The sequence below is a fragment of the Mesobaculum littorinae genome (assembly GCF_004011175.1).
In the GTDB taxonomy this organism is placed as follows: domain Bacteria; phylum Pseudomonadota; class Alphaproteobacteria; order Rhodobacterales; family Rhodobacteraceae; genus Tranquillimonas; species Tranquillimonas littorinae.
Genome location: NZ_RQXX01000004.1, coordinates 222,510 through 336,500, shown reverse-complemented (window position 1 = coordinate 336,500; position 113,991 = coordinate 222,510). Strand labels below are relative to the sequence as shown.

Below are 113,991 nucleotides of genomic sequence, written 5' to 3'. Positions count from 1 at the left end.
TCGCCCTCGGGCTGCGGTACGGTCCGGGCGCAGTCGTCCTGCGCGCGCGGGCAGCGCCCGCGGAAGACGCAGCCCGACGGCGGGTTCATCGGCGACGGCATGTCGCCCGTCATCGGCACGATGCGCTTGGCCCGCTCGGCCACCGGATCGGGGATCGGCACCGCCGACAGCAGGGCCTGCGTGTAGGGATGCTGCGGATCGTCGTACAGTCGGGCCTTCGGGGCCTTTTCCATGATCCGCCCGAGGTAGAGCACCATCACCTCGTCCGAGATGTTCTTTACCACGCTGAGGTCGTGCGCGATGAAGATCATCGCCAGCCCCAGATCGCGCTGAAGTTCCTTCAGCAGCTCGATCACCTGCGCCTGGATCGACACGTCCAGCGCCGACACGGGTTCGTCGCAGATCAGCAGCTTGGGCTCGACGATCAGCGCGCGGGCAATGCCGATGCGCTGGCACTGACCGCCCGAGAACTCGTGCGGGTAGCGGTTGATCATCTGCGGCAGCAGGCCCACCCGCTCCATCATCCCGGCGACGCGCTGGCGACGTTCCTTCGCGGGGATGTCGGGGCGGTGCGTCGACAGCGGCTCGGCGATGATCTGCCCGAGGGTCATGCGCGGGTTGAGCGAGGCCAGCGGATCCTGAAAGACCATCTGGATTTCCGAGCGATAGGGCTTCATCTGCCGCGGGCTCAACGACAGAAGGTCGGTTTCGCCCCGCCACATCACCTGCCCCGTGGCCGGCACCATCTGGATCAGCCCGCGGGCCAGTGTCGACTTGCCGCAACCGGATTCGCCGACGACGCCCAGCGTCTGGCCGGCCTCGAGCTCGAAATCGACGCCGTTGACCGCATGCAGGATGCGCGGCTTGGTCCAGGGCATGTCGCCCGCGCGGATGATCGGAAACCGCACGTGCAGGTCGCGGACAGAGAGAAGCGGGCTCATGCGGTGACCTCCGCGATGGGGCGGTGGCAGGCGCGGGCGCGGCCCTGCGCAAAGGGGCTGAGCGGCGGCATCACGCGGCAATCCTCGCCCGCGAAGCCGCAGCGCGGACGGAAGGGGCAGCCTTCCGGCGGTGCGGCCATGTTGGGCGGGTTGCCGGGAATGGCCTTCATCGCGGCATCGACGTCGTCGACGCGCGGGACCGCCGCCAGCAGGCCCCGGGTATAGGGGTGCGTCGGCTCGGCAAAGAGAGGCTCGGTCGGGCCTTCCTCCATCACCCGGCCGCCATACATGACCAGCACGCGTTCGCAGAATCCCGCGACGACGCCCAGGTCATGGGTGATCAGGATCGTGGCCATGCCGAAATCGCGCTGCAGATCGCCCAGAAGGTCCATGATCTGCGCCTGCACGGTCACGTCCAGCGCGGTCGTCGGTTCGTCGGCGATCAGCAGGTCGGGTTGGCACAGCAGTGACATGGCGATCATCACGCGCTGCCGCATCCCGCCCGAGAATTCATGCGGGAACAGGTTCACCCGTTCCTTCGCGGCGGGGATCTTCACCGCGTCCAGCATGCGAACCGATTCCGCCAGCGCTTCCTTCTTCGACAGGCCCTGGTGCAGGGTCAGCACCTCGGTCATCTGGTTGGAAATCCGCATGTAGGGATTGAGCGATGTCATCGGGTCCTGAAAGATCATCGCGATCCGCTTGGCGCGGATCTTGTTCAGGTCCTTGGGCTTCGCGCCCAGCAACTCCTGCCCGTCGAAGCGGACCGATCCGTCGGTGCGACCGTTCGGCGCCAGAAGGCCCATGATGGAAAAGGCGGTCTGCGACTTGCCGGATCCGCTTTCGCCGACGATGCCCAGCGTCTCGCCCCGGTCGATGGCAAGAGAAAGGTCGTTGACCGCGTGCACCGGCCCGTCTTCGCCGTCGAAGGTGACGGAGAGGTTATCGATCTGCAGAAGCGACATCAGCGATCCTTGGGGTCGAGCGCGTCACGCAGGCCGTCGCCGACGAAGAACAGGCCGAACAGCGTGAGACAGAAGAAAAGGAGGGGGAAGCCAAGCTGCCACGTGGTGCCATAGGCGATCGTGCCCGCACCTTCCGAGATCAGCGCCCCCAGCGAGGTCAGCGGCTCCTGCACGCCGAGGCCGAGGAAGGAGATGAAGCTTTCCGTCAGGATCATCAGCGGCACCAGCAGCGTGGCATAGACGGCGATGACGCCCAGAAGGTTGGGCACGATGTGGCGCAGGATGATCACCGGCGCCGACACGCCGGTGGCACGCGCCGCCTCGACGAATTCGCGGCCCTTGATGGTCAGCGTCTGGCCGCGCACGATCCGCGCCATCTCCATCCACGAGATCAGGCCGACGCCCGCGAAGAGGATGGTGATCGACCGGCCGTACATCACCAGCAGCAGGATCAGGACGAACATGTAGGGGATCGCCATGAAGATATCGACGATCCGCATCATGATGTTGTCGGTGCGCCCGCCCACGTATCCCGCGACCGCGCCGTAAAGCGTGCCGACGACGCAGGCGATCAGCGCCCCCACGAGGCCCACGGCAAGGCTGATCTGGGTGCCCTGCACCGTCCGCGCGAACAGGTCGCGGCCCAGGTCGTCGGTGCCGAAATAGTGCCCGTTCTCGATCGACGGCCCGCCCTCCTGCGCGATCTGGCCCATGACGTTGTAGTCGAGTTCCTCGTTCGACCACTGCGACAGGAAATCGCCGAACACCGCGAAAAGCGCCACGAAGGCGAGGATCGCCAGCCCGACCATGGCGGCCTTGTTGCGGAAGAAGCGGCGGCGCGCGTCGGCCCAGGGCGACCGGCCCTTCCCGGCAAGCGCGGTGGCTTCGACGGCCTGTTCGGATGTCATTGCCATGTCAGTACCGGATCTTGGGGTCGATCCATCCGTAAAGGATGTCGACCACGAGGTTGAAGAAGATGGTCAGCGCCCCCACCAGGATCGTGACCCCCATCATCACCGCGTAATCGCGGTTCAGGGCGCTGTCGACGAAGGCCTTGCCGATGCCGCCGGTGGAAAAATAGATGTCGACCACGACCGACCCGGTGATCATCGCCACGAAGGCGGGGCCTAGGTACGAGATCACGGGCAGCATCGCCGGTTTCAGCGCATGGCGCAGGATGACCTTGCGCTCGGGCAGGCCCTTGGCCCGGGCGGTGCGGATGTGGTTCGAGGTCAGCACCTCGAGCATCGAGGACCGCGTGATCCGCGCGATCGACGCCATGAAGGAGGTCGAGAGCGCGATCACCGGCATGATCCAGTATTCCGGCCCCTGCCAGCCGCCGCCGGGCAGCCATCGCAGCCACAGCGTGAAGATCAGCACCAGGATCGGCGCCATGACGAAGTTCGGCAGGACCTGCGCGCCGATCGACACGCCCACCGCCGCGTAGTCCAGCGGCGAGTTGTGCCGCGTCGCCGCCGCCACGCCCAGGCTGACGCCCACGAGCACCGCGATCGCAAAGGACAGAAGACCGTAGGTCAGCGTGATCGGGAAGCCCTGCGCGATGATCTCGTTCACCGTGCGGTCCTTGTAGACGAAGCTGGGCCCGAAATCGAAGGCGGTGACGATGCCCCAGACGTAGTTGCCCACCTGCATCCACAGCGGATCGGAGAGCCCGTATTTCTCGTTGAGGTTGGCCAGCACCTGGGGCGGCAGCTCGCGCTCCGCGGTGAAGGGGCCGCCGGGTGCGGAATGCATCAACACGAAGGAAATGATGATCAGCAGCAACAGCGTCGGTATCGCGATGGCAAGACGCTTGAGGATGTAACTGAGCAAACGGTCGCTCCCGGAACAGGGTCAGAGGGGCAGGGTCGAGACGGGTAGGGGGGCGGGCAGCCCGTGCCTTGAAGGCAGGCTGCCCGCCCGGGGCCGGTTATTCGGCCGTGCGGTAGATGTCCTTGCCGTACCACGTGTTGTTCACGTTGTTCTCGGGCAGGCCTTCGATGTTGGCGTTGATCATGTCGACGTTGGCGTAGTGGTAGATCGGGATGATCGGCATTTCCTCGGCCAGGATGCGCTCGGCCTCCTGGTACATCTCCAGCGGGTTCTCTGCGGTCTTGCTGTCGGCCATCACCTGATCGTATTCGTCGTTGAAGAACTCGCCGTTGTTGTGGCCCGAATACGAGGTCATGAGGTCGAGATAGGTCGACGCCTCGTTGTAGTCCCCGCACCACGCGTAGCGCGCCATGTCGAAGTCCTGGTTCTGCATCCGGTCGGTGTGGATCTTCCACTCGTAGTTGTCGAGCGTGATGTTCACGCCGATCTGCTTGAGCATCTGCGACGCGGCGATGGCGATCTTCTTGTGATCTTCCGAGGTGTTGTACTGCAGGCTGAGGTTTACCGGGTTGTCGGGGCCGTAGCCGGCCTCTTCAAGCAGCTCCTTGGCCTTTTCGATCCGCTGCGCCTGATCCATCTCGTCGGCCCATTCGACCTCGGGACGTTCGAAATCGGCGATCGCCCAGTGGGTCCAGTTGTAGGCCGGCTTCTGGCCGCCCTGCAGGATCCGCTCGACGATGATGTCGCGGTCGATGGCGTAGGCCAGCGCCTTGCGCACGCGCGCGTCCTTCAGCGCCTCGGGGCCCTTCTCACCCACGTTCAGCATGTAGATGTACGAGCAGTTGTAGGGGGTCGAGACCGCCTGATCGGGATACTCCTCGGCCAGGCGCGGATATTGACCGGCGGGGATGTCCACGCGGTCCAGCTCGCCCGCCAGATACCGGGTGAGGCCCTGATTGATGTCGTTGATGGTGAGCGCGGTCAGCGTCTCAATCACGACGTTGTCGGCATCCCAGTAGGTGTCGGTCTTCTCCATCACGACGCGTTCGCCCAGCTGGTGTTCGGTCAGCGTGTAGGCGCCGTTGCCGACCAGCGTGCCGGCATCGGTCCAGTCGTCGCCATTCTCCTCGATCACGCTTTGCAGGACCGGGAAGGTCGAGCCGTGCACCAACATCTGCGGGAAGTAGGGCAGCGGCGTGCTGATCTTGACCTCGAGCGTGTGGTCGTCGACCGCCCGCACGCCCAGCTCTTCGGGGTCCATCTCGCCGGCGATGATCTCGGGCGCGTTCTCGACCTGCATCAGCTCCATGTACCACGCGTATTCCGAGGCGGTGGCCGGGTCGGCCAGACGGCGCCAGGCGTAGACGAAATCGCCCGCCGTCACCGGTTCGCCGTTCGACCACTTGGCATCGTCGCGCAGGTTGAAGGTGTAGGTCTTGCCGTCCTCGGACACCTCGTGATCCAGCGCCACGCCCGGCACCAGCTCGCCGTTGCCGTCTTCGTTGTAGAGCCCTTCGAAGAGGTTGCGCAGCACGTCCGAGCCTTCGACGTCGGTGTTCAGCTGCGGGTCCATCGACTTGATCGCGTCGAGAAGCCAGAAGGTATAGGTCTGGTCGTCCGCCAGCGTCACGCCTTCGGGCACGTCCGCCGCCTGCGCCTGCAGGGCCAGGCCCAGGACCAGGGCCGAGGTGGCGAGTGTCGTTCGAAGTTTCATGAGGGCTCTCCGTATGTTGGGGGTACGTGTTATGATTGTATTCATCCAAACGGAACACGCGGCCACATGCAAGAATGCGCCTTGCGTCATCAAAAGGCGGCGGCTTTGTGCCGATGGGGTCCGCCAAGGGACGTGCGACGGTGTCGGGCTCAGGGCCATCGCCCCGTCATGACACGCTGCGGGATGCGTTCGAAGACGCGGCCCGACGCGCGGGGTAGTGCGATCCGCACCAATGGCGCAAGCGGAAGACGTTCGACGTTGCGTAACGGATCGGTGATGCGGCCGTGAGCGACGCGCCGCGAGGGGCCCTTGTCGGGACGCTGCGGCCAGGGCGCTGCTCGAGGGCCGACGCGCCCCATGGGTCGCGGCCTCATTGCATACGAACATGCCCCGGGGGCGATATGTCGCGGCCCGCGCGGCCGGGGCCGTGCGTGCGGGGGGCGCCCCCCGGGATCTTGACCCGGCCCCCGGGTAATCGTAGCTCGCCTGCTTTCACGCAGGGGGTCTTGGAATGGCACGCACGCTCGGGATCGATTTCGGCACCTCGAACTCCGCGGCGGGCTTCGCGGTCGACGGCGTACCGCGGCTGATCGGCTTCGACGGGGATACGACGACGCCGACGGCGCTGTTCCTCGATTACGAGGCGCGCCGGACCCTGCTGGGGCGCCCCGCGAACGACGCGCTTCTGCGCGGGGACGAGGGGCGCTACATGCGGGCGCTGAAACGGGTGCTGGGCACGTCTCTCATGCACGAGAAGCGCCAGCTTCTGAACGACCGCGTCACCTTCGTCGACCTGATTGCCCGGTTCCTGCGGATGATCAAGGAGCAGGCCGAGCGCGAGACGGGGCTGGTCTTCGACCGCGCGCTGTCCGGTCGCCCGGTTTTCTTCCACCGCCCCGGCGATCCGCGCGAAGGGCAGGCCGAGGAGGACCTGCGCGCCTGCTACCTTGCTGCGGGGTTCGCGCAGGTCGACTTTCTCGCCGAACCCGAGGCCGCCGCCATCGCCACCAACGCCCTGGACCGTCCGGGCGAGCTGGGGGTCGTCGTCGATATCGGCGGCGGCACCTCGGATTTTTCCGTCTTCCGGTCGGGCGAGGTCGCGATCCTCGCCAACCACGGCGTGCGCATCGGCGGCACCGATTTCGACCGGTCGATCAGTTTCGATCACGTGATGCCGCTGATGGGCAAGGGGTCGTCGCTGCGCAAGGTGATGGGCGATGGCCTGTCTCCGGTGCCGCTGGCGATCTACAACGACCTCGCGACGTGGGAGAAGATCCCCTTTCTCTATACGCCGCAGACCCGCCGCCAGGTCGCCGAGATGGAGAAGCTGGCGACCGAGCCCGAAAAGTTCGCGCGTCTCGCGACGATCCTTGAGGACGAGCTGGGCCATGATCTGGCCTTCGCGGTCGAGGCCGGCAAGATCGACGTCAACCGCGATGGACAGGTCGGGCGGATCGCGCTGGGCGAGATCGAGCCGGGGCTCGCCCAGCCGCTGAGCGCCGGGCAGGTGGCCGAAAGCCTCGCGGCCTACGCCCGCGATCTGTCCGAGGGGTTGCAGGTCACGCTGGACCTTGCAGGCGTTGCGCCCGAGGCGATCGACCGGGTGATCTATGTCGGCGGGTCCAGCCTGATGACGATGGTGTCCGACACCATGACCGCGGCGCTGCCCCGCGCCCGCCACGAGTTCAGCGAGGTCTTCACCGCCGTGGCGCACGGCCTCGCCATCGCGTCCGGCCGGAGCTAGGGCGGGCGGAGCCAGGGCGGGTGGGACCAGAGCGGGCGGGGCAAGAGGCCCCCGGAGCCCGCCGCTATTCGCGCGGCGCGTCGGGGGCGAGCAGGTCGCCGCTTTCGCGCCGCTCCGCATCGACAAGGGGGATCAGGGCCTCTTCCTCGGACTGCGCGCCCGTCCCGGTCTGGGTCGTGGGGTGCGGGGCCACCTGGGGGCCAGCCGCGTCCGGTACCCGCATGTCGCCCCTGTCCCCGTCCCTGCCCCTATCCCCGGAACCGGGCCGGGCATCGGTCCCGGTGCGCGCCCGCGTCCGGGGGGCCGCGGGTGGCCCGGCATCGTCATCCTGCGTGGCACGGTTCGGGTCGGCATGCTTGGGGCCCGGGCGCTTCGGGTCGGGGCGGCCCCCGGCGGGGGGAAGCGCGGCGGTGCCCTCCAGCCGGATGCGGTAGGTCGTGTCGGGGATCGCGACGCCCGCGGCCTCGATCGCTGTCTTGACCAGCCGGATGGCGTCGCCGCGGGCGGTGACGAACCCGGTCTTCCGCTGATCGATCCACCCCGTCACCCGCAGGATCGCGCCGGATTCGGCGATGTTCTCGATCCACACCAGCTCTTCGGGTTCGGACAGCACGAAGGGCAGGGCGCGCAGCGCCGCCTGTGCCAGCCGCCGCGTCGCCTCCAGATCCGCGTCGGGGTCGATGCCGATGTCGAAGCTGAACCGTCGCGCGGGGTTCTGGGTGTAGTTGACGATCCGCCCCTTGAAGACCGACGCATTGGGAATGCGGATGTGATTGCCGTCGAGCGACAGCAGGATCGTCGCGCGCGAGGTCAGGCGGATGACCCGGCCCACGTCGCCCTCGATCTCGACCAGGTCGTTGGGGCGGAAGGGCTGCCGCAGGCTGAGCATGACTGAGGCGACGAAGTTCTCGACCGTGTCGCGCACGGCGAAGCCGATGGCGAGCCCGACGATCCCCGCCGCGCCGAGGATCGTCCCCAGCAGCGCGGCCGCGCCCAGCAGGTCCAGCGCGATGACGATGCCGGCGATCCCGCAGGCGATGCGAAAGGCCTGCCGGTAGATCCCCGCGATAAAGCCGTTGGGCGCAAGGCGGTCCCAGAACCGCAGGCGACCCACGACGATGCCCAGGGCAACCAGCGCGGCCAGCACGGCCGCCGCGACGGCCAGCAGCGGCAACCGCGCGATCAGCTGGGACAGGCGCGCGCGGAATCGCTGGACCGCCGGGTCGATCTGCCGCGCGACGTCGTCCGACACGGCCAGGCCGTTTTCCACCACGACGACGCCTTCGAGCCGCTCTGCGATGCCCGCGATCCGGGTGCGCACGGCCGGATCGGCGATGTCGCCCGACAGCGTGACGACGCCGGCCTCGACCGAGGTCGCGATCCCGGTCTGGCCCATCGCGGCGATGATCGCGCGCAGCCTTTCGGCGATTGCCGCGTCCGAGGGGCCGCCGGTGACGGAAAGGGGCGCGGGGGCGGGGGCCTCCTGCGCCGGCGCGGGCGAGGCCCAGGCCGTCAGAAGAACGAAGAGGATGAGCCACCGGTGCGCCATGACCCAGTCCTAGCGAAAAGCCGCGGCCGCATCCATCCTGTCCCTGCACGGGAAGGCGCGTGCCGACCTTCGCGGCCTGCGCGGCCGTGTCAGCCCGGGCGGTGGGCGCCCGCGTTGCGCAGCGCCATCAGGTGCGCGGTGAAGTCCAGCGCAAGACGCGATTTCTGCGCGTTCGGCGGAAACAGCAGGTAGGCGCGGAACATCACCCTGGGCAGGAACGGACGCAGCACCACGTCCTCGCGCCGGAACTGCTCGATCACCAGCGGATTGACCAGCCCGACCGCGTCGCCCGACACCGCCAGCGCGCAGACCGTTGCGGCGCTGGGCGTGTCCACCACGTAATGTGGCGTGACGCCCGCTTCGGACAGCGCGGCGTCGAACCTCTGCCGCGCGCGGTCCTCGGGGGCGAGACCGATCAGCGGGCAGCCCTCCAGCAGCTTGGGCGTGATCGTGTCGTGCCGCACCAGCGGGTGGTCCGGCGGCATCGCGATCAGACCAGGGTAGTTGCAGAACAGCTGGCTGTCGACGCCCACGCGGTCGATCTCGTCCGCGGCGATGCCGATGTCGTACTGGCCGTCGGCCACGCCGTTGCGGATGGCCGTGGACCACGTGATGTGCAGGGTGATCCGCACGTCGGGATGGGCGGCGCGAAAGCCCCGCACGGCGGCCGGCACCAGCGCCGCTCCGGCCGCGGCAAGCGAGGCGATGCGCAGCGTGCCGGTGCCGAAATCGCGGATGTTGGCCGCCGCGGCGCGCAACCGGTCGAGGCCCTTAAAGCTTTGCGCCACCTCGCGAAAGAACAGCTGCCCTTCCTGCGTCGGCACCAGCCGCCCGCGCACCCGGTCGAACAGGGCAAAGCGCACCTCCTTCTCAAGCTCGGCGATCAGGCGCGACACCGCGGGCTGGGTGACGTTCATCAGCTCGGCCGCCCGCACGGTGGACCCCGAGATCATCACGGCATGAAAGGCTTCGAGCTGGCGGTGCTGCACTATCAGGTTTCCGCATAGAGGTATCAGCCTCGATCAGTATTCCTGCGGATCGGCCTGGGCAATGCTTCGGATCATAAAGAGGAGCCTGCCCCGAATGCGCGATGCCACGCTGTCCGTCCATCACCCCGCCGTGTCCCATGACGGCTATGCCGCGCTGTCGGTGCCCACGCACCGCGCCTCGACCATCGTCTTCGACGACGCGGCCGCCTATGCGAGCCGCGGCAAGCGCGATCTCGACGGCTATTCCTACGGCCTGCACGGCACGCCCACGCAGCGCGTGCTCGAGGCGCAGCTGACCGCGCTGGAAGGCGGCGCGCGCACGGTGCTGATGCCCTCGGGCCAGGCCAGCATCGCGGTGATCTTCCTGACCGTGCTGAACCCCGGCGATCACGTGCTGATCCCCGATACGGCCTATCCGCCGGTCACGAATTTCTGCCGCGATTTCCTGGCCCCCCGGGGGATCGACTGGACGGTCTACCCCCCGGGCATCGGCGCGCGGATCGCGGCGATGATCCGCCCCGAGACCCGGCTGATCTGGACCGAATCCCCCGGCTCGACCACGATGGAGGTCGAGGACATCCCCGCCATCGCCGCGATCGCGCGGGATCGCGGCATCCTGACGGGCATCGACAACACCTGGGCCACGCCGCTGCTGTTCAAGCCGCTCGCCCACGGCATCGATTTCTCGATGCAGGCGCTGACGAAGTATCCCGGCGGGCATTCCGACCTGCTGATGGGGTCGGTCACGGTCGGCGATCTCGACCTGCGGCGGCGCCTGCGCGACACGATGCGGATGCTGGGCCTCGGCGTCGCGCCCGACGCGGTGGCGCTGGTGCTGCGCGGAATCGAGACGATGGCGGTGCGGCTGGCCCATGTCGGGCGCGTGGCCACCGATCTGGCGCAGGAGCTGCACGACCGCGGCGCGGGCGAAGTGCTGTTCCCCGCCCTGCCGACAAGCCCCGGTCATGACCTTTGGGCGCGTGATTTCGCGGGGTCCAGCGGGCTTTTCTCGGTGGTTCTGCCCGCGGGGGCGGAGGCGCGGCTCGAGGCGGCGCTGGACGGGCTGAAGGTCTTTGCGATCGGCGCCTCATGGGGTGGCACCCGCAGCCTGATGGCGCCGATGTCGGTGGCGCAGGCGCGCCGACACGACCATCCGCGCAACGGCCGCACGATCCTGCGCGTCAATGTTGGGCTGGAGGATCCGCAGGACCTGCGGACCGACCTGGCGGCGTTCTTCGACGCGCTGGGCTGACCGACCGGACCCCGGCCGGACCCCGAAAGAACGACGCGGGGGAGCCAACCCCCGTGCCCCAACCAACAAGGAGACGACATGAAACGAATGATCGTGATGACGGCGCTTTGCGCCTCGGCCCTGGCGCTGCCGGCGCTGGCGCAATCCACGCGCGACACCGTGCAGGAGCGGGGCCGCCTGATCTGCGGCGCAAGCCAGGGCACCCCCGGCTTCGGCGCCCCCGACGACGACGGCTACTGGCGCGGGCTCGACATCGAAACCTGCCGGGCGGTGGCCGTGGCGGTGCTGGACGACAAGGACGCGGTGGACTTCGTGCCGCTGACCGGCCAGCAGCGGATCCCCGCGCTGCAGACGGGCGAGATCGACATGCTGCCGCGCACCCTGACATGGACGCTGCAGCGCGACGCCAACGGCATCAATTTCACCACCCCCAACTACTTTGAGTTCACGGGGTTCATGATGCCGCGCGACCTGGGCATCGAGCGGGTCGAGGACATGCAGGGCGCCACGGTCTGCGTGCAGACCGGATCGACGACCGAGGTCGTGGTGGCCGACGTGTCCAAGAAGCACGATCTCGACCTCTCGCCGGTCGTCTTCGACAACACCACCGCCGCGCGCCAGGCGTTCTTTTCGGGCCGGTGCGATGCACTGATCACGGATGCGGGGGCGCTGGCCTCGGTCCGGGCGACCATGGCCGAGGCTCCGGGCGACTACCTGATCTTTCCCGCGACACCTTATGTCGATGCGCTGACCCCCGCGGTGGCCCATGGCGACGACCAGTGGCTCGACATCGTCAACTGGTCGATCCAGGCGCTGATCGCGGCCGAGTCCTTCGGGCTGACGCAGGACAACATCGATGACCACATGGACAGCGACGATCCCCGCATCCGCCGTTTCCTGGGCGTCGATCCCGGCAACGGCGCGGCGCTGGGCCTGTCGGAGGATTTCGCCTACCGGATCGTCAAGGCGCTGGGCAACTACGGCGAGGTGTTCGAGAGGAACGTCGGCATGGACAGCCCGCTGCAGCTTGAGCGGGGGCGCAACGCGCTGTTCTCGGACGGCGGGCTGATGTTCCCGCTGGCGTTCCAGTAAGCCGATGCTGCGCAGCCTGTGGTATTCGTCCCGGGTCCGCGGCTGGGCCGTGCAGATCGCCCTGCTGGGCGGTCTGCTGGCGCTGCTGTGGTGGATTGCGGGAAACACCCTGCAAAACCTCGCCGAACGCGGCATCCGCACCGGGTTCGACTATCTCTGGCGCCCGGCGCGGTTCCCGATTTCGGAAAGCGTCGTCAGCTACACGCCGGCCGACGACTTCTTCTGGGCCTATGTCGTGGGCGTGACAAACACGCTGTGGCTGTCGGCGATCACCATCGTGGCGGCCACCCTGCTGGGCCTTTTCGTGGGCCTGTCGCGCCGGTCCGACAATCCGCTTCTGAGCGGGCTCGCCCGGATCTACGTCACCGTGATGCGAAATGTGCCGCTGATCGTACAGCTGCTGTTCTGGTACGGCATCGCGACGTCCAGCTTTCCCGCGCCGCGCGAGGCGCTGAACCCCCTGCCGGGCGTCTTTCTCAGCCTGCGGGGCGTCTACGCGCCGGGGCTGATCGTTGCGCCGGGCGGCGGGCTCTTGCTGGGGCTGGGCGTGCTGGTCGTCCTTCTGGCCATCGCGGTGGTCTTGCGCTGGCCCCGGCCGCCGCTGGGCCGCCCGGGCTGGGCCGCGATCTGCGCCGGGGGGGCAGTCCTGACGCTCTGGGGGATGTCCCGCGCTCTGGGCCATCCGCTGGCGCTGTCGTTTCCCGAAATGGCGGGGCTGAACTTTCGCGGCGGCACGCAGCTGTCGCCGGAATTCGCGGCGATCATCTTCGGCCTGACGCTCTATACCGCCGCCTTCGTGGGCGAGATCATCCGCGGCGGGATCGAGGCGGTCGGCAAGGGCCAGTGGGAGGGCGGCCGTGCCCTGGGCCTGACCGAACGCCAGATCATGTTCCGGGTGATCCTGCCGCAGGCGCTGCGGGTGATCGTGCCGCCCATGACCTCTCAATATCTGTCCACCGTCAAGAACACGACGCTTGCCGTCGCCGTCGGCTACCCCGAGCTGGGGCTGGTGGTGAACACGGTCATCAACCAGACCGGGCAGGCGATCGAAAGCATCCTCGTCATGCTGGGCGTGTTCCTGACCATCTCCCTGTCGGTGTCGCTGTTCATGAACTGGTATAACGCCCGCGTGGCGCTGGTGACGCGATGACGGATCGCGCCGCACCCACGCCCTCCGCTCCAACGCCATCCGACCCGCGCCTGCCGCCGCGCACGCGCCGCCGTCCGCTGATCAAGCTTCTGTTCGGCGATCTGGTGTCGGCCGCGCTGACGGTGCTGGCGGCGCTGGCGATCGTCATGCTGCTGCCTGCGCTGAACTGGGCGCTGCTCGATGCCCACTGGCACGTCGCCGCGCCCGGCGACTGCCGGCATGGCGGGGCCTGCTGGGCCTTCGTCGCCGCGAAATCCCGGCTGATCCTCTTCGGGCTCTATCCCCCGTCCGAGCAGTGGCGCGCCATGATCGTGATCGCCCTGATCGTCGCGATGATCCTGGCCTCGCTGTCGCCGCGGCTCCGGGGCGGACGGCTGATCGCGATCTGGGGCGGGGCCATCGTCGCGATGCTGGTGCTCATGGGCGGGGGCGTGCTGGGCCTGCCGCCGGTGCCGACGTCGAAATGGGGCGGCCTGCCGGTCACGCTGCTGCTGGCGGTGCTGTCGCTGGGCCTCGCCTTTCCGCTGGCGGTGCTGCTGGCCCTGGGGCGGCGGGGGCGGCTTCCCCTGGCGCGGGCGATCAGCGTCACGATCATCGAGCTTGTGCGGGGCCTGCCGCTGGTGGGGCTGCTCTTCGTCGCCGCGATCCTGCTGCCGCTGCTTCTGCCGCCCGACTGGACGGTAGACAAGCTGGGGCGCACGCTGGCCGCGCTGACGATCTTTGCCGCCGCCTACCTGGCCGAGGTGCTGCGCGGCGGGCTGCAGGGTCTGGACGGGGGGCAGCAGGAGGCGGCCGAGGCGCTGGGCATCCCCTACTGGAAGACGGTCTGGCACATCATCCTGCCGCAGGCGATCCAGAACGTGATCCCGCCCCTGACCAACACCGCCATCGTGATGGTCAAGAACACCTCGCTGGTGCTGATCGTGGGGGTGTTCGACATGCTTTCGGCCGCCCGTTCCGCCGCCACCGATCCCGCGTGGCCCGCCCCCAGCACCGAGGCGTACCTGTTCGTCGCGCTGATCTACTTCGTCATCTGCTTCGGGATCTCGGTCTATTCCGCCCATCTCGAAACCGGCGTCAAATCAAGGAGGCATGGATGAGCCCTGCCATCGCGATCCGCGAACTCGACAAGGTCTATGGCGAGTTCCATGCCCTGCGCGGCGTCGATCTGGAGGTGTCCGAGCGCGAGAGGGTGGTCATCTGCGGCCCCTCGGGGTCGGGCAAGTCGACCCTGATCCGGTGCATCAACCAGCTTGAGCGTCATGACGGCGGCGCCATCGTCGTGGGCGGCGTCGCGCTGGGCGACGATCTGCGCAACCTCGATGCCGTGCGGCGCGAAACGGGGATGGTGTTCCAGCATTTCAACCTGTTTCCGCACCTGACCGTGCTTGAGAACTGCGCCCTGCCGCAGATCCTGTCGCGCGGGGCCCGGCGTGCCACCGCCGAGGAAAAGGCGCAGGGGTATCTTGCCCGGGTCCGCATCACGGAACAGGCCGGCAAGTATCCCGGCCAGCTTTCGGGCGGTCAGCAGCAGCGCGTGGCCATCGCCCGGGCGCTGTGCATGGAGCCGCGGATCATGCTCTTCGACGAACCGACCTCGGCGCTCGACCCCGAGATGATCTCGGAGGTGCTCGACGTCATGGTCGACCTGGCCGAGGCCGGCATGACCATGGTTGTCGTCACGCACGAGATGGGGTTCGCCCGCAAGGTGGCCGACCGCGTCGTCTACATGGAGGCGGGTCGGATCGTCGAAACCGCGCCGCCCGACAGGTTCTTTTCGGCGCCGAGGGACGACCGCACCCGGCGGTTCCTGTCGAAGATCCTCAAGGGCAGCTAGCCGCGTCCGGGTGCCCCGGGGCGGGGGGGGCATCCTGGGTCAGGCGGGGCCGGGGGCCGGCTGGCCCCGCCCTTGGCCCCCCTGGCCCCGCCCTTGGCCCCCCTGGCCCCCGTGTCTGGCTCCCGTGTAGGTCCCCGGCGTTCAGCCCCCCGCGTCAGGCTTTTGCGTCAGGCCCCGGCGTCAGGCCCCGAGCCCCAGCACGGGATAGAGCGACGCCACCAGCAGCGCCGCCATGGCGATGTTGAACACCCGCAGCCGGACGGGGTTCGACAGCCACTGCCGGACCACGGTTCCGAACCACGCCCAGACCGAGATCGACGGAAAGCAGACCACCGAAAAGGCCCCGGCCACGACGGCCACTGACAATAGCGACCGGTCGGGCGCATAAAGCGTGACCGCCGACATGCACATCGCCCAGGCCTTCGGGTTCACCCACTGGAACGCGGCCGCCTGCAGGAACGTCAGCGGGCGCCCCCCTGTCGCGCTCTGCTTGACCGGGGCGGCCGTGGCGATTTTGAATGCAAGCCACAGCATGTACATCACCGACAGGCCCTTGAGCACGAGGTTCAGGCTCGGCACGGCCTCGAACAGCGCCATCAGTCCCACCCCGACCAGAAGCGCCATGAGGGTAATGCCCCCGGCGATGCCCAGCATGTGCGGCAGGGTGCGGCGAAAGCCGAAATTCGCGCCCGAGGCCATCAGCATCAGGTTGTTGGGCCCGGGCGTGACCGTGGCGGCAAAGGCAAAGCCCAGAAGGCCGGGCAGGAGGGGGAAGCTCATCGATCGCTCCGCATGGCGAGACATTCGTGCAACGATACTTCGGCCTTCGCGAAAGCTTCTGTCAAAGATATGGCATTGGAGCGAAGTGGCGCAATAAAACCGTGCGATGGACGAGATAGACGCGAAGATATTGCGCCAGCTTCGGCGCGACGGGCGGATCAGCAACGTGGCGCTGTCCGATCGGGTGGGGCTGTCCCCCTCGGCCTGCCTGCGCCGGGTGCAGGAGCTTGAGCGCAGTGGCGTGATCCGGGGCTATCGCGTCGTGACCGACCCCGAGAGGATGGGCCGCGGGTTCGTGGCCTATGTCATGGTCGGGTTGTCGCTGCACACCAAGGAGGCGCAGGAGGGGTTCGAGCGTGCCATGGCCCTCGCCCCCGAGGTGGTCGAGTGTCACAACATCGCGGGGGCCTTCGAATTCCTGCTCCGCGTCGAAAGCGCGGACCTCGCCGACTACAAGCGGTTTCATACCGAGGTTCTGGGCACCCGACGCCATGTCAGCGCGATCACCTCTTACATCGTGATGGGCTCGCCCAAGGACGACCGGACCTGACCGCGCGGACGGCCCGCCTGGCATGATCCACCCCCGGGGCGCGCATGCGGCCCCGGGATCTGTCCGGTCACCTTCTGCGGCATCCCAGGATCGGGCCGGGTCGGGTTGCGGTCGGGCCGCAAAAGCCCTTGGCGCCCGGGGCGCAGCCGGCTTGCATGTCGATTTGTAACAGTATTACATAATAATCAGAAATGATCCGTCAGAAGGTGCGAAATGGTCCCTCCGATCCCCGTCACGCTGCTCACCGGTTTTCTCGGCGCCGGCAAGACGACGCTTCTGAACCGGCTGCTGAACGATCCGGCCGGGGGGCGTATCGCCGTCGTGGTCAACGAATTCGGCGAGGCCGGGCTGGACCATGACCTGATCGAGGAAGCGGCCGACGACGTCGTCCTGATGCCGGCGGGGTGCGTCTGCTGCACCACGCGGGGAGAGCTGGCCAACACGCTGATGTCGCTTTTGGCGCGGCGGTCGCGACAGGAACTTGTCTTCGACCGTGTGGTGATCGAAACCACGGGGCTTGCCGACCCGGGGCCGATCTACCACACGCTGCTGACCGACAGGACGCTGGCCGCGAACTATGTGCTGGACGGGATCGTCACCGCCGTCGATGCGTTGCTGGGGCCGCGCACGCTGGACCGCCATGCCGAGGCACAGGCGCAGGTCGCGATGGCCGACCGGATCGTGGTGACCAAGCGCGACCTTGCCTCGGCCTCCGAGCTTCGCGCGCTGGACGCGCGGCTTGACCGGCTGAACGGGACCGCGCCGCGCCTTTGGGCCGATAAGGGCCGGGTTGCGTCGGGGGCGCTCTTCGGATTGGGGGCCGCGCGGGCCCCGATGCCGGCGGGGCAGGCGCTCGACTGGCTGGGCGGGGGGGCGTCGCATCCCCCCGCGGCGCCCGTGGCCGATCCGCTGGCGGGGCTGTCGGGCCTTTCGGGGCTGGCCGGGCCCCGGCCCGCACCGCTGGCGATGCCTGCCGTGTCGCACCATGCGACGGATGACCGGATCGTCACCGCCTCGGTCACGCTCGACACCCCGATCCCGGCCGAGGTGTTCGACCACTGGCTCGAAACGCTCGTTGCACGACGGGGGGCGGATATCCTGCGCTCGAAGGGAATCGTGCATCTGGAAGGCCTGCCCACGCCCTTCGTCTTCCACGGCGTGCAACACCTCTTCGACCAGCCCGTGCCGCTGAAGGACTGGCCCGAGGGCGACAGCACCTCGCGCGTCGTCATCATTGCGCGGGACGTGCCGCGCGCCACGCTGGAGCAAAGCCTTGCTATGCTGCACCTGCGCGAGGTGCCGGGCGCGGGGCTGGCCGAAAGCGTTGACGTGGTCGAACTGTCCGATCCGGCCGCCGCGGGGCCGGGACGGTAAACGGCGGCGGCTGGACGTCGACGGGACGGAGGGCCCGGTTCAGGCCGGTGCAAAGCAGGGCGGCCCCTGGCTGGTCGGGGCCGTCAAGTCTGGAACATCGGAGATTGGCCTCGCGGCCCGTGCCGCGCCGTTGCAGGCCGTGCCCACCGTTCCCGCGCCCGCCGCGATGCCCGACGACGCGTCCCGGCCGGTGCCGGCGACCCAGATGCTCGACCGGATGTCGTGGGGCGTGGGCATCCTGAACCCCGTCAGTCTGCACCCGGGCGCGGGGCCGCCCTGGGCGCCGCGCTTCTGGTGCTGGGCGTGATCAGCTTCACCCGCGCGGCGGGGGCGGACAGGCTTGTCCTGACCGGGGTGGCGGTGTCCCTCATCGTCATGGCGATCGCCAATGTGCCGATCTTTCCCGGGTGCATCGGGTTCGTGGGGCTGATGGTGCCGCACATGGTCCGGCTGGGCGTTTTCGGCGACAACGCCCGCGTGATCCCCGCCGCCATGCTGGCGGGGGCGGTGTTCCTGATCCGGGCCGATATCGTCGCCCGGACCGTCATGCGGTCCGGGGACATACTCATCGGTATCCCACCCGACTGGTCGGCGAAGTGTTCTTCGTTTGGCGGCTGCGCCGTAAGGGCGGACAGTAACCGCCCCAAGACCCGAAAAGCCGGGCCGCGCGCTGGGTAACGTGACCGGAAAACAACTTTTTTCATTGGCTTACTTGGGGGAACGGCAGACCTGCATGAGTTCGCACCATATTCCTGACAAAAAATATCATGTATGGCTTGAAACCTTTCGGCCCCCTCAGTATCCCGGGATTACCTTATTGAATCAGTAAGGTTTATTTTAAGAGACGCGAGCCGTGTTTTCCGTCTGCCGGGGTCCTTCGGCGGGGCCGGACGGGTGCGCGCATAGGTCAGGGAGGCCCCCATGCCGAGACGGCAGAAGCTTGCATTCGTCACCATCGCGCTTGGCGCCGTACCGCTTTGCGGCCTGCAGGCGCAGGAGGAGGTCGCGGGGGATTTCGCCAATCTCGGCACGGTCGTCCTGACCGCCGCCGGTTACGAGCAGCTGATCGCCGACGCCCCGGCCTCGATCACCGTGGTCGAGGGGGAAGACCTGGCCGATGGCTCCTACGAGACGATCACCGACGCGCTGGACGATGTGCCCGGCGTCGCGCTCGAAGGCGGCGGCAAGCTGGGCAATGACGAGATCAACATCCGCGGCCTGGGCGAGGACTACGTGCTGCTGCTGGTCGACGGCCGCCCTATCGGCTCGACGGGCGAGGCTTTCTACAACGGCTTCGGCAGCGGGCAGAAGGCGGGCTTTCTGCCGCCCGCATCGGCCATCGACCGGATCGAGGTGATCCGCGGGCCGATGTCGTCGCTTTACGGCACCGACGCCGCCGGCGGGGTCATCAATGTCATCACCAAGCCCGTGCCGGACGACTGGGGCGGCGAGGTCACCATCGGCACCACCCTGCCCGAAGACGGCGACGCGGGCGACTCCCACCAGGGCCGGTTCTACCTGTCGGGACCGGTCAGCAGCTCGGTCGGGCTCAGCCTTTACGGGCAGACCCATTCCCAGCAGGCCGACGCGTTCATCCCCGGCGAGGCGGAGTCGCGCCGCCGCACGCTGGGCGGAACCCTGACCTGGGCCGTCAACGACGACCACGAGCTGAAATTCAACCTCTCGCAGACCGAGCAATCCTTCGAGAACGCGCTTCTGCGGCGGGGCGAGGTGTCGGTCGGCGAGGTCGAGAACACTTATACCAACTACGGCGTGACCCACCGGATGCAGTGGGGGCAGGGCCATGAGACGACGACCTTCCTGATCGACGAGACCGTCGACATCGAGAACGGCGACTACACCTCGAGCTACGGCAAGACGCAGCTGAACACCAAGACCACGATGTATCTGGCCCGCCAGACGCTGACCTTCGGCGCCGACTACGCGACCGAGCGGACCGAACACGACGAAAACCGCTTCTCCCCCTCGATCTCGACCGATCTCGACCGCTGGCATGCCGCGCTTTTCGCCGAGGACGAGATCGACCTTACCGACAGGTTCGCCCTGACGCTGGGCCTGCGCTACGACCATAACGAAAACTACGGAAGCAACGTGACCCCGCGCGTCTACGGCGTCTACGACCTGACGCCGGCGCTGACGCTGAAGGGCGGTGTCAGCGGGGGCTACCGGGTGCCCGAGCTCAAGCAGGCCGATGCCGGCATCGCCGAACCGTCGGGCGGGCGCGGCAGCAACGCGCTCGACGTCGGCAACACCGACCTGCAGCCCGAGGAAAGCACCAACTACGAATTCGGGCTGGTCTGGGAAGGGCCGCGCGGCATCCAGGCCAGCGCCACGGTCTACCACACCTCCTTCGAGAACAAGATCGACCGCGACGTGATCTGCGACACGCCCGAGGCCGACCGGTACGAGGCCGACGGACAGCTGAACGGCACCTGCAGCTTCGGCGCCGTCGACAACTACGTCTACATCTCGGAATACGTGAACCGCGACGAGGCCGAGCTGAACGGTGCCGAACTGACCTTCGACATGCCGGTCGGCGATTTCGACCTGTCCGCGAACTACACCTACTCGGACTCCGAGATCACCAGCGGCGACGGCGCGGGCGATCGCTTCAACGGCCTGCCGGCCCATGCCGCCAACTTCGGCGTCCGCTGGTCGCCGGACGACGCGCCCTACGGTCTTTGGGGGAAGGTCAAGTATCGCGGCGACACCACGACCATCGGCCGCTCGGCGCAGGAGATCCCGGCCTACACGCTGGTCGATGCAGGCTTCGACTATGACATCCGTGACAACGTGCGCGCCTCGGTCAACCTCTCGAACGTCTTCGACACCGATTACGACACCGAGCTCAGCGACCGCTCGCTGGCCGGGCGGCGGCTTTACGTCGGCCTGACCAGCCGGTTCTGAGCGGAAGGGACGCCATGCCACACACAGCCCCCCGCGCCCCCATACGCGCCGCCGTCTTTGCCGCGACCCTTGCCGTCGTCGTCACCTTCGCGCTCGCCGGTTTCGCGGCGGGCGCAAGGGCCGAGGTGATCGACATAACCGACATCCCCGCCTACCCGGACCTCTACGGCCCGGAAAGCGCGCCCGAGGCCCCGCGCGACCTGGTCCTTCTCGATGCCGAGCTGGTCGAGATCGCGGTCGCGCTGGGGGCCGCCGACCGCATCCTCGCGCGGCCCGCCGCCATCGACCTGCCGGGGATCGAGGAGACGCCCTACAAGGTGCGCGACTGGGCCGGGGTCGAGGGCATCGTCGGGATGCGGCCGGGCAAGGTGCTGACGGCGAATGTCCGTTTCGACACCCTGCGCGCCGGTCTGGAACGGGTCGGGATCGACACCGACATCGTCAACCGTACCCGCCCCGCGACCGAGAAGGTCGCGCTGATGGCCGGGCACCTGGGGCTCGAGGACCGGGGAGCGGCGCTGATTGCGCAGATGCGGCAAAGCTACGCCGATGCCGCGGCCGAATCCGGCGTCGGGGCGGGCGGTGCGCCGCTGCGCATCCTGCATGCGTCGAAACAGGGGGCGGGCGGCAATTTCTCGGCCGGGGGGGCGGGCACCGGGGTTCACAACCTGATCGAGCGTGTGGGCGCGGTGAATGCCGCGGCCGAGGTCGGGATGGACCGCTACCGCTCGGTCACGCCCGAGGGCGTGCTGATGATGGCGCCGGACGTCATCCTGATCTCGGAGAGCGAGCTTGAGGCCTTCGGCGGCGTCGACGGGATCTGGGAAGGCTACCCGGGGCTGGCGCAGACGCCCGCGGGCCGCGGCGCGCGCGCCATCGTCATGCAGGACCTGCACGTCCGGGCCGATGCGGCGTCGTCGGGGCTGGCCACGCGGGCGCTGGCCGGGGCGCTGGCGGAGATGTTCCCTTGAGCGAGGCGGGCGATACCGCCTTCGCACGGCCCGATCGCCCCGCCGGTCGCCCCGCCGACCGCCGCCCGCTTCTGGCCTGGGCGGTGGCGGCGCTGTTCGTGGCGACGCTGATGGCGTCGGTCGCGGTGGGGGCGATCCCGCTGTCGCCTTCGGAGCTCGCCGCGGCGCTGCTGTCGAAGCTGGGCCCGTCCGAGATGACGCCCGACGAGACGCTGAACGCCGCCATCGTCTGGGACCTGCGGCTGGCCCGCAGCCTGATGGCGGTGGTCGTGGGTGCCAGCCTCGCCACCTGCGGCGCTGCGATGCAGGGGCTGTTCGGCAACCCGCTGGCCGATCCCGGCATCGTCGGCGTGTCCTCGGGGGCGTCGCTGGGCGCGATGGCGGTGATCATCCTGCAGATCTCGACCTTCGGCATCTGGACCCTTCCGGTGGGCGCCTTCGTGGCGGGCACCTGCACCACCTTCGTCATCTACGCGCTGGCTCGGCCCGGCGTGGCGGGGGGCGACAATTCGCGGTTGCTTCTGGTGGGGATCGCCGTCAACGCCATCGGCGGCGCGGTCGCGGGGTTCCTGACCTACCTCGCCACCGCCGACCAGCTGCAAAGCCTGACCTTCTGGTCGATGGGGTCGCTGTCGACCGCGAGATGGGTCACGCTGGCCATCGTCACGCCGCCCGCCGTCGTGGGCATCGCGCTGCTGATGCGCTGGTCGCGGCCGCTCGACCTGCTGGCTCTGGGCGAACGGCAGGCGCGTCACCTGGGTGTCGACGTGAAGATCCTGCGACGCAAGCTGATCTTCGTGACCGCGCTGCTGGTCGCGGCGGCGGTGTCCTTCGCCGGCACCATCGGGTTCGTCGGGCTGGTCGTGCCGCATCTCTTCCGCCTGATGATCGGGCCGGGGCACCGCTGGCTGATCCCGTTCTCCGCCGGGGGCGGGGGGCTGCTGGTGATGCTGGCCGACATGGCGGCGCGCACGCTCGATCCGCCGAACGAGGTGCCGATCGGTGTCATCATGGGGGCACTCGGCGGGCCGTTCTTCCTGTGGATGATCTGGCGCGGCCAGGGGCAGGGGCGCGGCGCATGATCCGGGTCGAGAACGTCACCCTGCGCATCGGGGCCAAGACGCTGCTGGACGCGGTAGACCTGACCTGCCTGCCGGGCAGCCTGACGGTGATCGTCGGGCCGAACGGGGCGGGCAAGTCGACGCTGCTGTCGGTGATCGCCGGGGACCTAGAGGCCGACGCCGGCCGGGTCGCGCTGTCGGGCACGCCGCTGGCCCGGATGTCGGTGCGCCGCCTGGCGCAAGTCCGCGCGGTGTTTCCGCAGGGCTCAGAGATCCGCTTCGGCTATCCGGTCGAAGAGGTCGTGGCGATGGGGCGCGCCTTCCGCGACCTGCCGGTGGCCGAGGACGCGCGCATCGTCGAACGCGAGATGACGCAGGCCGAGATCCTGCACATGGCGCATCGCAATGCACAGACCCTGTCGGGCGGAGAACAGGCGCGCACCACCTTCGCCCGTGTCGCGGTGCAGCAGACCGACGTCGTGCTGCTGGACGAACCGACCGCCGCGCTCGACCTGCGCCACCAGGAGAGGGTGCTGGCCGCCGCCCGCCGGATGGCCGCCGAGGGCGCGACCGTCGTCGCGGTGCTGCACGATCTCAACCTCGCGGCGGCCCATGCCGACAGCATCGTGCTGATGCAGGCCGGACGCATCGTAGCCGAGGGGCCGCCGTGGCAAGTGCTGACAGAAGAGCTTGTCGCGCGGGTCTACCGCCAGGACGTCTGCATCCTGCCGCACCCCGCCCGCGACTGTCCCGTCGTTCTGACCCGTTGAAGGAGGTCACATGCGCCTGACAGATCCCGCCCTTGCCGCGATCCTCGACCGCGAACACGCCGCCGCCCGCGCGCAGCGCGGCCAGCCCCGTCCGCCACAGGGCGACATGGCGGATTTCCGCACCTCCGAGATGCACCGCACCCGGTACCTGTCGATCCGGCCCGACCAGGGGCGCTGGCTTTACGCGCTGGCCGTCGGCTCGGGCGCCCGGCAGATCGTCGAGTTCGGGACGTCCTTCGGGATCTCGACGCTCTATCTCGCTGCCGCGGCTGACGAGACCGGGGGCATGGTCACGGGGTCCGAGTTCCATCCCGAAAAGGCCGCCCGCGCCCGGCAGAACCTGTCCGAGGCCGGGTTGGTCGCCGATATCCGCGTGGGCGATGCGCGCCAGACGCTCGCCGATCCCGACGGGCCCATCGACCTGCTGTTCCTCGACGGGGCGAAGGACCTCTACGTCCCGGTGCTGGAGATGCTGACGCCGCGGCTGGCCCCGCGGGCGCTGGTCGTGGCCGACAACATCGACCCCGAGCGGGCCGAGATCGCCGGGTTCCTCGACAGCGTGGCGGCACCCGGCTACGTCACCAGCCTGCTGGGCTTTGGCAAGGGCGGCATGTCGCTGTCCCTGCGCATGGCCTGAGACCCCGCGACCTCCCCGGAAAGGGGCGGTGGCCTCCCCCGCGCTTTCGCGCGCCGCGCGGCAGGTGCATCGATGAAGGGGGGGGGCATCGGCGGGCCGCGCCTGTCGCGCCGCACTCCTTTCGTGCGGCCCCGTTCTCATGATCCCCATCCGCGATTGCGCGGCGCGTCCCGGATCGCCCGGGCCGATGGCGCGACCCGTCGTGCTGCAGACCCTGTGCCATGCGGCACCACGCCATGCCTGCAGCGCGCCACGCTGATCGCATGTGATCTTCTGTACCCCCGTAATTTGCCCCATCTTTATCGCCATCTGATCGACAATGATCACACCTGCGCATGTGTTCGACTGAACTCTTGCTTTCATGATTGTGATGCGTCATGGTTGGCCTGTTCGGCAGGGGGAGCTGCCGGTCCCGGAGGATCATGGACGAACATCGCCGACATCAGGCCGTGCTCGAGGCCCTGCGCGAGCGACCGTTTCTATCGGTCAACGAGCTGACGACGCTGGTCGACGCCTCGGCCGCCACCGTGCGCCGCGATATCGAAAAGCTCGCGGCGGCCGGCCTGGCGACGCGGGTCTACGGTGGCGTCACCGCGCTGGAGGGCGCGCTGCAAAGCCGCCCCGTCGCGCTGCCCTTCGCCGACAACCGCGACATCGCGGTGGACGCAAAGCGCGCCATCGCCGCCGCGGCCTGTGACTTGGTGCGCGACGGCAGCCAGATCGTGGTGCATGCCGGGTCGACCTGCTTCCATTTCGGGGTCCGCATCGCCGACCGCAATGTCCGCGTCACCACGCATTCCATGCCGCTGGCCGCCTATCTGGGCGAACACGGCACCTGCCAGGTGACCGTCGGCGGCGGCGACCTGCACCGCGAGCCGGGGCTGCTTTACGACCCCAGCGGGCTGGACACCGAATTCTTCGCCCAGCAGTTCTTTGTCGGCGCGCTGGGCGTCAGCGCCAAGGGAATCCTTGAATCGCACCCGCTTCTCGTGAAATTCGTACAACACTTCGCGGATAGAGCGAACGAAGTGGTTCTGCTCGTCGACAGCCGCAAGTTCGAAGAGCGTCCCCCATCGGTGGCGCTGCCGCTCTGGCGCGTGGCCCGGATCGTGACCGACAGCGGTCTGGACGATGCGCACCGCCAGATGATCGAGGACGCGGGCGTCCAATTGACCATCGCCGACCCGGAGGTGCGACCATGACAGCTGACGTTCCCATTCTGGAGATGCGTGACATCTCCAAGACCTTCGGGCCGATCAAGGCGCTGCAGGGCGTATCGCTGCAGGTCTACGGCGGCGAGGTGCATTCGCTGATGGGCGAGAACGGCGCGGGTAAGTCCACGCTGATGAAGGTCCTGTCGGGCGCCCACACCCCCGACGCGGGGGGCGAGGTGCTGGTCGACGGCAAGCCGATCCCGCTGGGCGATCCCAAGGCGTCGAAGGCGCGCGGCGTGGCCGTGATCTACCAGGAGCTGACGCTGGCCCCGAACCTCAGCGTCGCGCAGAACGTCTTTCTCGGGGCCGAGCCGCATAGCGGCGGTATCGTCAACCGGCGCCAGATGATGGAGCGGACGCGGCCGATCCTCGATCGGCTGGGCGTCAGCTTCGACGCGGCGACCACGGTGTCGCGCCTTTCGCTGGGCGAACGGCAGCTGGTCGAGATCGCGCGGGCGCTGTCCACCGATGCCAGGATCATCGTGATGGACGAACCCACCACCTCGCTGTCCGAGCGCGAGACCGAGAAGCTGTTCGACGTCATCGCGGGGCTCAAGCGCGACGGCATCGCCATCGTCTATATCAGCCACCGGATGGACGAGATCTACCAGCTTTCCGACCGCTGCTCGGTGCTGCGCGACGGTGAATACGTGGGCACGCTGGACAAGGAAGAGATCGAGGCCGACAGGCTGGTGTCGATGATGGTCGGGCGCGATCTGTCGAGTTTCTACAAGAAGGAACATGTCGCCGGCGACAAGGACCGCGAGACGGTGCTGCGGGTCGAGGACATGGGCGACGGCACCAAGGTAAAGGGGTGTTCGTTCGAGGTTGGCCGGGGCGAGGTTCTTGGCGTCGCGGGGCTGGTCGGTTCGGGCCGGACCGAGCTGTTGCGGCTGATCTACGGCGCCGACCCCGCGACCAGCGGCAAGGTCTGGCTGAACGGGCAGGAGGTGACGCCCCGGTCGCCCCGCGCGGCGCTGGCCCACGGCATCGCCTACCTGACCGAGGACCGCAAGGACCTGGGCCTGTTCCTCGACATGACGCTGTCGGACAACATCAACATGGCCGTGGCCGAAGAGGACGCGCGCCCCGGCGGGCTGCGGAACTTCGGCGCGGCGACGCGGCGGGCAAAGGCCGCGCTGGACGCGCTCAGCATCCGCGCGCCGTCGGTTCGGGCCAACGCGGGGTCGCTTTCGGGCGGCAACCAGCAAAAGGTGCTGCTGGCCCGCCTGCTGGAAGCGCAGCCCAAGGTACTGATGCTGGACGAGCCCACGCGCGGCGTCGATGTCGGCGCCAAGTCCGAGATCTATCGCCTGATCGACGAGCTGGCCCGCGAGGGGCTGGCCATCGTCGTGGTGTCGAGCGAACTGCCCGAGATCATCGGCATCTCGGACCGCTGCCTCGTCATGCGCGAAGGCAAGATCGCGGGCGAGGTGAAGGCAGAGCCGGGCCGCGCCATCGAACAGACCGACATCATGGCCCTGTCCACCGGCGCGTCCGAACGGGCGCGGACCGGGACGCCCAGGATCGCAGAGAAGGAAGGCCTATGACCGATACCACCACGTCTTCGAGCGGCGGCAAACGTGCGGCGCTGAAAACCTCGATCATGGCGCTCGGCATGTTGCCCGTGCTGATCCTGCTGGCGATCGGGTTCGAACTGCTCAGCGGCAAGTTCCTGACCGTGAACAACATCTCGATCGTCATGCAGCAGGCGTCGATCAACATCGTGCTGGCCGCGGGCATGACCTTCGTCATCCTGACCGGCGGCATCGACCTGTCGGTGGGCTCGATCCTCGCCGCCTCGGCGGTGGGGGCGGTGACCGTGTCGCTGCTCGACGGCTACGGCATGCTTGGCATCCCGATGGGGATGGCGCTAGGGCTGGCCTTCGGGCTCTTCAACGGGATCCTGATCGCGTTCCTGAAGCTGCCGCCCTTCATCGTCACCCTGGGGTCGCTGACCGCGGTGCGCGGGATCGCGCGGCTGATGGGCGACGATACCACCGTCTTCAACTCGAACCTGCCCTTCGCCTTCCTCGGCAACGGCGATTTCCTCGGCGTGCCCTGGCTGGCGATCATCGCGCTGGGGGTGATCCTGCTGTCGTGGTTCATCCTGCGCTCGACCATCCTGGGCACCTGGATCTACGCCGTCGGCGGCAACCAGGAGGCCGCGCGCCTGACCGGCATCAAGGTCTGGCTGGTTCTGCTCTTCGTCTATGGCTTTTCCGGCCTGATGTCGGGTCTGGGCGGCGTGATGTCGGCGGCGCGTCTCTACGCGGCCAACGGCCTGCAACTGGGCCAGGCCTACGAACTGGACGCGATCGCGGCGGTGATCCTGGGCGGCACCAGCCTGATCGGCGGCATCGGGTCGATCTGGGGCACGCTGATCGGCGCGCTGATCATCGCGGTGCTGTCGAACGGGCTGATCCTGACCGGCGTGTCCGACATCTGGCAGTACATCATCAAGGGTCTGGTCATCATCGCCGCCGTGGCGCTGGACCGCTACCGCATCAAGAGCGGCGCCCGGACCTGAGGGCGCATCCCGCGCCCGCCAAGACGAAACGCAAACCGGAGGAGAAACCAATGCGTATCATGAACAAGCTCGCACTCGGGACCGCGATGGCGGTCGGACTGGCCGCCACGGCCCACGCGCAGGACGACAAGACGCTGGAAAGCGTCGGTATCTCGGTCGGCCTTCTGGGCAACCCGTTCTTCGTCGCCACGATCGAGGGCATCACCGACGCCGCCGAAGAGATCAATCCGGACGTCCAGATCACCGCGGTCTCGGCCGATTACGACCTGAACAAGCAGGTCAGCCAGATCGACAACTTCATCGCCTCGGGCGTCGACATCATCATGCTGAACGCGGTCGATGACAGCGCCATCGCCCCCGCGGTGCAGCGCGCCAAGGATGCGGGCATCACCGTCGGCGCCTTCGACGTATCCGCGCCGGGCGCCGAGGTCACGGTGATGACCGACAACGTCGCCGCCGGCACCATCGCCTGCGAATACATCGTCGAGCAGCTGGGCGGCGAAGGCAACGTGGCGATCATCAAGGGCCCCTCGTCGTCGTCGCTGAACGACCGCTTCCGGGGCTGCTCGGACGTCTTCGCCGCGGCCGACGGCATCGAGGTCCTGTCGGACGACCAGAACGGCATGGGCTCGCGCGATGGCGGCCTGCAGGTCATGCAAGGCCTGCTGACCCGGTTCAGCGATCTCGACGCCGTCTTCGGCGCCAACGACCCGATGGCGCTGGGCGCTCAGCTGGCCGCGCGTCAGCTGAACCGCACCGACGTCATCATCACCGGCGTCGACGGCGCCCCCGATACCGAGGACGCGCTGAAGACCGAGGGCGCGCTGATGAAGGCCTCGGCCAGCCAGGACCCCTATGGCATGGCCGCCGAGGCGATGCGCCTGTCCTACGACGTCTTCCAGGGCAACCCGCCGGCCGAGGATACCAAGCTGATCGCCCCCGAGCTCATCACCGCCGAGAACGTGGACGAGTACCAGGGCTGGACCGCCGAACGCTAAGCGACAGGGCCTGCGCCGTTCCCCCGGGGGGCGGCGCAGGCCGCACGACCAACGAAAGGGAAGCACCATGGACCTGACCGACCTCAAGGCCGCCGTCTGCGAGGCGAACCTCGACACCGTCCGCACCGGGCTGGTGATGGCGACCTTCGGCAATGCCAGCGGGATCGACAGGAACAGCGGCCTTGTCGCGATCAAGCCCAGCGGCGTGCCCTATGACACGATGAGCCCGCAGGACATGGTGACGGTGCGGCTGGACGGGGCGCTGGTCGACAACCACTACAAGCCGTCCTCGGACCTCGACACGCACCTGCTGCTTTACCGCGCCTTCGACGGCATCGGTAGCGTGGTGCATACGCATTCGACCTTTGCCACGATCTTCGCGCAGGCGATGGTGCCGATCCCCTGCTTCGGCACCACCCATGCCGACTATTTCCGCGGCACGGTGCCCGTCACCCGCCACCTGACCGAAACCGAGATCCGCGACAGCTACGTCGCCTCGACCGGGCAGGCGATCATCGACAGCTTCACCGACCTCGACCCGATGGAGATCCCGGCGGCGCTGGTCGCGGGCCACGGGCCCTTCGTCTGGGGCCGCACCCCGGCCGAGGCCGCGATGAACGCCCATATCCTCGAGGAATGCGCGCGCATGGCATGGTATTCGATGCAGCTGCGCCCCGATCTGCAAAGCCTGCCCACGGCGCTGCGCGACCGGCATTTCCTGCGCAAGCACGGTCAGGCCGCCACCTACGGCCAGGAAGAGCCCGCATGACCATCGTCGCAGGGGCAGATTTCGGCACCCTCAGCGTCCGCGTGACGCTGATGCAGACCGACACGGGCGAAACGCTGGGCACGGGTATCGGGGAATATCCCCTGAAACGCTCGCAGGCCGAGCCGCTGGCCGCCAAGCAGTCGCACGACGATCACATGGACGCGCTTGTCGCCGCGATGGGGCAGGCCATCGCCGCCGCGGGTATCGACGGCACCGAGATTGCCGCCTTCGCCGCCGACACCACCGGGTCGAGCGTGGTAATGGTGGATGCGGATCTGCGACCGCTCGACGACTATTACCTCTGGTGCGACCACACCGCGCATGCCGAGGCCGAAGAGATCACGCGCCGCGCCCATCACGAGGGGATCGAGGCGATCCGCTGGTGCGGGGGCGTCTACAGCCACGAATGGGGCTACGCCAAGCTTCTGCATTTCCTGCGCCACAACCCCGACAAGCGCGACCGCGTGGCGACCGCGCTGGAACACTGCGACATGCTGGTCGCCACGCTGACCGGCGCGACGATCGACGACCTGCCGCGTTCGGTCTGCGCGATGGGGCACAAGTGGATGTGGGGCGAGGCCTGGGGCGGCTTCCCTCCGCAAGACTTCCTGTCGCGCGTCGATCCGCTGCTTGACGGGATCAACGACCGGCTGGGCGGGCGTTTCGGCACCTCCGACAAGATTGCCGGACACCTCTCCGCGACATGGGCCGAAAGGCTGGGCCTGCGGGCGGGCATCCCGATCCCCTTCGGCGCTTTCGATTCGCACTGGGATTCCATCGCCTGCGGCTGCGGGCCGGGGGATCTGGTCAACGTTGTCGGCACCTCGACCTGCATGATCTCGATCGCGCCGCCGGGCATCGACCCGGTGCCGGGGATCTGCGGCGCGGTGCCGGGCAGCGTCGTCGCGGGCCAGATCGGGGTCGAGGCCGGGCAATCCGCCACCGGCGACATCTTCGAGGCGATCGCCACGCGCGCGGGCTCGGACGTGGGAACGCTGTCGGCGGGGTTCGAGACGCGGGCCCCCGGGTCGACCGGACTTTTGCGCGTGGTCTGGGACAATGGCGACCGCACCGTGCTCGTGCGGTCCGACCTGGGCGGCATCACGCTGGGCTGGGACCTGCACCACACCGCCGCGGACGAACTTCACGCCGCGATCGAGGGGATGGCGATGCATGTCCGGCTGATCATCGACCGGATGAAGGAGCACGGCGTCGTCGTGAACCGGGTGATGAACGGCGGCGGCATCCCGCAGAAGAACGCGGCGCTGAACCAGATCTACGCCGATGTGCTGGGGACCGAGGTGCATGTGCCGCGGCAATCCCCCACGGGTGTCGGCGCCTGCATCTTCGCCGCCCTCGCCGCCGGTGTGTTCGACGGTTACGAGTCCGCGCAGGACCGGCTGGCCCCGCCGCACCGGATCTACGAGCCGCGCGGCGAGGCTGTCGCGGCCTACGACCGGCTCTACACGCTGTTCCGCTCGGTCTACTTCGCCTTCGGCGCGGGCGAAGCGGCGGATCTGGGCGCCGTGCTTCCGGCGCTGCGCGGCTTCCGGCAGGGGGCGTGACGGGCCGGGGCTGACCCTCGGTCGCCCGCAGCCGATGTCGGGGCGGCCGGGCCGGTTGCCGCGACCCGGGATAGGCGCGGGCGGACGTCGCGGCTGGGCGATGCCCCTCATGCGGCTCTCTTGCGGCATTCTTGGGCAGGTCTGCGTCGTCTGCCCGTTTTGCGGGCAGAGGGGGGAGGCGGCCCCCACCTGCTGATCGGGCGGCGATTGCCCCCGGCCCCGGCGTCGGGGATAGCGGCAGGGTCCGATTCCGGGATTGCCAATCAGAGGAAACCAGTCATGCCGTTCAGGACCGCTCTTCTCGCCGCCACGACCGCGATCGTCCCGCTCTCTGTTGCCGCGCAGGAAGAGGCGCAGCAGCCGGTGGCGCCCAAGGTGCTCGTCATCACCATGTTCGCGGGCGAAACCCAGCCCTGGCAAGATGCGCTCACCCTCGATACCGCGGTCGCCGTGCCCGGGCTTCCGGCAAGCGCGCCCGAGCTGCACTGCAACGAAGACCTGTGCGTGATGACGACGACGATGGGCTTCGCCAATGCCGCGGCGTCGGTCGCGGCGGTGGCGCTTGCTGACGAGATCGACCTCTCCGACAGCTATGTCGTCGTCGCCGGGATCGGCGGCGTGGACCCCGAAGAGGGCACGCTGGGCTCGGCCCACTGGGCACGTTACGTGGTGGACGGCGGATTGCGCCACCAGATCGATCCTCGCGAGATCCCCCAGGGCTGGACAACCGGTGCCTTCGATCTCGGTACCGCCGAACCGGGACAGGCCGAAGGCGGCTGGTCGGCGGGGACCGAAGTCTATGCGCTGAACGCCGACCTCGCGCAGCGGGCCTTTGACATCACCCGCGACGTGGCTCTGGCCGATGGCGATACCGCCGCCGAATATCGGGCGACCTACACGCAGGAGGCGGCACAGCGCGCGCCCTTCGTCAGCCTTTGCGACACGGTGTCGGCCGACACCTACTGGCACGGCGCCGTCATCGCAGCCGAGGTCGAGGACCGGGTGGCGCAGCTGACCGACGGGGCCGGGACCTACTGCACCACGCAGATGGAGGACAACGCGACGCTGGCCGCGCTGGAGCGTGCCGACGCGGCGGGCCGGGTGCAGATGGACCGCGTCGCGGTCCTGCGCACCGGGTCGAACTTCGACCGCCCGGCCGAAGGGCAGACCGCCGCCGAGTCGCTCGCGTCGGATTCGGGCGGCTTCGGTCCGGCGACCGAAAACGCGTTCCGGGTGGCCAATGCCTTTGCCGAGACCGTGATCGCGGACTGGGAGACATGGAAAGACGGCGTCCCCGCCGCGGAATGACGGCCGCCGGCGTCGCGCGGGGGCGTGCCGGCTCCGGGGCGGGACGACGTCTGCCGCCCCGGTGAGCCGCCTGCCCGGGGGAGGGTGGTTTCGTCCAGCCCGGGTGTCGTCGCGATCGGGGTGAACCTTTGCGGGCCGGGGCCGTTGGCAGGGCGGACCACGGGCCCGGCCCGCGAGACGAGATCACGGAAAAGAGCCGGGAGGAGTCCCGGTATGAGAGACTTGAAAGAGGGCGGCACATGAAGCGCACCACACTGGGGACAAGCGGCATCGAGGTGTCCGAGTTCTGTCTCGGCACCATGACATGGGGTCGCCAGAACACCGAGGCCGAGGGCCACGCGCAGATCGATCAGGCGCTCGACGCCGGGGTCGACTTCCTCGACACCGCCGAGATGTATCCCACCAACCCGGTGCTGGCCGAGACTATCGGCGGCACCGAAGAGATCATCGGCAGCTGGCTGGCCCGGACCGGGCGGCGCGGCGATGTCGTGCTGGCGACCAAGATGCTGGCGGAGGGGTCGATGGTGCGCGACGGGCGCGGCGCCGATCCGCAGTCCATGCGCGCCGCGCTCGAGGGGTCGCTGCGGCGGCTGGGCACCGATTACGTGGACCTCTACCAGATCCACTGGCCCGACCGCGGCTCCTACCACTTCCGCCAGATATGGGAATATGACCCCACCGGGCAGGACCGCGCGGCGGTGCGCCAGAACATGGCCGACGTGGCCGGTACGCTGTCAGAGCTGCGCGACGAGGGCAAGATCCGCGCCTATGGGCCGTCGAACGAAACCGCCTGGGGCACGGCCCGCTGGAACGATGCGCTGGCGGCGGCCGGGGCGCCGGCCATCGCCACCATCCAGAACGAGTACAATCTGCTGTGCCGCCTGTTCGACGGCGATCTGGCCGAGACCTGCCACCACGAGCAGGTGACGCTGCTGGCCTTCTCGCCCCTGGCCGCCGGGCTTCTGACCGGCAAGTACCAGGACGGCGCGGTGCCCGAGGGCAGCCGCATGGCGCTGACCCCGAACCTGGGCGGGCGCGTGTCCGAACGGGTCTGGGGCGCGGTGGCGGCCTATCACGCGCTGGCGCGCGAGTATGACACCGACCCGGTGCAGATGGCCCTGGCTTGGACCCGCAGCCGCCCGGTGCCGACGATCCCGATCCTTGGCGCGACCACGCCCGACCAGCTTTCCCGCGCGTTGGGGGCGGCCGAGCTGGTGCTGTCGGACGAGCTGCTTGAAGGGATCGACGCGGTGCACAAGGCATGGCCGATGCCGTACTGACGCGCCCCCTGCCGCCCTTTGTTCCGGACGGTTCCGCGCGCCCGGGCCGGGCTTCGCACCGCTGTAATGGCTTTGACAGACGGGGAGGGCGGAGGCCATCCGGGCCATACGCGGCAGGGCGCTCCTGTCCTGCCGCGCACCCGAATGAGCCCCGCGCGGCAGATCCACCGGCGCCCGCTTAGACCCCGCGCACCCGGGTGAGCCCCGGGAGGGAGTTTGGCCGGCGTCCGACTAGACCTGGCCCTGGTTCACCCGCTTCGACAGGGCCTCGGCGCTTTCCACCCGTTCCGAGTAGCGGTCAGTCAGGGCGACGGCGCGGCCCCGGGTCATCAGGGTGAACTTCACCAGTTCCTCCATCACGTCCACGATCCGCAGGTAAAGCGGCGACAGGCGCATGCGTCCGGCCGCGTCGAATTCGTCCCAGGCCTTCGGCATCGAAGACTGGTTGGGGATCGTCACCATCCGCATCCAGCGGCCCAGGATACGCATCTGGTTCACCGCGTTGAAGCTTTGCGATCCGCCGCAGACCTGCATCAGCGCCAGCGTCTTGCCCTGCGTCGGGCGCACGCTGCCCAGCGACAGCGGGATCCAGTCGATCTGCGCCTTCAGCACGCTCGACATCGCGCCGTGTCGTTCGGGCGAGGACCAGACCATGCCCTCGCTCCACCTCGCCAGATCCCGCAGCTCGGCAACCTTTGGGTGGTCGTCGGCGGTGGCGTCGGGCAGGGGCAGGCCCGCCGGGTCGAAGATCCGCACCTCGGCGCCGAACCACGCCAGAAGTCGCGCGGCCTCTTCGGCGGCAAGGCGGGAATAGGAGCGGTCGCGCAGCGACCCGTAGAGGATCAGGATGCGCGGTGGATGACCGTCATCGTCCGGCGCCGCGTAGAGCGCGGGGTCGACGGGATGCAGCTGCGCGGCGTCGATGTTGGGTAGGTCGATGCTGGTTGGATCGATGTCGGGCGGGGCCGAGGGGTCGGGGCGGGCAAGCGGATCGGTCACGGCGTCACGACCTCGCCGTCTTCCTTGGTGAAGGGACCGGCCTCGGTGGGGGCGAGGACGGCAAAGACCTCCTCCGAGGGACGGCACAGCCGGGTGCCGCGCGGGCCCGCCACCACGGGGCGGTTGATCAGGATCGGGTGCTGCGCCATCGCGTCGATCAGCTGTGCGTCCGTCAGCGCGGGGTCGTCCAGCCCGAGATCGTCGTAGGGCGTGCCCTTGCGGCGCAGGAGGTCGCGCGGGGCGATGCCCATGGCGGCGATCAGCTCTTCGATCTTGGCGCGGCCGGGCGGGGTTTCGAGGTAGAGGATCACCTGCGGCTCGACACCGGTGTGGCGGATCATCTCCAGCGCATTGCGCGAGGTGCCGCAGGCGGGGTTGTGGTAGATGGTGACCATGGTTCAGACCTTTGCGAAACGGGGGCGGGTGCGGTTGGCGATGGCGACGAGCGACAGCATCACCGGAACCTCGACTAGGACGCCCACGACGGTGGCAAGTGCTGCGCCCGAGTTCAGGCCGAACAGGCTGATGGCCACCGCGACCGCCAGTTCGAAGAAGTTCGACGTGCCGATCAGCGCGCAGGGCGCGGCGATTTTGTGCGGCACCCGCAGCGCCCAGGCGGCGCCGTAGGCCAGCGCGAAGATGCCGTAGCTTTGCAGGATGATCGGCACCGCGATCATCGCGATGACGGCGGGGCGGTTCAGGATCACCTCGCCCTGCAGCCCGAAGAGGATCGCCACCGTGGCGATCAGCCCGATCACCGAAAGCGGCTTTATCCGCGCCGTGAAGCGGTCGATCCGGTCGGGCGATCCCAGGGCGCGGCGGGTAGCGAGCCCGGCGATCAGCGGCAGCACGACGTAAAGCAGCGTGGCCAGCACCAGCGTGCGCCACGGCACGGCGATGTCGGTGACGCCCAGCAGAAAGGCCACGAGCGGTGCGAAGGCGACGATCATGATCAGGTCGTTCACCGAGACCTGCACCAGCGTGTAGGTTTCGTCCCCCCGCGTCAGCTGCGACCAGACGAAGACCATCGCCGTGCAGGGCGCGGCCCCCAGCAGGATCAGCCCGGCTATGTATTGCGCCGCATCCTCGGGCGCGATGAAACGGGCAAAGACGACCTCGAAGAACAGGACGGCCAGCGCGGCCATGGTGAAGGGCTTGACCAGCCAGTTCACCGCCAGCGTCAGCAGCAGGCCCAGGGGTTGCCGGGCCACCCCGGCCACAGCGCCGACATCGACGCCGATCATCATCGGGTAGACCATCGCCCAGATCAGGACGGCGACGACCAGGTTCACCTGCGCGACCTCGGCCGCCGCGATGGCGCCCACCAGCCCGGGCGCGAGGGCACCGATCGCCAAGCCCGCAAGGATGGCCAGCGCCACCCACAGCGTCAGCCAGCGTTCGAAGAGGCCCATGGGCGCAGCGTCTGAGGTGTCGGTCATTGTCCTGTGGTCCCGGTCGGCTGCCCGTCAGCAGGCGCAGCGAATGTCGTCGAGCAGGGGCTGGCAAAGCGCGGGCTCGCCGCCGCAGCAATCCTGCAGCAGAAAGCGCAGGAGGGTCGAGATGCCGTCGAAATCGGCGTAGTAGCGGATCGACCGGCCATGCCTCTCGTTGCGCACCAGCCCGGCGGTGCGCAGAACGGTCAGGTTGGCCGACAGGGTGTTCTGCCGCACGCCCAGAAGCTCGCCGATGCGCCCCGCGCTCAGCCCCTCGGGGCCCGCCTTCACCAGAAGGCGCAGCACGTCGAGCCGGGTCGACTGACCCAGCGCGGCAAATCCTTGTGAGGCTGTATTTATATCCATACTTCGTGTATTATGGATGTATTAGGCCGTGTCAAGCCGTGGCGGTGTTCCCCGGAGCGGGGTGTTTCGGTTTCGATTGCCGCGGGGCGCGCGGGGGCGCGGTACAAGGCGCCGCCCGGCGACCCCGTGGTGGTGGTCCAAGACTGCTGGCCCACCCCTGTTGCCCCGCCGCGCGCAGCCACCACCGGCGACGGGCGACCGGGCCGCCGGGGCCACGCGGCGGGCATGGCGCCGCCGGGCGCGCGAGGTCGGGCCACTTCGCCCTTCACCTGCGGGGGCCCATTTGGCAGAACGGCGGCAATCCCAAACGCACGAGGTTCCGCCCATGTCCCGCCCAGCCATCGCCGCCGTCACGTCCCTGCTTATCCTGTCGGCCTGCGGAGGCGCCGCGGGGTTCGGCGGACGGACGGTGGTCGAGGGCACGGGCCCGGACGAGCTTTTGAAACTGCGTGCCGGCCCGGGCCTGGGCTACAAGGTGATCCTCGGCCTGCCGGACGGCACGCGGCTGAACCGGCATGACTGCGTGACCGAGGTGGGCCAGCTCTGGTGCCGCGTTTCGCTGGAAGGCGCGCCGGGCATCACGGGATACGTCTCGGAAGACTACATTTCCGCGCTTTGATCCGGCGGGTCCGGGTGAACCGCCGCGCCGGCAGGCCGCCGGCAGGGGGGCACTGACCCCGGTGGGCGTCGTTGCGCGCACGGCGCCCCGGGGGCGTCGTCATCTTGGGCCGTCACTTTGGGCGGGCGCGAAAGTTCAGGGCCGCGCCGAGGATGACCAGCCCCGCGCCGCCGGCGAAGGCGAGGCCGGGGCGTTCGGCGAAGACGATCCAGCCCGCCGCCGTCGCGAAAAGCAGCGAGACGTAGGAAACCGGCGACAAGAGCGAGGCCGGCGCCGCGCGGTAGGCCCGCAGAAAGCACAGTTGCGCGACCTGCGCCAAGACGCCGATGGCCAGCACCGGCAGCCACGTCGACGGCGCGAGCGGCACCCAGAGGGCCAGCGCGGGGCCGCCGGTGAAAAGGCACAGGCCGGCGGTGTAGAACAGCATCATCACCATCGTGCTTTCGTGCCGCAGGGCGCGGGTCTGGATCGTCGCCATGGCGCCGAAGACCACCGACAGCGCAGCCGCCCCGAGACCGGCCAGCGGCACCGGCCCCAGGGCGGATTGCCCCGGCGCGGCGATGATCGCCACGCCGCCCAGGCCCAGTACCAGCCCAACCCACTGCGGCCGGGCGATGCGTTCGCCCAGCAGGAGCGCGGCAAGGAGCATGGCCACCGGCGGCCGGGTAAAGCCCACCGCGTTGACCAGCGCCAGCGGCAGCAGCGTCAGCGCGTAGAAGTTCAGGCTGAGCGCCGCGGCGTTGCAGGCCACGCGGCAGGCATTGCGCCAAGGCGCCGCCATCCGCCGCAGCTCGTCCCGCCGGATCCAGACCATCGGTAGGATGACCACGAGACCGATGAGCGCGCGCAGGAACACCAGTTGCAGCGCCGGCAGCGACTGGCCTTGTAGCTTCACCAGCACGTTGACGCAGGTGACCAGCGCCATGTCCGTCAGCAGCCAGGCGATCCCGGCGGCGGGCTCGGTTCGGTCCGGGGCCGTTCCGTTTGGGTCCGACCGGTTCGGGCCCGCCCGGTTCAGGTCTGTCCGGTTCGGATCTGCCGGCTCCGGGCCCGTCGGGTCCGGGACGGCACCGGGACCGCGGGGCGGCGTCGTCACCTAGCGCTCGGGGCGCAGGATATTGGCGAGCAGGCGGAAGGCGCCCGGCACCATCCGTTCAAGCTGGTGATGCAGGACGAGCGAGACATGCGTGTGCCGCCCCGCCCCGATCCGGGCCGAAACCAGCGCCCCCGTCAGTGGCGCCTCGCCGCGGTCGTGCATCGACAACAGGGGCACGTAGGCGTCGTCCCACGCAGCGGCGAAGTAGAGCCCGCGCTCCTTGTCCCATCCCTCCCAGTCGGCGGGGCCGATGGCATTGGGCGTGGTCAGGATGGGGTGGTCGGGCTTCAGCACCGTGACCGGCGCCGCCTCGTCGGTCACGCGCCAGCGCAGCGACGGCGTGCCGATGGTCAGCGGCAGCGGCGGGACACTATCGGGATCCCAGCCCTGGTCGGGACGCTGGTAGAGCGTCACCAGCGCGCCGCCCGCGCGCACGAAGTCGTGCAACCTTGCGACATGGGCCAGCACGTCGGGGCGCGCGGCCAGTGCCACGACACCGATGACCAGCGTGGTATAGGCCGAAAGGTCGGTGTCCTGCGCGATCCGGTCCAGCGTCGTGACGTCCAGCCCCATGCGGCGTATCCACAGATCGGTGCGGTCGCTGCCGCCGCCGATCCAGCCGATCCGCGTGTCCTCGGGCAGTGCCAGGTCCAGGCTGAGGATCCTGAGCGCGGCATCCTCGTCATAGGCAAGGCGGCCGATATGGGGGTAATGCGACACGCTGCGGCGCATCGCCGGGCGGCCCTGCACACGCGGCACGATCCGGGTCAGGCCGGGGGACAGGTCCGCGGCGGGCGTCAGTCGTGCCGCGCCGTCCTCCAGCGTCAGCGTCCAGCCCTCGGGCAGGTCCGTCTCGCCCGGCGAGATGGCGCCGCCGTAGCGGAAGGCGAAGGGCGCCGGGGGGGCCGCGCGCAGGTGCAGGAAATCTGCCGGCTCGGCTTCGAACGGAGCTGCGGGGGCGACGGCCGCGGGCGTAGCGGGGTCGAGCAGGGTCGAGACCTGTCGCCCCGCCAGCGCGCAGTCCAGCCGCACGTGGATTGGGGCGTTGCCGCCCGTCGCTGACCACGTGGCGGCGAATTGCGGGGTGAAGGGCGCGTCGTCGCGTGCGCTCAGCGCGAAGGTCGCCGCCTCGCCCGAGGTTTCGGGCCGGGCCGAGACGCCCTGTGGCAGGACCGGGGTCACCGTCATCCCCGACACCGCCGCAAAGGGGGCGGCTGTGCGCAGCGTCAGGAGGGCCGAGCCGCCTGGGGCGAGAGGCCCGTCGGTGATGTCGAGCCGCGGGTCGAGGCCCGATGCCTCGACCATCGCGGTCTGCACGTCGCGGCGCTTGACCGCGATGCGGTGGCCATGCGCCGCGCGGGCCTCGGTATCCCCGGCGATCGCCCGGGCGGCCCGGTCCAGCGCCGCGTCCGCCTGCGCCAGCGCGGCGAGGATCGCGTCAGGGTCGGGAAACGCGGCCCCGGCGCTGTCGATCGCCTCTCCGGCGGCCGAGAGGTCGTTCGCTGCAGCGGGCAGAAGATCCGCGAGGTCCCGCAGCGAAACCGGCAGGCCGTCGGTGATCTGCGCCTCGGCGTCACCGCCGCACAGGTGCAGCGGCCAGGCCATCTGCGCCTCGTCATGCCAGCGGCCCATGCCCTGCGAGGCGTGGCGCCGCCGCGACCATTCGCCGATGCGGGCGAAATCCGCGCCTGTTGCCGGGTCGCGGCCCGTCGCGCGTTCGGTCAGGGTGGCCTCGGGCGGGGGTACCTCGTCGTCGTAGGTGCCCCCGCCGCCGGGCCACGCGGGCAGGTAGAGCTTGGTCACGGTCCAGGGCGTCAGCCCCTCGTCCATGTGGTGGGGATAGGCGGCGGGGTCGGCGGCGCGGGCCACCGCGGTTTCCGCCGCCCGGGTCATCGCGCGATGATGGCCGTGCTGTCCCGGCACGTCGAGAAAGGTGGGCAGGACGATGTCCGGGCGGTTGCGCCGGTAGGCCCGCACCAGCCGCTCGACGATGCGGTCCTCGCCCCAGCGGGCGAAGGTATCGTCGCCGTCCTTGGAAAAGCCGAAATCATGCACCGGATCCTGCGGGCCGAAGCCCAGCCACGCGATGTCGCAGTCGAGGATGCGCGCGGCTTCCTCCATCTCGCGCGTGCGCAAAAGGCCCAGCGCCCCGCCGCGTTCGGGGCCCAGCACGTTCTGCCCGCCCTCGCCACGGGTCGAACAGGCGACGACGACGCGCATCCCGCGCCCGAAGCGCAGCCAGGCCAGGAGGCCGCTTTGTTCGTCGTCGGGATGCGCGCCCGTGTTCATCAGGGTGACGACCGAGCCCAGCCGCGACAGGGCGCGGTGCAGGCGCACAAGGGCGGGGGAGGCTTCGTCGCGTGCAAGTCGCTCCTCGGGGGTCATGGGGCGGATCCTTTCAGGGTGGTCTCTTGCAGGTCGGAGAGGTCGAGCCGCGGGGTGATCGCTTCGTGCAGCGGCAGGGCCGCGGCGCCGAGCGCGGCGGTTAAAAGCCCGCTCTGCCCGCGGATCACCGGCGGCACCATGCGGTCGCTGCGCCGGGCGACGCTGGGGCCGAAGCTGAGCCGCGCGATGATCGCGTCGAGACAGGCGGGCGGCAGGCCGCCCGACAGGATGATGGTCTGCGGATCGAACACGTTCTCGAGGATCGAGATCATCGGGGACAGGTGCGCGGCGGCGTCTTCGAGCCAGGCCGCGACGACCGGATCGCCCTCGGGCGCCAGCGTGTCGAGGTCGTCGACGGACAGCACCCGCCCGTCATCGGCCAGGCGTTCGCGCAGGGAATGCAGCGAGGCATAGCGTTCAAGGCAGCCGTGTTGCCCGCAAGGGCAGGGGCGGCCGCCGGGGGTGACGACGATGTGCCCGATCTCGCCGGCGTTGCCGAAGGCGCCGCGCACGGGGCGCCCTTCCGAGATCAGGCCCAGCCCGATGCCGGTGCCGAAATAGACGACGCAGAAATCGGTCATCTCCTTGCCGACGCCCAGAAGCGTTTCGCCCACGGCGGCGGCGTTGGCGTCGTTCTCGACCACCACCGGCACGCCCAGCCTGTCGCGCAGGTCGGCGGCGACGTCGATCCCGGCCCAGCCGGGCAGGGTGGTGGGGCCGACGCCCGAAAACCCCTCGATCTCGAAGGGGCCGGGCATCACCAGCCCCAGTCCCATCAGCCGACCCGGGTGATCGGCGCGCAGCTGCGCGACCCGGGTGCCGATTGCCGGCAGCAGTGTCGCGGGGCCGCCTTCGGCTATCGCGGTGACGTCGCGGTGCAGAAGCTCTCCGGCCAAGTCCACGACGGTGGTCACCATCCGCGTGACGGCCAGTTCGATCCCGATGGTAAAGGCCCCCGCGGGGTTGATTTCGTATTCGTGCGGCGGCTGTCCGCGCCCGCGCGCTATGCGGCGGCGTCCGGCGATGACGATCAGGTCAGCCGCGATCAGGTCGTCGATGATGTTCGTCACCGCCTGCGGCGTCAGCTGCGTCAGCTCGGCCAGCTCGCGCCGCCCGGTGCGGCCCTGGCTGCGCAGAAGGTCGAGCACGACGCGGCGGTTATGTTCGCGGCTGCGGTTCGGATTCTTTCCCCGGGCCGTGCGGCGCGGCGTGTCGGCAGGCATCACCATCTACAATTTCCCTTTTTGCCGGGCCCTCGTGACGGGTCATGCGGCCAGAGTGAAGCCGGGAAATTAATAAGGCAAGTTCTTTTAAGTATTGACAGGTGACCGGTCCGGGACCGAGGTTCATGCCCACGACCAGGCCGCAGGTCCGACCGCGGCGGATAAGAAACAGGCGTCCCGACAAGGGGACGTCCGCATCCAACGGAGGAACGTCATGCAGAAGCGTATTCTTATGGCCGGCATCTCGGCCGCGGCGTGCATCTCGGCGGCAAGCGCGGCCTCGGCCGTCGAAATCGAGTACTGGCAGTACATCTACGACACGCGCGTCGACGCGATGGACCAGCTGATCGAAAGCTTCGAGGAAGCCAACCCCGACATCACCGTCAAGCAGGTGACCTTTCCCTACGCCGACTACCAGACCCGGATCGTCGCCGCGAACATGGCGCGCAAGGGGCCGGATGTCATGCAGCTGTTCTACGGCTGGGCCGACAAGTTCATCGCGGGCAAGCTGATCCAGCCGCTGCCCGAGGACACCTTTCCCGCCGCCGAGATCGAAGAGGAGTTCTTTCCCATCGTTTCGGCGATGAAGCGGGACGGTCAGTATTACGGCCTGCCGACCGCCGTCCGCTCGCTGGCGCTGTTCTACAACAAGGACCTGTTCGAAGAGGCGGGGCTGGACGGCCCGCCCGAGACGCTCGACGAGCTGGTCGAGTACGGTAAGAAGCTGACCGTCAAGAACGACGCCGGCAACTTCGAAACGGTTGGCCTGACGCTCGACATGGCCGGGCAGGACCACCAGTGGTGGCGCGAGGTGCTGGTCCGCCAGATGGGCGGCGTGCCCTACAACGACGACTACACCGAGGTCACCTACGACGACGAGGCCGGCATCGCCGCGCTGGAATACTACACCGATCTCGGCAAGAAGCATGGCATCGGCGAGCCGGGTTTCATGGACGAAGGCCAAGCGGCGTTCCGCGCGGGCCGGGCGGCGATGACCATCGACGGGACCTTCCGTCTGGGGTCGTTCAACAGCATCGAGGATTTCGAGTGGGGGGTGGCCGAGCTGCCCGCCAATGACGAGGGCGTCCAGTCGAACTACGCCAGCTACTTCGCCAACGCGATCGGCAGCAGCGCCGAGGGAGAAGAGCTGGAGGCCGCGGTCAAGTTCCTCGACTACATCTCGTCGCCCGAGGCGATGCAGGTCTGGCTTGAGGTCGTGGGCGAGCTTCCCGCCCGGCGCGCGGCGGCCGAGACCGAGGAGAACATGAGCGACCCGATCTACGGGCCTTTCCTTGCCGCGCTGCCCTATGCGCACACGACGCTTTTCGTGGACGAGGCCGCGCAGCGCCAGACCGCCATCGACATGGCCAACCGGGTCTTCCTGCAGGACCAGCCGGTCGCCGACGCGGTGGCCGAGGCCGCCGAGGAAGAGCAGGCGATCATCGACGACGCCCGGGACTGACGGCTGCAAATCGGGCCGCGGCGGGCAAGCCCCCGGCGCGGCCCATGATCCAGCGGAGGTGACGCATGGTCCACCCGACCTCATCCGACACGGTGCCGACGCACCCGATCCGGCCCGCGCCGCGCCTGTCGATGCGCACGCGCAGCGCGCTGTGGGTCTGGGGATTCCTGGCGATCCCGGTGCTGTTTTACTGCGTGATCCGGTTCTACCCGACGTTCAACGCCTTCTGGCTGTCGCTGACCGACTGGGACCTGATGTCCGAGGCCGAGTTCATCGGGTTCGAGAACTACCGCCGGATGTTCGCCGATCCCGATTTCTGGCAGACCTTCCGCAACACCTTCGAATACCTCGTCTTCGGGACCCCGATCAGCCTGCTGATCGCGTTCGTCGTGGCCTACTACCTCGACCGGGTCCGGTTCGCGCACAACTTCCTGCGCGCGCTCTACTTCATGCCCTACATCACCACCGCCGCCGCGATGGCCTGGGTGTGGCGCTGGTTCTACCAGCCGCCGCCCACCGGCCTGATCAACAGCGCGCTGGGCGAGATGGGGTTCGGCCAGATCGAGTTCCTGGGCTCGACCAGCAACGCGCTGCCCGCGATCATGGTGACGGCGATCTGGGCGGGGCTCGGGTTCCAGATCATCATCTTCATGGCCGGCCTGCGTGCGATCCCCGACACGTATTACGAGGCCGCGCGGATCGACGGTCTGGGCGAATGGACGATCCTGCGCAAGATCACGCTGCCGCTGCTGAAGCCCACGACCGTCTTTCTCGTCGTGTTCATCTCGATCGCGTTCCTGCGGATCTTCGACCAGGTCTACAACATGACGACGAATGACCCCGGCGGGCCGCTGGGCACCACCGAGCCTCTGGTGCTGATGATCTACCAGACCGCCTTTTCCTCCTACGACATGGGCTATGCCGCCGCGCAGACGGTCGTGCTGTTCACGATCCTGCTTGTCGTGTCGCTGCTGCAGCTCTGGATCCTGAGGGACCGCGCATGACCTCTGTCACCGAAACCCCCGGCCTCGCGATGTCGCGCATCAACCCCGGGGCCATCATCCGCTGGACGATCCTGTTCATCGGCGGCGTGCTGATGGTGACGCCGCTGCTTTACATGTTCTCGACCTCGCTCAAGACACCGGGGCAGATCTACGACCTGCGGCTGATCCCGGCCGAGCCCACGCTGGCCAACTATATCGAGGTGCTGCGCGAAGGCGACTTCATGCGGTGGTTCATCAACTCGTCCATCGTGGCGGTCGTGGTGACGCTGTCGAACCTCTTCTTCGACAGCCTCGTGGGCTACACCCTGGCCAAGTTCAAGTTTCGCGGCCGGCGCTTCGTCTTCATCGCGATCCTGTCGACACTGATGATCCCGACCGAGATGCTGGTGATCCCGTGGTACCTGATGTCGGCGCAGTTCGGCTGGCTCGACACCTACTGGGGCATCATGTTCCCCGGCATGACCACGGCTTTCGGGACCTTCCTGATGAAGCAGTTCTTCGAAACCGTGCCGGACGATTTCCTGGAAGCCGCGCGGATCGACGGGATGAACGAATTCACCATCTGGTGGAAGATCGCGATGCCGCTGGTGACGCCGGCACTGTCGGCGCTGGCGATCTTTACCTTCCTCGGCAACTGGACCGCCTTCTTCTGGCCGCTGATCGTCACTACCAGCAAGGAACTTTACACCCTGCCCATCGGCCTCACCAGTTTTGCCGTCGAACAGGCGATCCGGTGGGAGATGATCATGACCGGCGCCGCGCTCGCGACGATCCCGACGCTGGTGATCTTCCTGGTGCTGCAACGCTTCATCGTGCGCGGCGTGATGCTGGCGGGGCTCAAGGGATGACCATGCAAGACCCACGCCAGACCGACGACAGCCGCTTTCCCGATCCGACCTATCGCCGGACGGTGCTTGCGCCGCTCTTCGATCACGCCCGCACCGACCACGCTGATGGTTTCCGCCGGATCGACCGGGCGCACTTGGTAATGCTCGCCGAAACCGGCATCGTCGCGCGCGGAACGGCTGGCAAGATCGCCCGCGCCCTGCGAGAGATCGACGCCGAGGTCGACCCACAGGCGCTGGAATACACCGGTGAGGTCGAGGATTACTTTTTCCTCGTCGAGGCCGAGCTGAAAAAACGTCTGGGCCCCGATACCGGCGGCTGGCTGCACACGGCCCGGTCGCGCAACGACATCGACCACACGCTGTTCAAGATCGCGCTGAAGGGCCATCTGGACGGGATGCTGGTGCAGGCGCGCGCGCTCTTGGAGGCACTGATCGGTACGGCGCGGCGCGAGGCCGGGACGATCATCGTGGCCTATACCCACGGCCAGCCCGCGCAGCCCACCACGCTGGGGCACTACCTGTCGGCGGCGATCGAGGTCCTGATCCGCGACATCGAGCGGCTGGAAGCGGCGCGCGCGACTTGCGACCTAAGCTCGATGGGGGCGGCGGCGATCACCACGTCGGGGTTCCCGGTGGACCGGGCCCGGGTGGCGCATCTGCTGGGCTTCGCGGCGCCGCAGCGCAATTCCTACAGCTGCATCGCGGCGGTGGACTACACCACCGGCGCCTACTCGGCTGTCGAGCTGCTGTTTCTGCACCTCGGCCGGCTGATCCAGGATCTTCAGTTCTGGTCGGCCTTCGAGGTGGGGCAGATCTACGTGCCCAACGCCTTCGTGCAGATCTCGTCGATCATGCCGCAGAAACGCAACCCGGTGCCGATCGAACACATGCGGCATCTCGCCAGCCAGACGGTTGGCCGGGCGCGGATGATGAAGGACATCATGCACAACACGCCCTTCACCGACATGAACGACAGCGAAGGGGAAAGCCAGGCGGCGGGCTACACCGCCTTTGCCAGCGGCGGGCGGGTGCTGGACCTGCTTGCGGCCTTCGTGGGGGCGATCAAGGTCGATGGGGCGCGCGTGGACGCGAATATCCGGCGGTCGTGCATCACCATCACCGAACTGGCCGACACGCTGGTGCGGCGCGAAAGCCTGTCCTTTCGCCAGGCGCACGAGATCGCGGCGGCCACCGCCCGCGACGTGGTCGCGCGCGACGCCGACCTGCCCTCGGGCCATGCCGCCTTTTGCGCCGCGTTCGAAGCGGCGGTGGGCCGGCCGCCCGCCCTGAACGAGGCCGCGTTTCGCGAAGCGGCCTCGCCCGAACATTTCGTGGCCGTGCGCACCCGCTACGGCGGCCCCGCGCCCGCGCCCATGGCCGAGGCGCTGGACGCCTACGACGCCGCGCTGGCCGGGTTCGCCCGGGCCGCACAGGCCCGCGCCGACCGCGAAGCGGCGGCCGCGGCCGAGCTCGACACGGCATTCTCCAACCTGCTGGAGGCAAGGTGATGGCGACGATTTCGCTGAAGAATCTGACGAAGGTCTACGGCAAGGCCGAGGTGATCCACGGCATCGACCTCGACATCGCGGACGGCGAATTCGTCGTCTTCGTCGGGCCCTCGGGCTGCGGCAAGTCGACGACGCTGCGCATGATCGCCGGGCTGGAAGCGGTTTCGGGCGGCGAGATCCGCATCGGCGACCGCGTGGTGAACGAGCTTGACCCGAAAAGCCGCAACATCGCGATGGTGTTCCAGAACTACGCGATCTACCCGCACATGACGGTGCGCGAGAACATCGCCATCGGGCTTTACACCCAGAATCTCGACAAGGAAGAAAAGGCCCGACGGGTCGAGAATGCCGCCCAGATCCTCGGGCTCACCGATTTCGCCGATCGCCGTCCCGCCGCGCTGTCGGGCGGTCAGCGCCAGCGGGTCGCCATGGGCCGGGCCATGGTGCGCGACCCCGCGGCGTTTCTCTTCGACGAACCGCTGTCGAACCTCGACGCGCAGCTGCGCGCGCAGATGCGGATCGAGATCAAGGCCCTGCACCAGCGCCTGGGCTCGACCATCGCCTACGTGACCCACGACCAGGTCGAGGCGATGACGATGGCCGACCGGATCGTGGTGATGAAGGATGGCCATATCCTGCAGCAGGGGCGCCCGATGGACATCTATGCCAACCCGGTCGATGTCTTCACCGCGCGGTTCATCGGCACGCCGTCGATGAACATCATCCCCTCGGGGCTTGCCGGCGGCCCGGCGGCGGGGGACGGCGGACGGCCGGTGCTGCTGGGCGTCCGGCCGCAGGACCTGCATGTCGGCCAGGCTGCGGCGGCGGGTGGGCTGACGCTTGCCGGCCCCGTCACGGCGGTCGAGCCGCTGGGCCCCGAGACGCTCGTGCACTTCCGGGTGGGCGAGGAGACGGTGATCGGCACCGCCCCCGCGACCCAGATCCCCGAGGTCGGATCCGAGGTGTCGGCACGGGCCGAGGACGCGCAGCTTCACCGCTTCGACGCGGAGACAGAGAAGGCGCTGGAGAGCCGGTGATGCCCGAAACGCCCCCGCAGTCCGACCGCGGCGCCACCCCGCCGGACGCCGCACCCTCGGAGTCGGTATCGCCGAAGTCTCACCCGTCGGAGCCAGCAAAGTCACAGCCAGTAACGTCGGAGCCAGTCCCCGAGTCCGCTCCGGCAGACGCGTCTGAGACGGCGGTCACCCGGCCGGGCGCTCCGGCCCCGAGCACCCCCTCCGCGGGCCTTCCGTCCGCGGGTGCCCAGTCTGCCGTCGCATCATCGCCTCTTGCGGACCTGCCCGGGCCCGCGCGTGCGGCGCTTTCGCGCCTGCTTTCAGACCGGGCCGGTCCGGGCGACGCCGCGCAGGCTGCGCTTGCCGCCGAGGGCTGGACCCGTGGCGCGGAGGCGCTGGACCCCGGCCGCGCGCTGCTTCTGGCCACGGATATCGGCGGCACCAAGGCGCAGACGGCGCTGTGCGATCTGGACGGCACGGTGCTGGCCGAAACCAAGGCGCCGACGGATGCGTCGGGGGGGCTTGCGCTGATCGACCAGATCCTGACGCAGCGCGATCTGCTGCTGAAAGAGCTGGATGTCGCGCCCGCGCGCATCGCCGCGGCGGGGGTCGGGCTGCCCGCCTCGATCGATCCCGCGACCGGGCGCCTGCACCGCGGCCCGAACATCGCCGACCTTGAAAGGCACGATCTGGTGCGCCTTTTCGGCGAGGCGCTGTCGGTGCCCGCCGCGGTCGAGAACGACGTGAACATGGCCGCGCTGGGCGAACACTGGCGCGGCGCGCCGGGTGGGGCCGAGACGTCGGTCTTCGTCGCCATCGGCACCGGCATCGGCATGGGCACGGTGGTGCGGGGCGAGCTGTTGCGCGGCGCCCACGGGGCGGCGGGGGAAATCGCGGCGCTTCCGATCGGGGCGGACCCCTTCGACCCGGCGACCTTTCGCCAGGGCGCGCTGGAAAGCGCGATTTCCAGCGCGGCGATGCTGCGCGACTACCGCGCGCGCGGCGGCACGGCCCAAGGCACGCTGAAGGATCTCTTCGCCATCGGGGCGGATCCCGCCTTCGACGCGGTGATCGACCGGCTCGCGACCTGCGTGGCGCAGGCGATCCTGTCGATCTGTTCGATCCTCGATCCCGGGTGCGTCGTGCTTGGCGGCAGCGTGGGGTCACGCCCCGACCTGCTGGCCCGGCTGGAGGCGAAGCTGGCGCTGTGCATGCCCGATTCGCCCGATTGCCGGATCAGCACGCTAGGCAACCGCGCGGGCGTCGTCGGCGCCGCGCGGGCGGCGCGGCTGCGGCTAGCCGGGACATTGGCGGCAGAGTCTTCCTGACAGACAGGTCCGCGCGCCGGAGGCCCGGGCCCTGGCTGTGCCGGTTGGGGAAACCGGGCCTCCGCCACGTCGGGTGACAGGCCGGGCCGCGCCGGGGGGGCGACCGCCGCGTCCCGGCGGCCACGCCACGGGGGCTTCGACGGGGCTGCGACGGGGGCGCGGCGAAGCGGGGGCGTCACGGTCCCGCGCCTGCGTCGGCGCAGCGCCCAGGCGCCGCCATCGGCAGGGCCCGTGCATGGGCCTGCCGCAGAACGCGGCAGGCCGGTTCGGGTGCCCCGGATCAGGCCGGGACGATGACGCCCGGCAGGTCGTTCACCAGCATCGTGTCGTTCGGCTGGAAGTGGATCACCGACCGGATCGACTTGCCCGCGTGCAGCAGGTCGAAGGGGGTGTTGATCTGCTCGTGCGTCATGTTGTGGGTGATGTAGGGGTCGACGTCGAAGTCGCCCCGCAGCCATTCGTCCACCATGCCCGGCAGCTGGCTGCGCCCGAGCACGCCGCCGAAGGCCGACCCGCGCCAGACCCGGCCGGTCACCAGCTGGAAGGGCCGCGTCGCGATCTCTTCGCCGGCGCCTGCCACGCCGATCACGGTGCATTCGCCCCAGCCCTTGTGGCAGCATTCCAGCGCCGCGCGCATGACGTTCACGTTGCCGATGCACTCAAAGCTGTAGTCGACGCCGCCATTCGTCATCTCGACGATGACGTCCTGGATCGGCTGGCCGAAATCGGCGGGGTTGATGCAGTCGTGCGCACCCAGAGATTTCGCCAGGGCGAACTTCTCGGGGTTGGTGTCGATGCCGATGATGCGGCCCGCGCCCTGCATCTTCGCGCCCTGGATCACCGCCATGCCCACGGCGCCCAGGCCGAAGACCGCAACGGTCGCCCCGGCCTCGACCTTGGCGGTGTTGCGCACGGCGCCCATGCCCGTCGGCACGGCGCAGCCCATCACCGAGGCCTTGGCCAGCGGCGCCTCTTTCGAGATCTTCGCGACCGCGATTTCGGGCAGCACGGTGTATTCGGCAAAGGTCGAGGTGCCCATGTAGTGATGGATCATCTGCCCCTTGTAGCTGAACCGCGAGGTGCCGTCGGGCATCACGCCCTGGCCTTGGGTCTTGCGGATCGTCTGGCAGAGGTTGGTCTTGCCGGACTTGATGTAGGGACAATCGGGATCTTCGGGGGTGTAGAGCGGGATGATGTGGTCACCCGGCACGACCGAGGTCACGCCGCGGCCGACCTCTTCGACGATGCCCACGCCCTCGTGCCCCAGCACGGCGGGAAACAGGCCCTCGGGGTCGCGGCCCGACAGCGTGAACATGTCGGTGTGGCACAGGCTGGTGGTGACGATGCGGACCAGCACCTCGCCCTCCTTGGGGCCTTCGAGGTCGATCTCCTCGATTTCCAGCGGGCGATTGGCTTCCCATGCGACGGCTGCGCGTACTTTCATCGGATCATTCCTCTTGTTGCTGCGTTGCCTGCTGTTACAAGATCACATTTCCGCCCGACAGGCGCGGGACCCGGCAGATCCGGCCAACGAGCACCCGATCCCGGCCTGCAGGGGGAGGGGCCCCGCGCCCGGCCTTCCCCTCCAAGCCCGGCCTAACCCTGGCCCGGCACCCCCGGAACCGACCTGAGAGGAGCCGTCGATGAGCACAGGCAGCGCAACGCCGGGACCGGTCTGCCGGGTCGGTCTCGTGGTCTATCCCGGCTTCAAGACGCTCGAGGCGACGGGCCCCCTGAGCGTGCTGCGCTATGCCAACGAACACCTGCGCGCCGCAGGTCAGGCGGGGGGGTACGAGGTCACGGTGATGGCGCCCGAGCCCGGGCATGTGCCGTCGGACACGCTGATGACGCTCGATGCCACGGCGCCGCTGCCCGAGGGCGATCTGCCCGGCACGGTCTTCGTCGCGGGCGCGGCGGGGATCGAGGCGGCGCTTGAGCGCGAAGCGGCGCTGGTCAGCTGGTGCCGCCGCAACGCCCCACGCACCGACCGGTTTGCCGCGCTCTGCACCGGCAGCTTCTTTCTTGCCGCGGCGGGGCTTTTGGACGGCAAGACGGCGGCGACGCACTGGAACTACGCAGACCGCTTGCGGCAGATCTTTCCGCAGGTGACGGTGGATGCCGACGCGATCTTCCTGCGGCACGGCAATCTCTGGACCTCGGCCGGGGTGACGGCGGCGATCGACCTGTCGCTGGCCTTCGTCGAACAGGATTACGGCCGCGACATCGCGCTGCGCGTCGCGCGTCGCGCGCGACATGGTGATGTATCTCAAGCGTCCGGGCGGGCAGTCGCAGTTCTCGACCATGCTGACGGGGCAGATGGCGGGCGCCTCGGGGATGGCCGACATCCGAACGTGGCTCAGCCTGAACCTCGACCAGCCGATGACGGTCGAGGACATGGCCGACCGCGCCGGGATGAGCCTGCGCAGCTTTACCCGCGCGTTCACCGCCGAACTGGGTGTGTCGCCGATGGGGTGGCTTGAGGGATTGCGTTGCGACCGGGCGAAGACCCTGCTTCTGGACAGCGACCTGCCGCTCAAGGTGATCGCCTTCCGCGCGGGCTTCAGCTCGGACGAGCAGATGCGCAAGGTGTTTCGCCGCCGCTTTTCCCTGTCTCCGCGGGACTACCGCGCCCGGTTCAAGACGGCCGGCGCCGAGGCGGACGCGCGGGGGCTGACGGCCGGCAGCGGCGGTCGCTGATCGGGCCGTGCGGCGGCCGGCCCCGGTGGCGCAGGCGCGCGCCCCGCGAAGGGGGCGGCGGCCAAGGGGGCCGGTGCCAGCAACCGGGGGCGCGTGTGTCATAGGCGCCGTGCCGGGGCGCGGCCCGCGGGGTTGTCAGGCCCGGTCGCTGCCGGTCTAATCGGGGCAGGTCCGATCCCAGGGAGGTGCCCATGCGCGCATATCTGATCCCCGCCACTCTGATCCCTGCCACGCTTGGCGCGGCGATGCTTGGCGGGCTGTCCCTACCGGCGTCGGCCGATCCGGCGCGATACGAGATCGACCCCGAGCACACCACGGTGGCCTTTCTCGTCGATCACGTGGGCTATGCCGCAGTCCTCGGTGTCTTCGACGAGGTATCGGGCGGCTTCACCTACGACATCGACACGCAGGAGTTGAGCGACCTGCGCGTCACCGTCGCCACCGGCAGCGTCGGGTCGCGCAACGCGGCGCGCGACGGGCATCTCCGCTCGGCCGATTTCCTGGATACCGATGCCTTTCCCGAGATGGTTTTTGCCGCCGACGGGGGCACGCCCGAGGGCGATGCGTCCGGCACCGTCACGGGCGGCCTGACCCTTCTGGGCGAGACGCATCCGCTGACGCTGGACGTGACGCTGAACAAGGCGGCGGCGTATCCCTTCGGGCACGGGCGCTTTACCCTCGGCCTCACGGCGCGCGGCAGCCTTATGCGCAGCGACTGGGGCATGACCTACGGCGTCGACAACGGGATGGTCGCCGACGAGGTGCGCCTGATCATCGAGACCGAGGCGACGCGGGCCGAGTGACGGCGTCGGGACGCGCCCCGGCGTGCGGCCCCTCCGGCGCGGCGTTTGGCCTTCGCGCGCCTATCCCTTCACGGCGCCCGAGATCAGGGCCGAAACGATCATCCGCTGCAATGCCACGAAGACCGCGACGGCGGGCAGCACCGCGACCAGGCAGGCCGCGGCCAGAAGCTGGGTGGTCGACGCGCTGACCGAGCCCGCGAAGTTGAAGATCGCGACCGAGATCGGCCAGTCCCCGTCACGCTCGAGCAGGATGAACGGGATCAGGAACTGCGACCAGTTCATCACCATGGCCAGGATGAAGGCCGAGGCGATGCCCGACCGCGCCAGCGGCAGCGTGATCCGTGCCAGCGTCTGCAGCCGCGAGGCGCCGTCGATCTCCGCGGCCTCCTCAAGCTCTTTCGGGATCGCGTCGAAGGCGACCTTGAGCAGCCAGACCGCCAGCGGCATCCCCACCGCGCCGTAGACGGCAATGACGGACAGGTCGAGGTTCAGCAGCCCCAGTTCGGACATCCAGCGATAGAGCGGGACCAGCAGCACGAGGGGCGAGATCATCTGCACCGCCAGAAGCCCCAGCAGCACCACCGTCTTGCCGCGAAACTCGAAGCGCGAACAGGCATAGGCGGCGGGGATCGCCAGCGCGACCGCCAGCGCCCCCCCCGCCGCCGAAAGCTTGAGCCCGTTCCAGAGGTAGATCAGGAAGGCGGGATCCGATAGGATGGTGCGGAAATTGTCCAGCGTGGGGTCCGCCGGGATGAACCGGGCGGCGCCCAGGTAGACCTCGGCCGGGGTGCGCAGGGCCAGGCTGGCCAGCCACGCCAGCGGCAACGCGAAGAACAGCGCCAGCACGCCAAGGACCGCGTAGGTCGCCACGTCTCCCCAGCGCGCCGCGCTCATCCCTCGCCCCGCGCGCCTGCGGCCAGTACGGCCAGGGTCATCCCCATGCCCAGCACGAACAAAAGCAGCGCCAGGACGCTGCCGCCGGCAAGGTCGAGGTTGTAGAAGACCGTGTTGAAGGTAAAGAGCGACAGCACCTCGGTCGCCCGCCCCGGGCCGCCGCCGGTCAGCGCGAGGATCGAATCGAAGGTGTTGAGCGTCTGCACCGACACCAGCACCGTGTTGACCGCGATCGCCCGGCGCAAGAGCGGCAGGGTGATCGAGCGGAAGATGCGCCACGGACCCGCCGCGTCGATCTGCGCCACCTCGTAAAGCGTGGGGTCGATGCCGCGCCGGGCCGCGTAGAAGACGATCATCGAAAACGCCGTGCCCTGCCAGAGGTTCGCGATCACCGCAGATACCAGCGCCATGCGCGGATCGGACAGCCACGCCACCGGCCCCGCGCCCACATAGCCCAGAAGACTGTTCAGCGTGCCATAGGGCGCTTCGTCGAACAGCATCTGCCAGATCAGGCCGTTGGCGATGCCCGGCACCACCCAGGCGGCCAGGACGAGGGTGCGGAACGCGGTCATTCCCCGCAGGCCGCGCCGCTCGCCCCGGACGAGGGCGAGCGCGATCATCAGCCCCAGAACCTGCAACGCGACCACGTTGACCGCGACGAAAATCAGCGTGGTGCCCAGCACCTGCGGCAGGGCGGGATCGGTCAGGATCGCCCGCAGCGCGGCGGTCGACACGCCCGTCGCCGGGCGCACCATCGTCGCATCGCTCAGCGACAGGCGCGCGACGTCCAGCACCGGCACCGCGTAGAAGGCGGCCAGCACCAGCACCGCCGGCGCAAGCCACGGCGCGGGGCGCGCGCTGCCGGGCCCCGGCCCGCGGTCGGCGCGCGCGCTCACTGGCGGTCGTACGCCGCCTGCACCGCGCGACCGGCGGCATCGAGCGCGGCCTCGGGCTCGGCCGTGCCCGCCAGCACGTCGCCCAGCATGATCTGGATCTGGTTCGAGATCTCGGGGTAGATCGCCGCGCCGGGCCGCGCGACGCCGTTCTCCAGCGCCTCGGCAAAGAGGTCGTACTCGGGCCCGTCATAGGTGTCGAACTGGTCGTAGATCGCCGCCGAGGTGGGCAGAAGCCCCTGCGCCGCGTTGCCGGGGCCCGCGTAGATCTCTTTCGCGATCTCCCCGCACAGCTGCCGCTTGGCCGGGTCGGAGGACAGCGCGGCGATCGACCAGCCGCCGGTTCCGGTGGCCCGGCTTTCGGCGTCCGGCCCGGGGATCTGCGAGACCTCCCAATCGGCAAAGTGGTCTTCGGGCAGGGTGGTGCGCAGCTGGCCGTACTGCCAGTTGCCGCCAATGAACATCGACGCCGTGCCCGCCGCGGCGGCCGCGTTGAAGGTGTCGTAGTCGGTGATCGCCGTCACCCGCCGCGGGGCGGCCCCGCTGTCCACCAGATCGCGGTAGAAGCGCAGGGCGTTCAGCATCTTCTCGCGGTTCTCGCCCTGGGCGAAGACCGGCGCGCCGTCCTCGTCGACCAATTGCCCGTCCTGCGCCCAGAAATGGGCGAGCCAGTCGAAGGCCGTCCCCTCCCACCGGCCGCCGTTGAACAGCAGCCCCTCGCGCCCCGCCTCTGCCGAGGCCAGCCCGGCCTCGCGCAGCGCCTCCCATGTCTGGGGCGCTTCCGGCACGACGGAGGTGTCGCGGTAGAGCACGCGCAGATCTGTGAACCACCACCACGCCAGCACCTCGCCCGCCTCGTTCGTGACCGCCTCGCGGACATAGGGGAACAGGTCGGCGACATCGGCCTCGGAAAACACCATGTTCATCGGTTGCAGCACGCCGGTGTCCTTGAACAGCGCAAGCTGGCTGGAATCGATCATCGCGCAGTCGGGGCCGCGTCCGGCCTGCGTCTGCTGCAACAGGCGCGCCTGTTCCTGCCCGATATTGCCGGTCTGAAGCTGCGTCTCGATCTTCCAGTCGGGGCGGGCGGCGATGAAGTCGCGGAACAGATCCTCGAACGCGGTGCGCGTCGCGGGGTCCGAGGCATAGAGATCGTAGGAGGTCAGGCGGAAGGTCAGCGTGTTGGGCGCGTCCGGCAGGCCCACGCGATTGCGCGCGATCAGCTCCTGCGCCGCGGAGGGCGCGATGGGCAGGACAAGGGCCGGGGCGAGCGCCGCCGCGAGGATGGTGGTCTTCATCGGGTCTCTCCTGTCGGGGTCTCGAACACGGTCGTCATCATCTCGCGGAAGTCCTGCATCGGCAGCGGCTCCGCATCGGGGGCAGGCATCATACCTTGGGCGAAATGCGAATTAGGCAAGCGGTCGAGCAGCGCGGGATCGCGCGACATCACGTGGATCGGCACGTCGGGCGGCGCGTTCTGTCCGGTCAGCAGCGGCGCGGGCTGGTGGTCGCCCAGCACGATGATCAGCGCATCCTCGTCCTGCCGGGCGATGTACTGGCCCATGACCTCGACCGCGTAGTCCAGCGCCTTGTCGTATTGCGCACGGATCGTGGCGGGGTCCGACCAGACCTCGCGCGGGGTGCCGCCATCGCGCCGCGTGCCGTCGAAGATCCGGCCGTCGCCGAGCTCGTCCCACGGGACGATCCGCGGCAGCGGTGTCCAGGGCGCGTGCGAGGTGACAAGCGCCATCTCCACCATGTCGGGGCCGGGGGCCCGCAGCAGGCGGTCCATCGCGCTCCAGCTGTACTGGTCGGGCATCGTCACCCATTCGAAGGGCTGGCCCGCATAGCCCAGCCCCGCCGCGTCGCGCATAAGGTCGTAGCCGTACCACTCGGCCTCGGGCCAGGCGAGCGTGATGGCCGGCATCGCCGCGCCGGTGCGCCACCCCGCGCGCCGGAAGAGGGTGTTGAGAGAGGCGCGTTCGGAGGTCATCAGCCGGTCGTACCGGACCTGGCTGTCGACCCAGAGCCCCGAGAGCAGCGTGCCGTGGCTCAGCCAGCTTTGCCCGCCACGTGTAGGTGCCGCGGCCCATCCGCTACGCACCTGCCAGCCCGCGCGCGCCAGCCGGTCTTCGACTGCCGCCAGCCGGGGCGCCGAGGTGGCGGCAAAGGCTGGATCGTCCAGCCAGGCGCGCCCGTAGGATTCGACGAAGGCAAGGATCACGTCCCGCCCGTCCAGCGCGGCAAAGGTCGGCGCGGGCGCGGGATCCTCGCGCAGCGCGGCGGTGAAGGTGGCAAGGTCGGCGACCCCGCGGCTCATCCCGCGGACCTGCGCCGCGACGACCGGGGTGGCGGCGAAGGGTGTCCACCCGGGGGTCAGCGCCGCGGCGGCGAGCGCCAGCGCGGGCAGGGCCACGGCCCCGCCGCGCACGGCCCGGCCCGCGCGGGCCAGCCCGGCAAGGCCCAGCCACAGCAGCCAGCCCGTCGCCGCCAGCGCAAGGAGCACGGCACCGACATAGGCCAGCGCCTCGCCCCGCCCGACGCTCGACGACAAAAGCCCCCAGCCCGACACCAGCATGTGCATGTCGAGCAGCGGATTGAACGGACGGCTGAAGGCCGCGTAGGTTCCCAGGTTCGACACCCGCAGCGCGATCAGCCCCAGTGCCAGCACGATCACCACGCCCCGCAACCCCCGCAAGGGCACAAGCGCGACGGCGGCAAGGAGCACCGGCAGCTCCCATGTCGGGCGCAGGAACCGACCAATCGTCAGGCCGGCGGGGTGCGAGGGCAGCACGATGACCAGTTGCAGGATCGCAAGCGCCAGCGCGATCCGCAGCAGGGTGGCCGTGCGCGCGATGGTCATGGCGACGTCCGCGCCTGCGTGTCCCGCACGCCGCTGTCGGTGCCCCAGAACAGAAGCGGCAGGCCCGGGGCGGCGGTGATCAGCATGACGATCCCGAAGACGATGCCGCTGGCCACCCCGGCCGAGGCGGTGGCCCCCGCGACGGGCAAAAGCGCGGCCGCCGCGCCTTCGCGCCATCCCCAGCCGCCGATGCCCAGCGGGATCACCATCGCCGTCAGGACCAGCGGGATCAGCACCAGCGCCGCGGCCGGCGACAGGATGACGCCCACCGCCCGGGCCGAGGCGGCAAAGGCGATCACGTTCAGAAGAGCCGCGCCGATGGCCAGCGCCGCATGGGCCGCGCGCACCCGCGGCGTGGGCAGGCAGCGCGCGATCAGCGCGGCGATCCGACCGCCGCGCAACAGGATCGCGGCCAGCACCGCGACGCTCACGCCGCCCAGCGCGGCCAGCGCCAGACCGCGCACCAGCCCCGGCGGCCAGTGCAGCGCGTCGGGCGCGACGGCGGTCCAGCAAACCCCGGTGGCGGTGACGGCCAGAAGGCCGATCTGCCCCGCTGCCCGCTCCAGCACCACGGCCTGCGTCGCGCGTTTCAGCCCGCCTTCCCCGGCCTTCGACCTGACGGCCCGCGCGCCGTCTCCGACCACGCCCCCGGGCATGGTCAGGTTCACGATCTGGGCGATGAAGTATTCCCGCACCGCCCAGCCCGTCGCAAAGTCCAGCCCCAGGCTGCGCGCGACCAGCTGCCAGCGCAGCGCCATCATCACCGTCTGCACCAGCAGACAGCCCACGGCCGCCGCGATCCAGCCGGGCTGCGCGCCGCGCAACCGCGTCCAGACGTCCGCGGAGCCGAAGGCGAAGATCAGCAGCGCCAGCAGCGCCAGCGCGAAAAGGGGTTTGATGGCCTTCATCCCCGGCGCACCAGCCAGCGGATGTCGACGGCGAAGGACCATGCCACCAGCAGCGCCGCGCCGATCGCGATCGGCCGGTCGGCCGCCACGGGCAGGATCGGTGCGGTCAGCGCGACCAGGGCGGCGATCTGGACCACGCAGACGGTCTTGCGCCGCAGGCTTTCGGGCAGCGGTGCGCCCAGCCATGGCAAGAGCTGCGCGGCGGCGACGAAAGCATAGCGCGCGCCCCCCAGCACCAGCATCTCGGGCCCGGCGGTGCCGCGCGCGACCAGAAGCGCGGCCAGCACCGCGGCAAGGGCCGAGTCGACCTCCATGTCGTAGCGCGCACCGAATTGCGACGACAGTGCCTGCCGTCGCGCCAGCCATCCGTCGATCCCATCGAGCGACAGCGCGAGAAGGGCAAGCAGCGTGGGCCCCCAGGCCGGCCATCCCGCCTGCGCCGCCGGGCCCCCGGGCGCGGCCATCGCGGCCGCCATCGCGGCGCAAAACGCAAGCCGCAGGGTGGTGACGAGGTTCGCGCCGCCCAGCTGCGCGTGCGGATAGTCCCGGGCCATGCTGCGTGCCGCCAGCGCCAGCCCCGGCGTGTAGACCGCCAGCGTGATCCAGAGCCCCGCGGGCGCAAGGCTCCAGCCGATCAGGAACGCCACCGGCGCCAGGCAGCCCCCCGCGACGACGAGGCTCAGCGCTGGCGGACGGGCCGGGCCGGCCCCGCGAGCGGGCGCAGGCTGAGGTGCGCGGGCGGGCGCGCGGGCGGAACTGACGCTCATGCCGCCGCGCCCCCTGCGACCGTCACCCGGGCAAAGAGCGGTCGGTGATCCGAGGCGTCGCGCAGGCTCGACCCGTCCAGCGCGGCGACGTCGCGCACGGTGCCGCGGTGCGACAGGACGCGGTCGAGCGGCAAGAGCGGCCGGCGGGCGGGAAAGGTCGCGACGGCGCGGCCCCGAAGCTCCATCCCGCTCATGCGGCGCGACAGGGCCAGACCGCCCCAGGGCCGCCATTCGTTCAGGTCGCCCAGAAGGACGGTCTGCATCGTGCTCCCGCGCGCGACGACCTGGCCGATCAGGCGCAGCTGCACCGCGCGCAGGGGCTGCGACAGCGACAGGTGGCAGGCGACGATCCGCAGCGGCGTGGCATCCCAGAGCACCTCGACCATGACCGCGGCGCGCGGACAGTGGCCGGGCAGGTCGATGATGCGCGCCCGCGTGACCGCCAGGTCGGGGGCGACGAAAAGGATGTTGCCCAGGTAGCCGCCGCTTGCCGCGCCCCAGCGCATGTCGGCGGGGCCGTGCACGTGGCGCAGGCCGGTGGCCCGGGCGATCGCCCGCATGTCGAGCAGGGCGTCGTGCGGCGCATCGTCGGAATCCGCTTCCTGCAGCGCCAGAAGCTGCGGCCGGCGCGGCGCTATGTCGCTGGCGATCGCGGCCTCGATCCGCCTTGGACTGGCCGTGCCGTCGGCGCCGACGGTTCGGTGCACGTTCCATGTGGCGACCGCGATGGCGGGCTTGGTTTGCACGTAGCTCTCCGAAAGACGGTATCGGCGCCAGGTATCCTGGCGCGCCGTTCATAAAACTGCCTTAAACCAGGTTTCGTCGGGTTCCAATCGCATGCGGACCCCGGGACCCACTCTGTCCGCTGCGCGATCCCGGGGGCGATCCGTGGGGCCTTGTGCGCCCTGTCGGCGCCTTGGGACGGTGGGCGGCACCGGATGATGCTGCCCACGGCCGCGCGTTTCGGGGCGGGGTTGACCGGGGGCGCGGACATGGCGGGACGGGCGGTGGCGCCGCCCATCGAAATCTTGGCCGGCATCCTGAACGCGCTCATGGGCGCGTACTTTCTCCATCCGGCTGCGGGGCATCGACCCTCCTGCGGATGGTCTCGCGCCAGCAGGCGCCGCCATGCCGATCATCTGGGGACGATGAAGGACGGAGAGGTGGTCGCCCCGGGGTGCACCGTCCGAAGTTGTGACGGCGGATCTCGTGCGGGAGGTCTGCGATCTGTCCGGCGAAATCCACCCCGGCCCGGTCAGCGGAACGCCCGTGCCCTAACCGCAGGCGCCACACTCCTGGGCGACAGCTCCCGGGTCCGCCATGTCTAGACACGCCTTGCCTGGACCCGCCAGCCCGGAAGGCGGAGAGCACGGCGCCCCTTCTTTTTGCAGACGCCCCCGTCCGCTGCGACGGCCGGATAGGAAAACGGCCCGGTGCAGGGAGTGTGCAGGAGATGCGCGCCGCCGTCCTGTCCATCCTCCACCGGGGGGCGACGATCGGACCGCAGGGGCGGCGTGGCGAACGTGGACCGCGGCCGACGCCCGCCGGAATGGCGCGCCGGGGCCGCCCCGCCGGCGACCCGTTGCGCTTGGGGCCCTCGCGCCCGATACTGCCACGCGGGGCGCGTGCGGCGGATCACCCCGGGCCCGCCGCGCCGCGGCGCCGCCCGACCTCGGGCCGGCGGGAGGAGGACGCTCGGGGCGACAGACGGCGGTGCGGAACATGGCGACGCAGGCCCCTACGGCGCGCGATCAGCTGACGGACCTGATGGCGCAGGCCGCGATCCTCGTGGTCGACGACGAACCGGGAATGCGCAATTTCCTGATGAAATGCCTGACGCCGCACGCCCGGCTGGTGGTCGAGGCCGCCTCGGCCGACGAGGCCGAGACGCGGCTGCGGCAGCAGCATTTCGACGTCGTTCTGCTGGACAACCTGATGCCCGGGCGCAGCGGCCTGGACTGGCTGGCCGACCAGCGGGCGCACGGGCTGTCTGACACGATCATGATCACAGCCTATGCCGACCTGACGACGGCGATCGAGGCGATGCGGGCGGGGGCGTCGGATTTCATCCTCAAGCCGTTCCGCACCAACCAGCTGATGAACGCGGTGCGGCGCTGCCTGCAGATGGCGCAGCTGAAGCGCGAGAACCTGCTGCTGCGTCGCGAGCTGGAGGTCAGCGACCATGGCCGGCGCCGCCGTGCCCAGCTGATCGGGTCCTCGCGCGCCATCGCCACGGTGCGGGACACCATCGCGCGGGTCAGCGGCCTGCCGACACCGGTGCTGATCACCGGCGCCTCGGGCACGGGCAAGGAGGTCGCGGCGCGCTACCTGCACGGCGCATCCCCCCGCGCCGCGGCGCCCTTCGTGCCGATCAACTGCGCCGCGATCCCGCCCGACATGATCGAGACCGAGCTTTTCGGCCACGCCCGCGGCGCCTTTTCCGGAGCCGATCATGCGCGCGACGGGCTTCTCGCCTCGGCCCAGGGCGGCACCGTGTTCCTGGACGAGGTCGCGGGGCTGTCGGCCTCGGCGCAATCGGCACTTCTGCGGGTGCTCGAGGACGGCATAGTCCGCCCCGTGGGGACCGAGCGGGATGTCCAGCTTGACCTGCGCTTCGTCATGGCCACGAACCGGGCGCTGGAGGCCGAGGTCGCGGCGGGCCGGTTCCGCGAGGATCTGCTGTTCCGCATCAACGTGGTGACGTTGCAGATGCCGCTTCTGGCGCAGCGCGAAACCGACGTGATCGAACTGGCGCAGCTTTTCATGCGGGAAAGCGCGCGGGCGCTGAACCTCGACCCGCTCGACATCACCGGGCCGGTGCGCACCGCTCTTCTGCGCCACCACTGGCCCGGCAATATCCGCGAGCTGCGCAACTTCGTCGAACGCGCGCTGATCTTCGGGGCCTTCCCGCTCGACACCCTGTCGCCGGTGGCCGCGGGGGCCGAGATCGAGCCGCTGGACCAGATCGAGCGGCGCCAGATCCTGCGCGCGCTCGATGCGGTGGGCGGCAACCGGACCGAGGCCGCGCGGCGGCTGGGCGTGTCGCGCAAGACGATCGACCGCAAGTGTACGGCATGGGGCCTTTAGACGGGATGCGGATTCCTGCGCCCCTGCGGTCGGTGCGGCTGAAGCTTCTGCTGATCGCGCTGTTGCCGATGGTGGTGCTGCTGCCGCTGCTTCTGGGCGGCACGATGCTGCGCTGGACCGGCAAGATCGACGACCTGCTGATCGTCAAGGTCACTGGCGATCTGACCATCGCAGACCAGTACCTGGGGCGGCTGCTGGAAAACTCGGGCGAGCGTCTGGACGCGCTGGCGCAATCCGTGGCCCTGCGCGACGCGCTTGGGGATGAGACCACGCTCGACACCCTGCTGGCAGAGCGGCGCGATGCGCTGGGGCTCGATTTCCTGTATCTTGCCGATGCCGCGGACGCGCCCGCGGGCTTTGCCCCCGATGACTGGCCGGTGATCCGCCGCGCGCTGGACGGCCGCTGGCAAAGCGCCGTCGATGTACTGACACCTGCGCAACTGCGTGCGCTGTCCCCCGATCTGGCCACGCGGGCCGCGATCCCCATCGTCGCCTCGGATGCCGACACGGCTAGCGGCCAGGCGGTCGAGGGGCGCGGCATGATCATCCACTCGGCCGCGCCCGTCATTCGGGCCAACGGCGGCACCACCGCGCTGGTGGGGGGCGTCCTGCTGAACCGCAACCTCGGCTTCATCGACACGATCAACGCGCTGGTCTACCGCGAGGGCAGCCTGCCCGAGGGTTCGCAGGGCACCGCGACGCTGTTTCTGGACGACCTGCGCATCTCGACCAACGTGCGCCTGTTCGAGGACGTGCGCGCCTTGGGCACCCGCGTCTCGCCCGAGGTGCGCGCCGCGGTGCTAGGCGCGGGGCGGCCGTGGTTCGACCGCGCCTTCGTCGTCAACGACTGGTACATCTCGGCCTACGAGCCCATCGAGGACAGCCGGGGCGACCGCATCGGAATGCTCTACGTCGGCTTCCTCGAGGCGCCGTTTTCCCGGTCGAAGATCGTGTCGGTGCTGTCGCTGACGCTGATCTTCCTCGGCATCGCGGCGCTGTCGGTGCCGATCTTCCTGCGCTGGGCGGGCCATATCTTTCGTCCGCTTGAACGGATGACCCAGACCATCGCCCGGGTCGAGGGCGGAGAGCTGGCCGCGCGCAACGCGCTGGGGCGCGACGACGACGAAATCGCGCGGGTTGCGCATCATCTCGACGGGCTTCTGGACCAGGTTCAGGCCCGCGACCGCGAGCTGCGCGACTGGGCCGAAACGCTGAACGACCGGGTCGATGCGCGCACCCGCGACCTGCAGGCGGCCAACGAAAAGCTCGAGCGGACGACCGAACGCCTGATCATGTCGGAAAAGCTGGCCGCGGTGGGCGAAATCACCGCCGGCGTCGCGCACGAGATCAACAACCCCGTCGCGGTGATCCAGGGCAACCTGGACGTCGCGCGCGAGATGCTGGGCCCCGAGGCCGAGAAGGTCGGGACCGAGTTCCGCCTGATCGACGACCAGGTCTATCGCATCGGGGTCATCGTATCGAAGCTTCTGCAGTTTGCGCGGCCCGCCGAGTTCTCGGGCGCGGCCAATCACCTTGTCGCCGCCGACGTGGTGCGCGACTGCCTGCTTCTGATCCGCCACCAGGTCGAGGCGGCAGGGGTCGCGCTGGTCCACGATCTGTCCCCCGCGCCGCCCGTGCTGATCGAGCGGACCGAACTGCAGCAGGTCATCGTGAACCTCGCGCTCAACGCGCTGCATGCGATGCCCGGGGGCGGGCGCCTGACGATCCGCTGCGGCCCGGCGCCCGGCGGGACCGTGATCGAGGTCGAGGACACCGGCACCGGCATGGACGACACCACGCTGCGCCGGATCTTCGATCCGTTCTTCACCACCAAGCAGGCGCAGGGGACGGGGCTGGGCCTGTCGATCTCGCAGACGCTGATCGCCCGCGCCGGGGGGCGTATCACGGCCACCTCGACGCCGGGAGAGGGCAGCCGGTTTGAAATCTGGCTGCCCGAGGTGCCTTTGCCAAAGGTACCTTTGCCAGAGGCCCCGTCGCCGACCGGGCCGGCGCAGGCCTGACCGGCCCGTCCCCCGGCGGGGTGGCCCCCCCTTCTCCGGGGCTTGCCCCCTTCGCAGACGTGACGCGGCGCGCCGCGGCCCGCTTTAGCCCCGGCACGGCAAGAGGCCCGCGATCAAACCCGTCGAGGACAGAATGTCCCGGTTTCGGCGGCTGTGGTTGGGGCGCTTGGACAGAATGTCCTGCCGGATGGCCGGATGCTGCGCAGCAGCGGGCCAGACTGCAGTTAAGTGACTGATTTCGCTTTTTAAATATCCTTGACACGTCCCCGGTCAACACGCTTCCGTGGGGCCGCGGCCATGCAGATGGCCGGGGCGCGGACCGGGAAGAGGAGGCCCGCCGCGCGAACAGGGAGGGACACCACATGAGCAACGCCGCACCGGGCGGTGCCTTCGGCTTTCTGCGGAAGGACCACATTGTCGCGAAACCAGGATTCAACCGTTGGAAGGTTCCGCCGGCCTCGATCGCGATCCATCTGTGCATCGGATCGGTCTATGCGTGGTCGGTCTTCAACCCCGCGCTGACGCGTCAGTTCGGCATCGTCGCCCCGGCCGCCGACGACTGGAGCCTGTCGTCGGTCGTCTGGGTGTTCTCGGTCGCCATCGTCTGCCTGGGGCTGGCCGCGGCCTTTGCGGGCAAATGGCTGGAAAAGGTCGGGCCCCGCATGGTCGGCGTCGTGGCGGCGTTCCTCTGGGGCGGCGGGTTCCTGATCGGCGCGGCTGGGATCGCGACGCACCAGCTGTGGCTGCTTTACCTGGGCTACGGGGTGCTGGGCGGCTTCGGCCTGGGGCTGGGCTATGTCTCGCCCGTCTCGACGCTTCTGCGCTGGTTCCCGGACCGGCGCGGCATGGCGACCGGCATGGCGATCATGGGCTTCGGCGGCGGCGCGATGATCGCGGCGCCCGTGAAGGGGTGGCTGTTGTCGCTCTATTCCCAGGCGCCCGAGTATCTGGGCGCCGCCGACGTGGTGAACATTGTGACGGAAGGCGGTCGCCGCTTTGCCGAAACCGCGGGCGGGCAGGTCGAGGTCGTCGTCGCCTCGGCGCAGCAGGCGATGGACGCCTTCGGCGGCGAGGCGGGCGTCTACGTCGTGGGCACCGGCAACACCGGGGCCGCAGCCACGTTCCTGACGCTGGGGATCGTCTACTTCGCCGTGATGATCGTCGCCGCCTTCAGCTACCGCGTGCCGCCCGAGGGCTGGGTGCCCGAGGGCTGGACGCCCAAGGCCGAGACCTCGAAGATGGTCACGCGCAACCACGTGCATATCGACCAGGCGCTGAAGACGCCGCAGTTCTGGCAGCTTTGGGTCATGCTGTGCTTCAACGTGACCGCGGGGATCGGCGTGATCGGCGTGGCCAAGACCATGATGTCCGAGATCTACGGCACCACGATGCCGCTGATCGTCACCGCCGCCTTCGCCTCGACCTACGTGCTGATGATCTCGGTCTTCAACATGGTGGGCCGGTTCTTCTGGGCCTCGACCTCGGACTATATCGGTCGCAAGAACACCTATCACTGCTTCTTCGTGCTGGGCACGCTGCTCTATCTGTCGATCCCGTTTTTCGCGACGGCGGGCGCGGCCAACCCGTCGGTGATCTACCTCGTCGGCTTCTACGTGGCGACGATGATCATCTTCTCGATGTATGGCGGCGGCTTCGCGACGATCCCCGCCTACCTCGCCGACATGTTCGGCACGATGCACGTGGGGGGCATCCACGGGCGGCTGCTGACGGCGTGGTCCACCGCGGGCGTGCTGGGGCCGCTGGCCATCACCTCGCTACGCGAGATGTCGGTGGGGCGGGCCATTGCCGATCTCTCCGCGAAGGTCAGCCCCGAGGCCTTTGCCGAGAAGTTCGGCGCGCCTCTGGCACAGATCGATCAGCTTGTCGCGGCCAAGACGGTGACGATCGCGCGGCTGATGGAGATCGCACCCGAAGGCACGGTCGATCCGACGCCCAGCCTCTACAACACGACGATGTACTGCATGGCGGCACTGCTGGTCATGGCGTTCTTCGCCAACCTGTTCCTGCGCCCGGTGGGGGACCATCACCACCACCGCGAAGACGAGCGGGCCGCGGCCCCGGCGGAATAGCGCGGAGTGCCCGTCAGCGGGTCCGCACCAATACTGAACGAAAAGAGGCCCCGCAGGATCTGCGGGGCCTCTACTGTCTTCCGGACCGGTCTATCGGCCCGGCCTGACGGTCTATCGGCCTGGCGGTCTGAACGCGGTGCGGGGACCGGTCCGCGATCGGGGCCTCAGCCGGCCAGGTCGGCGGGCAGGATGCTGTCGGGCAGGTTCTGGTAGCACACCGGCCGTAGGAAGCGGCGGATCGACAGCGTGCCCACGCTGGTGGCGCCGAAGTTCGTCGAGGCCGGGTAGGGGCCGCCATGGACCATGGCGTCGGCCACCTCGACCCCCGTGGGGAAGCCGTTGACGAGGATGCGGCCCGCCTTGCGCTCGACGATGGGCAGAAGCTTCCGCGCCGCCTCGGCGTCCGCGTCGTCCATGTGCAGCGTGACGGTCAGCTGACCCTTCAGCTTGCGGGCCAGCGTTTCCATCTGCGCGGCGTCCTTGCAGCGCACGATCAGGCCGAGCGGCCCGAAGACCTCTTCGCCCAGCCGTTCGTTGGCCAGCCACGTGTCGGCGTCGGTCTCGTACAGGAACGGCGTCGCCGCCCGGCTGGCCGGTTCGGTGGTGACGATCGCGGTCACGCCCGATTCCTCGCCCATCTTCGCGGCGCCGCCCTTGTAGGCCTCGGCGATGCCTTCGGTGAGCATGGTCTGCGGGCCCATCTCGGCAAGCGCCTCGCGCGTTGCATCGCGGAAGGCGTCGGCCGCGGGGCCGTCCATCACCACGGCGATGCCGGGATTGGTGCAGAACTGGCCCGCGCCCATGCAGAGCGACCCGGCCCAGGCCTTGCCCATCTCGGCGCCGCGCGCCGACAGCGCGCTGTCGAACACGAACATCGGGTTGACCGAGCCCAGTTCGCCGTAGAACGGGATCGGCTCGTCACGCTGGGCGCAGAGGTCGAACAGCGCGCGGCCCCCGGCAAGCGACCCGGTAAAGCCCACGGCCTTGATCAGCGGATGCTGGACCAGCCGCTGGCCGACCTGGCGGTTGCCGCCCTGGATCAGCGAAAAGACACCATCGGGCATGCCGGTGCGCCTGGCGGCGGCGGCGATGGCCTCGGCGGCCAGTTCGCCCGTGCCGGGGTGCGCGCCGTGGCCCTTGACCACGACGGGACAGCCCGCGGCCAGCGCGGCGGCGGTATCGCCGCCCGCGGTCGAGAACGCCAGCGGGAAGTTCGACGCGCCGAAGACGGCGACCGGGCCGATGGGCCGCTGGATCATCCGCAGGTCCGGGCGCGGCAGCGGCTGGCGGTCGGGCAGGGCGGCGTCGTGGCGCCGGTCGAGATACGCACCGTCGCGGATATGCCCGGCGAAGAGACGCAGCTGGTTCGCGGTGCGCGGCAGCTCGACCGACCGGATGCGCGGTTCGGGCAGGCCGGTTTCCGACATCGCCGTCTCGGTGATCTCGTCGATCCGCGCCTCGAGCTCTTCCGCGATGGCGTCGAGGAAGGCGGCGCGCTCGTCGCGCGAGGTGGCGGCGTAGGCGTCAAAGGCGGCCTCGGCCGCTTCGCAGGCGCGGTCGACCAGCTCGGGCGTGCCGACGGAAAAGTCGTGCGCCGTGCCGTGCGCGGGGTCGGACGAGAAGGTCTGATCCGATCCGACCCGCTCGGCCCCGATCAGATGCTTGCCGTGGGGAGTATAGGTCATGGGTTCTGGTCCTCTCAATCTCGGTGAATGGGTTCGGCCGTGAAGGCGCCGCCCTGGTAGACGGCGTCCGGCGCGTCGGGTTCCGGACGGGTGTTACCAGCTTCGACCTTGTCACGGAACCGGGCCGAGGAGTCCCTGGGCCGCCAGCCCAGGTAGCGGGCGGCGGAATTGTCCCACCACGATTCCTCGTTGTCGGAGACGCCCCAGATGATCGGGCAGCCCAGCCGCGGCGCGCGGAAGACGCACTCGATCAGCGACACGAAGTCGTCGGGGCTGAACCACGTCGCCATCATGCGGTGGTTGCGCGGCTCGGGAAAGCACGAGCCGATGCGCACCAGCGCCGTCTCCTGCCCGAACTTCGAATGATACATCGAGGCCATCGCCTCGCCGAAGCATTTCGACACGCCGTAAAGCCCGTCGGGCTTCATCGGGTCCTCGACGCCCAGATGGCGGTCCTGCGTGTGGTAGCCGACGACGTGGTTCGAGGTGGCGAAGACGATGCGTGGATGCCCATGGGCGCGCGCCGCCTCGTAGAGGTTGTAGACGCCGCGGATGTTGGCGTCGCAGATCGGATCGAAGGGTTGTTCGACCGACACGCCGCCGAAATGCACGATGCCGTCGCAGCCGGCGACAAGGTCGTGCACCGCCGCCTCGTCGGCGAGGTTGGCTTGCACCACCTCCTCGCCGGGGCCGGCGGGCGCCATTTCGGCCAGATCGGACAGCCGGATCGTTTCGGCCATGTGGGACAGACGCGACCGCATCATCTGGCCAAGCCCTCCGGCTGCACCGGTGATGAGTAGTCTTTTCATTGCAGGTTCCTAGTCCATGAGGTTCGGGAGATACATCGAGAAGAACGGCACGTAGGTGACGAGCAGCAGCGCCACGATGATCGCCGCGTAGAACGGCAGGATCGTACGCACCGCCTGATCGATGCGGATGCCACCGACGACGCAGCCCACGAAGAGGCAGGCGCCGACAGGCGGAGTGCACAGGCCAAGCCCGAGGTTCATCATCAGGATGACCCCGAATTGCAGCGGGTCCATCCCCAGATCTTTGACGACGGGCAGGAAGATCGGCGTGCAGATCAGGATCAGGGCGGCCATGTCCATGATCATCCCCAGCAGCAGAAGGATGACGTTGAGCAGAAGCAGGATGACGATCGGGTTGTCCGAGATCAGCGTCACGCTGCTGGCCAGCAGGTCCGGCACCCGGTAGAGCGCCAGGAGATAGGCGAAGGACGACGCCGTCGCGACGAGGATCATCACCAGCGCGGTGGTCCGCACGGCGGCGACGACGGCCAGCTTGAACTTCTCCCACGACAATTCGCGGTAGACGAGCGTGGTGACGAGCATCGCCCAGATCGCGCCGAAGGCACCGGATTCCGTGACCGTCATCACCCCCGACAGCACGCCGCCGACGATGATGATCGCGGTCATCAGGCCCGGGATGGCGACGACGAAGCTGATGGCGAGCTGGCGAAACCCGGGGAAGGGTTCGCCCGGGTAGCCGCGGCGCACCGCGATGGCCCAGGCGACGATGCCCAGGATCACGCACATCAGGATGCCGGGCAGGATCCCGGCGATGAAGAGGTTCGACACCGACACGCCACCGGCGGCGACGGCGTAGAGGATCATGTTGTGCGACGGTGGAATGACCACCCCCGCGACGGACGAGGTGACGGTGACGTTCACCGCGTAGTCCGCGTCGTAGCCCTTTTCCTTCATCACCGGCACGAGGATCGACCCCAGGGCCGAGGTGTCGGCCACCGCCGACCCCGAGATCCCGCCGAACAGCATCGACGAGGCGACGTTCACCACGCCCAGGCCGCCGCGCATGAAGCCCACGGCCGAGGCGGCCAGCCGCACCAGCCGCGCGGCAATCCCGCCCTGCATCATCAGTTCGCCCGCGAAGATGAAGAACGGGATCGCCAGCAGCGAAAAGACCGAGATCCCCGACAGGATGCGCTGGAACCCGATGAACAGCGGCAGCCCCTCGTAGAGGAAGCCGCCGACCGTTGCGAGACCGAGGGCGAAGGCCACCGGCATGCCGACAATCAGCCCGAGGGCGAAGAGGCCGAAGAGAATGGCAAGACCCATGAGATCAACCTTGAAGCGGGCCGCGCCCTTGCGCGAGCTCGGACATCTGGAACAGGGTGAAGAGCGTCGACAGCACGCCGCAGATCGCCATCGGCATGGCGCGCACGCCTTCGGCGATACCCAGCATCGGGATCCGCCGGCCCCACGTGTCCAGCATCAGCTGCCCGCCGTAGACCGCCAGCGCGAGCGAGAAGATCAGCATGCCGACCAGCGCCAGCCAGTGCAGCACGCGGCCGACGGGCGCAGGCATCGCCGCGCGCAGGAAGTCGACCGAAAGATGTGCGTTAGTCCAGACGCCGACCGCGCCGCCCAGAAAGGTGATCCACACCACCAGCACCAGCGCGAGCTGTTCGACCCATGTCGGCGTGTCGTTCAGCACGTAGCGCCCCCAGACGAGCCAGCCGAAGATCACGATCAGCGTCACGAGCTGGGCGCCCGCCACGGCCATGCACACCCGCGCCAGGGCATCGAGCGCGCGGAACGCGGGCGAGCGGGTCTGTCTTTCGTCCGCGATCTGCATGACAAAAACCCCGAGGTGAAAAGGAAAGGGACCGGCCGGCGGGCTGCCGACCGGTCGCGCCGGATCAGTCCTGCTGGGTGGCCCGGATGTCGTCGATGTAGCTTTCGAGGTCGGGGTTCGCCTCGATGAACTTGGTGTAGATCGGCTGCATCGCGTCCTGGAAGGCGGCGGGGTCGTCGACCTCGTTCACCTCGACGCCCGCATCCAGCACCTTCTGACGGCTCTCTTCCGAGCTTGCGGCCCAGAGTTCGCGCTGCTGCTCGGCGGCCTCGAGGGCGGCCTGCGTCACGATCTCCTTGTCCTCGTCCGAGACGCCCTCCCACGTATCGGCCGAAATGCAGATGCACTCGGGCAGGATCAGGTGGTTGGTGTTGGAATAATAGCCCGCGACCTCGAAGTGGTTCGAGGTGTCGAAGGACGGCCAGTTGTTTTCGGCCCCGTCGATGACGCCGGTGCGCAGCGACTGGTACACCTCGGAATAGGCCATCGGGGTCGCGTTGCCGCCCAGCTCGTCGACCATCTGGACGTAGAGGTCGTTGTTCATCACGCGGAACTTCAGCCCCTCCATGTCGGCGGGTGTCGCGATCGGATGGTCGGTGTTGTAAAAACTGCGCGCGCCGCTGTCGAACCACGACAGGGCGATGATGCCCTCCTCGGCCAGCGCATCGGCAAAGCGGTCGCCGATCTCGCCGTCCATGACCTCGTGCATGTTGTCGATGTCGGTGAACAGGAAGGGCAGCGACAGGACGTTGGTCGCGGGCACGATCTCGCCCATCGGGCCCATGTTGAAGTTCGCGAAGTCCAGGCCGCCGTTGCGCAGCTGTTCGATGGCGTCGGGCTGATCGCCGAGAACCGCGTTGTGATAGACCTCGGGCTCGATCCGGCCCTCGGTGCGTTCGGCCACCATGTCGGCAAAGGCGTCCAGCGCGACGCCGTTGGGGTAATCCTCGGGGTGGATGTTCCAGCCGCGCCAGGACTCGGCGGTCGCCGGAAGGGCGACGCTGCCCGCAAGGATCAGGGCGGCGGTGAAAGTGCCGGTAAGTTTGGTCATTGGGTCCTCCTCCAGAACGTGCAAGTTGTATGACAATTTGTATCGCGAGCTGTCAAGGGATACGATAACCTGGGGTGGGCAAGCAGGAGCAGGCCAGTGACGATGACCGAAGGCGCGGGCAGCAGACGCCGCAATCTTGTGCAGGGCGTGATCGAATCGTTGCGACACGACATCGAAGAGGGGCGCTTTCCCCCAGGCGGCAAGCTGCCGTCCGAGATGCGCCTGACCGAGCGTTTCGAAGTGTCGCGCACCGTTGTCCGCGAGGCGATCGCCGGGCTCAAGGCAGATGGGCTGGTGGCGCCGCGGCAGGGCGCCGGGGTCTTCGTACTGGACCCGCCGAAAGAGGCCGAGCGCCCGTTCCACATTGCCGATTACGACCGCATATCCTCGGTCATCGAGATGCTTGAACTGCGTGTCGCGGTCGAGATGGAGGCGGCGGCGCTGGCCGCGCAACGCCGCAGTCCACAGCAGGAAGAGGCGATTTTCGATGCCGCGGCAGCCCTGTCGCGCATGGCGGCCGAGGGGCGCCCGACCAAGGCCGCGGACCTTGCGTTCCACCTCGCCGTGGCCGACGCCACCAGCAACCCGCGGTTCCGCGAATTCCTCGAAATCCTCGGCGTGTCGATGATCCCCCGGGCGGCGCTGCGGCTGGCCGACGGGGGCAGCGCGCCCGACTATATCGACCGGCTGGCCGAGGAGCACATGCAGATCGCGCGCGCCATCTCGGCCGGGGATTCGGACACCGCGCGTTCGGCGATGCAGGCGCATCTTCGCAATTCGATGGACCGCTACCGCGATTACATCAGACAATAGTGTCAACTTATCATACAGGTGTTGACAGGGCTGGGCGCGGCTGGCTAATCGAGGGGGCGAGACCGGCAACAAGGAGGGCGCTCGGATGGACCCGCAAGAGATCAAGACCGCGCTGGGGGCGGGGCTTCTGTCCTTTCCCGTCACGGCATTCGACGCCGAAGGCGCCTTCGCGCCCGAGCCCTTCAAGGCGCATGTCGAGTGGCTGTCCGGCTATCCCGCGAGCGCGCTTTTCGCCGCCGGCGGCACGGGAGAGATGTTCTCGCTGAAGCCCGACGAGATTCCGCAGGTCGTCGCCGCCGCCAAGGAGGCCGCCGGCGACACGCCCATCGTGTCGGGCTGCGGCTACGGCACCGCGATGGCCGTCGACATCGCGCGCGCGGCCGAGGCCGCCGGCGCCGACGGTATCCTGCTGTTGCCGCACTACCTGACCGAAGCACCGCAGGAGGGTCTTGCCGCCCATGCCCGCGCCGTCTGCAACGCGGTGGGGATCGGCGTCACGATCTACAACCGCGGCATGGCGAAGTACGACCCCGACACCGTCGCGCGGCTGGCCGACGAGCTGCCGAACCTCGTGGGCTTCAAGGACGGCTCGGGCGAGGTCGGCAAGATGCGCCAGATCACCGCCAAGCTGGGCGACCGGCTGACATATTTGGGCGGCCTGCCCACGGCCGAGGTCTTTGCCGAGGCATACCTGGCCGCGGGGTTCAGCACCTATTCCTCGGCCGTCTTCAACTTTGTCCCGCGCCTTGCCATCGAATTCTACGACAGCCTGCGCGCCGGCAACCGGGCCCGCTGCGAAGAGATCCTGAACGATTTCTTCTACCCCTTCCTCAAGCTGCGCGACCGCTGCCCCGGCTATGCCGTCTCGGCGATCAAGGCCGGCGTGCGGATACAGGGCTTCGACGCCGGCGCGGTGCGGGCCCCGCTCACCGACCTCACGGACGAGGAGATGACGATGCTGGAGCGGATCATCGGGTCCGAAAAGCGATGAGGATCGTCCGGGTCGAGACGCATTTGCTCGACCATCGGCTGGCGGTGCCGTTCGAAAGCGCCTCGATGCGCTTCGACCGGCGCACGCATCTTCTGGTCGAGGTCGAGTGCGACGACGGCACCGTGGGCTGGGGCGAATGCCTCGGCCCCGCGGGGCCCAACGCGGCGGTGGTGCGGGCCTATGCCGGGCGGCTGATCGGGGCCGACCCGCTGCAGACCGAACGGATCTGGGCCGAGCTTTACAACGCGCTGCGCGATCAGGGGCAGCGGGGCCTGAGCGTCACCGCGCTGTCGGGCATCGACGTCGCGCTGTGGGACATCAAGGGCAAGGCGCTGGGTCAGCCGGTGTCGGTCCTGCTGGGCGGGCGGTTCCGGGACCGGGTGCGCGCCTATGCCACCGGATCCTTCCGCCGCGACGGCGTCGACCGTGTAACCGACAATGCCGAAGAGGCCGCGGGGCACCGCGCCGCGGGCTTCCACGCGTTGAAGATCAAGATCGGCTTCGGCCTGGCCGAGGACCTGCGTGTCATCGCCGCCGTGCGCGAGGCGATCGGCCCCGAGATGCGCCTGATGATCGACGGCAATCACGGTTACGACACGCTCGAGGCGATCGAGCTGGGCCGCCGGGCCGCCGATTTCGACATCGACTGGTTCGAAGAGCCGGTGGTGCCCGAACACCTCGCCGCCTACCGCGAGGTGCGGGCCCGCCAGCCGATCCCGGTGGCGGGGGGCGAGACGTGGCACACGCGCTGGGGCTTCCGCGAGCCGCTGGAAAGCCGCGCCATCGACATCGCCCAACCGGACCTCTGCGGCTGCGGCGGGTTCACCGAGATGCGGCGGATCGCCGACATGGCGGCGCTGCACGGCGTGCGGCTGGTGCCGCATGTCTGGGGCACGGCGGTGCAGATCGCGGCGTCGCTGCAATGGATGGCGGCGATGGTGCCCAGCCCGGTGCGCCGCAACCCGATCGAGCCGATCCTTGAGTTCGACCGCACCGACAACCCGTTCCGGCAGGCGGTCGTGACCACGCCCATCGAACACGCCGACGGCATCGTGACGATCCCGGACGGCCCGGGCCTGGGGATCGAGATCAACCGCGATGCCCTGAAAGACTTCGCCCCGAAGGAGGCGCCATGACCATCGAACGCAAGCTATCCGGGGCAGGGCCGCAGACCGCGTTGCCCGCGGGCACCGTCGATACGCAGATGCACATGTACCTGCCGGGCTTTCCGGCCGTCGCGGGCGGCCCGCCCAACCCCGGCGGCACGTTGCCCGGGCCCGACCAGTACCGGCAGGTCATGGTATGGCTGGGCATCGACCGTGTGATCATCACCCAAGGCAATGCGCAGCAATCCGATCACGGAAACCTTCTGGCCTGCCTGGCCGAGATGGGCGATGTCGCCCGCGGCATCGGCTGCATCGACGGCGACACGCCCGAGGCCGAGCTGGACAGGCTGGCCGAGGCCGGCGTCGTCGGCGCGCGGATCATGGATCTGCCGGGCGGCGCGGTCCCGCTGTCGAAGCTGGACGAGGTCGCCCCCCGCGCCAAGGCGCGCGGCTGGCTGATGACGGTGCAGTTCGACGGATCGCGCATCGAAGAGGAAGAGGCGCGTCTGGCAAAGCTCGACCAGCCCTGGATCCTCGACCACCACGCCAAGATCTTCGATGGCCCCACGCCGGGCCGCAGGGCGGCGATCAAGCGGCTGATCGACGGCGGGCACTGCTGGTTCAAGTTCGCGGGCTGCTATGAGAGCAGCAAGACCGGGGCGCCGGGCTACGACGACGTCGCAGAGGTCGCGCGCGAGATGGCCGAACACGCGCCGGACCGGATCATCTGGGGCACGAACTGGCCCCACAACATGGCCAAGTCGACCGAAGAGTATCCCGACGATGCCGTGCTGACCGACCGGGTGATGTCGTGGTTCCCCTCGGCCGACGCGATGCGGCTGGCGCTGGTCGACACGCCCGGAAAGCTGTTCTTCGACCGCGGCTGAGGGCCGCCGCGGCGGTTCCCTGCGGGGCGGCCTGCTGCGTCCCGGCGGCAGGTCTTCGGCAACACCGGGTTCCGGTGCCGCCCTTTTTCTTCTTCAGGGGGTGACTGCCGGACCGTCTGCTTGGCGGCCTTGGGGCCCTGCGCCGGGGGCGGCAGGTCAGCCGCGCCTGGCGCCGTCGCGCCACAGCTGGCGGTACCGGCCCAGGCTATCTTCGAGATGCGCCTCCATCGCCGCTTCGGCCGCGTCGCGGTCGCCGTCGACGATGGCGTCGGCGATGGCCGCGTGTTCGACCACCAGCTTGGGGTTCGGGCGATAGGGGCGGGGGGTGCCGTCATGCGCCTCAAGCTCGACCCGCGGCACGATGCCGGGACGGATCAGGTTCAGGAACTCGGGGAACCGCCGGTTGTTGGTGGCCTCGGCAATCGCCAGGTGAAAGGCGAAATCGGCCTCGCGCGGGGACCGCTGCGCGTCGATCTCGGCCAGGACCCCGTCGTTGGCGCGCTGGATCGTGTCGATCTGCTCGCCCGAGCGGCGGGCGGCGGCCAGTCCCGCGGCCCGGATCTCGAAGGCCGAGCGCAGCTCGAACAGCTCGATCACCCCCGACAGACGTTCGACATCGATGTCGCCGAAGGGGTGCGCCGCGCCCGAGGGTTCCAGCGCGAAGACGCCGGAGCCCTTTCGCGCCTCGACCAGCCCGTCCGACCGCAACAGGCCCAGGGCCTCGCGCACCACGGTGCGGCTGACCGAATGGGCCTCGGTCAGCTCACGCTCGCTGGGCAGCCGGTCGCCGGGCTTGTAGCGTCCCGCCTCGATATCCCGGCGCAGGCTGTCCGCGATCATGGCCACCCGGGTGCGGGCGGGCGAGGTCTGTGGGGGCGTCGCGCGGTCTGGCATCACTGGGTCCGGTTCGTCCTGTATAACATCTGGAATGGTAGTTCCCCCCGGCTTTTCACGCCAGCAGAAACGAAATTCCGCCCCGTCAGGTCTGAGGCGTTGACCGGCGGCATTCACACGGCTAATCTGTATTACAGATTGCACAGGGTGTTATACATCCTGCCTAGGGGAGGACGACAACCGTGATCATCACCGACGTTTCGGCTCGGGTGTTCCGCCACATGACAAGCCGTCATTCCGACAGCGCGGGCCATGCCCACCCGGGGCCGGAGCATGCGGTCGAGCAGGCGATCCTGACGATCAGGACCGAAGACGGGGACGAAGGGCATACCTTCTGCCCGCCCGAAGTCGTGCGCCCCCACGTGCTGGACAAGTTCGTGCGCAAGGTGCTGATCGGGCAGGACCACCGGGATCGCGAACGCCTGTGGCAGGACCTGGCGCACTGGCAGCGGGGATCGGCCGCGCAGCTGACCGACCGCACGCTGGCCGCGGTCGACTGCGCGCTGTGGGATCTGGCGGGACGGGTGCTGGGGCAGCCGGTGCACAAGCTGATCGGCAGCTACCGCGACGCGGTTCCCGCCTATGGCTCGATCATGTGCGGCGACGAGATCGAGGGCGGGCTGGCAACGCCCGACGATTACGGCCGCTTCGCCGAAAAGCTGGTCGCCCGCGGCTACAAGGGGATCAAGCTGCACACCTGGATGCCGCCGGTGTCCTGGGCGCCGGACGTGCGGATGGACATCCGCGCCTGCGCCGCGGTGCGCGAAGCGGTGGGCGAGGGGGTCGCGCTGATGCTCGACGCGTTCCACTGGTATACCCGGACCGAGGCGCTGGAACTGGGGCGTGGGCTGGAAAAGCTGGGCTTTGCCTGGATCGAGGAGCCCTTGGACGAACAGTCCCTGTCGTCCTACAAATGGCTTTCCGACAATCTCGACATCCCCGTGATCGGCCCCGAAAGCGCGGCGGGCAAGCACTGGCACCGGGCCGAATGGATCCGGCAGGGCGCCTGCGACATCCTGCGGACCGGGGTGAACGACGTGGGCGGGATCACCCCCGCGCTGAAGACCATGCACCTGGCCGAAAGCTTCGGGATGGAATGCGAGGTGCACGGCAACACCGCGATGAACCTGCATGTCGCCGCCGCCACCAAGAACGCCAAGTGGTACGAACGCGGGCTGCTGCACCCGTTTCTCGAATACGACGACGGCTTCGACTATCTGAAATCGCTGTCCGACCCGATGGATGCCGACGGCATGGTGATTGTCCCCGACCGCCCCGGTCTGGGCGAGGACATCGACTTTGATCACATAGAGAATTTCCGCGTCGCGTAAGGAGAGACGCCCGCGGCGAAGCAGGCAGAGCCCCCCGGCAAGAGGGGGCCAGGACGACCTAGGAGTTTTTTGGGAGGACACATGAAACATCTTTTCGCCTCGGCCGCGCTTGCGGCCCTGATGGGCGCCACGCCCGCCCTGTCTGAGACCCCCGACGACCAGCTGGTCGCGGCCTTCACCATGAACAACATCCTGACGATGGACCCCGCCGCGATCACCGGCGGCGAGGCAGTTCAGGTGCTCAACAACGTCTACGACGCGCTGGTGCAGTTCGACCCCGAAACCTATGAACTGCAGCCCCGCATCGCCGAAAGCTGGGACTACGCCGACGACAACATGTCGGTCACGCTGACCCTGCGCGACGACGTGACCTTTGCCTCGGGCAACCCGCTGACGGCCGAGGACGTCAAGTTCAGCCTCGACCGGGTGATGAAGCTGGGGCTGGCCCAGTCCTCGGGCCTCTCGTCGCGCGGGTTCACCGCCGAGGGCGTGGACGCGCATTTCGTCGTCGACGGTCCGCACAGCTTTACCATCAACCTGCCGCAGCCCGACGACCCGCAGCTGATCCTGATGTATCTCACGCAGGCCGGCGTGGGCTCGATCCTCGACAGCAAGCTGGTGATGGAGAACGACTCGGACGGCGACATGGGGCAGGCGTGGCTGACCAACAACTCGGCCGGCTCGGGCGCCTTCGTGCTGGGGCAGTGGCGGTCGAACGAATACGTGATCCTGACGCGCAACGACGAATTCTGGGGCGGCGCGCCCGAGATGAAGCGCGTGCTGATGCGCCACCTGCCCGAAAGCCAGTCGCAGCGGCTGGGACTGGAGCAGGGCGATATCGACGTGGGCTTCACCCTCGCTGCAGCGGACCTGCGCGCGATGGAGGCCTCGGACGAGATCACCGTGGAAACCGTGCCTTCGGCGGGGTTCTACTATCTCGCCGCGTCGATGGAGGACGAGCGCTATGCAAACCCGCAGGTGCGCGAGGCGCTGCGCTACCTGATCGACTATGACGGCATCAACTCGGCCATCATGCCCTATTTCGGGGTCGAGCGGCAGCGCCCCGTGAACTCGAACGCCTTCGGCGCGCTGGACGATCCGGGCTACGAGCTCGACATCGAGCGGGCGAAGGAGCTTCTGGCCGAAGGCGGGTTTCCCGACGGGTTCGACACCACGATCCGGGTGATCTCGGAGCAGCAGTTCCTCGACAGTGCGACGGCGATCCAGGGCACGCTGGCGCAGGCCGGGATCACGGCCGAGATCATCACTGGCGACGGCGGCCAGATCTATGGCGCGATGCGCGACCGCGACTTCGAACTTCTGGTCGGGCGCGGCGGCGGCGGGCAGGAGCCGCACCCGGATTCGAACCTGCGGGCGGTGGTCTACAACCCCGACAACAGCCAGGAGGCCGGGCTGACCAACTACCAGGGCTGGCGCACCTCGTATTTCGACGAAGAGCTGAACGCGATGATCGAAGAGGCGCTGACCGAAAGCGACCGTGACCGGCAGGTCGAGTCCTATGGCGAGATCCAGGAGGCCATCGACGAGAAGGTCATCGCGATCCAGCCGTTTTCCGAACGTGTCGTCACCGCGGCCTACCAGGACGGGATCGAGGGGCTGATCATCAACCCCTGGATCACCCGGTTCGAGGACGTCACCAAGAATCGCTGACCCGGGTCTCCTCCAAGACACGTCGGCGACCGCGCGGTCCCCCTTCCCGGGGGGCCGCGCTTTTGCATGAGGGGATGCGCCTTGATGGCTGGCCGCGTGGATGGCCGAAGGGCGCCGGGGGGGGGGCAGGTGGACTCCGGGGGGCGACTTGCGGGCGCCGTAAGAGGCCCTCATTGGGATACGATTCCCGTGCTGATGATCGGAACAGGCAGCGGGTGCTGCTCCCGTGGGCGCCCTGGCCCCTGCACCCCTACGATCTCGGGGTGGACGCAGGCCGGGTCCGCGGGTCCCGGGGAAGCAGCGACTGCGACCCGCCTTGGGGGCTGCCCCGTTCCGTGAGGGCGAGGGCCGGGCAGCCCGATGACGGGGTCAGGGATTCCTTCCCTCGGGATCAGGCCGCGAGGTGATGGGCAAGGAACGCCACCGCCTCGTCCAGCGTGGCGGGCGGGCAGGTGTGACCGGCGTCGTGGAACGCGGTGTCGGGAGGGCGGGCCCCGCTGACCGCGGCGATGGCGGCGATGCGGTGCCATGCCTGCGCGACGCTCACCTCGGGCATGTGGCGGTCGCCGCGGCCGGATCGCAGGAACATCGGGCGGTCGGCGCCCAGCCCCGCAAGGTCGGGAAAATCCGCGCGGTGCGACAGGCCCGGGTGCACGAAGTGCCAGGCGGAGTGTCCCGCCAGAAGCGGGCGACCCGGGGCCATCAGGTCGGCCCGGCAGGCCATCCAGCCCAGGGCCGCCGTCGCCGCGACGCGGGGGCTGAGCGCCGCCGCGCTCCATGCGCCGACGGCGCCCATCGAGAAGCCGAAGGTGCCGACGCGGGCGATGCGCGGGTGGGCGGCCAGCCAGTCCGCGGCGCCCGCCGCCTCGGCTGCGGCGAGGCCGGCGAGGCTCCAGCCCAGGGCGGTGGCGCTTGCGGCCAGCGCCTGCTGCCCGGCGTGCCCCCCGGCCTGCCGCCGCCCGAAGCAGGGCGCATCGCAGGTCAGCGTGGCCATTCCCGCGGCGGCGCAGGCCCGGGCCACGGCGCGCCCCCCGTAGAGGGCGGCCCGGGTTCGGGCCGAGGCCGGGTGGTCGTGCAGCTTTTCCCAGCCCGTCGCGAAGGCCCCGCCATGTTCGTGAAACAGCACCACGCCGGGATGCGGGCCGGGGCCCGGCGGCAGGGTCAACCGCCCAGTCGCCACGGCCCCCGTTGCGTGGCGCAGCGCCACGGCGCCATCGGGCGCGGCGGTGCCGGTGGCGCCGATGGGTGGCAACAGGTCGCGCCAGATCGCGCGCAACCCCTCCCGCCACGCCGCCGGGTCGGTGTCCGGGCGCCAGCCCAGGTCGTAGGGCAGGGCCCGCCGCCGCGCCTCGAGGTAGTCGGGCAGCGCGTCGGGGCGTGGGCCGGTAGCGGCGGCGGTGGCGTCCCCCGCGGCGGGAGGACCCGCCGGGGCAGGCGCCCCATGGGACCCGTCGCCGGGCCGGTCAGAGGGCGCGTTCGTATTCAAGGCTCGCGTCGATCAGGTCGCGCGCATAGGCCTGCGTGGCGCCATTGCCGGCGATGGCCTCGCGGTTAAGCACCTCGACCACGCGGCCCGCCTGCATCACGGCGAAGCGGTCGCACATGTGGTCGATCACGGCCAGGTCGTGGCTGACCATCACGTAGGTCAGGCCCTTTTCGCCGCGCAGTCGCATCAGCAGGTTGATGATCTCGGCCTGCACGCTGACGTCGAGCGCCGAGGTCGGTTCGTCCAGGAACAGCACGTCGGGTTCGACGATCAGCGCCCGGGCGATGGCGACCCGCTGGCGCTGCCCGCCCGACAGCTGATGCGGATAGCGGTCTAGGAAATCGACCGGCAGGCCGACGTCGCACAACGCCTGCGCCATCCGGTCGTCGCGATCGGGGATGTTCTGGATCTTCAGCGGCTCGGACAGGACGGTGCGGATGGAATGCCGCGGATGCAGCGATCCGAAGGGGTCCTGGAACACCATCTGCAACGTCCGGCAACGGTCGGCGGCCGACATCTCGCGCACCGAGCGGTCGCCGATGCGCACCTCGCCCGTCCATTTCGACCACAGCATCGAGGCGCAGCGCAGCACCGTGGACTTGCCCGACCCCGACTCGCCCACTAGGCCGAAGCATTCGCCCGCGGCCACGTCGAAGCTGACATCATGCAGCACGCGCAGGGCGCCGAAGGCGACGGAGAGGTCCGAGATCACGACGGGTTTCACGGGCGGGCCTCCTGTTCCCACGCGGGATCGCGTTGCAGCACCGGCAGGTCGCCCCGGTCGCCCGCGATGCGCGGCTGCGCGGCCAGAAGACCGCGGGTGTAGGGATGCTGCGCGCGGTCGAGATCGCGCGCCTTCAGCGTTTCGACCACGCGCCCCGCATACATGATCAGCACCCGGTCGCAGAAGTTGCGCACGAGGTTCAGGTCGTGGCTGATCATGATCAGACCGATCCCCTTTTCGCGCACAAGGTCGTCGAGGATGCGCAGCACCTGCAGCCGCACCGTCACGTCCAGCGCCGAGGTCGGTTCGTCCGCGATCACCAGGTCGGGGTCGGTCAGCAGCATCATCGCGATCATCACCCGCTGGCCCATCCCGCCCGAGACCTCGTGCGGATAGAGGCGGTAGACCCGCTCGGGCTCACGGATCTGGACGGCGTCGAGCATCTCGACCGCCTTGTCGTGGGCCTGCGCCTTCGAGCAGCGGAAATGCGTGCGGTAGGCCTCGGCGATCTGGTCGCCGCAGCGCCGGATCGGGTTGAGCGAGAACTTGGGGTCCTGCAGGATCATCGACATGCGCCGGCCCCGCAGCTTCAGCATCTGGCGTTCGCGGGCCGCCAGCAGGTCGACCTCTTCGAACTGCATGCGCCGGGCGGTGATGTCGGCGGCGGGCATCAGGCGCATCAGCGCCCGGCCCAGCGTCGACTTGCCCGAGCCGGATTCGCCCACGACCCCCAGCCGTTCGCGGCCCAGCGTGAAACTGACGTTGCGCACGGCGGGCGCGGTGGCGCCGGGATAGCGCACCGACAGGTCCGCGACGTCGAGGATGGGGTCGGTCATGGGCTACCTCTTGTGCATCTGGCGCGGGTCGAGCGCATCGCGCAGCCCGTCGCCCAGCAGGTTGAAGGCAAGGCTGACGGCGAGGATGGCGAGGCCGGGGAAGGTCACCAGCCACCAGCTGTCGATCATGTAGCGCCGCCCGGTGGCGATCATCGCGCCCCATTCGGGCAGCGGCGGCTGCGCGCCCAAGCCCAGAAATCCCAGCCCCGCGGCGGTCAGGATCACGGTCGCCATGTTCAGCGTCAGCCGGATCAGCACCGAGGGCAGGCACATCGGCACGATCGACCGCCAGATGATCCGCAGGGGCGACGCGCCCTGCAGCCGCGCGGCCGAGATGTAGTCGGCCTTGCGGAAGGTCAGCGTCTCGGCCCGCGCCAGCCGCGCGATGGGCGGCCAGGCGGTCAGCGCGATGGCGATGATCGCGTTGTTCAGGCTGGGCCCCAGCGCGGCGACGAAGGCAAGCGACAGGATCAGCGAGGGGAAGGACAGGAAGATGTCCGTCACGCGCATCAGCACGATATCGACCTTGCCGCCGAAATACCCCGCGGCGGTGCCCACGGCCAGACCGATGGGCCCCACCACGATCGTCACCAGGAAGATGATCGTCAGCGTGATCCGCGACCCGTGGACGAGGCGGCTGTAGACGTCGCGCCCCAGCTCGTCAGTGCCGAAGAAATGCGCCCCCGAGGGCGGAAGCAGCGTTTCGCCCAGGTTCTGGACGTAAGGGTCGTGCGTGGCCAGGACCGGGGCGAGGATCGCGGTGCCGACCAGCAGCGCCAGCACGACCAGCCCGAAGGCCGAGGGCGGCTGCCGCATCAGGAACCGCAGCAGCGTGCCGGCGGTCTTCAGGGCCTGCGGGGTGCGTCGACGGCGCGGGGTGGCGGTCGCGGTCGCGGTGTCGGTTTCGGGGCGGGGTGCGGTTTCGGTCATCATGCTCGTGTCCTGGGGTCGAAGACGCGGTAGAGGATGTCCGACAGCACGTTCAGCGCGATGAAGATCACCCCCACGACGAGCACGCAGGTCATCACCGCGTTCATGTCGCCGATCAGCAGGTTGGCGGTAAGGTAGGACCCGAAGCCGGGCCAGGCGAAGACGGTTTCGATCAGCACCGCGCCTTCCAGCAGCGCGCCATAGGCCAGCGCGACGATCGTGACGAGCTGCACGCGAATGTTGCCGAAGGCGTGGCGCCAGATCGTCTGGCGGGTCGACAGGCCCTTCACCCGGGCGGTGGTGATATATTCCTGGTTGATCTGGTCCAGCATGAAGCTGCGCGTCATCCGCGTGATGTAGGCCGAGGACGAATATCCCAGCAGCGACGCGGGCAGCAGGATGTGGTTGAGCGCGCTCGCGAACACGTCCCATTGCCGCGCCAGCAGGCTGTCGATCAGCAAAAAGTTCGTCCGCTCGGGCACGAGGCCGATGTAGAACTGGTCCATCCGCCCCGATCCGCCGACCCATCCAAGCCAGGCGTAGAACACCAGAAGGCCGATCATCCCGGTCCAGAAGATCGGCATCGAATGCCCCATGAGAGAGAAGACGCGGATCACGTGGTCCTGCCAGCGGTCCTTGTTCACCGCCGCCAGAACCCCCAGCGGAACGCCCACCAGCGCGCCGAAGAGGATGGCGAAGGTCGCCAGTTCGATGGTGGCGGGCAGCACCCGCAGGATGTCGGTCAGGACCGGCTGCCCGGTGCGCACCGAGGTGCCGAAATCCAGCGTCGCGACGTCCCGGATATAGAGAAGGAACTGCTCCCACACCGGGCGGCCGAGGCCCAGTTGCTGGTAGACGCGGTCGTAGACCTCGCGGGTGGCGTCCTCGCCGACGATGGCGCGCACGGGATCGTTCGGCATGATCCGCCCGATCACGAAGGTCAGGATCAGCAGGCCGAACAGGGTGACCAGGATCGACGCCCCCTGTCCAACAAGCGCGTTCGTCCGTCGCCGGTCGAGTAGCATGCCACCTCCTCCCTCAGGGCGCGTCCTGCGCCCTGTATGACATATGTTGCAACCTGTTATACAGGAAGCGACCTGTCAAGGGCGTTGGCGGCTGGTCAGGCACGCCTTGGGGCAGGGCTGACGGTCGGGGCAAGGCCGGGCTGTCGCCGGGGCGGGCTATCCCGCGTGTCGGGGCCGGGGGCGCGGCCGGGCGCTTGGGGAAGATCTGCCGCGAAGGGGGATCAGTCCGAGGCGAGGCCGCCCAGCAGGTAGCCCTGCCGCGGGGCGGGCCCGGTGACAGGGGCGCCCGCGATCCGCGCGACCTCTTCCGCGGGCAGGCCGAAGCCGCGCAGAATGACCTCGGACGCGCTTATGCCTATCGGCCGGGCGCTGGCGCCCTGCGCGACCGCGTGCACGCTGCCCAGGACGACGCCTTCGATCAGCGCCAGCGCGACACTGCGGGGCATGGGGGCAAAGCGACCCTCGTCCATGCCCTGATCGACGACGCCGCCGATCTTCTGCATGAGGTGGGCGCTCAGGTCCGCGGCGGGCCAGCCCGAGCGGGCCATGAAGTGGCCGAGGACCGGATGCGATTCGACCAGCGCGATGACCGACGTGAGCCCGGCGCAGATGCGCTCGGCCGGGTCCGCAAGCTGGCCGACCCAGTCCGCCTGACCCATCACGATTTCGTCCAGAACGGCGGGCCCCAGCGCGTTGATCAGGTCGGGAATCGACCGGAAATACTTGTAGAACGTGCCACGGGCCACGCCCGCGGCACGGATCACGTCGTCGATCGAGGTCTGGCCCGGGCCCTTCTTGGCCATGACCTGCAATCCCGCGCGCAACAACGTGGCGCGGGTGCGGGCACGGCGACGGCACCCGGTGCTGACCCTGTGGTCCTGAGTTGACACTTTTGTCATCCTGACAGATATGTCATTCCAAGTTCCGAGAGGGAAGGGCCAGCCGGCGTTTTCCCGCGCCCGATCACGATAGACCCACCCCCATCCAGCGGACGCAGGCTGCGGGGCGCCGGTGCCTCCCGGCCCCAGCCGTGGCCGTCGCCGGGAAAAGTTGGAGAGATCCATGAGATACCGTGCCGCGCCGGTTCCGTTCCTGAGGGGGGCGTTCCCGCTGATCCTGTCGCTGCTGGTCGCCGCGCCTGCCGCGACGGCGCAGCAGGAGACCGGAGGCGAGGTCGTCCGGCCGGCCAAGCTGATGGTGCTGTCGGCGGCGCAATCGCAGCTGGAACGGGATTTCTTCGGCCGCGTCCGGGCGCGTGAAACCGTCGATCTGGCCTTTCAGGTGGGCGGGCAGATCACCGCCTTTCCGGTGGTCGAGGGGCGGCCGCTGGAAGAGGGCGCGCTGATCGCCCGGCTCGACCAGACCCCGTTCGAGCGCGAGGTCGCGCGTGCCGAAGTCAACCTCGACAAGGCCCGCCGCGACCTGACGCGGCTGGAAGAGCTGTCGGACATCTCGGTCACCCAGACCTCGATCCGGGACGCGCAGACCCAGGTCGACCTCGCCGAGGTCGCGGTGGAGGAGGCGCGCGATCACCTGCAGGACGCCACGCTGCGGACCACCTTTCCCGCGCTGGTTGCCCGCCGCGAGGTGGCGACCTTCACCACCGTCAGCGCCGGCCAGCCGGTGGTGCGGATCCACGACATGTCCGAGCTGCGGGTCGATATCGACGTCCCCGAGATTCTGTTCCGCAACGCGCTGGAAGGCGGGCAGGGGGTAAGCTTCACTGGCCGTTTCCCCGGCTACGGCGAAACCTTCCCCCTGACCCTGCGCGAGTTCGAGGCCGAGACCGCCGATATCGCGCAGACCTACAAGATCACGCTGGCCTTCACGGGCGCGGTGCCCGACTGGCTGTTGCCGGGCGCGTCGGTGACCGTCACCGCCCAGGCCGCGCGTGGCGGCGGGGCGCGGCAGATCGTGCTGCCCGAAACCGCGCTGGTCTTCGACCCCGACCGCCGGCCGGGACTGATGGTCTTCGACGCGGACGACGACGCGGCGGGCGCCACCGGCACCGTCCACTGGGAACCGGTCGAGATCGAGGTGCGCGACGATGCCCGTGTCGCGCTCGTCAGCGGCCCCGGCGCCGGCACCGAGGTGGTGCTGGCCGGCGGTGCGCAGCTGCGCGACGGCCAGACGGTGCGCCGCTTTACCGGCATCGGGGACTAGGCCCATGCCCATCGCCCGCGCCGCGATCGACCGGTCGCTTCTGACATGGATGCTGATGCTCGTCTGCCTTCTTGGCGGGGTCTGGGGATTCCTGACCATGGGCAGGCTGGAGGATCCGTCCTTCACCATCAAGAACGCCATCATCCTGACGCCCTATCCCGGTGCTTCGGCCGCCGAGGTCGCGCGCGAGGTGTCCGAGCCGCTGGAATCCGCGATCCAGCAGATGGACGAGCTCGACACGCTCGAATCGTTCAACAAGCCGGGGCTCAGCCGGATCAACGTGCAGATCGCCGACACCTACGACGGCTCGGAGCTGCCGCAGGTCTGGGACCGCCTGCGCGCCCGTGTCGGCGATGCGCAGGCCGACCTGCCGCCCGATGCGGGCACGTCGCTGGTCAACGACAGCTTCGGCGACGTCTACGGCATCTTCTTCGCCGTCACCGCGCCGGGGTTCTCGGATGACGAGGTGCACGACATCGCCGATTTCCTGCGGCGCGAGATCCTGGCCGTCGACGGCGTGGCCGACGTCACGCTGGCGGGCCTGCCGGAAGAGGCGATCTTTGTCGAACCCGACCCGGCGATCCTGACCAACCTCGGCCTGAACCCCGAGGCGATCGCCGGTGCGATCTCGGAATCCACCGCCGTGGTGCCGGCGGGCAGCCTGGACCAGCAGGGCCAGAGCATCCGCATCGACGCGCCCTCGGGCTCGCGCACGGTGGACGAGATCCGGGGCATCACCATCGGCGTCGGCGGCGACGTGGTGGACCTGACCGATTTCGCCAGCGTCAGCCGTGGCCGGGTCGAGGATCCGTCGATGATCATCCGCTTCAACGGGCAGGAGGCGTTCACGCTGGGCGTCTCGGGCAAGGAGGGGCTCAACATCGTCGATGTGGGCCGGCGCGTCGATGACCGTCTGGCCGAGCTGCAGTCGGAAATCCCCGTGGGTGTCGACCTGAACCCCGTCTACCAGCAGCACACCGTGGTCGAGGAGGCGTCCAATGCCTTCCTTCTGAACCTCGCGATGTCGGTGGCCATCGTGATCGTGGTTCTGGCGGTCTTCATGGGGTGGCGGTCGGCCGTCGTGGTGGGGGTCACGCTGCTTCTGACGGTTGTCGGCACGCTCTTCTTCATGGCGCTCTTCGGGATCGAGATGGAGCGCATCTCGCTGGGTGCGCTGATCATCGCGATGGGGATGCTGGTCGACAATGCCATCGTCATCGCCGAGGGCATGCAGGGCGACATGGCGCAGGGCAAACCCTCGCGCGAGGCGGCCGAGGACACGGCGGGCAAGACGCAGATCCCGCTTCTTGGTGCGACGATCATCGGTGTCATGGCCTTTGCCGGCATCGGCCTGTCGCCGGATGCGGCGGGCGAATTCCTGTTCTCGCTCTTTGCCGTGATCGGCATTTCGCTGATGCTGTCGTGGCTGCTGGCGGTCACGGTCACACCGCTTCTGGCGCACTACTTCTTCAAGCGTGGCGCCGCGGGCGCGCAGGGCGCCTATGACGGCCCGATCTTCCGTGCCTATGCCGCCACCCTGCGTCTGGCGCTGCGGCTGCGCTGGCTTGTGGTGGCGGGGCTGATCGCGGTGACGGTCGTGTGCTACTGGGGCTTCGGGCAGGTGCAGCAGCAGTTCTTCCCCGACAGCAACACGCCGCTCTTCTACGTCCACTACCAGCTTCCGCAGGGGGGCGAGATCGACCGCACCGCCAGCGATATGAGCCTGGTCGAGGACTGGCTGGCCGACCGGCCCGAGGTCGTGTCGGTCTCGACCTTCGTCGGCGGGGGCGCGTCGCGGTTCATGCTGACTTACGATCCGAACGAACAGCTGGCGACCTATGGCCACCTGATCATCCGCACCGAAACGCTGGAGCAGATCCCGGGCCTGCGCGACGACCTCGACGCCTTCGGGCGGCAGGCGCTGCCGGGGGGCGAGTTCCGCACCGAACGGCTGGCCTTCGGTCCGGGCGGCGGGGCGGCGGTGGCGGTGCGGTTTTCCGGGGCGGACGCCGATGTGCTGCGCAAGCTTGCCGCCGAGGCCGAGACGCGGATGCTTGAGGCGACCGACCAGCTGCGCGACCTGCGCACCGACTGGCGCGAACGCGAAATGTCGATCCGGCCGCTTTACAGCGAGGGCCGGGCGCAGACCGCGGGCGTCACCCGCAGCGACGTGGCGCAGGCGCTGCAACTGGCGACCAAGGGCCTGACGGCGGGCACCTACCGCGAGGATAGCCGCCTGATCCCCATCGTCGTGCGGATGCCCGGCGCGGCGTCCGAGGGCGGCGCGCACCTGGCAGGGCAGCCGGTCTACTCGGCCGCCGCGGGCACGTTCATCCCGCTTGAACAATTGCTGGACGGGTTCGCCTATTCGGCCGAGGACACGCTGATCCAGCGCCGCAACCGCCTGCCCACGATCACCGTGATGGGCGACGTGCCCGCGGGTGTCACCGCGGCCTCGGTCTTTGCACAGGTCCGCGCCCCGATCGAGGCGATGGACCTGCCCGAGGGCTATGCCCTGGAATGGGGCGGCGAATACGAGAACTCGACCGACGCGCAGGAATCGCTCGCCACCCGGCTGCCGATCTCTCTCATCATCATGGTGCTGATCTCGATCCTGCTTTTCGGCAAGCTGCGGCAGCCGCTGATCGTGTGGCTTCTGGTGCCGATGGCGGTGAACGGCGTGGCGATCGGTCTTCTGACCACGGGCCTTCCCTTCAGCTTCACCGCGCTTCTGGGGCTGCTCAGCCTGTCGGGGATGCTGTTGAAGAACGGCATCGTGCTGGTCGAGGAAATCGACCTGACCCGCGCGCAGGGCGTGCCGTTCACCCGCGCCGTGGTCGAGGCGTCGACCTCGCGTCTGCGACCGGTGGTGCTGGCGGCGGCGACCACGATCCTTGGGATGGTGCCGCTGATCTGGGATGCGTTCTTCGCCTCGATGGCGGTGACGATCATGGGCGGCCTGGGCTTTGCGTCGATCCTGACGCTGATCGCCGCGCCGGTGTTCTACTACCTGCTGTTCCCCGGCGAGCGCCGGGCCGAGGGGCGGGCGGCGGACTGACCGCCCCCCCTCCGGTCGCGGCCCTCCCCCGTCCACGGGGCCGGTCCCGCCCCGTGACGGCAGCGCCGATGGCGCCCGCGTCCCTGCACGAAAGCTCCTCCGTACTGCCGCGTCCGCCACGTCGTGCAGCCGGCTAGCGGCGAGGCCGGCGCTGGCCTGCGCCCGCCTCTCAGCCCTCCGGGCCGCCGGGTCCGGTCGCCCGAGGTCCTGGATGGGCTGGCGATCCTGCTGCCCGGGGTGCAGAAGTGGCGGGGCGTCGTGCGGGGCGGCCCTGCCGCGTCCCGCGACGCCGGAACGAGAGGAGGAGGAAACGGCATGAAGAAGCTGATCGACGATATCGCGGAGGTGGTTCCCGACGCGCTGGCGGGTCTTGTCGCCGCGCATGACGGCCTGGCCCTGATCGAGGGCACGACCACCGTGGTGCGCGCGGATCTGGATACGCTGCGCGGACGCGGCGAGGTCGCGCTGATCTCGGGCGGCGGATCGGGGCACGAACCGGCCCACGCGGGCTACGTGGGTCCCGGGCTGCTGACTGCGGCGGTGGCGGGCGACGTCTTCGCCTCGCCCTCGACCGATGCGGTGCTGACGGCGATCCGCAGCGTCGCGGGGCCGGGCGGTGTGCTTCTGATCGTCAAGAACTACACCGGCGATCGGCTGAACTTCGGCCTTGCGGCGCAGATCGCCCGAGCCGAGGGGCACGAGGTCGACATCGTCGTCGTGGACGACGACGCGGCTCTGGGCACGGCCGAGGAGACGGCCGGCCGACGTGGCATCGCCGGGACCATCTTCGTGCACAAGATCGCGGGCGCCGCCGCGGCAGAGGGTCTTCCGCTGGCCGAGGTCAAGTCCCGGGCCGAGGCTGCAATCGGCGCCGTGGCCTCGATGGGGGTCGCGCTGTCGCCCTGCATCGTTCCGGCGGCGGGGACGCCCAACTTCGAGCTTGGGCCGGACGAGATCGAGCTGGGGCTGGGCATTCACGGCGAGGCGGGGCTCGACCGGGTGGCGATCCGGCGCGCCACGGACCTGGCCGCCGACATGGTGGGGCGCATCGCCCGCGACCGCGGCCTGGAACGGGGCGAGGAGGTCGCGCTGATGGTCAACAACCTCGGTGCGACGCCGCCGATGGAGGTGGCGATCATGACCAAGGCCGCGCTTGCCGCCTGTGACGGGCTTGGCCTGTCGGTGACGCGGATCATGGCCGGCACCTTCCTGACCGCGATCGACATGGCGGGTGCCTCGCTGTCGCTGATGCGGTTGGACGACGCGCGGCGCGCGGCCCTCGATGCCGAGGCGCGGGCGCCGGGCTGGGTGGCCCCGGGCCGGGCCCCGGGTCTCAGGACCGTCGCCGCGCCGCAGGCCGCGCAGGCCGCGACGGAGCACGAGGGCCCGGCCTGCGCCCCCGCGCTACTGGCGGCGTTCCGCGCCGGGGCCCGGGTGCTGATCCAGTCCGAACCCGACCTGACCCGGCTGGATCAGATCGCGGGCGACGGCGATATCGGCCGGTCGCTGGCCGGCGGGGCCGAGGCGGTTCTGGCCGCTCTGCCCGAGCTTGAGGGCCGCTCCGAACCCGAGGTCATGCGCCGCATCGGCGCGGCGATCCGGGCCCGGACGGGGGGCACCTCTGGCCCGCTTTACGCGATTCTCGCGCTGGGGTCGGGCGAGGCTGTCGCCGGCGCGCTCGATGCAGCCCCCGGTCCCCGCCTGGCCCGGGCGTTCCGCGCCGGGGTCGACGCGCTGGCCGCCCTGGGCGGCGCCGCGCCGGGCGACCGCACCATGCTGGACGCGCTGGACCCCGCGGCCTCCGCCATGGCGCAAGAGGGCAGCGTGGCGCAAAGGCTGGCCGCCGCCGCCGCCGCGGCCGAAGCCGGTGCGCGAGAGACCGAGCAGATGACACCGCGGCGCGGCCGGTCGAGCTATGTCGGCGACCGCGTTCTGGGCCATCCCGACCCCGGCGCCCGCGCCGTGGCCCTGTGGCTGGCCGCCGCCGCCGCTTCGATTGAGGAGACCGACGCATGAGTGACGTGACAGACCGCCCGAGCCTCGACCTCGACCCGTTCAGCCGCGAGACCATGGCCGATCCGATCCCCGTCGACCGCGCCATCCGCGAGGCGGGCGACATGGTCTGGCTGCCCCGGTACAAGCTGTGGGCGACGGGCCGCGACGCGGTGATCCGCGAGATCTTCGACGACTGGGAACGCTTCTCCTCGTCCTTCGGGACGGGGCTGACCAACGTTGTGCGGGACGAGCCCTGGCGCAAGCCATCGGTCATCCTAGAAGCCGACCCGCCGGGGCACACCGCGCATCGCAAGGTGCTGCAACGGGTCCTGTCGCCCAAGGTGATGCGCCAGCTGCGCGAGGATTTCTTTGCCCAGGCCGAGGAGATGGTGGCGGGGCTGGTCGCGCAGCGCCGTTTCGATGCAGCGCACGACCTGGCCTTCGCCTTCCCGTTCAAGGTGCTGCCCGACAGTGTCGGCATGCGCAAGGACGGGCGGGAGCACCTGATGCCCTACGCCACGCTCAACTTCAACGCGATGGGGCCGCGCAACGATCTCTACGAGGCCGCCCGCAAGGTGGTCGAGGAGATGGGCACCTTCGACTACGTCGTCCGGCAGATGGCGCGCGACAACCTCGAACCCGGGGGCTTTGGCGAAGAGATCTTCAAGGCCGCCGATGCCGGAGAGATCACCGCAGACAGCGCGGGGATGCTGGTGCGCACCTTCATCTCGGCCGGGATCGACACCACGGCCTATGGCATCGGGCTGACGATCCGCGCCCTGCTGCAGCACACCGAACAGTGGGAGATGCTGGCCGCCGACCCGTCGCTGGCCAACGCGGCGTTTGAAGAGACACTGCGGTGGACGCCCTCTTCGCCGATCATCGGCCGCACGACCGCGTCGGCGTTCGACTTTCACGGTGTGCGTCTGGGCAAGGAGGAAAAGGTGCTGACCTTCCTCGCCGCCGCGAACCGCGATCCCGACAAGTGGGAGGATCCGGATCGGTTCGACATCACGCGGCGGGCGGCGGGGCACCTGGCCTTCGGCTGGGGCATCCATGCCTGCGTCGGCCAGATGGTCGCCCGGCTCGAGGCGGCGGCGGTCCTGACGGCCCTGGCCCGGCAGGTCAGCGCGATCCGCCTGACCGGAGAGCCGGTGCAGATCTTCAATAACTGGCTGCGGGGATACGAATCGATCCCGGTCGAGGTGACGCCGAAATAGGCGCACCGGCGTCTCGTCGCGCCCCACTCCGCCCCGCCCCGCGCCGGAAGGCGTCGAGGGCGGGGGCATGCGGCAACGCGGTGGGGCAGAGAGCAAAACGGGGCGCCGCTCGGGCACCCCGTTTCATGTGCCGACAGGCATGTCCCCGGGCTGGCGCAGGCCAGGACGGGGGCGGTACCGGGGCGCTGGGTCAGTGCGTCAGGCCGCTGCCGCCGAGAGCGAGCAGGTTGAAGGGCAGACCCTCGACCGGGATCGTGGCGGTTTCCTCCATCGTCTCCGCGTCGAGCACGCGCAGCTGCGCCTCGTCGGGGTCGCTGATCACGATACGGTCGCCCGCGATCGCCAGGCAAGGCCGCGGGTCGCGCCAGTGGCCGTCCATCGAATAGGGACCGGTCACCTGACGGCTGTCCTCGATCTCGGCCGACAGCAGGTTCAGCCGGTGCAGCGTGCCGTCCTCGGTCAGGATATAGGCATCCTGCGGGCGCGCGGGGTCGAGGATGGTGTCGACCTCGCGGTAGGGCAGGGACACGCGCGTCATCGCGGGCTCTTCCTGCGGAGAGATCACGACCACCGCGTCGGGGCCGTGATCGCCCAGGAAGATCTGCATCGCCTTCGCGCCCCAGACATGGCCGGTGTGTTCGTCGGGCGCATCCTCGGGGTAGGGCAGCATCCCGAAGACCGGCGCGCCGTCCTCGATCCGGACGGTGGCCACGCCCTCGGCACAGCCTGCCAGCAGCAGGTTGCCCGAAATCGCCTCGCCATGCAGGTCGGTGCAGGTCTGCATCTCGCCCACCTGCGCGCCCCCGGGGGTGAAGGCCGCGAGGCCGGCGCGCGGCGGCAGGTCGTCGCCCTTGGTCGGGGTGTCGGTGGCGACCGAGCTGATCACGTAGTCGCCGAATGGCGCGGCAAAGCCGTGGTGTGCGCGCGCCTGTTCGAAACGCTTCGGGTCGGTCGCGCCGTCCAGCATCGCGGCGTCGTCCAGGATCGCCGCGTAGCCGCCGCGGTCGAAGTTGATCGCGCTTTCGCCGTCATGCGTGACGATGTGAAACGGGCGCGGTCCGGTCAGGGCGCCGTCGATCAGCGCCGGGTCCGAGACGCTGATGTCGGCATGATCGCCATGGGCGTGCAGGGCCACGCCGCTGTCGAGGAAATTCACTTGGTCGTGGTCGGACTGGATCGCGACGATGGCTTCGCCCGTGGGTACGGAGAAGAGGGTCGCGGGGCCCGCGACATCGAAGGTCCAGCGGGTGTCGGGCGTGTCGAGATCCAGCGCCGTGATCCGGCCCGTCTCCTGGTCCGCGACGAAGATGCGCCAGATCGTGGTGTCGTCCTGTGCCATGGCAGGGCCGGCGATGAAGGCCGCGGAAAGAAGCGCGGCCCGGGTTAGTCGGGAAGTCATGGATGCCCTCGATATGGTTGCGAAGCGGCGCAGCCCTCCGGGACGGAGGACGCGTCGGCATTTCCACAAAGTGTTATGACATAACATCGCACTTGGCAACCGGCCCGGGCGTGCGGCTGGGCGGATATGCGCAAGTCGCGCGGCTCTCAGGTCAGGGGCGATGCCGCTCGGGCGCGGCGTCGCGAACCGGGGCGAGCGCCTCGGCGGCCTCGGCGGCACGGCGGACGCGGGGCAGGTCGTCCAGCGGCACCTTCCAGCGGCGGGCGTTGTAGACCTGCGGCACGAGGCAGAGATCGGCCAGCGTCAGGGCATCGCCGTGGCAATGGCGGCCCGTTTCGGGCGTGTCGAGCAGGGTCTCCACCGCGGCCAGCCCGCGCCGGATGAAATGGCGCTGCCAGCCCTGCCGCAGCTCTGCGGGATCGGAAGGGGCGGCCAGGCGCACCACCTCGGCCATGACGGAAGGGTTGCAGACGGGATGCGTGTCGGCGGCGATGACCTGCGCCAGCGCCCGCACCCGTGCCCGGCCCGCGGGGTCCGGGGGGAGAAGCCCCAGGTTCCGCGTTTCGTCCAGGTATTCGAGGATCGCCAGCGACTGGGTCAGCCGCAGCCCGTCGATGTCGAGCACCGGCACGAAGCCCTGCGGGTTCCGCGCGACATGATCCGCCGCCGACTGGTCGCCCGCCAGCAGGTCCACCGGCACCGCGCGATAGGCGAGGCCCGCGAGGTTCAGCGCGATGCGCACACGGTAGCTGGCCGAGGACCGCCAGTAGTCGTAAAGCGTCACGGTCATTCCCGGGCCACTTCGAGCGCCGCGCGGATGATGCGGACATCGCCCACGTGGTTGCACAAGGTCAGGATCAGCCGGGCATTCAGCGCGCTGCTTTCCTCGGGCGACAGCCCCTCGTGCGCGGTCAGAAGCAGGTCGTAGACATCATCGGGCCGGTCGAGGTTGCGGTGGGTGACAAGCGCGGTCATGCGGCGGCCCTTCCGGTGGCGCGGTCCAGGGCCGCGGTGATGTCGTCGGCTGTGGCGGTCGCCCACCGGGCCGCGACGTGCTGGTCGGGCCGCAGCAGGTAGAGCGCGCGGTCATGGTCGCCCATGTAGCGGGTGCGCAGATCATCCCCGGGATCGGGCAGCGACAGGGTGGCAAGGCCGGTGCCCTCGGGCGCGGTCTGGCCCAGGGCCAGAAGCACGAAGCCGCCGCGCAGGTGGTCAAGCAGGTAGCCGCCCTTCAGCGGCGCGTCGGGGCAGGGGGCCCCGGGCCGCGCCCCGGCGGGGCCCTGCGGCAAGGCATCGGGGGAATTGAGTGGCGATCCGTCGTAGATCGCCGGTGCAGACAGGCGGCCCGAGTTCACGAAGGGGCGGGCAAAGTCGTGCCGGCGCGACAGGTGCAGCACCGCATCGCGGAACACCCGGCTGATGTCGGATTTCGGGGTGATGAAGTCGGTCGACCGGGTCGAATGGCGGATGTTCTCGTCCGTCGCGAAGATCCGTTCGTCATCGTAGCTGTCGATCAGCGTTTCCGGCGCGGCCCCCTGCATCACCATCGCCAGCTTCCACCCCAGGTTGTCGGCATCCTGCATCCCGCCGTTGGCGCCGCGCGCCCCGAAGGGCGACACCTGGTGCGCGCTGTCGCCCACGAACAGGACCCGGCCGTGCCGGAACGACTGCATCCGGCGGCACTGGAAGGTGTAGATCGAGGTCCAGACAAGCTCGTAATCCGCGCCGGGCAGCATTTGGTCGATGCGGGCGCGGATCCGCTCGGGACGCAGCTCGGCCTCGCGGTCGACGTCCCAGCCGATCTGGAAATCGATCCGCCAAATATCGTCGGGCTGCTTGTGCAGCAGCGCGGAATCTCCGGCCTCGCGAAACGGCGGCTCGAACCAGAACCGCCGCTCGGTCGGGAAATCGGCGGTCATCTTCACGTCGGCGATCAGGAAGCTGTCGCGGAACACCTTGCCCTCGAACCCCAGCCCCAGCGCCTTGCGGGTGGGGGATCTTGCGCCGTCGCAGGCCAGCACCCAATCGGCGGACAGGGCGTAGGGCCCGTCGGGGGTGGCCACGGTCAGCCCGGCGCCGTCGTCACGCACCTCAAGCCCCTCGACCCGGTTCCGGCCGCGGATCTCGATGGGCGCGCCCTCGGCGATGGCCTCACGGATGCGGGCGACGAGGTAGGTTTCGAAATAGGGCTGCTGCAGGTTGATGAAGGCGGGCCGGCGGTGGCCGCCCTCGGGCAGCAGGTTGAAATCGAATACCTTGTCCGCCCCGTGGTAGACCTTGCCCAGATTCCACACGACGCCCTTGTCGACCATCGCGTCGCCACAGCCCAGCCGGTCGCAGATCTCCAGCGTGCGCTTGGAAAAGCAGATGGCCCGGCTGCCTTCGCCCGCCCCCTCGTCATCGTCGAGGACAAGGGTCGGGACCCCCTGCAGCCCCAGATCCAGCGCAAGCGCCAGCCCGATGGGGCCGCCGCCGATCACCACCGCCGGATGATGGGCGACGGTTCCCGCCGCCTGGTCGGGGCAGCGGGCATAGGGGTAAAGCTGTCGCATCTGCGTGTCGTCGTCCAGCACGGCGGTCTCCTCCCGTCGAATGTGCCGTGGGGGGCGCCCGCGTCGTGCAGCGCGGGTGCCCCGGTCGCGGCCCTCCGCCCGGTCGGGCGGCAGGGGTGACAGCGCGGTGCCCGGGCCTCCCCCCCGAAGCGCGCGCGTGCCTGCCCGTGGGGGTCAGCCCTGCAGGGCCTCCCACATCTCCTTGTCCCGTGCGGCGGTCCAGACGCGCGGGGTGTCGATGCCGCGCGCCTCGTCATAGGCGCGGGCCACGTTGAAGGGCAGGCAGTGTTCGTAGATGGCGTAATCGGCGAACCTCGGGTCGCAGACCTCGCGCACATGGGCCATGGCGTCCTGCAGCGACCCGCCGCGCACCGCCACCCGGCGCACCGCGTCGAAGGTCGAGGTCACGAAGTCCGAGGTCGCATCCAGCGCGGCGTTGACCTGGTCGCGGCCGACCAGCGCGTCGCCTCGCCCCGGCGCGATGGCGTCGAGGTCGAAGGCCCGGATGCGGTCGACCGTCGCGGGCCAGTCCGCGTAATGCCCGTCGCCGCAGTAGCAGGCCGAGTGGTATTCGACGATATCGCCGGTGAACATGACATTCTGGTCGGGCACGTGGATCACGATGTCGCCCGCCGTGTGGGCGCGGCCCAGCTTCATCAGGTCGATCCGGCGCTTGCCCAGGTAGACCGACATCCGGTCGCTGAAGGTCGTCGTGGGCCACGTGAGGCCGGGGATGCTTTCGTGCCCCTGGAACAGGCGGGGGAAGCGGTCGAATTCGCTGTCCCAGTCCTCTTGCCCGCGTTCGGCCACCATGGCCTGCGCGACGTCGGACATGATGACCTCGCGCGCGCCGTAGGCGCTGGCGCCCAGCACGCGGACCGCGTGGTAGTGTGTGAGGGCGAGATGGGTGATCGGCTTGTCGGTCACCTCGCGGACCTTCTCGATCACCATCTCGGCCAGGCGCGGGGTGGCCTGCGCCTCGACGATCATCACGCTGTCGTCGCCGATGATCACGCCCGAGTTCGGATCGCCCTCGGCAGTGAAGGCCCAGAGCCCGTCACCCACCTCGGTAAAGCTGATCTTCTTGTCCGCCATGTCGCCGGCGGATGCGAATGCCTTGGCCATGCGGCCTCCTTGCTGGGTCAGGGAAAGTCGGGGGCGGGCAGGATGCGGCCGGTGCAGGCGCCGAAGCCCACGCGGTAGCCATCGCCCTGTGCGTGCCCCTTGAGCGTCAGGATGTCGCCGTCCTGGATGAAGGTCCGGCTCTCGCCGCCCAGGTCGAGCGGGGTCTGGCCGCCCCACGTCATTTCAAGGAGCGAGCCGCAGGCGTCCGGCGTGTCGCCCGAAATCGTGCCCGAGCCCAGAAGATCGCCGGTCCGCATTGCGCAGCCCGACGAGGCGTGGTGCGCCAGCTGCTGGGCTGCGGAATAGTAGAGCCGCTGCATGTTGGTGCGGCTGACGGTATGGCCGTTCATCTCGACCGACAGGTCCACGTCGTAGTTGCCGGGGAAATCGGTGCGCAGGTAGGGCAGCAGCGGCACCTCGCGCTCGGGCTCGGGCACGGCAAAGGGCGCCAATGCCGCGCGCGTGACGATCCACGGGCTGATCGAGGTGGCGAAGGCCTTGGCCTGAAACGGGCCCAGCGGCTGGTATTCCCAGGCCTGCAGATCGCGCGCCGACCAGTCGTTCAGCAGCACGTAGCCAAAGATCATCTCTTGTGCCTGCGCGGTTGTGACGGGCTCGCCCATCCGCGACGGCGTGCCGACGATTGCGCCGATCTCAAGCTCGATATCCAGCCGCTTGCAGGGGCCGAAGGACGGCATTTCGGCGTGCTTGGCCCGGGTCTGGCCCACCGGGCGGCGCACCTCGGTGTCCGACACGACGACGGTCGAGGCGCGGCCGTTATAGCCGATGGGGATGTGCAGCCAGTTGGGCGGCAGCGCATTCTCGGCCCCGCGGAACATGGTGCCCACGTTGGTGGCATGCTGGCGCGAGGCATAGAAATCGGTGTATTCCGCGACCTCGATCGGCAGGTGCATCCGCGCGCCGGACATCGCCACCAGAAGCGGTTCGACCGCCGCGCGCTGTTCGGCGCCCTCGGCCAGAAGCTCGGTCAGGCGGGTGCGCAGCGCCTCCCACGCCTGCGGGCCTTCGGCCATGAAACTGTTCCACGCCGGCGCCTGCAACAGGCCGTGGGTGCCGGTCAGCCCGGCCTTTTCGGCGCGGGCGAGGTCGAGGATCATGTCCCCCACGGCGACGCCGCAGCGCGGGCCGGCTTCGGCGGTCGAGAACACCCCGTAGGGCAGGTTGTTGAGGGGGAAGTCCCCCTCGGCATCATTCGCGCTTTCGATCCAGCTTCGCTTGAGCAAGCCGTTCCTCCCTTTTTCCTTGTGCCGCGGCCCCCTGTGGCCCGGGGAGCGCGCGGGCGGGCTACTTGCGCCCCGGCGTCCCGTCGAAATGCTTTTCCAGCCCGTCCCAGCAGTCGACGTAGTCGTCCTGCAGCGGCGCCTCGCGGGCAGCGAATTCGGTCAGGTGCTGGGGAAAGCGCGTCTCGAACATGAAGGACATGGTGTTGTCCAGCTTGTCGGGGCCGAGGTCGGCGTTCGACGCCTTTTCGAACGCGTCGCGGTCGGGGCCGTGGGGCAGCATGCAGTTGTGCAGGCTCATCCCCCCGGGCACGAAGCCCTGCGGCTTGGCGTCGTACTGCCCGTAGATGTTGCCCATCAGCTCGGACATGACGTTGCGGTGGTACCATGGCGGGCGGAACGTATCCTCCATCACCATCCAGCGTTCCCGGAACAGCACGAAGTCGATATTCGCCGTCCCCTCGACGCCCGAGGGCGCGGTCAGCACGGTAAAGATCGACGGATCGGGGTGGTCGAAGAGGATCGCCCCCACCGGGCAATAGGTTTTCAGGTCGTACTTGCAGGGCGCGTAGTTGCCGTGCCACGCCACCACGTCCAGCGGCGATTGCGGGATCTCCGAGCGGTGGAACTGGCCGCACCACTTCACGGTGATGGTCGACGGCACCTCGCGGTCCTCGAAGGCGGCGACCGGCGTCTTGAAGTCGCGCCGGTTGGCCATGCAGTTCGCGCCGATGGGCCCACGGCCCGGCAGGTCGAACTTCTGCCCGTAGTTCTCGCAGACGAAGCCGCGCGCCGGGCCCTCGATCACCTCGACCCGATAGACCAGCCCGCGCGGGATGATCGCGATTTCCTGCGGCGCGATATCGATGATCCCCAGTTCGGTCGCGAAGCGCAGCCGCCCTTCCTGCGGGACGACCAGCAATTCGCCGTCGGCCGAGTAGAAGTATTCGTCCTGCATCGACTGGGTGACGAGGTAGATATGCGCGGCCATGCCCGCGGCGGTGTTGACGTCGCCTGCCGTCGTCATCGTGCGCATGCCGGTCAGCCATGTCAGGCTGTCGTCGCTGTGGGGCACCGCGTCCCAGCGGTACTGCCCCAGCGATGTCACGTCCTGCGGGATGTGGGGCGCCGATTTCCAGTAGGGCAGGTCGATGCGCTCGTACCGGCCCTGGTGCTTCACGCTGGGGCGGATGCGGTAGCACCATGTGCGTTCGTTCTGATGGCTGGGCGCGGTAAAGGCCGTGCCCGACAGCTGTTCGCCGTATAGGCCGTAGTTCACCTTTTGCGGCGAGTTCATGCCCTGCGGCAGCGCGCCCGGAAGCGCCTCGGTTTCGAAGTCGTTGCCGAAACCGGGCATGTAGCCCTCGGTCGTGCCCATCGGGGTCGCGGCCCGGACCAGTCCCGACATCCGTGTCTGATCGGTCATGGAAGCTCCTCCACCTCTTGTCGGACGTGGTAAAAGTTGCTTTTGTAACCAACAAGCCCGGAAATACGAGAGGCGGCGATGAGCGATTTCGACCTGCGGACCTTCCTGCCCTATCTGTTGAACCAAGCGGCGGAAGAGACGAGCCTGGGGTTCTCCCGCGTCTACAAGGACCGCTACGGCATGTTGCGAACCGAATGGCGGGTGCTGTTCCACCTGGGCCGCTATGGCGACATGACGGCCTCGGAGATTTGCCGATTGGCGAAGATGCACAAGACCAAGATCAGCCGTGCCGTCAGTGCCTTGGAGGAAAAGCGGTTCGTCGCTGGGCGGGAAAGCGGGACCGACCGGCGGCGCGAGATCCTGACGCTTCTGCCGCAGGGCCGGCGCGCGTTCGACGATCTGGTGGGCGTGGCCGAACGCCACGACCGCGATCTGACGGCCAACCTGTCGTCGGGCGAGAGGGCGGTGCTGATCGACTGCCTGCAAAGATTGGCGGGGTTCGACAAGTTCCCGGACTGACCGCGATTGATGGTTACAAACTCAACCACTAGCACACGGGGAACAGGGTCACGCTTTGGGAGGAGCTTCATGCGTCGTCTAACGGAAATCTGCCTGGTTTCGGCCGGCATCCTGGGGGGCGCGCAGGGCGCCGCCGCCGCCGATATCGACCTGGTGATGTCAAGCTGGCTGCCGCCGCGCCATCCCATCGTCGTCAACGCGATGAAGCCTTGGGCCGAAGAGGTCGAAGAGGTGACCGAGGGCCGCGTCGGCATCCGGGTGCTGGCCTCGCCGCTGGGCGCGCCGCCGGCGCATTTCGACATGGCCCGCGACGGCGTGGCCGACATCACCTACGGCCTGCATTCGTTCAGCCAGGACGACCGCTTCGACGCCAGTCAGGTGGGCCAGTTCTCGTTTCTGGGCGACGATGCCGTGTCCGTCTCGAAGGCGTTCTACACGGTCTATACCGAAGATCTGGGCGCGGCCGAGGATCACGAGGGCACGCATGTCCTGGGCCTTTTCACCCATGGGCCCGGCGTGTTCCACAATGCCCGGCGCGCGATCGAGGCGCCCGGAGATTTCGAGGGGCTGAAGATCCGCGTGCCCGGCGGCTATACCGCGACGCTGATGGAGGGGCTGGGCGCGACGCCGGTCTTCACCTCGTCGACCGAGGTCTACGAACAGCTGTCGCGCGGGGTGATCGACGGCGCGACCTTCACGCAAGAGGCGCTGACCGCGTTCAACCTGACCGATGACCTGAAGTATTCGCTGACCGTGCCGGGCGGGCTTTACAACACGACCTGGTTCCTCGTCATGGACGAAGACGCGTGGACGCGGATCTCGCCCGAGGATCAGCAGGCGATCGAAGGGATCTCGGGGCTCGCCTTTGCCGAACGTGTGGGACAGGCGTGGAACGACGCCGACGCCGCCGCGCAGGAAGAGATCGACGCCGCCGGCATCGTCTCGGCCCCCGCAAACGACGCGGTGCTTCAGGCGATCACCGAAGTGGCGGACGAGGCCGAGGCCGCCTGGGCCGACAGCCTGCCGGAGGATCGCGACGGACAGGCCGCACTGGCGCGCCTGCGCGAGATGACTGGCGTGGCGATGCCGGGCGCATCGATGCAAGGCGCGTCGGACCGAGGCGCGTCGGACGACAGCACGGGCGGCGACGCGGCTGACGACGCTGCGGCCACGGAAGACGGCGAGGCTGCGGCAGACTGATGCTGCGTGTTCTCTCCGGCGGGCTCGAGATCCTCTCGGGCCTGCTGCTGATCGCGCTCATGGCCGTGACCGGGCTGGACGTCATCGGCCGCTACCTGGTCGATGCGCCGCTGCCCGGCGCCTTCGAGTTGACCGAGATGATCCTGGGCGCGCTGGTCTTTGCCGCGCTGCCGCTGGTGGGGCGCAGCGGCGGGCATGTCGAGGTGGACCTGCTGACCACCCTTCTGCCCGACCGCATCGGCCGCGGTCTTTTGTGGCTGGCGGCAGTGGTCGCCGCAGGGGTGCTTCTGGTTTTCGCCTGGCGGCTTGGCGCGCTGGGCCTGCAACAGGCCGAGGACGGAACGCGCTCGATCTCGCTGGGGCTGCCTTTTGCGCCGCTCGCGCTTTTCGGTGCGGCAAGCTGCCTTTGCGCCGCGATCTTCGGTTTCGTCCGGGCGGCGCGGTCATGACCGCCTCGCTGATCGGGATCGCGGTGCTGCTGGCGCTCGTCTTCCTGCGGGTGCCCATCGGTTTCGCCATGGCGCTGGTGGGCGGGGGCGGCTTTGCCCTTCTGCGCAGCCCGGATGCGGCGGGGGCGATGATCGGCACGGCGGTGTTCGAAACGGGGCTCAGCTATACGCTTTCGGTCGTGCCCCTGTTCATCTTCATGGGGAATGTGCTGGCGCAGTCAGGTATCGCGCAGGGCCTCTTTGCCGGGGCCGACCGCCTGTTCGGACGGATGCGCGGCGGGCTGGCGCTGGCCACCGTGCTTAGCTGCGGCGGCTTTTCCGCCGTCTCGGGGTCGTCGCTGGCCACCGCCGCGACGATGAGCCGGGTGGCCCTGCCGCCGATGCGCCGCTTCGGCTACGACGACCGTCTGGCCACGGGCGCGATCGCGGCGGGCGGCACGCTGGGCATCCTGATCCCGCCGTCGGTGATCCTGATCATCTACGGCCTGCTGACCGAAACCGACATCGGCGACCTGTTTATCGCGGGGCTGCTACCGGGGGCGCTGGGGATCGTGCTCTACCTCGTGGCGGTGGTCGTCACCGTCCGGGTGGACCCGTCGCGCGCGCCCGAGGTGAAAGAGGTCGTCCCGATGTCGCGCCGCGACACGACCGGTGTCCTGGGCACGCTGGCGCTGTTCCTCTTCATCATGGGCGGGATCTACGGCGGCATTTTTACACCGATCGAGGCGGGCGGCATGGGCGCGCTTTTCGCGCTGCTCCTCGCGCTGGCGATCCGCGGGCTGGACTGGGCGGGGTTTCGCGGCGCGGTGCGTGAAACCGTGCTGTCGACGGCGATGATCTTCGCGATCATCATCGGGGCCGAGATATTCTCGACCTTCATCAACTTTGCCGGCCTGCCGATGGAGATGGTCGACATGATCTACGCGCTGGACCTGTCGCCCTGGCTGGTCATCGCGCTGATGGTGGCGATCTATCTGGTGATGGGCTGCGTCTTTGAAAGCCTGTCGATGATCCTTCTGACGGTGCCGGTGTTCTACCCGGTCGTCGCGCAGCTGGATTTCGGACCGGGGGCGCTGGGCAATCCCGACGACGTGCTGATCTGGTTCGCCATCGTCGTCGTGGTGGTGACCGAGATCAGCCTGATCACCCCGCCCGTGGGGATGAACGTCTTCGTCATGCGCTCGGTCATTCCCGACGTCGACCTGATGACGGTGTTCCGCGGGGTGCTGCCCTTCTGGATCGCCGACATCATCCGGTTGGCGCTGCTGATCGCCGTGCCCTGGTTCGCCCTGGCCTTGTTATGAAGGCGGGGGGCAGGCCCCCCGCCGCAATCGTCAGGTCGGATACCCAAGCCAGACAGCCGCGCCGGGCAGCCGGACCCTGCAGTTAGGCCAGACAGCCGGGGCCGGGCAGTGGCTCAGGACCGCCAGGTCAGGAACCGGCGCTCGACAAGGCCGATCAGCCAGCCGACGATCAGCCCCAGCAGCGACAGGATGGTGACGCCGGCAAAGAGCCGTTCGAGATCGTAAAGCGATCCGGCCTCGAGGATGTAAGAGCCGATGCCGTATTGCGCGCCCAGCATCTCGGCCGCGACCAGCAGGATGATTGCGATGGCGATCGACACGCGCAGCCCCGACAGGATGCCGGGAAAGGCGCCGGGCAGCACGATCTTGCGCACGATCGACCACCACGACAGGCCAAAGCTCTGCCCCATGCGGATCAGCTGCCGGTCGACGCTGTCGACCGCGCCGAAGGTGGCGACGACGGTGGGGGTGAAGGTGCCGAAGGCGATCAGCGCGTATTTCGAGCTTTCGCCGATGCCGAACCAGATCACGAAAAGCGGCAGGAGCGCGATCTTGGGTATCGGGAACAGCGCCGAGATCAGCGGCACCAGCCCCGCCCGGGCGTAGCTGAAAAGCCCGATCGCGGTACCGACCGCGATGCCCGTCACGGCGCCGAGGCTGGCGCCCACGGCCAGCCGCATCAGCGACGGCGCAAGGTGCTGCCACAGACGCCCCGAGGCGGCGAGCGACCAGAGCGTTTCGACCACCGCCGAGGGCCGCGGCATCGTCAGGTTCGAAATCGCCCCCGTCCGCGTGCCGATCTCAAGAAGCGCGATCAGCACCACGAAGACGACGATCGCCGCACCGCGCACCGGCACGGGCTGGAACCCGCCGCCGCGAAAACGCACCGGCCGGGTCTGGCCCGACGCAGGACCCGACGCAGGACCCGGGGCGTCGCCCGCCACGGCGGTTTGGCCCGGGCCGGCCTGTGACCGGGGGCGGGGCAGGGGGCGGGTGTCATCCATCGATCAGCTCCATGTCGGCGGCTTCGGCTTCGGCGCGCATCATCTCCCACAGCTCGGCCTGGTGGGCCTCAAGCTCGGGCGTACCCAGGTGCCGCTCCTCCAGGGGGATGTCGATGTCGACCATGCGGTGGATGCGCCCGGGGCGGCGCGACAGCACGACGATCCGATGGCCCAGCCGCACCGCCTCGGCCAGATTGTGGGTGACGTAGACCGCGGTGAAGGGTTCGCGCGACCAGAGCGACACCAAGTCCTCCATCAGAAGCTCGCGCGTCTGGCTGTCGAGGGCGGACAGGGGTTCGTCCATCAGCATGCAGGCCGGGCGCACGGCCAGCGCGCGGGCGATGGCGACCCGCTGCTTCATCCCGCCCGACAGCTGCTTGGGCAGCGCATGGCCGAACTCGGACAGTCGTGTCCGCGCCAGGACGTCGGCGATGATCGCCTCCTGCTCCTTGCGCGGCAGCTTGTGATCTTCCAGCACCAGACGGATGTTGTCGGCGACGCTGCGCCAGGGCAGCAGCGCGAAGTGCTGAAAGATGTAGGTGAGCGGGTTCAGAGATTCCGCCGGCGGCGCGCCCGAGGTCAGGACCGCGCCGCGGGTCGGACGCTCAAGCCCGCCGATCATCCGCAGAAGCGTGGACTTGCCGCAGCCCGAGGGTCCGACGAGGCAGACGATCTGCCCCTGCGGGATCGTCAGCGAGATGTCTTTCAGCACCTCGATATCGCCGTAGCTGTGACCAAGCTCGTCCACGATGATCTTCATCGCCTGCCTCCGGGGCTGCGGGGGAAAGGACGCGGCCGGCCCGGGTGGTGGGCCGGCCGCGCGCCGTCAGTTGGTTTCGACGTAGGAGGGGTCGACCAGCATTTCGAGCGTGATGTCGCCGCTCACCAGGCCTTCGTCCTGCATCCAGTCCAGCTGCGATTGCAGCGACGAGGTCGACAGCGACAGGCCCTCGTTGATGCGCATCGACCCTTCGGCCATGTCCTTGGCAAAGCGGGCGTCGTCGACATCGGTGCTGACGTACTGGTGGACGATCTCGGTCAACTCGGTGACCTCGGCCTCGTCCGCGGTGCCGTCGACGAAGGCGGCGTTGTAGTCAGCCACGCCATGCGACAGGGCGCGCAGGAACGCCTCAGTCTGCTCGCGCTCACCCTCGGCGGTGCCGGTCGAGGTGAAGACGGCGGTGACCTGATAGTCCGGCGCATAGTCCGACAGGTCGCCGATCTTGTGCGCCGCGCCTTCCTCGACCAGCCGCTTGCCGATGCTGGGCTGGATCGCCCAGCCATCCACCTGGCCCGAGCTGAGCGCGCCGATGATCGCACCGACCTTCTGCAGCGGCTTCATCTGCACGTCGGCGATGTCGAAGCCCTCGCCCTCGGCGATTCGGCTCAGCATGTAGTGGAACGACGATCCGGCGGTGGTGACGCCGAAACTGCGTCCGGCCAGTTGCGCAGGTTCGGTCACGCCGTCCTCGAATGCGGCGTTCGAGGCAAGGATCACGTGGCCCTGAACATCGGGATCTTCGGCCAGCGCGCCGCCGATCACCTTGACCGCGCCCTTCTGGGCAAGGTTCATCAGACCGCCGCTGATCGAGGTGACGCCGTAATCCAGATCGCCCCCGGCAACGCCCACCGCCATGGCGGCGGAGCTTTCGAAGAAGGCCAGTTCGACGTTGAGCCCCTCATCCTCGAAATAGCCGCGTTCCAGCGCGATGTAGGTCGGCGAGTGGCTGGTCAGCCGCAGCGCGCCCAGCGTGATGTCCTGGGCCACGGCCTGCCCGGTCGCCCCGGTCAGCGCGGTGCCCGCAAGGATCAGCGCCATTGCGGCGCGGCGTGTCGGAATGAAGTTCTGCATTTTGTCCTCCCTCGAATGTATCAAGCGCAAGCATGCGGATATGAGCCATCGTGCCAACGGCCAAAGCGGTACCTGACCGGTCCGGCGCACCGGGCCTAGCACAGCCACAGGCCCCGGACCATAAGTACGGATGGGGATTGTGACGCCGTGCGCCGCCCTCTGGCCGCCACAGGCGCCCGGCCCCGCCTGTGTCCGGTCGCGCGCCGGCGCCCTGTGGTCCCCCCTGTGGTCCCGGTGCCCGCCCGGGCTAGGTTCCCGTGGCATGACCGAATTGACCCTTCACCACGCGCCGCTGTCGCGATCCTCCCGCACCCTTTGGCTGCTGGAGGAGATCGGTTGCGACTACGAACTGGTGACGCTCGCGATGCCGAAGACGCTCGACGCTGCGCTGCATCCTTCGCCGCCGCCCTCGCTGTGTGACGGCACGGCGCAGATGCACGAAACCGGCGCGATGACCGAGTGGCTGTGCGAAACCCGAGCGCCGCAGTTGTGGCGGGCGCCGGGCACCACGGCGCGGATCGGCTGGCTGGACTGGCTGCACTTTGCCGAAACGCTGGTGCAGCACGTCGCACGCCGCAGCGAAACCGGGGCGAGCGGACGACTGGCCGATGCGCTGGGGCTGCTGGAGGACTGGCTTGCGGGATCGGACTGGTTGTTGAGCGAGTTTTCCGGGGCAGACTGCCAGGTGGGCTATTCGCTGTGGGTGGCCGCGCAGGTGACGCCGCTTGGCCCCTATCCCGCGCTTGCGGCCTATCTCGACCGTTGCGTGACGCGCCCGGCCGCCCGCACCGCGCTGGGCGGTGCGGAGCTCAGGCTGGGCTGAGGCGTGAGCCCAAGCCCGGGCCGCGGGCAAGCCGTCAGAGAAACGCGGTCTCTTCGAACGACCGCAGCTTGCGCGAATGGATCCGCTCCAGCGGCATGTCGCGCAGCGTTTCCATCGCGCGGACGCCGATCAGCAGGTGGCGCGCGACCTGGGTGCGATAGAACTCGGACGCCATGCCGGGCAGCTTCAACTCACCATGCAGCGGCTTGTCGGACACGCACAGAAGCGTGCCGTAGGGCACGCGGAAGCGGAACCCGTTGGCCGCGATGGTCGCCGATTCCATGTCGAGCGCGATGGCGCGGGACTGGCTCAGCCGTTGCACCGGGCCGGACTGGTCGCGCAGCTCCCAGTTGCGGTTGTCGATGGTGGCCACGGTGCCCGTGCGCATGATCCGTTTGAGCTCGTAACCCTCAAGCTCGGTCACCGCCTCGACCGCGTCCTCCAGCGCGACCTGGATCTCGGCCAGGGCCGGGATCGGGACCCAGACGGGCAGGTCGTCGTCCAGAACGTGGTCTTCGCGCAGGTAGGCATGGGCCAGAACGAAATCGCCCAGCCGCTGCGAATTGCGCAGGCCCGCGCAGTGGCCCACCATCATCCAGGCATGCGGGCGCAGCACCGCGATGTGGTCGGTCGCCGTCTTGGCGTTCGAGGGTCCGACGCCGATATTGACCAGCGTGATGCCCGACCCGTCCGCCCGCTTGAGGTGGTAGGACGGCATCTGCGGCATCTTCGCGGCCGGGGGCAGGGGCGCGTCGCTGGCGATGATCTCTTCGTTGCCGGGGCCGACGAAGGAGGTGTAGCCGCTGGCCGGATCGGCCAGCATGGCGCGGGCATAGACCTCGAACTCGTCGACGTAGAACTGGTAGTTGGTGAAGAGGACGTGGTTCTGGAAATGCTCGGCCAGGGTCGCGGTGTAGTGCGACAGGCGCGCGAGCGAATAATCGATGCGCTGCGCCGTGAAGGGGGCCAGCGGCAGCGATCCGTCCGGGTGGGTGAAGCCGAAGCCGTTGACGATGTCGTCATGCGTGGTCGAAAGGTCCGGCACGTCGAAGACGTCGCGCAGGGCGAAATCCAGCACGCCTTCCTGCGGCACGGTGACCGAGGTGTCGTTGGCCACGGCGAAATGCACCGGCATCGGGGTCTTCGACGGGCCCACGGTGACCGGCACGCCGTGGTTTTCGATCAGAAGCCCGATCTGCTGGATGAGGTAGTTCTCGAACAGGTCGGGACGGGTGATCGTTGTCGAATAGGTCCCGGGCGAGGGGACATGCCCGAAGGACAGGCGGCTGTCGGTGCTATCGTGGCTGGCCGTGGCGAACCGGATCTCGGGGTAGAACGCGCGGAACCGCGACGAAGGGCGCCCGCCGCGCACCGCGTCCGAAAACTTTGTGCAGAGGAAATCCGTCGCGGCATCGTAAAGCTCGATCAGCCGGGCGACGGCGGCGCGCGCGTCGGTAAAGCTTTCGGCGTCGGGCGCGGGCGGGGCGATGATGGGAAGTTTCGGGTCGGCTGCTGTCATGTGTTGGGCTCGATCAGGTCGGTCAATTCGAATTTGGTCACGTCGACAAGCCCCAGGTCCGATATGCGGAGCGCGGGGATCACGACGAGGGCGAGCAGCGAGTGCTGCATGTAGGCATTGTTCAGCGTGCAGCCGCACTGGCCCATGGCCGCGACCATGGCGTCGGCGCGGGCGGCGACCTCGGCCGCGGGACGGTCGGACATGAGCCCGGCGATCGGCAGTTCGACCAGGGCAAGCTCGGCGCCGTCCTTCCAGACGGTGACGCCGCCGCCCACCTCGCCCAGCCGGTTCGCGGCGGCGGCCATCATCGCGCGGTCTGTGCCGACGACGATCATGTGGTGGCTGTCATGCGCGACGGTCGAGGCGATGGCCATGCCCGGCCCGTAGCCGAAGCCCGACACGAAGCCATTTGTGACCCCCCCGGTGCCCCTGTGGCGTTCGACCAGCGCGATCTGCGCGACTGCGCCTTGGGCCTCCACCCGGCCGGCCGTGACGGCAAGATCTGCGGTCAGGGCTTCGGTCGGCGCCTGGTTCTCGACCACGCCGATCACCTTGGCGGTCACGCGTTTGGCGCCGTCGGGGGCGGGGATCTCGAAATCCGCGGCGGCAAGCTGCTTGCCCAGCTTCACCGTGGTGCGTACGTCGTTCGGCCAGTCGAGATGCGGGCAGTCGACGCGGATCTGACCGCCTTCGGCGACGGTCTGCCCCCGGGCGATGACATGCTCGATCGGCAGGGTTGCAAGGTCCGAGGTCAGGATCACGTCGGCCCGCCGCCCCGGCGCGATAGAGCCCAGCTCACGCTCCAGCCCGAAATGGGTGGCGGTGTTGATCGTGGCCATCTGCAGCGCGACCAGCGGGTCGCAGCCGCAGGCGATCGCGTGGCGGACGACGCGGTTCATGTGGCCGTCGTTCACCAGCGTGCCGGAATGGCAATCGTCGGTGCACAGGATGAAGTTGCGGGGGTCGAGCCCCTTATCCGTCACGGCGGTGATCTGCTTTTCCACGTCGTACCAGGCCGAGCCCAGGCGCAGCATCGCCCGCATCCCCTGACGCACCCGCGCGATGGCGTCGGCCTCGGACGTGCCTTCGTGGTCATCGGCCGGGCCGCCTGCCGCATAGGCGTGGAAGGGCGCGCCCAGGTCCGGCGCGGCATAGTGGCCGCCCACCGTCTTGCCCGCCTCCTGCGTCGCGCCGATCTCGGCCAGCATCTTGGGATCGCCCGCCGCGACGCCGGGAAAGTTCATCATCTCGCCCAGGCCCACGATACCGGGCCATGCCATCGCCTCGGCCACGTCCTCGGGCGTGATCTCGTGTCCCGTCGTTTCGAGTCCCGGGGCCGAGGGCGCGCAGGAGGGCATCTGGGTGAAGATGTTGACGGGCTGCATCAGCGCCTCGTCATGCATGAGCTTCACGCCGCGCAGGCCCAGCACGTTGGCGATCTCGTGCGGGTCGGTGAACATGCTGGTGGTGCCGTGCGGGATCACGGCGGCGGCGAATTCGGCCGGGGTCAGCATGCCTGACTCGATATGCATGTGCGCGTCGCAGAGGCCCGGGATCAGGTAGCGGCCTTCGGCCTCGATCACCTGCGTGCCGTCGCCGACGCAATGGCCGGCATCGGGGCCGACATAGGCAAAACGCCCGTCGGCAACCGCCACCTGCCAGCCATCGAGCACTTCTCGGCTGTGGACATTGACCACCCGGCCACCCCGGATCACCAGGTCGGCAGGCTCGCGCCCCGAGGCGACGGCGACAAGCCGCGCGGCGTTCTGGGCCCATGATTTGAATGCTGGGTTCGACATGTCGAAACCTGACATCCTTTCGTCCCTGCCTTCAAGAGAAATTCCCGTGACGGTGCGGCGCTCGCGCTCGTGATCGGGGGTGGCGGAACCCCGCTGCCCGTCGCGCGGTTTCCGTCCGACAGTCAGAGTGGCCGCCATGCAGGATATCCCCGATCTGGTCTATTACCCTGATGATCGGCCCGGCATCAGCCGGCGGCGCTGCGGGCGGGGGTTCACCTATCGCGCCCCCGACGGGACCACGATCGACGACAGGGCCGAGCGGCGGCGCCTTGCCGCGCTGGCGGTCCCCCCGGCCTACGAGGACGTCTGGATCTCGCCCCGATCCGACGGGCACCTGCAGGCCTCGGGCCGGGACGTACGGCGTCGCAAGCAGTACCGCTATCACCCCAGCTGGACCGAGTTCCGCTCGGCCCGCAAGTTTGGCGATCTGGCCGAATTCGGCGATCGCCTTCCCGGTATCCGCCGTCGCATCGCCCGCGATCTGCAGGGCGAGGCGGGGGACCTGGACTTTGCCGTGGCCGCGGTGCTGGCGATGATCGACCGGCTGTCGCTGCGCATCGGCAACGCGGGCTATGCCGAGGAGAACGGCACCTATGGCGCGACCACGCTCAAGCGGTCGCACATGCGGCTGGGCAAGCGTGGACTGACGCTCGCCTTCACCGCGAAGGGCGGGCTGAAGGTCAGGCGCGAGGTCCGCGATGCCCGGCTGCAGAAGGTGTTGCACGACCTCGACGATCTGCCGGGGTCGAAGCTGGTCGGATGGGTCGACGAGATGGGCGTCGCGCACGAGGTCACCTCGACCCACGTGAACCGGCGGTTGGCCGAGATCACCGGCAACGCGCGGCTGACCGCCAAGACCTTCCGCACCTGGAACGGATCGGTCGCGGCGCTGCACGAGGCGTCGGTGGCCGAGAAGGTGACGATCAAGGGCATGTCCGAAGCGGCGGCGAAGCGGCTGGCCAACACCCCCGCCATCGCCCGGACCAGCTATATCCATCCCGAGGTGATCGCCCTGGCCGAGGACCCGGAGGCCCTGCCGCAGGACCTGCCGCAGATCCGCGGCCTGCGCGAGGACGAGCGCCGGCTGATGGCCTTGATCCGGTAGGCCCGGCCGCGCCCGGCAGTGCGCCTCTGTCTCCCGCTCCGGCCTCCGCTCCTTCCCCGGACCCGCGCATGGATCGCGGACCGTGCCATGGTCTGGCCGTGCGATGGTGCGGGGAGGCTTGCAGCACCGGTGCTGACATAAAAATAGGGCCGCCCGAAGGACGGCCCGAAACTCGTTACCAAAGGGGCAGGGCGCGGGGGCCTAGTGTTCGGCGACCCACTGGTCGACTTCCTGCCGGGCCTCTTCCTTCGTTTTGCCGTAGCGGGCCTGGATCAGCCCCTCCAGCTGTTCACGGCTGCCTTCGGCCTGATCGAGCTCGTCACCCGACAGCTCGCCCCAGCGTTCCTGGGCGCGGCCCTTCATCTGTTTCCAGTTACCTTGGATCTGATCCCAGTTCATGGTGTCTCTCCTCACCAATATGTCTATGACAGGTGAACGCGCGGTGAAGACTTTTGTTCGATTTTCCGGAATGCGTCAGACCATTCCGGGGATGACAAGGTCGGGCGGGCGATGGCCGTCGGCATAGGTCTTGATGTTGATGATGACCTTCTCGCCCTGCTCGATCCGCCCTTCCAGCGTGGCCGACCCCATATGCGGCAGCAGCACCACGTTGGGCAGATCGCGCAGCCGCGGGTTCAGCGTCTGGCCCTGTTCGTAGACATCCAGCCCGGCGCCTGCGATCTCGCCTGCCGCCAGCCCGCGGACCAGCGCGTTCTCGTCGATCACCTCCCCGCGCGAGGTGTTCACGATCACCGCGTTCCGCTTCACCATCTTCAGCCGCCGCGCGTTCAGCAGGTGAAACGTCTCGGGCGTGTGCGGGCAGTTGATGCTGAGGATGTCCATCCGCGCGATCATCGCGTCGAGGCTCTCCCAGTAGGTCGCTTCCAGCGGCGTCTCGACCTCTGGGCGCAGGCGGGAACGGTTGTGATAGTGGATCTGCATGCCGAAGGCCCGGGCGCGGCAGGCCACGGCCTGGCCGATCCGGCCCATTCCCAGGATCCCCAGCCGCCGCCCCGAGATCCGCCCGCCCAGGAACGCCGTCGGTGCCCAGCCGTCCCAGCGCCCGGCCTGCATGGTGGCCAGCCCTTCGGGGATGCGCCGGGTGACGGCAAGGATCAGCGCCATCGTCATGTCGGCGGTGTCGTCCGTCACCACGCCCGGCGTGTTCGCAACCAGGATCCCGCGGCTGCGGGCCGAGCGGACGTCGATATTGTCGACTCCTGCGCCGTATTGCGCGATCAGCCGCAGCGCGTCGCCGGCCCGGGCCAGAAGCGCCGCGTCGATCCGGTCGGTGACCGACGGCACCAGGACCTCGGCGTCGCGCATCGCCTGCGCAAGCTCCGCCCGCGTCATCGGCGCGTCGGTGTCGCGCAGCCGGACGTCGAACAGCTCGGCCAGGCGCTGCTCGACCGGGGGCGGCAAACGTCGCGTGACGACAACACTCGGCCGTCTTGATGCCATGCCCGGCCTCCTCCTGCTTTCCTTGCACGCGGTCTGTGACCAAGGTGGCAAGGAACGGAGGCCGGCGCAATGTGCGGCGCGGGCCCCGGCGGGGACGATCCGCGCAAGACGGACACGCGCCCCGGGGCAATGCGACAGGCAAGCGAACCAAGCGGAGGCGCGGGATGAGCGTAAGGCGGGCACTCGGGGTCGTCATGGCAACGATCCTCTCACTGACCATTCTGACCGGCGATGCCGGGGCCCAGCAGGCGGCGGCCGCCGATGCCACGGTCCAGCGCGGGCCGGTGACGAACCTTCCGATGCCGCGATTCGTCTCGCTCAAGGCGTCCGAGGGCAACGTGCGGCGCGGACCGTCGCTGACCCACCGAATCGACTGGGTCTACAAGCGCCGCGACCTGCCGCTGGAGATCACCGCCGAGCACGGGCACTGGCGCCGGGTGCGCGACCGCGACGGCGCGGGCGGCTGGGTGCATTACTCGCTGCTGTCGGGGGTGCGCACCGTGCTGGTCGAGGCCGAAGAGCTGCCGATGCGCACGACCCCGGCGCCCGACGCGCCGGTCAGCGCCGTGGCCGAACGCGGCGTCGTGGCGCGCCTGGGCGAATGCGTGCCCGACTGGTGC

The 113,991-nt window shown here is 69.1% G+C and carries 102 protein-coding genes (2 of these 102 running past the window's edge); 53 read left to right on the top strand and 49 right to left on the bottom strand.

What is annotated here, in order from left to right; genetic code table 11:
- The 5 genes from EKE94_RS13820 to EKE94_RS13800 form a co-directional block, all read right to left on the bottom strand.
- Positions 1-941: the 5' portion of an oligopeptide/dipeptide ABC transporter ATP-binding protein gene (locus EKE94_RS13820; protein WP_127907197.1), read on the bottom strand. The gene continues 58 nt to the left of window position 1, outside the view; the window shows 941 of its 999 coding nt (coding positions 1-941); it begins with the start codon at positions 939-941; the stop codon falls past the left edge of the window.
- Positions 938-1,906 (bottom strand): oligopeptide/dipeptide ABC transporter ATP-binding protein, encoded by a 969-nt coding sequence (locus tag EKE94_RS13815; protein ID WP_127907196.1) that lies wholly within the window; start codon positions 1,904-1,906, stop codon positions 938-940. The genes EKE94_RS13820 and EKE94_RS13815 overlap by 4 nt, the downstream gene beginning before the upstream one ends.
- The gene (locus EKE94_RS13810) at positions 1,906-2,820 is read right to left on the bottom strand and encodes an ABC transporter permease subunit (RefSeq protein WP_127907195.1); all 915 of its coding nucleotides are present in this window, start codon (positions 2,818-2,820) and stop codon (positions 1,906-1,908) included. Before EKE94_RS13810 ends, EKE94_RS13815 begins: the two co-directional genes overlap by 1 nt.
- Position 2,821: 1 nt before the next feature.
- Positions 2,822-3,739 (bottom strand): oligopeptide ABC transporter permease OppB, encoded by a 918-nt coding sequence (oppB, locus tag EKE94_RS13805; protein ID WP_127907194.1) that lies wholly within the window; start codon positions 3,737-3,739, stop codon positions 2,822-2,824.
- A gap of 97 nt (positions 3,740-3,836) precedes the next feature.
- Positions 3,837-5,453, bottom strand: coding sequence for a peptide ABC transporter substrate-binding protein (locus tag EKE94_RS13800; RefSeq protein WP_127907193.1), 1,617 nt, complete (start codon positions 5,451-5,453; stop codon positions 3,837-3,839).
- A 511-nt stretch (positions 5,454-5,964) separates the two neighbouring features.
- On the opposite strand from EKE94_RS13800, the gene EKE94_RS13795 reads away from it, so the two are divergent.
- Positions 5,965-7,197, top strand: coding sequence for an Hsp70 family protein (locus EKE94_RS13795; protein ID WP_127907192.1), 1,233 nt, complete (start codon positions 5,965-5,967; stop codon positions 7,195-7,197).
- Between the two features lie 64 nt (positions 7,198-7,261).
- On the opposite strand, the gene EKE94_RS13790 is transcribed toward EKE94_RS13795, so the two are convergent.
- On the bottom strand, positions 7,262-8,746 hold the full coding sequence (locus EKE94_RS13790; RefSeq protein ID WP_206615074.1) for a mechanosensitive ion channel family protein: 1,485 nt from the start codon (positions 8,744-8,746) through the stop codon (positions 7,262-7,264).
- Between the two features lie 89 nt (positions 8,747-8,835).
- Positions 8,836-9,735, bottom strand: coding sequence for a LysR substrate-binding domain-containing protein (locus EKE94_RS13785; protein WP_127907191.1), 900 nt, complete (start codon positions 9,733-9,735; stop codon positions 8,836-8,838).
- A gap of 94 nt (positions 9,736-9,829) precedes the next feature.
- On the opposite strand from EKE94_RS13785, the gene metC reads away from it, so the two are divergent.
- The 5 genes from metC to EKE94_RS13760 all read left to right on the top strand — a co-directional run bounded on the left by metC (position 9,830) and on the right by EKE94_RS13760 (position 15,066).
- Complete coding sequence (gene metC, locus EKE94_RS13780; RefSeq protein WP_127907190.1) at positions 9,830-10,987, top strand: cystathionine beta-lyase; 1,158 nt, start codon at positions 9,830-9,832, stop codon at positions 10,985-10,987.
- A 78-nt stretch (positions 10,988-11,065) separates the two neighbouring features.
- Complete coding sequence (locus tag EKE94_RS13775; protein WP_127907189.1) at positions 11,066-12,079, top strand: amino acid ABC transporter substrate-binding protein; 1,014 nt, start codon at positions 11,066-11,068, stop codon at positions 12,077-12,079.
- Between the two features lie 4 nt (positions 12,080-12,083).
- Positions 12,084-13,229, top strand: coding sequence for an amino acid ABC transporter permease (locus tag EKE94_RS13770; protein WP_127907188.1), 1,146 nt, complete (start codon positions 12,084-12,086; stop codon positions 13,227-13,229).
- Positions 13,226-14,329 (top strand): amino acid ABC transporter permease, encoded by a 1,104-nt coding sequence (locus tag EKE94_RS13765; RefSeq protein WP_127907187.1) that lies wholly within the window; start codon positions 13,226-13,228, stop codon positions 14,327-14,329. The genes EKE94_RS13770 and EKE94_RS13765 overlap by 4 nt, the downstream gene beginning before the upstream one ends.
- On the top strand, positions 14,326-15,066 hold the full coding sequence (locus EKE94_RS13760; protein WP_127907186.1) for an amino acid ABC transporter ATP-binding protein: 741 nt from the start codon (positions 14,326-14,328) through the stop codon (positions 15,064-15,066). The genes EKE94_RS13765 and EKE94_RS13760 overlap by 4 nt, the downstream gene beginning before the upstream one ends.
- Positions 15,067-15,246: 180 nt before the next feature.
- Here the strand turns inward: EKE94_RS13760 and EKE94_RS13755 are convergent, their stop codons facing one another.
- Positions 15,247-15,846, bottom strand: coding sequence for a LysE family translocator (locus tag EKE94_RS13755; RefSeq protein ID WP_127907185.1), 600 nt, complete (start codon positions 15,844-15,846; stop codon positions 15,247-15,249).
- A gap of 106 nt (positions 15,847-15,952) precedes the next feature.
- Here EKE94_RS13755 and EKE94_RS13750 point away from each other — a divergent pair, with 106 nt between their 5' ends.
- The 17 genes from EKE94_RS13750 (at position 15,953) to EKE94_RS13675 (ending at position 33,801) form a co-directional block, all read left to right on the top strand.
- A complete protein-coding gene (locus tag EKE94_RS13750; protein WP_127907184.1) occupies positions 15,953-16,396 on the top strand; it encodes an Lrp/AsnC family transcriptional regulator in 444 nt (147 codons plus the stop codon).
- A 213-nt stretch (positions 16,397-16,609) separates the two neighbouring features.
- Positions 16,610-17,770: a CobW family GTP-binding protein gene (locus tag EKE94_RS13745; RefSeq protein ID WP_127907183.1), complete on the top strand. Its 1,161-nt coding sequence runs from the start codon at positions 16,610-16,612 to the stop codon at positions 17,768-17,770.
- Between the two features lie 139 nt (positions 17,771-17,909).
- Entirely contained in the window at positions 17,910-18,077 is a 168-nt protein-coding gene (locus EKE94_RS18940) for a hypothetical protein (protein ID WP_235856038.1), read from the top strand.
- On the top strand, positions 18,074-18,448 hold the full coding sequence (locus EKE94_RS18935) for an iron chelate uptake ABC transporter family permease subunit (protein WP_328590497.1): 375 nt from the start codon (positions 18,074-18,076) through the stop codon (positions 18,446-18,448). The genes EKE94_RS18940 and EKE94_RS18935 overlap by 4 nt, the downstream gene beginning before the upstream one ends.
- A 243-nt stretch (positions 18,449-18,691) precedes the next feature.
- The gene (locus EKE94_RS13735; protein ID WP_127907182.1) at positions 18,692-20,698 is read left to right on the top strand and encodes a TonB-dependent receptor domain-containing protein; all 2,007 of its coding nucleotides are present in this window, start codon (positions 18,692-18,694) and stop codon (positions 20,696-20,698) included.
- 14 nt (positions 20,699-20,712) lie between these two features.
- Positions 20,713-21,669: an ABC transporter substrate-binding protein gene (locus EKE94_RS13730; RefSeq protein WP_127907181.1), complete on the top strand. Its 957-nt coding sequence runs from the start codon at positions 20,713-20,715 to the stop codon at positions 21,667-21,669.
- Complete coding sequence (locus EKE94_RS13725) at positions 21,666-22,751, top strand: FecCD family ABC transporter permease (RefSeq protein ID WP_206615073.1); 1,086 nt, start codon at positions 21,666-21,668, stop codon at positions 22,749-22,751. The genes EKE94_RS13730 and EKE94_RS13725 overlap by 4 nt, the downstream gene beginning before the upstream one ends.
- Positions 22,748-23,500: a heme ABC transporter ATP-binding protein gene (locus tag EKE94_RS13720; protein WP_127907180.1), complete on the top strand. Its 753-nt coding sequence runs from the start codon at positions 22,748-22,750 to the stop codon at positions 23,498-23,500. The genes EKE94_RS13725 and EKE94_RS13720 overlap by 4 nt, the downstream gene beginning before the upstream one ends.
- Positions 23,501-23,510: 10 nt before the next feature.
- Positions 23,511-24,137, top strand: coding sequence for an O-methyltransferase (locus EKE94_RS13715; RefSeq protein WP_127907179.1), 627 nt, complete (start codon positions 23,511-23,513; stop codon positions 24,135-24,137).
- Positions 24,138-24,559: 422 nt separating this feature from the next.
- On the top strand, positions 24,560-25,339 hold the full coding sequence (locus tag EKE94_RS13710) for a DeoR/GlpR family DNA-binding transcription regulator (RefSeq protein WP_127907178.1): 780 nt from the start codon (positions 24,560-24,562) through the stop codon (positions 25,337-25,339).
- The gene (locus EKE94_RS13705; protein WP_127907177.1) at positions 25,336-26,901 is read left to right on the top strand and encodes a sugar ABC transporter ATP-binding protein; all 1,566 of its coding nucleotides are present in this window, start codon (positions 25,336-25,338) and stop codon (positions 26,899-26,901) included. Before EKE94_RS13710 ends, EKE94_RS13705 begins: the two co-directional genes overlap by 4 nt.
- Positions 26,898-27,881: an ABC transporter permease subunit gene (locus EKE94_RS13700; protein WP_127907176.1), complete on the top strand. Its 984-nt coding sequence runs from the start codon at positions 26,898-26,900 to the stop codon at positions 27,879-27,881. The genes EKE94_RS13705 and EKE94_RS13700 overlap by 4 nt, the downstream gene beginning before the upstream one ends.
- 50 nt (positions 27,882-27,931) lie before the next feature.
- The gene (locus tag EKE94_RS13695) at positions 27,932-28,879 is read left to right on the top strand and encodes an ABC transporter substrate-binding protein (RefSeq protein ID WP_127907175.1); all 948 of its coding nucleotides are present in this window, start codon (positions 27,932-27,934) and stop codon (positions 28,877-28,879) included.
- 67 nt (positions 28,880-28,946) lie between these two features.
- Complete coding sequence (gene araD / locus EKE94_RS13690) at positions 28,947-29,648, top strand: L-ribulose-5-phosphate 4-epimerase AraD (protein WP_127907174.1); 702 nt, start codon at positions 28,947-28,949, stop codon at positions 29,646-29,648.
- On the top strand, positions 29,645-31,213 hold the full coding sequence (locus EKE94_RS13685; protein ID WP_127907173.1) for a ribulokinase: 1,569 nt from the start codon (positions 29,645-29,647) through the stop codon (positions 31,211-31,213). The genes araD and EKE94_RS13685 overlap by 4 nt, the downstream gene beginning before the upstream one ends.
- A 279-nt stretch (positions 31,214-31,492) precedes the next feature.
- Complete coding sequence (locus EKE94_RS13680; RefSeq protein ID WP_127907172.1) at positions 31,493-32,521, top strand: purine-nucleoside phosphorylase; 1,029 nt, start codon at positions 31,493-31,495, stop codon at positions 32,519-32,521.
- 239 nt (positions 32,522-32,760) lie between these two features.
- A complete protein-coding gene (locus EKE94_RS13675; RefSeq protein ID WP_127907171.1) occupies positions 32,761-33,801 on the top strand; it encodes an aldo/keto reductase in 1,041 nt (346 codons plus the stop codon).
- A gap of 231 nt (positions 33,802-34,032) precedes the next feature.
- Here the strand turns inward: EKE94_RS13675 and arsH are convergent, their stop codons facing one another.
- The 4 genes from arsH to EKE94_RS13655 are packed head-to-tail and all read right to left on the bottom strand — an operon-like array spanning position 34,033 to position 36,599.
- Positions 34,033-34,755: an arsenical resistance protein ArsH gene (gene arsH / locus EKE94_RS13670; protein ID WP_127907278.1), complete on the bottom strand. Its 723-nt coding sequence runs from the start codon at positions 34,753-34,755 to the stop codon at positions 34,033-34,035.
- A gap of 41 nt (positions 34,756-34,796) precedes the next feature.
- Positions 34,797-35,195, bottom strand: a complete 399-nt coding sequence (gene arsC / locus EKE94_RS13665) for an arsenate reductase (glutaredoxin) (protein ID WP_127907170.1) — start codon at positions 35,193-35,195, stop codon at positions 34,797-34,799.
- Positions 35,196-35,198: 3 nt separating this feature from the next.
- Positions 35,199-36,239 (bottom strand): ACR3 family arsenite efflux transporter, encoded by a 1,041-nt coding sequence (gene arsB / locus EKE94_RS13660; protein ID WP_127907169.1) that lies wholly within the window; start codon positions 36,237-36,239, stop codon positions 35,199-35,201.
- Positions 36,240-36,266: 27 nt separating this feature from the next.
- On the bottom strand, positions 36,267-36,599 hold the full coding sequence (locus EKE94_RS13655) for an ArsR/SmtB family transcription factor (protein ID WP_127907168.1): 333 nt from the start codon (positions 36,597-36,599) through the stop codon (positions 36,267-36,269).
- Positions 36,600-36,924: 325 nt separating this feature from the next.
- Between EKE94_RS13655 and EKE94_RS13650 the strand changes: the two genes are divergently transcribed.
- Complete coding sequence (locus EKE94_RS13650) at positions 36,925-37,218, top strand: SH3 domain-containing protein (RefSeq protein WP_127907167.1); 294 nt, start codon at positions 36,925-36,927, stop codon at positions 37,216-37,218.
- A gap of 112 nt (positions 37,219-37,330) precedes the next feature.
- Here EKE94_RS13650 and EKE94_RS13645 read toward each other — a convergent pair whose 3' ends face one another.
- From EKE94_RS13645 to EKE94_RS13635, 3 genes are all read right to left on the bottom strand, one after another.
- Positions 37,331-38,164, bottom strand: a complete 834-nt coding sequence (locus tag EKE94_RS13645; protein ID WP_456237827.1) for a DMT family transporter — start codon at positions 38,162-38,164, stop codon at positions 37,331-37,333.
- A gap of 150 nt (positions 38,165-38,314) precedes the next feature.
- Positions 38,315-40,699, bottom strand: coding sequence for a PIG-L family deacetylase (locus tag EKE94_RS13640; protein ID WP_127907165.1), 2,385 nt, complete (start codon positions 40,697-40,699; stop codon positions 38,315-38,317).
- Positions 40,696-41,928 carry an ROK family transcriptional regulator gene (locus tag EKE94_RS13635; RefSeq protein ID WP_127907164.1) on the bottom strand — a complete coding sequence of 411 codons (1,233 nt, stop codon included), beginning with the start codon at positions 41,926-41,928 and terminating at the stop codon, positions 40,696-40,698. The genes EKE94_RS13640 and EKE94_RS13635 overlap by 4 nt, the downstream gene beginning before the upstream one ends.
- 208 nt (positions 41,929-42,136) lie before the next feature.
- Between EKE94_RS13635 and EKE94_RS13630 the strand changes: the two genes are divergently transcribed.
- The 6 genes from EKE94_RS13630 to EKE94_RS13605 all read left to right on the top strand — a co-directional run bounded on the left by EKE94_RS13630 (position 42,137) and on the right by EKE94_RS13605 (position 49,088).
- Positions 42,137-43,384: an extracellular solute-binding protein gene (locus EKE94_RS13630; RefSeq protein ID WP_127907163.1), complete on the top strand. Its 1,248-nt coding sequence runs from the start codon at positions 42,137-42,139 to the stop codon at positions 43,382-43,384.
- 65 nt (positions 43,385-43,449) lie between these two features.
- Entirely contained in the window at positions 43,450-44,388 is a 939-nt protein-coding gene (locus EKE94_RS13625; RefSeq protein WP_127907162.1) for a carbohydrate ABC transporter permease, read from the top strand.
- Positions 44,385-45,236, top strand: coding sequence for a carbohydrate ABC transporter permease (locus EKE94_RS13620; protein WP_127907161.1), 852 nt, complete (start codon positions 44,385-44,387; stop codon positions 45,234-45,236). The genes EKE94_RS13625 and EKE94_RS13620 overlap by 4 nt, the downstream gene beginning before the upstream one ends.
- A gap of 2 nt (positions 45,237-45,238) precedes the next feature.
- Complete coding sequence (locus EKE94_RS13615; protein ID WP_328590496.1) at positions 45,239-46,744, top strand: argininosuccinate lyase; 1,506 nt, start codon at positions 45,239-45,241, stop codon at positions 46,742-46,744.
- Positions 46,744-47,781 carry an ABC transporter ATP-binding protein gene (locus tag EKE94_RS13610; protein ID WP_127907159.1) on the top strand — a complete coding sequence of 346 codons (1,038 nt, stop codon included), beginning with the start codon at positions 46,744-46,746 and terminating at the stop codon, positions 47,779-47,781. The genes EKE94_RS13615 and EKE94_RS13610 overlap by 1 nt, the downstream gene beginning before the upstream one ends.
- Entirely contained in the window at positions 47,781-49,088 is a 1,308-nt protein-coding gene (locus EKE94_RS13605) for an ROK family protein (protein WP_127907158.1), read from the top strand. Before EKE94_RS13610 ends, EKE94_RS13605 begins: the two co-directional genes overlap by 1 nt.
- Positions 49,089-49,368: 280 nt before the next feature.
- Here EKE94_RS13605 and EKE94_RS13600 read toward each other — a convergent pair whose 3' ends face one another.
- Positions 49,369-50,532, bottom strand: a complete 1,164-nt coding sequence (locus EKE94_RS13600) for an S-(hydroxymethyl)glutathione dehydrogenase/class III alcohol dehydrogenase (protein ID WP_127907157.1) — start codon at positions 50,530-50,532, stop codon at positions 49,369-49,371.
- Positions 50,533-50,731: 199 nt separating this feature from the next.
- Here EKE94_RS13600 and EKE94_RS13595 point away from each other — a divergent pair, with 199 nt between their 5' ends.
- The 3 genes from EKE94_RS13595 to EKE94_RS13590 all read left to right on the top strand — a co-directional run bounded on the left by EKE94_RS13595 (position 50,732) and on the right by EKE94_RS13590 (position 52,588).
- Entirely contained in the window at positions 50,732-51,568 is an 837-nt protein-coding gene (locus EKE94_RS13595; protein ID WP_235856029.1) for an AraC family transcriptional regulator, read from the top strand.
- Positions 51,483-51,785 carry a helix-turn-helix domain-containing protein gene (locus EKE94_RS18930; protein ID WP_235856028.1) on the top strand — a complete coding sequence of 101 codons (303 nt, stop codon included), beginning with the start codon at positions 51,483-51,485 and terminating at the stop codon, positions 51,783-51,785. Before EKE94_RS13595 ends, EKE94_RS18930 begins: the two co-directional genes overlap by 86 nt.
- Positions 51,786-51,976: 191 nt before the next feature.
- Positions 51,977-52,588 (top strand): YceI family protein, encoded by a 612-nt coding sequence (locus EKE94_RS13590; RefSeq protein ID WP_235856027.1) that lies wholly within the window; start codon positions 51,977-51,979, stop codon positions 52,586-52,588.
- Positions 52,589-52,648: 60 nt separating this feature from the next.
- Here the strand turns inward: EKE94_RS13590 and EKE94_RS13585 are convergent, their stop codons facing one another.
- The 7 genes from EKE94_RS13585 to EKE94_RS13555 are packed head-to-tail and all read right to left on the bottom strand — an operon-like array spanning position 52,649 to position 59,659.
- Positions 52,649-53,482, bottom strand: a complete 834-nt coding sequence (locus EKE94_RS13585) for a carbohydrate ABC transporter permease (protein WP_127907156.1) — start codon at positions 53,480-53,482, stop codon at positions 52,649-52,651.
- Positions 53,479-54,378: a carbohydrate ABC transporter permease gene (locus EKE94_RS13580; RefSeq protein WP_127907155.1), complete on the bottom strand. Its 900-nt coding sequence runs from the start codon at positions 54,376-54,378 to the stop codon at positions 53,479-53,481. Before EKE94_RS13580 ends, EKE94_RS13585 begins: the two co-directional genes overlap by 4 nt.
- Positions 54,375-55,673 (bottom strand): extracellular solute-binding protein, encoded by a 1,299-nt coding sequence (locus EKE94_RS13575; protein ID WP_127907154.1) that lies wholly within the window; start codon positions 55,671-55,673, stop codon positions 54,375-54,377. The genes EKE94_RS13580 and EKE94_RS13575 overlap by 4 nt, the downstream gene beginning before the upstream one ends.
- Positions 55,670-57,238, bottom strand: a complete 1,569-nt coding sequence (locus EKE94_RS18690; protein WP_164870939.1) for an LTA synthase family protein — start codon at positions 57,236-57,238, stop codon at positions 55,670-55,672. Before EKE94_RS18690 ends, EKE94_RS13575 begins: the two co-directional genes overlap by 4 nt.
- Positions 57,235-58,146 carry a lysylphosphatidylglycerol synthase transmembrane domain-containing protein gene (locus EKE94_RS13565; RefSeq protein ID WP_164870937.1) on the bottom strand — a complete coding sequence of 304 codons (912 nt, stop codon included), beginning with the start codon at positions 58,144-58,146 and terminating at the stop codon, positions 57,235-57,237. Before EKE94_RS13565 ends, EKE94_RS18690 begins: the two co-directional genes overlap by 4 nt.
- Positions 58,143-58,913 (bottom strand): CDP-alcohol phosphatidyltransferase family protein, encoded by a 771-nt coding sequence (locus tag EKE94_RS13560; RefSeq protein ID WP_235856026.1) that lies wholly within the window; start codon positions 58,911-58,913, stop codon positions 58,143-58,145. Before EKE94_RS13560 ends, EKE94_RS13565 begins: the two co-directional genes overlap by 4 nt.
- A complete protein-coding gene (locus tag EKE94_RS13555) occupies positions 58,910-59,659 on the bottom strand; it encodes an endonuclease/exonuclease/phosphatase family protein (RefSeq protein ID WP_235856025.1) in 750 nt (249 codons plus the stop codon). The genes EKE94_RS13560 and EKE94_RS13555 overlap by 4 nt, the downstream gene beginning before the upstream one ends.
- A gap of 976 nt (positions 59,660-60,635) precedes the next feature.
- Between EKE94_RS13555 and EKE94_RS13550 the strand changes: the two genes are divergently transcribed.
- The 3 genes from EKE94_RS13550 (at position 60,636) to EKE94_RS13540 (ending at position 66,111) form a co-directional block, all read left to right on the top strand.
- A complete protein-coding gene (locus EKE94_RS13550; RefSeq protein ID WP_127907152.1) occupies positions 60,636-62,000 on the top strand; it encodes a sigma-54-dependent transcriptional regulator in 1,365 nt (454 codons plus the stop codon).
- The gene (locus EKE94_RS13545) at positions 61,988-64,021 is read left to right on the top strand and encodes a cache domain-containing protein (RefSeq protein WP_206615072.1); all 2,034 of its coding nucleotides are present in this window, start codon (positions 61,988-61,990) and stop codon (positions 64,019-64,021) included. Before EKE94_RS13550 ends, EKE94_RS13545 begins: the two co-directional genes overlap by 13 nt.
- A gap of 362 nt (positions 64,022-64,383) precedes the next feature.
- Complete coding sequence (locus EKE94_RS13540; RefSeq protein ID WP_127907151.1) at positions 64,384-66,111, top strand: OFA family MFS transporter; 1,728 nt, start codon at positions 64,384-64,386, stop codon at positions 66,109-66,111.
- A gap of 164 nt (positions 66,112-66,275) precedes the next feature.
- On the opposite strand, the gene EKE94_RS13535 is transcribed toward EKE94_RS13540, so the two are convergent.
- The 5 genes from EKE94_RS13535 to EKE94_RS13515 all read right to left on the bottom strand — a co-directional run bounded on the left by EKE94_RS13535 (position 66,276) and on the right by EKE94_RS13515 (position 71,463).
- Positions 66,276-67,796 carry an aldehyde dehydrogenase (NADP(+)) gene (locus EKE94_RS13535; RefSeq protein WP_127907150.1) on the bottom strand — a complete coding sequence of 507 codons (1,521 nt, stop codon included), beginning with the start codon at positions 67,794-67,796 and terminating at the stop codon, positions 66,276-66,278.
- A 14-nt stretch (positions 67,797-67,810) separates the two neighbouring features.
- Positions 67,811-68,605 (bottom strand): NAD-dependent epimerase/dehydratase family protein, encoded by a 795-nt coding sequence (locus tag EKE94_RS13530; protein ID WP_127907149.1) that lies wholly within the window; start codon positions 68,603-68,605, stop codon positions 67,811-67,813.
- 9 nt (positions 68,606-68,614) lie between these two features.
- Complete coding sequence (locus EKE94_RS13525; RefSeq protein WP_127907148.1) at positions 68,615-69,892, bottom strand: TRAP transporter large permease; 1,278 nt, start codon at positions 69,890-69,892, stop codon at positions 68,615-68,617.
- 4 nt (positions 69,893-69,896) lie between these two features.
- Positions 69,897-70,412: a TRAP transporter small permease gene (locus EKE94_RS13520; RefSeq protein ID WP_127907147.1), complete on the bottom strand. Its 516-nt coding sequence runs from the start codon at positions 70,410-70,412 to the stop codon at positions 69,897-69,899.
- A 64-nt stretch (positions 70,413-70,476) separates the two neighbouring features.
- Positions 70,477-71,463 (bottom strand): TRAP transporter substrate-binding protein, encoded by a 987-nt coding sequence (locus EKE94_RS13515; RefSeq protein WP_127907146.1) that lies wholly within the window; start codon positions 71,461-71,463, stop codon positions 70,477-70,479.
- 102 nt (positions 71,464-71,565) lie between these two features.
- Here EKE94_RS13515 and EKE94_RS13510 point away from each other — a divergent pair, with 102 nt between their 5' ends.
- The 4 genes from EKE94_RS13510 (at position 71,566) to EKE94_RS13495 (ending at position 75,260) form a co-directional block, all read left to right on the top strand.
- On the top strand, positions 71,566-72,276 hold the full coding sequence (locus EKE94_RS13510) for a FadR/GntR family transcriptional regulator (RefSeq protein WP_127907273.1): 711 nt from the start codon (positions 71,566-71,568) through the stop codon (positions 72,274-72,276).
- A gap of 85 nt (positions 72,277-72,361) precedes the next feature.
- The gene (kdgD, locus tag EKE94_RS13505; RefSeq protein WP_127907145.1) at positions 72,362-73,267 is read left to right on the top strand and encodes a 5-dehydro-4-deoxyglucarate dehydratase; all 906 of its coding nucleotides are present in this window, start codon (positions 72,362-72,364) and stop codon (positions 73,265-73,267) included.
- A complete protein-coding gene (locus EKE94_RS13500) occupies positions 73,264-74,403 on the top strand; it encodes a mandelate racemase/muconate lactonizing enzyme family protein (protein ID WP_127907144.1) in 1,140 nt (379 codons plus the stop codon). The genes kdgD and EKE94_RS13500 overlap by 4 nt, the downstream gene beginning before the upstream one ends.
- A complete protein-coding gene (locus tag EKE94_RS13495) occupies positions 74,400-75,260 on the top strand; it encodes an amidohydrolase family protein (protein WP_127907143.1) in 861 nt (286 codons plus the stop codon). The genes EKE94_RS13500 and EKE94_RS13495 overlap by 4 nt, the downstream gene beginning before the upstream one ends.
- A gap of 156 nt (positions 75,261-75,416) precedes the next feature.
- Here the strand turns inward: EKE94_RS13495 and EKE94_RS13490 are convergent, their stop codons facing one another.
- On the bottom strand, positions 75,417-76,154 hold the full coding sequence (locus EKE94_RS13490) for a FadR/GntR family transcriptional regulator (RefSeq protein ID WP_127907142.1): 738 nt from the start codon (positions 76,152-76,154) through the stop codon (positions 75,417-75,419).
- Between the two features lie 182 nt (positions 76,155-76,336).
- On the opposite strand from EKE94_RS13490, the gene EKE94_RS13485 reads away from it, so the two are divergent.
- Both EKE94_RS13485 and EKE94_RS13480 read left to right on the top strand, forming a co-directional pair.
- Positions 76,337-77,485, top strand: coding sequence for a mandelate racemase family protein (locus EKE94_RS13485; protein ID WP_127907141.1), 1,149 nt, complete (start codon positions 76,337-76,339; stop codon positions 77,483-77,485).
- A gap of 81 nt (positions 77,486-77,566) precedes the next feature.
- Positions 77,567-79,156: an ABC transporter substrate-binding protein gene (locus EKE94_RS13480; RefSeq protein WP_127907140.1), complete on the top strand. Its 1,590-nt coding sequence runs from the start codon at positions 77,567-77,569 to the stop codon at positions 79,154-79,156.
- A gap of 391 nt (positions 79,157-79,547) precedes the next feature.
- Here the strand turns inward: EKE94_RS13480 and EKE94_RS13475 are convergent, their stop codons facing one another.
- The 6 genes from EKE94_RS13475 to EKE94_RS13450 all read right to left on the bottom strand — a co-directional run bounded on the left by EKE94_RS13475 (position 79,548) and on the right by EKE94_RS13450 (position 85,056).
- Positions 79,548-80,642: a hypothetical protein gene (locus tag EKE94_RS13475; RefSeq protein ID WP_127907139.1), complete on the bottom strand. Its 1,095-nt coding sequence runs from the start codon at positions 80,640-80,642 to the stop codon at positions 79,548-79,550.
- Positions 80,620-81,366 carry an ABC transporter ATP-binding protein gene (locus tag EKE94_RS13470; protein ID WP_127907138.1) on the bottom strand — a complete coding sequence of 249 codons (747 nt, stop codon included), beginning with the start codon at positions 81,364-81,366 and terminating at the stop codon, positions 80,620-80,622. Before EKE94_RS13470 ends, EKE94_RS13475 begins: the two co-directional genes overlap by 23 nt.
- Positions 81,363-82,202, bottom strand: a complete 840-nt coding sequence (locus EKE94_RS13465) for an ABC transporter ATP-binding protein (protein ID WP_127907137.1) — start codon at positions 82,200-82,202, stop codon at positions 81,363-81,365. The genes EKE94_RS13470 and EKE94_RS13465 overlap by 4 nt, the downstream gene beginning before the upstream one ends.
- 3 nt (positions 82,203-82,205) lie before the next feature.
- Complete coding sequence (locus tag EKE94_RS13460) at positions 82,206-83,132, bottom strand: ABC transporter permease (protein WP_127907272.1); 927 nt, start codon at positions 83,130-83,132, stop codon at positions 82,206-82,208.
- Positions 83,132-84,157, bottom strand: coding sequence for an ABC transporter permease (locus EKE94_RS13455; RefSeq protein WP_127907136.1), 1,026 nt, complete (start codon positions 84,155-84,157; stop codon positions 83,132-83,134). The genes EKE94_RS13460 and EKE94_RS13455 overlap by 1 nt, the downstream gene beginning before the upstream one ends.
- A 221-nt stretch (positions 84,158-84,378) precedes the next feature.
- Positions 84,379-85,056: a TetR/AcrR family transcriptional regulator gene (locus EKE94_RS13450; RefSeq protein WP_268878284.1), complete on the bottom strand. Its 678-nt coding sequence runs from the start codon at positions 85,054-85,056 to the stop codon at positions 84,379-84,381.
- Between the two features lie 163 nt (positions 85,057-85,219).
- Between EKE94_RS13450 and EKE94_RS13445 the strand changes: the two genes are divergently transcribed.
- The 4 genes from EKE94_RS13445 to EKE94_RS13430 all read left to right on the top strand — a co-directional run bounded on the left by EKE94_RS13445 (position 85,220) and on the right by EKE94_RS13430 (position 92,593).
- Entirely contained in the window at positions 85,220-86,320 is a 1,101-nt protein-coding gene (locus tag EKE94_RS13445) for an efflux RND transporter periplasmic adaptor subunit (RefSeq protein ID WP_127907134.1), read from the top strand.
- Between the two features lie 4 nt (positions 86,321-86,324).
- Complete coding sequence (locus EKE94_RS13440; protein WP_127907133.1) at positions 86,325-89,378, top strand: efflux RND transporter permease subunit; 3,054 nt, start codon at positions 86,325-86,327, stop codon at positions 89,376-89,378.
- 315 nt (positions 89,379-89,693) lie between these two features.
- Entirely contained in the window at positions 89,694-91,394 is a 1,701-nt protein-coding gene (locus tag EKE94_RS13435) for a dihydroxyacetone kinase family protein (RefSeq protein WP_127907132.1), read from the top strand.
- Positions 91,391-92,593: a cytochrome P450 gene (locus EKE94_RS13430; protein ID WP_127907131.1), complete on the top strand. Its 1,203-nt coding sequence runs from the start codon at positions 91,391-91,393 to the stop codon at positions 92,591-92,593. The genes EKE94_RS13435 and EKE94_RS13430 overlap by 4 nt, the downstream gene beginning before the upstream one ends.
- Before the next feature lie 190 nt (positions 92,594-92,783).
- Here EKE94_RS13430 and EKE94_RS13425 read toward each other — a convergent pair whose 3' ends face one another.
- From EKE94_RS13425 to hmgA, 7 genes are all read right to left on the bottom strand, one after another.
- Positions 92,784-93,992: a metallochaperone AztD gene (locus EKE94_RS13425; RefSeq protein WP_127907130.1), complete on the bottom strand. Its 1,209-nt coding sequence runs from the start codon at positions 93,990-93,992 to the stop codon at positions 92,784-92,786.
- A gap of 151 nt (positions 93,993-94,143) precedes the next feature.
- Positions 94,144-94,782, bottom strand: a complete 639-nt coding sequence (gene maiA, locus EKE94_RS13420; RefSeq protein ID WP_127907129.1) for a maleylacetoacetate isomerase — start codon at positions 94,780-94,782, stop codon at positions 94,144-94,146.
- Positions 94,779-94,967 carry a DUF2783 domain-containing protein gene (locus EKE94_RS13415; RefSeq protein WP_127907128.1) on the bottom strand — a complete coding sequence of 63 codons (189 nt, stop codon included), beginning with the start codon at positions 94,965-94,967 and terminating at the stop codon, positions 94,779-94,781. Before EKE94_RS13415 ends, maiA begins: the two co-directional genes overlap by 4 nt.
- A complete protein-coding gene (locus EKE94_RS13410; protein ID WP_127907271.1) occupies positions 94,964-96,544 on the bottom strand; it encodes an FAD-dependent oxidoreductase in 1,581 nt (526 codons plus the stop codon). Before EKE94_RS13410 ends, EKE94_RS13415 begins: the two co-directional genes overlap by 4 nt.
- Before the next feature lie 174 nt (positions 96,545-96,718).
- Positions 96,719-97,669: an MBL fold metallo-hydrolase gene (locus EKE94_RS13405; protein ID WP_127907127.1), complete on the bottom strand. Its 951-nt coding sequence runs from the start codon at positions 97,667-97,669 to the stop codon at positions 96,719-96,721.
- Positions 97,670-97,686: 17 nt separating this feature from the next.
- The gene (gene fahA / locus EKE94_RS13400) at positions 97,687-98,913 is read right to left on the bottom strand and encodes a fumarylacetoacetase (RefSeq protein WP_127907126.1); all 1,227 of its coding nucleotides are present in this window, start codon (positions 98,911-98,913) and stop codon (positions 97,687-97,689) included.
- 61 nt (positions 98,914-98,974) lie between these two features.
- A complete protein-coding gene (gene hmgA / locus EKE94_RS13395; protein WP_127907125.1) occupies positions 98,975-100,336 on the bottom strand; it encodes a homogentisate 1,2-dioxygenase in 1,362 nt (453 codons plus the stop codon).
- Positions 100,337-100,414: 78 nt separating this feature from the next.
- Here hmgA and EKE94_RS13390 point away from each other — a divergent pair, with 78 nt between their 5' ends.
- The 4 genes from EKE94_RS13390 (at position 100,415) to EKE94_RS13375 (ending at position 103,808) form a co-directional block, all read left to right on the top strand.
- Positions 100,415-100,855 carry a MarR family winged helix-turn-helix transcriptional regulator gene (locus EKE94_RS13390; RefSeq protein ID WP_127907124.1) on the top strand — a complete coding sequence of 147 codons (441 nt, stop codon included), beginning with the start codon at positions 100,415-100,417 and terminating at the stop codon, positions 100,853-100,855.
- Between the two features lie 69 nt (positions 100,856-100,924).
- Positions 100,925-102,055: a TRAP transporter substrate-binding protein gene (locus tag EKE94_RS13385; protein ID WP_127907123.1), complete on the top strand. Its 1,131-nt coding sequence runs from the start codon at positions 100,925-100,927 to the stop codon at positions 102,053-102,055.
- On the top strand, positions 102,055-102,504 hold the full coding sequence (locus tag EKE94_RS13380) for a TRAP transporter small permease (RefSeq protein WP_127907122.1): 450 nt from the start codon (positions 102,055-102,057) through the stop codon (positions 102,502-102,504). Before EKE94_RS13385 ends, EKE94_RS13380 begins: the two co-directional genes overlap by 1 nt.
- Positions 102,501-103,808 carry a TRAP transporter large permease gene (locus tag EKE94_RS13375; protein WP_127907121.1) on the top strand — a complete coding sequence of 436 codons (1,308 nt, stop codon included), beginning with the start codon at positions 102,501-102,503 and terminating at the stop codon, positions 103,806-103,808. Before EKE94_RS13380 ends, EKE94_RS13375 begins: the two co-directional genes overlap by 4 nt.
- Positions 103,809-103,921: 113 nt before the next feature.
- Here the strand turns inward: EKE94_RS13375 and EKE94_RS13370 are convergent, their stop codons facing one another.
- From EKE94_RS13370 to EKE94_RS13360, 3 genes are all read right to left on the bottom strand, one after another.
- On the bottom strand, positions 103,922-104,812 hold the full coding sequence (locus EKE94_RS13370; protein WP_127907120.1) for an ABC transporter permease: 891 nt from the start codon (positions 104,810-104,812) through the stop codon (positions 103,922-103,924).
- Positions 104,805-105,572: an ABC transporter ATP-binding protein gene (locus EKE94_RS13365; protein ID WP_127907119.1), complete on the bottom strand. Its 768-nt coding sequence runs from the start codon at positions 105,570-105,572 to the stop codon at positions 104,805-104,807. Before EKE94_RS13365 ends, EKE94_RS13370 begins: the two co-directional genes overlap by 8 nt.
- A 66-nt stretch (positions 105,573-105,638) precedes the next feature.
- A complete protein-coding gene (locus tag EKE94_RS13360; RefSeq protein WP_127907118.1) occupies positions 105,639-106,664 on the bottom strand; it encodes an ABC transporter substrate-binding protein in 1,026 nt (341 codons plus the stop codon).
- Between the two features lie 262 nt (positions 106,665-106,926).
- On the opposite strand from EKE94_RS13360, the gene EKE94_RS13355 reads away from it, so the two are divergent.
- Entirely contained in the window at positions 106,927-107,487 is a 561-nt protein-coding gene (locus EKE94_RS13355) for a glutathione S-transferase family protein (protein WP_127907117.1), read from the top strand.
- Between the two features lie 34 nt (positions 107,488-107,521).
- Here EKE94_RS13355 and EKE94_RS13350 read toward each other — a convergent pair whose 3' ends face one another.
- Both EKE94_RS13350 and ade read right to left on the bottom strand, forming a co-directional pair.
- Entirely contained in the window at positions 107,522-109,006 is a 1,485-nt protein-coding gene (locus EKE94_RS13350) for an AMP nucleosidase (protein ID WP_127907116.1), read from the bottom strand.
- Positions 109,003-110,820: an adenine deaminase gene (ade, locus tag EKE94_RS13345; RefSeq protein ID WP_235856024.1), complete on the bottom strand. Its 1,818-nt coding sequence runs from the start codon at positions 110,818-110,820 to the stop codon at positions 109,003-109,005. Before ade ends, EKE94_RS13350 begins: the two co-directional genes overlap by 4 nt.
- Positions 110,821-110,941: 121 nt before the next feature.
- Here ade and EKE94_RS13340 point away from each other — a divergent pair, with 121 nt between their 5' ends.
- The gene (locus tag EKE94_RS13340) at positions 110,942-111,910 is read left to right on the top strand and encodes a DNA topoisomerase IB (RefSeq protein ID WP_127907115.1); all 969 of its coding nucleotides are present in this window, start codon (positions 110,942-110,944) and stop codon (positions 111,908-111,910) included.
- Positions 111,911-112,111: 201 nt separating this feature from the next.
- On the opposite strand, the gene EKE94_RS13335 is transcribed toward EKE94_RS13340, so the two are convergent.
- Positions 112,112-112,309 carry a CsbD family protein gene (locus tag EKE94_RS13335; RefSeq protein ID WP_127907114.1) on the bottom strand — a complete coding sequence of 66 codons (198 nt, stop codon included), beginning with the start codon at positions 112,307-112,309 and terminating at the stop codon, positions 112,112-112,114.
- Between the two features lie 75 nt (positions 112,310-112,384).
- On the bottom strand, positions 112,385-113,371 hold the full coding sequence (locus tag EKE94_RS13330; RefSeq protein ID WP_127907113.1) for a 2-hydroxyacid dehydrogenase: 987 nt from the start codon (positions 113,369-113,371) through the stop codon (positions 112,385-112,387).
- A gap of 194 nt (positions 113,372-113,565) precedes the next feature.
- On the opposite strand from EKE94_RS13330, the gene EKE94_RS13325 reads away from it, so the two are divergent.
- Positions 113,566-113,991: the 5' portion of an SH3 domain-containing protein gene (locus tag EKE94_RS13325; RefSeq protein WP_127907269.1), read on the top strand. Its footprint extends 81 nt past the window's final position; only the first 426 of its 507 coding nucleotides appear in the window; its start codon is at positions 113,566-113,568; its stop codon lies off the right edge, out of view.

Bases quoted from the DNA above. Each gene is read 5' to 3' on its own strand.
- EKE94_RS13815 (WP_127907196.1), bottom strand. From the start codon at position 1,906: ATGTCGCTTCTGCAGATCGATAACCTCTCCGTCACCTTCGACGGCGAA.
- EKE94_RS13810 (WP_127907195.1), bottom strand. From the start codon at position 2,820: ATGGCAATGACATCCGAACAGGCCGTCGAAGCCACCGCGCTTGCCGGG.
- EKE94_RS13800 (WP_127907193.1), bottom strand. From the start codon at position 5,453: ATGAAACTTCGAACGACACTCGCCACCTCGGCCCTGGTCCTGGGCCTG.
- EKE94_RS13795 (WP_127907192.1), top strand. From the start codon at position 5,965: ATGGCACGCACGCTCGGGATCGATTTCGGCACCTCGAACTCCGCGGCG.
- EKE94_RS13790 (WP_206615074.1), bottom strand. From the start codon at position 8,746: ATGGCGCACCGGTGGCTCATCCTCTTCGTTCTTCTGACGGCCTGGGCC.
- metC (WP_127907190.1), top strand. From the start codon at position 9,830: ATGCGCGATGCCACGCTGTCCGTCCATCACCCCGCCGTGTCCCATGAC.
- EKE94_RS13775 (WP_127907189.1), top strand. From the start codon at position 11,066: ATGAAACGAATGATCGTGATGACGGCGCTTTGCGCCTCGGCCCTGGCG.
- EKE94_RS13770 (WP_127907188.1), top strand. From the start codon at position 12,084: ATGCTGCGCAGCCTGTGGTATTCGTCCCGGGTCCGCGGCTGGGCCGTG.
- EKE94_RS13765 (WP_127907187.1), top strand. From the start codon at position 13,226: ATGACGGATCGCGCCGCACCCACGCCCTCCGCTCCAACGCCATCCGAC.
- EKE94_RS13760 (WP_127907186.1), top strand. From the start codon at position 14,326: ATGAGCCCTGCCATCGCGATCCGCGAACTCGACAAGGTCTATGGCGAG.
- EKE94_RS13755 (WP_127907185.1), bottom strand. From the start codon at position 15,846: ATGAGCTTCCCCCTCCTGCCCGGCCTTCTGGGCTTTGCCTTTGCCGCC.
- EKE94_RS13750 (WP_127907184.1), top strand. From the start codon at position 15,953: ATGGACGAGATAGACGCGAAGATATTGCGCCAGCTTCGGCGCGACGGG.
- EKE94_RS13745 (WP_127907183.1), top strand. From the start codon at position 16,610: ATGGTCCCTCCGATCCCCGTCACGCTGCTCACCGGTTTTCTCGGCGCC.
- EKE94_RS13735 (WP_127907182.1), top strand. From the start codon at position 18,692: ATGCCGAGACGGCAGAAGCTTGCATTCGTCACCATCGCGCTTGGCGCC.
- EKE94_RS13730 (WP_127907181.1), top strand. From the start codon at position 20,713: ATGCCACACACAGCCCCCCGCGCCCCCATACGCGCCGCCGTCTTTGCC.
- EKE94_RS13720 (WP_127907180.1), top strand. From the start codon at position 22,748: ATGATCCGGGTCGAGAACGTCACCCTGCGCATCGGGGCCAAGACGCTG.
- EKE94_RS13715 (WP_127907179.1), top strand. From the start codon at position 23,511: ATGCGCCTGACAGATCCCGCCCTTGCCGCGATCCTCGACCGCGAACAC.
- EKE94_RS13710 (WP_127907178.1), top strand. From the start codon at position 24,560: ATGGACGAACATCGCCGACATCAGGCCGTGCTCGAGGCCCTGCGCGAG.
- EKE94_RS13705 (WP_127907177.1), top strand. From the start codon at position 25,336: ATGACAGCTGACGTTCCCATTCTGGAGATGCGTGACATCTCCAAGACC.
- EKE94_RS13700 (WP_127907176.1), top strand. From the start codon at position 26,898: ATGACCGATACCACCACGTCTTCGAGCGGCGGCAAACGTGCGGCGCTG.
- EKE94_RS13695 (WP_127907175.1), top strand. From the start codon at position 27,932: ATGCGTATCATGAACAAGCTCGCACTCGGGACCGCGATGGCGGTCGGA.
- araD (WP_127907174.1), top strand. From the start codon at position 28,947: ATGGACCTGACCGACCTCAAGGCCGCCGTCTGCGAGGCGAACCTCGAC.
- EKE94_RS13685 (WP_127907173.1), top strand. From the start codon at position 29,645: ATGACCATCGTCGCAGGGGCAGATTTCGGCACCCTCAGCGTCCGCGTG.
- EKE94_RS13680 (WP_127907172.1), top strand. From the start codon at position 31,493: ATGCCGTTCAGGACCGCTCTTCTCGCCGCCACGACCGCGATCGTCCCG.
- EKE94_RS13675 (WP_127907171.1), top strand. From the start codon at position 32,761: ATGAAGCGCACCACACTGGGGACAAGCGGCATCGAGGTGTCCGAGTTC.
- arsC (WP_127907170.1), bottom strand. From the start codon at position 35,195: ATGGTCACCATCTACCACAACCCCGCCTGCGGCACCTCGCGCAATGCG.
- arsB (WP_127907169.1), bottom strand. From the start codon at position 36,239: ATGACCGACACCTCAGACGCTGCGCCCATGGGCCTCTTCGAACGCTGG.
- EKE94_RS13655 (WP_127907168.1), bottom strand. From the start codon at position 36,599: ATGGATATAAATACAGCCTCACAAGGATTTGCCGCGCTGGGTCAGTCG.
- EKE94_RS13650 (WP_127907167.1), top strand. From the start codon at position 36,925: ATGTCCCGCCCAGCCATCGCCGCCGTCACGTCCCTGCTTATCCTGTCG.
- EKE94_RS13640 (WP_127907165.1), bottom strand. From the start codon at position 40,699: ATGACCCCCGAGGAGCGACTTGCACGCGACGAAGCCTCCCCCGCCCTT.
- EKE94_RS13635 (WP_127907164.1), bottom strand. From the start codon at position 41,928: ATGGTGATGCCTGCCGACACGCCGCGCCGCACGGCCCGGGGAAAGAAT.
- EKE94_RS13630 (WP_127907163.1), top strand. From the start codon at position 42,137: ATGCAGAAGCGTATTCTTATGGCCGGCATCTCGGCCGCGGCGTGCATC.
- EKE94_RS13625 (WP_127907162.1), top strand. From the start codon at position 43,450: ATGGTCCACCCGACCTCATCCGACACGGTGCCGACGCACCCGATCCGG.
- EKE94_RS13620 (WP_127907161.1), top strand. From the start codon at position 44,385: ATGACCTCTGTCACCGAAACCCCCGGCCTCGCGATGTCGCGCATCAAC.
- EKE94_RS13615 (WP_328590496.1), top strand. From the start codon at position 45,239: ATGCAAGACCCACGCCAGACCGACGACAGCCGCTTTCCCGATCCGACC.
- EKE94_RS13610 (WP_127907159.1), top strand. From the start codon at position 46,744: ATGGCGACGATTTCGCTGAAGAATCTGACGAAGGTCTACGGCAAGGCC.
- EKE94_RS13605 (WP_127907158.1), top strand. From the start codon at position 47,781: ATGCCCGAAACGCCCCCGCAGTCCGACCGCGGCGCCACCCCGCCGGAC.
- EKE94_RS13600 (WP_127907157.1), bottom strand. From the start codon at position 50,532: ATGAAAGTACGCGCAGCCGTCGCATGGGAAGCCAATCGCCCGCTGGAA.
- EKE94_RS13595 (WP_235856029.1), top strand. From the start codon at position 50,732: ATGAGCACAGGCAGCGCAACGCCGGGACCGGTCTGCCGGGTCGGTCTC.
- EKE94_RS18930 (WP_235856028.1), top strand. From the start codon at position 51,483: ATGGCCGACCGCGCCGGGATGAGCCTGCGCAGCTTTACCCGCGCGTTC.
- EKE94_RS13590 (WP_235856027.1), top strand. From the start codon at position 51,977: ATGCGCGCATATCTGATCCCCGCCACTCTGATCCCTGCCACGCTTGGC.
- EKE94_RS13585 (WP_127907156.1), bottom strand. From the start codon at position 53,482: ATGAGCGCGGCGCGCTGGGGAGACGTGGCGACCTACGCGGTCCTTGGC.
- EKE94_RS13575 (WP_127907154.1), bottom strand. From the start codon at position 55,673: ATGAAGACCACCATCCTCGCGGCGGCGCTCGCCCCGGCCCTTGTCCTG.
- EKE94_RS18690 (WP_164870939.1), bottom strand. From the start codon at position 57,238: ATGACCATCGCGCGCACGGCCACCCTGCTGCGGATCGCGCTGGCGCTT.
- EKE94_RS13565 (WP_164870937.1), bottom strand. From the start codon at position 58,146: ATGAAGGCCATCAAACCCCTTTTCGCGCTGGCGCTGCTGGCGCTGCTG.
- EKE94_RS13560 (WP_235856026.1), bottom strand. From the start codon at position 58,913: ATGAGCGTCAGTTCCGCCCGCGCGCCCGCCCGCGCACCTCAGCCTGCG.
- EKE94_RS13550 (WP_127907152.1), top strand. From the start codon at position 60,636: ATGGCGACGCAGGCCCCTACGGCGCGCGATCAGCTGACGGACCTGATG.
- EKE94_RS13545 (WP_206615072.1), top strand. From the start codon at position 61,988: ATGGGGCCTTTAGACGGGATGCGGATTCCTGCGCCCCTGCGGTCGGTG.
- EKE94_RS13540 (WP_127907151.1), top strand. From the start codon at position 64,384: ATGAGCAACGCCGCACCGGGCGGTGCCTTCGGCTTTCTGCGGAAGGAC.
- EKE94_RS13535 (WP_127907150.1), bottom strand. From the start codon at position 67,796: ATGACCTATACTCCCCACGGCAAGCATCTGATCGGGGCCGAGCGGGTC.
- EKE94_RS13530 (WP_127907149.1), bottom strand. From the start codon at position 68,605: ATGAAAAGACTACTCATCACCGGTGCAGCCGGAGGGCTTGGCCAGATG.
- EKE94_RS13525 (WP_127907148.1), bottom strand. From the start codon at position 69,892: ATGGGTCTTGCCATTCTCTTCGGCCTCTTCGCCCTCGGGCTGATTGTC.
- EKE94_RS13520 (WP_127907147.1), bottom strand. From the start codon at position 70,412: ATGCAGATCGCGGACGAAAGACAGACCCGCTCGCCCGCGTTCCGCGCG.
- EKE94_RS13515 (WP_127907146.1), bottom strand. From the start codon at position 71,463: ATGACCAAACTTACCGGCACTTTCACCGCCGCCCTGATCCTTGCGGGC.
- EKE94_RS13510 (WP_127907273.1), top strand. From the start codon at position 71,566: ATGACCGAAGGCGCGGGCAGCAGACGCCGCAATCTTGTGCAGGGCGTG.
- kdgD (WP_127907145.1), top strand. From the start codon at position 72,362: ATGGACCCGCAAGAGATCAAGACCGCGCTGGGGGCGGGGCTTCTGTCC.
- EKE94_RS13500 (WP_127907144.1), top strand. From the start codon at position 73,264: ATGAGGATCGTCCGGGTCGAGACGCATTTGCTCGACCATCGGCTGGCG.
- EKE94_RS13495 (WP_127907143.1), top strand. From the start codon at position 74,400: ATGACCATCGAACGCAAGCTATCCGGGGCAGGGCCGCAGACCGCGTTG.
- EKE94_RS13490 (WP_127907142.1), bottom strand. From the start codon at position 76,154: ATGCCAGACCGCGCGACGCCCCCACAGACCTCGCCCGCCCGCACCCGG.
- EKE94_RS13480 (WP_127907140.1), top strand. From the start codon at position 77,567: ATGAAACATCTTTTCGCCTCGGCCGCGCTTGCGGCCCTGATGGGCGCC.
- EKE94_RS13465 (WP_127907137.1), bottom strand. From the start codon at position 82,202: ATGACCGACCCCATCCTCGACGTCGCGGACCTGTCGGTGCGCTATCCC.
- EKE94_RS13460 (WP_127907272.1), bottom strand. From the start codon at position 83,132: ATGACCGAAACCGCACCCCGCCCCGAAACCGACACCGCGACCGCGACC.
- EKE94_RS13455 (WP_127907136.1), bottom strand. From the start codon at position 84,157: ATGCTACTCGACCGGCGACGGACGAACGCGCTTGTTGGACAGGGGGCG.
- EKE94_RS13450 (WP_268878284.1), bottom strand. From the start codon at position 85,056: ATGACAAAAGTGTCAACTCAGGACCACAGGGTCAGCACCGGGTGCCGT.
- EKE94_RS13445 (WP_127907134.1), top strand. From the start codon at position 85,220: ATGAGATACCGTGCCGCGCCGGTTCCGTTCCTGAGGGGGGCGTTCCCG.
- EKE94_RS13440 (WP_127907133.1), top strand. From the start codon at position 86,325: ATGCCCATCGCCCGCGCCGCGATCGACCGGTCGCTTCTGACATGGATG.
- EKE94_RS13435 (WP_127907132.1), top strand. From the start codon at position 89,694: ATGAAGAAGCTGATCGACGATATCGCGGAGGTGGTTCCCGACGCGCTG.
- EKE94_RS13430 (WP_127907131.1), top strand. From the start codon at position 91,391: ATGAGTGACGTGACAGACCGCCCGAGCCTCGACCTCGACCCGTTCAGC.
- EKE94_RS13425 (WP_127907130.1), bottom strand. From the start codon at position 93,992: ATGACTTCCCGACTAACCCGGGCCGCGCTTCTTTCCGCGGCCTTCATC.
- maiA (WP_127907129.1), bottom strand. From the start codon at position 94,782: ATGACCGTGACGCTTTACGACTACTGGCGGTCCTCGGCCAGCTACCGT.
- EKE94_RS13415 (WP_127907128.1), bottom strand. From the start codon at position 94,967: ATGACCGCGCTTGTCACCCACCGCAACCTCGACCGGCCCGATGATGTC.
- EKE94_RS13410 (WP_127907271.1), bottom strand. From the start codon at position 96,544: ATGCGACAGCTTTACCCCTATGCCCGCTGCCCCGACCAGGCGGCGGGA.
- EKE94_RS13405 (WP_127907127.1), bottom strand. From the start codon at position 97,669: ATGGCCAAGGCATTCGCATCCGCCGGCGACATGGCGGACAAGAAGATC.
- hmgA (WP_127907125.1), bottom strand. From the start codon at position 100,336: ATGACCGATCAGACACGGATGTCGGGACTGGTCCGGGCCGCGACCCCG.
- EKE94_RS13390 (WP_127907124.1), top strand. From the start codon at position 100,415: ATGAGCGATTTCGACCTGCGGACCTTCCTGCCCTATCTGTTGAACCAA.
- EKE94_RS13385 (WP_127907123.1), top strand. From the start codon at position 100,925: ATGCGTCGTCTAACGGAAATCTGCCTGGTTTCGGCCGGCATCCTGGGG.
- EKE94_RS13380 (WP_127907122.1), top strand. From the start codon at position 102,055: ATGCTGCGTGTTCTCTCCGGCGGGCTCGAGATCCTCTCGGGCCTGCTG.
- EKE94_RS13375 (WP_127907121.1), top strand. From the start codon at position 102,501: ATGACCGCCTCGCTGATCGGGATCGCGGTGCTGCTGGCGCTCGTCTTC.
- EKE94_RS13370 (WP_127907120.1), bottom strand. From the start codon at position 104,812: ATGGATGACACCCGCCCCCTGCCCCGCCCCCGGTCACAGGCCGGCCCG.
- EKE94_RS13365 (WP_127907119.1), bottom strand. From the start codon at position 105,572: ATGAAGATCATCGTGGACGAGCTTGGTCACAGCTACGGCGATATCGAG.
- EKE94_RS13360 (WP_127907118.1), bottom strand. From the start codon at position 106,664: ATGCAGAACTTCATTCCGACACGCCGCGCCGCAATGGCGCTGATCCTT.
- EKE94_RS13355 (WP_127907117.1), top strand. From the start codon at position 106,927: ATGACCGAATTGACCCTTCACCACGCGCCGCTGTCGCGATCCTCCCGC.
- EKE94_RS13350 (WP_127907116.1), bottom strand. From the start codon at position 109,006: ATGACAGCAGCCGACCCGAAACTTCCCATCATCGCCCCGCCCGCGCCC.
- ade (WP_235856024.1), bottom strand. From the start codon at position 110,820: ATGTCAGGTTTCGACATGTCGAACCCAGCATTCAAATCATGGGCCCAG.
- EKE94_RS13340 (WP_127907115.1), top strand. From the start codon at position 110,942: ATGCAGGATATCCCCGATCTGGTCTATTACCCTGATGATCGGCCCGGC.
- EKE94_RS13335 (WP_127907114.1), bottom strand. From the start codon at position 112,309: ATGAACTGGGATCAGATCCAAGGTAACTGGAAACAGATGAAGGGCCGC.
- EKE94_RS13330 (WP_127907113.1), bottom strand. From the start codon at position 113,371: ATGGCATCAAGACGGCCGAGTGTTGTCGTCACGCGACGTTTGCCGCCC.